We start from the raw sequence: 102,480 nt of genomic DNA on the forward strand, positions 1-102,480 counted from the left end.
ATAACTCTCTGTGGATTCAACTAAATGTCCTGAAGCAATTGCTACTAAGCCAACTAATGTTAATACAATGGTATATGGTAAAGCCATGATCATCATTCGTCCGTAAGATAAGCGTACAAGCGGTGCTATTGCAGAAGTTAATAAGAATAAAAATGCAGCTTGACCGTTTGGCGTAGCAACACTTGGTAAGTTAGTACCAGTATTGATTGCAACGGCTAGTAAATCAAATTGATCGCGTGTTATTTGTCCGGCAGCTAATGCATCTCCAACTTCAGAAATATAAACAGTACCGACAAAAACATTATCACTAACCATAGATAATAGGCCATTTGCTAAATAGAACATAACCAGTTGCATATTACCTTCATAGGTCAATACCCATGCTATTACCGGAGTAAATAATTCTTGATCAATAATAACGGCAACGACGGCAAAAAATACAGCAAGTAGCGAGGTGAAAGGTAGCGCTTCTTCAAAAGCGTGACCAATTTGATGCTCTTCAGTAACGCCAGTAAAAGTGGTCGCGAAAACAATAACGCTTAAACCGATTAAGCCAACAGGAGCAAGATGCAAAGCTAAGCCAACAATTAGCCATACTGCGATAACGCCTTGCATAATAAGTTTTACATTATCACGTTTACTACGGTTTCTGCTTTCTTCTTCATCATATTCACTAAGTACTTTAAGTACATTTTCAGGAAGTTTTACACCGTAACCAAACCATTTAAGTTTTTCTAATGATACACAGGTAATCATGCCTGCAAAAAATACTGGTATGGTTACTGGAGACATACGTATAGCGAATTCAATAAACTCCCAACCAGCTTGTTGACCAATGATCAAGTTTTGTGGTTCACCAACAATAGTACATACGCCACCAAGAGCGGTACCAACAGCTGCATGCATTAATAGGTTACGTAAATAGCCACGAAACTCTTCTAAATCATTACGATTATATTCAGGTAAGTCTTGGTCTTGGTTATGGTCATGTTCTTGCTGAGATTGTTTGCCAGATGCGACTTTGTGATAAACAGTATAGAAACCAACTGCGACACTGATAATAACGGCAATAACAGTTAGTGCATCTAGAAAGGCAGATAAAAAAGCACCTGAAAAACAAAATAACAAGGAAACTACAGTTTTTGAACGAACTTTAGTCACTATCTTGGTAAATAAAAATAATAGCAAACCCTTCATGAAGTAGATGCCAGCAACCATGAAAATAAGTAGTAGTATTACTTCAAAATTAACTACCATTTCATGCATGACCTGATTAGGTGAGGTCATGCCAATGAATACGGCTTCAATTGCTAACAAACCACCTGGTTGCAAAGGATAACATTTTAGTGCCATTGCTAGGGTGAAAATAAACTCAATAACTAATGCCCAACCTGCGGTGTAAGGGTCAACAAGAAAAAATAATATTGGGTTTATGATTAAGAAAGAAATAATTGCTAGTTTGTACCATTCAGGAGAGTTTCCTAAAAAGTTTTTATATAATGCACTCATAAATGACTGTTGCATAATTTGCCTTTTGGTAGGTAAACGATTAACTATATAGAGTTATTTATTATTGAATATAGTTAAACAGAAATATCAATAATTGCCAGTAGTTTAAGCACTATTTACAATATTGTAAATAACCATGTGCCACCATCTAAAAAGTTATTTGTAGGTAAATAACGTACATTTTAATAGATAGCATGAATAAAGAACCTATCAAAGAAAATCATAACTCTTCCGATATTGTTACTCGTTTTACTTTATTTTGTCGTTAATTTACGGGGATTACAGGTATTTTGTTCGTTAAGCAATGTAGGCAAAAAGTAAAAAATCTTTGATGAACTTAATCTGACCCTAATAAAAAAGATAAAACTAAAGATAGGTTATTATTGTAAATATTATTAACTTATTTGATAAACTCTTATTACGCTTGTACCTAGTCAATCTTCTGGTACAATCAGTTTTATTCATTTTGTTTTTAGGTATTTAAGCTCATATGGTTATTAAAGCGCAAAGCCCTGCCGGGTTCGCCGAGCAATATATTGTAGAATCTATCTGGAATGGTGGCTTCCCTCCGGGATCAATATTACCTGCAGAACGTGAGTTGTCAGAATTAATTGGTGTAACAAGAACGACTCTTAGAGAAGTATTACAACGCTTAGCTCGTGATGGTTGGCTGACGATAAAGCATGGTAAACCAACCAAAGTAAATAATTTTTGGGAAACTTCTAGCTTAAATATATTGGAAACTTTGGCTCAGCTTGATCAAGAAGGTATTCCTGATCTTGTTGATAATTTACTTTCTGCGCGTACCAATATTAGTGCTATCTATGTTCGTGGTGCAATTAAAAACAACCCAGAAAAAACTATTGAAGTGTTAAGTGCGTATCTCGATGTAGAAGATACCGGAGAAGCATTTGCTGAGTTCGACTATCGATTGAATAAAGAATTAGTCGTGGCATCAGGTAATTCCATTTACCTTCTGATATTAAACGGTTTTAGAGGTTTGTATTCTCGTATTGGTAGTTTATATTTTTCTCACCCTAAAGGGCGTGAAATATCAAGAGTTTACTATCAAAAACTGATTGACTTAGCTAAAGAAGGCCGCTTCGATGACTCTGTTTTTGCCGTGCGTAAATATGGTGTTGAATCAGGGAAGTTATGGGGCGATTTAAAAGATGACGTGTTAAAAGAGCTTTCAAACGACTAATAAGTCTAAAGATACTTTTATAGCGAAGAAAAGGCGACATTTAGTCGCCTTTTTTAGTCTTAACTTCAGGGCATTGAGCAATGATGGTATCTTTACCATCAGCTTTTTCTTGAACAATTTTTACATCAAATTGCCATAAATAATGTAAATGCTTTAATACCTCTGCTTTTGAATTACCTAATTCAATTTCATTGTGAGGAATATAACGTAAAGTCAGTGCTCTATCACCATTAATATTGGCATCAATGATTTGAATATTTACTTCCAAGTTACTTAAGTTATATTGATTGGCTAACTTTTGTCGTATTTTTTGATAGCCTTGTTCATTATGTATCGCTCCTATTTCGACAAAATTGTCTTTGGTATCATCATGAATATGAAATAATTTGAAATCTCGAATTAATTTTGGTGATAGATACTGACTAATAAAGCTTTCATCTTTAAAGTTCTCCATAGCAAAGTGCAGAGTGTCTAACCAGTTACTACCGGCAATCTCAGGAAAGTATTGTTTATCCTCTTCGGTTGGATGCTCACAGATACGCCTTATATCAATAAACATATTAAACCCAAGCGCATAAGGGTTGATTCCCGAATAATATTTGCTGTTATATTCTGGTTGGGCTACCACATTTGTGTGGCTATGAAGAAACTCCAGCATAAATTTATCTGTGACTAAGCCTTCATCGTATAAGTGGTTCAATATTGTATAGTGCCAAAAACAAGCCCAGCCTTCGTTCATCACCTGGGTCTGTTTTTGCGGGTAAAAATATTGAGATATTTTTCTAACAATACGCACAATTTCTCGTTGCCACGGTTTTAACAGTGGGGCATTTTTTTCTATGAAATATAGAATGTTTTCTTGTGGCTCAGAAGGGAACCGGTATTGCTCTGTACTTTCTTTTTTCTTTGTATCTGGGACAGTTCTCCATAACGCATTCACTTGAGATTGCAGATATTCCGCTCGCTCTTCCTGACGCTTTAATTCTTCATCCAATGATATTTTTTGTGGCCTCTTATACCGATCAACCCCGTGATTCATTAATGCATGGCATGCATCTAAAGTGGCTTCTACCTCATCTATGCCATATTTTTGCTCGCACTGAGCGATATAATTTTTTGAAAAAAGTAAGTAATCAATAATTGAACTAGCGTCAGTCCACGATTTAAATAGATAATTTCCCTTAAAAAAGGAGTTATGACCATAACAAGCATGAGCCATGACTAGTGCTTGCATAGGCATGGTGTTTTCTTCCATCAGGTAAGAAATACAGGGCTCAGAGTTAATGACTATTTCATATGCGAGTCCCATCTGACCACGTTTGTAGTTTTGCTCTGTTTGTATAAATTTTTTACCAAAGGTCCAATGGCTATAACCAATAGGCATACCAATGCTTGCATAAGCATCCATCATTTGTTCAGCTGTTATTACTTCTATTTGATTAGTGTAAGTATCCAAACGGTAATGTTTAGCCACTCTAGCTATTTCAGTTTGATATTTATCTAGCAGTTCAAACGTCCAGTCAGGACAATCATCTAAGGCTATCGTTTGTTTTGTTGATTTTGTAGCTTCCATAATTACCCCTATCTTCTATGCAGCATTTTCAGTGTTCTTTTTAAATAACTCTCGAAATACTGGATAAATATCAGCAACTTCTTTTATATGACGAATCGCAAAATTAGGATGAGACTTGGTTACTTGCTCGTAATGTTGCCAAAGTGTTTGATGAGCCCGTTGTGTTATTTCGATATAACTGAAGTAACGTGATTTAGGTAAAATTTTATTGACTAGCAATGACTTACAATGAGGAGAATCATCAGCCCAATTATCACCATCAGAAGCTTGAGCACCATAAATATTCCATTGATTATCGTTGTAGCGTTTATTGATTATTTCATCCATTAACTCTAAAGCACTTGAAGCTATGGTTCCGCCAGTTTCTTGAGAATAGAAAAACTCTTGTTCATCAACTTCTTTTGCTTGGGTGTGATGGCGAATATAGACCACATCAATATTTTTATAGGTTCTACTTAGGAATAAATAAAGCAAAATATAGAAACGCTTAGCCATTTCTTTTGTAGCTTGATCCATGGAGCCAGAAACATCCATTAAACAAAACATTACCGCTTTTGAAGTAGGTACTGCTTGCTTAGCATAATTTCGAAAACGTAAATCAAAAGTATCAATAAAAGGGACTTTGGCAATTTTATCTTTTAACGCTTGAATTTTTGTCAACAACTCTCGCTCTTCTTGTACATGGTCATGCTTATCTTGTTTCAGTTGCTCTAAGGATTGATGGTACTCCTTCAATTGTTTTCGTTTGGTTGATGTCATTGCTATCCGTCTAGCAATAGAGCCTTGTAGTGATTTAACAATATCAATATTAGCGGGCACACCTTCGGCGCAAAACCCTGAGCGCACCGTTTTGTATTCAATCAATTTATCAAGTTGATTCTTTTCTAAATTAGGCAGTTCAAGATCTTCAAATAATAGATTTAGATACTCCTCCTTTGAAATAGAGAAAGTGAACTCGTCTTCTCCTTCACCGCTATCACTTGCATCTCCTTGACCACTGGCTTGCCCTTGCTGTTTAGGTGGCTTGTTAATGCGGTCACCTGTGGTAAATTGATCATTTCCAGGGTGTATTTTATCTCTTACCCCACCTTCACCTTGATGAAAAATGGGCTCAGATAAGTCCTTTTTCGGGATGACGATATTTTCACCAGATTCTATGTCTGTGACTCCTCGCTGATTTATAGCATCAGAAACAGATTTTTTAATTTGATTCTTATAGCGTCTTAAAAAACGCTGTCGATTAACAGTACTTTTATTTTTACTGTTAAGTCGTCTATCAATAAAGTTAGCCATCATGAACTCCTTATCTCTTTATCACGCTTTCACTGGGTGAAACTTAAACCTAAGAGATACTACTTAAGAAGACTTTCTTACTCGCAAATACCATTCAGATAACAACCTGACTTGTTTCTTCGTATAACCTTTACTCATCATGCGCTCAACAAAATCATCATGTTTTTGTTGGTCGTCTTTTGACGTTTTTGAATTAAATGAAATAACAGGGAGCAAATCTTCGGTGTTAGAGAACATTTTTTTCTCAATAACCGTGCGTAGCTTCTCGTAACTTGTCCATAGTGGGTTCTTACCATTGTTATTTGCTTTCGCTCTAAGTACAAAGTTTACTATTTCATTTCGAAAATCTTTAGGGTTGCTTATACCTGCAGGCTTTTCTATTTTTTCCAGCTCTTCATTTAATGATTGTCTGTCAAATAGTTGCCCTGTTTCATTATCACGATACTCTTGATCTTGAATCCAAAAATCAGCATAAGTGACATAACGGTCAAATATATTTTGGCCATACTCAGAGTACGACTCAAGGTAAGCGGTTTGAATTTCTTTACCTATAAAATCAATATATTGTGGAGTTAAATACCCTTTGATGAATTCTAAATAGCGCTCGGTAGTTTCTTTAGGGAGCTGCTCACGTTCTACTTGCTGCTCTAAAACATAGAATAAGTGCACAGGGTTAGCTGCGACTTCTTGATGATCAAAATTAAATACCCGTGAAAGTATTTTAAAGGCAAAACGAGTAGATAAACCTGACATGCCTTCATCTATACCTGCATAATCTCGGTATTCTTGATAAGACTTAGCTTTTGGATCGGTATCTTTTAATGTTTCGCCATCATAGACGCGCATTTTTGAATAAATACTAGAGTTTTCTGGCTCTTTCAATCTTGAAAGAACAGAAAATTGCGCTAACGTTTTTAACGTATCAGGTGCACACTGGGCATTTTTTAATTCACTGTGCTCGAGTAGCTTTTTATAAATGTTTATTTCTTCAGAAACTCGCATGCAATAAGGTACTTTAACTATATATACACGGTCTAAAAATGCTTCATTGTTTTTATTGTTTCTAAAGGTCTGCCATTCAGACTCATTAGAATGTGCCAGTAAAATGCCATTAAAGGGTAATGCAGATAAGCCTTCTGTTGGATTATAATTACCTTCTTGAGTCGCGGTTAATAATGGGTGAAGAACCTTAATAGGCGCTTTGAACATCTCAACAAATTCCATTAACCCCTGATTAGCTCGACATAGCGCACCTGAGTAGCTATATGCATCGGCATCATTTTGAGCGAAATGCTCTAATTGCCTGATATCTACTTTACCTACTAGTGCTGAAATATCCTGATTATTATCATCACCGGGCTCTGTTTTAGCGATGGCAATTTGATCAAGAATTGACGGATATACTTTTACTACTTTAAATTGAGCAATATCACCTTTAAATTCATGTAGGCGTTTAGCTGCCCATGGTGAAATAATGCTATGTAAATAACGAGAAGGGATGTTGTACTCTTCTTGTAAAATTTTACCATCTGAATGTAAGTCGAATAAACAAAAAGGGTGATCATTAACAGGACTGCGCTCTCCATTAGCACTTAATACATAAATTGGCTCTTGTTGCATTAATGCTTTTAATTTTTCGGCTAAAGATGATTTACCGCCACCTACAGGTCCAAGTAAATAGAGGATTTGTTTTTGCTCTTCTAAACCTTGAGACGCATGCTTAAGGTAAGAAACTATTTGTTCTATTGCTTCTTCCATACCATAAAAATCAGCAAAAGCAGGATAACGTTTAATGACCCGATTAGAAAAAATCCGACTTAAACTTGGATCTGTTGCAGTATCTATTTCTTCAGGCTCGCCGATAGCACTTAGAAGTCTTTCAGAAGCCGAGACATATGCGAGTTTGTTTTCTTTACAAAGAGATAAAAACTCTTGCAAGCTAAACTCTTCCTGTTGAGCCTGTTCATAACGTGCTTGATAATGTTGAAAAATACTCATAACTACCTCCAAAAATAAATGCGCTAACCCTAGTTAATCAAATATATTTTCTTTCTTATTTTAAGCCTAGTTGCTTTGTGTAATTTTGCTAACAAAAATTGTAAATATGATTCAAATTATTAATTGAAAAAGATAATAAGAACAAATAATTATTAAAATAAATTTTTTGCTGTAAAAGTTGTTGATTTAAGAATCTTTGCCTAGACTTCGCATAAACAGAGTTATTTTTAATAGATATTTAGTTAATTAGAGGCGAGTTATGGATTTTTTCAAGACTTTATCTGTACGTTATAAAATACTTTTGATTCCACTCGTCGGGGCACTAGGATTTTGTATATATTTAGCAATTACCTTAATTGCGATGTCACATATAATCACTCAGTTAGACCAAGCATATCGTGTAGAATATCAACTTTTACAAACTTCAGAATATTCGTTAGTCCGCTTAGATAAATTAAAAGAAACTCTTGGTAATGCTGCAACAATGGGGGAAACAGATCTACTTGATACGGCTAATATTTATGCAGAAGAAACACGAGATAAGCTCAAGCAAAATATTCAAACAGATAAAGCCAATGCGAGTTTTTTAAGAACATTACTGAGTGATTTTGATCAGTATTACCAGTTAGCTTACGGTTTATCTAAAGAAATGGTAGACGGAACAGCAGATTTCGCAACCATAGGCCAACGTAGCCAAGATATGTCTAATCAATTAACAAATTTGCAAAATAAGCTTAATAAATTCCAAACAGAACGCTATCAATCTTTTACTCAAGCATTTGAATCAGTTAACGAAAAAGCCGAATCGACGTCTACTACGGGTATTGTGGTGGGCATTATAACATTAGTAGCACTATTCGTTGTTGCACTACCTATTGCAAAATCTATTAGTGCGAGCTTGACTGATATTATTGATTCAATGAAAGATATTGCTCAAGAAAATGGTGATTTAACGGTTAGGCTAAAAACTAATAACAAAGATGAAATGGGGGATTTGGTTTTTTGGTTTAATAGTTTTATAGAAAAGCTCCAAGGCGTCATCAAAAATGTTGTTGATACCGCTCTTCCTTTAGCAGACACCGCCAGTAGCATATCTTCTCTATCAAATAGCACAATTGACTCTTTTAAGCGTCAATCAGACAGCGTTACCCAATCAAGACAATCCGTTGAAGAAATGAGCCATAGTGTTGCTGAAATAACTACAAATGCAGCCGATGCAGCCGATGCCGCTAAAAATGCCAATAGTGAAGCTGAGAAAGGTCAGCAAGTGGTTGGACAAACCGTGACCGGTATTCGTGAATTAGCTGAAAATGTTACCAGAGCAGCGGAGTCTATTAATCAATTACAAGAAGATACCAATAGAGTCAATGTGGTTTTAGAAGTAATCAGAGGGATCGCCGAACAAACAAATTTACTTGCACTTAACGCTGCTATTGAAGCAGCAAGAGCAGGTGAGCAAGGACGAGGCTTTGCGGTTGTCGCCGATGAAGTAAGGAATTTAGCGTCACGCACTCAAGAGTCCACAGAAGAGATTAATCAAATGCTTGGTCAGCTTCAAAGTGCGGCTAAAAAAGCGGTTTCCATGATGGAAAGCTCACGAGCTAGTGTTGAAGAAAGTGTTAAAACAGCCAATGAGGCCGGCGATAGTTTAGTGGTGATTACTGACACCGTAAATACGATAGCGGATATGAATGGTGCAATAGCGGTCGCGACAGAAGAGCAACATCAAGTTTCGGGTTTAATGGTCGGGCATGTGGAAGATATACAAGCCTGCGCTGATGAAGCTTCTACTGCTTCACATGAAGTAGCCGGAGTAAGTGAGCAATTATTACGTTTGGCTTCCGAGCTAGAAGCCGTCGCAAGACAATTTAAAGTATAACTGTCGATGAGTAACTGAACTTATGACAATTAAAGGTGAAACAGAACAACTTTATAATTTTATTGACATGAAATTAAGGTGAAGAGTATGAAGAAAATATATAGAACGTTATTGCTGGCTAGCGTGTTATTAACAAACTATTCGCATGCAGAAGTCGCATTCAATGGTTTCGCATCAATTGTTGGGGGAGTCACTTCCAGTGATGAAACCTTATATGGTTTTGATGATAATATAGATTTTAGTCAAGGGTCTCTATTAGCATTACAGGCGTCTGCAGATCTTTCTGAAGGCTTAAGTGTTACAGCACAGATACTCGCTCGCGGTGAAGATGACTGGGATCCCGACTTTGAATGGGCTTATGTTGCTTATGATGCTACAGATAACTTACGCCTTTTAGCGGGAAGACAGCGAGTACCTTTTTACATGTATTCAGACTTTTTAGATGTGTCTTATGCTTACCCTTGGATAAGTCCTCCGTCTGGAGTTTATAGCCTTGCGTTTGATACCTTCGACGGCTTAGGTGCTATTTACTCTGGAAGTATGGGAAGTTTTGATACTAATCTTCATGTTATTTATGGAGGTAATAAATCAGAACTAACTCTTGAAGGTGAAAATATAAAACCTAATTTTAATGACTTAGTTGGCGTCGCTTTTACTGTCACAAGAGACTGGTTAACATTGCGTGCAGGCTATGTACAAGCAGAAATGAATATCGCTGTCGAAGCTTCAGCGCCATTAATTGCTGGTTGGCGCGCAGCAGGATTTAATGATGTTGCAGACGATATTGAAGTTTTAGAAGATACAGGCTCATTTGTGGAGTTAGGTTTTCAAATTGATTATAACAACCTGATTGTGGTGGGAGAATTTACTCAGTTAACTCTTGACGGAACAACTTTAGCTGATGAAGATTCTTATTATATTTTAGCAGGATACCGTTTTGACAACTTTCTGGCTCATGTTACCTATGGCGTAGATGACGATAGCAAAGACAGAATTACCGATGATGTTCCCGTTGTCGCACCTTTATTACCCTTGTTAATCCCTACCAATGGACTAACGGATAGCCAAGCAAATGAAGCAAGTTACATAACCTTGGGTTTACGTTGGGATTTTCATGATTCAGCAGCAATTAAATTTGAATACACAACATATAGCGATGATTTAGATAGTAATAATGATGCCGGCTTGTTTCAAACAGCAATCGTCACCGTATTTTAATGTTATTTGTCTATAATTATTGTAGGTAACAATAATTGCAAAGGAGTTTGATATGAAAACATTAAAACTAATAGGTTTTATGGCATTACTTCTAAACTTTACAGCAAATGCTGATGTTGCTGTTATTGTGAATATTGATAATAAAGCAACATTTTCTGATGGTGATATCTCTAGAATCTTTTTGGGAAAATTAAAGCAATTTTCCACAGGGGAGAAAGCAGTACCTGTAAACTTAAAGCTAGGCATCGACACTCGTAATGAGTTTGAACAAAAGGTATTAAATAAAAGCTCACGACAAATAAAAGCGTATTGGTCAAAGCTTGTATTTTCAGGTAAAGGAAAACCACCACCAGAATTAGTTTCCGATAAAGATGTAGTGGCTATGGTTGCTTCAGATACCAATATTATTGCATATGTCGATACGAGTAGTGTCGATGAAAGTGTCAAAGTAATTCAGGTATTTTAATTATTTTTTATTGATGTTGGTTTACGGCTTTACATGAAAATAGACAGCTAAATCTTGATATGAAACATTGGTAATAACAGCATTATAGGAGTTGAACACGATGAAGAAGGTAATGGAATTTAATATTAAATTATTAGCAGCTATATTTTTTCTATTAACTAGTACTATTGCTGTGGCTGAAGTTGCAGTGATTGTAAATACTAATAATAACGCCGCAGTAAATGAAAGTGATATCTCTCGTATTTTTCTAGGTAAAGTAAAGCAGTTTTCAAGTGGTGATAAAATAACTATTATCAATTTGAAATTTAAACAAGCCACAAGAAATGAATTTGAAGAAAAGGTGCTTAATAAAAGTGCTAGCCAAGTAAAGGCTTACTGGTCTAAGTTAATGTTTTCAGGCAAAGGAAAGCCACCTAAAGAGCTTGCTAGTGATAAAGACGTGATCGCATTTGTATCAGCTAACCCAGGTGCAATAGGATATATTTCTGCTGCAAATGCGGATAGTTCAGTGAAAGTCATTAAAACATTTTAGCTACAAGTTGAAATCATAAAAAAAAACGAGCATTTAGTGCTCGTTTTTTGCTTTTACTCTACTATTAATTAACTATTAACTGAAATTCGCCTCGGCAAAGTCCCAGTTTGCTAATGCCCAAAAGCCTTCCATGTATTTAGGACGAAGATTACGATAATCAATGTAATAAGCATGTTCCCATAAATCAACAGTGATTAATGGGGTAACACCTTCATCAGTTAAAGGTGTAGCAGCATTAGAAGTATTAACAATGGCTAAACTGCCATCGGCATTTTTTACTAACCAAGTCCAGCTTGAGCCAAAATTATTAATAGCGCTCTCTGTAAATTTAGCTTTAAACTCAGCAAAAGAGCCAAAGCTAGCATTGATTGCATCAGCTAAATCACCGGTAGGCTCACCGCCACCGTTTGGTGACAAGCTATTCCAATAGAAAGTATGATTCCAAATTTGAGCTGCGTTATTGAAAATACCGCCGGTTGAATTCTTAACAATTTCTTCTAACGATTTATTGGCTAACTCACCACCTTCAATTAATCCATTTAGTTTTACTACATATGTATTATGGTGCTTACCATAGTGAAAAGATAATGTTTCAGCAGAGATATGAGGTTCTAACGCGTTCTGTTCGTAAGGTAATGCAGGTAATTCTATAGCCATTTTGCTCTCCAGTTTTCTTTATAAAAAAGTTACAGTGTATTTGTGAATAAAGAGTGTATTTTCCTTTAAAACCTGAGTAAAATACTCAAGTATTAATTTATACTATATTGATAAATTACTGTATAGGGTTTATTCATTCATTTTTCAAGTTAACTAGGTGAAATTAACTGTTAACTTAAGTATTTATTATATTGTATTGAAAAGCTAAATTATGGCTCCATTATATTTGCAATCAGAGAATGAAGTTACAATTAACTTAGGTTAATTCAATATAATAAGTATTATTTATTAGAGGTTATTATGGATACTATTGAACGCATTAAAGAACAGATTAGCGAAAATACAATTTTGCTTTATATGAAGGGCTCACCTAAATTACCAAGTTGTGGTTTTTCTTCTCAAGCATCTCAAGCATTAATTTCTTGTGGTGAGCAATTTGCTTATGTTGATATTTTGCAAAATCCTGATATTCGCGCTGAACTGCCGAAATATGCTGATTGGCCAACCTTCCCACAACTTTGGGTTGAAGGTGAACTTGTAGGCGGCTGCGATATTATTATCGAAATGTTTCAACAAGGTGAATTACAAACATTAGTAAAAGAAGCTGCAGCTAAAAATACACCGGCAGAATAATTTTACTTAAAACTATAATTGGTATTGAATTTTCTTAATTAATCACAATAATGTATTGTGATTATTCATTTCTCAATATTATTTTTTATAATAAACAATGGAGCACAAAATGAGCGTATTAGTTGGTCGTCCAGCACCGGATTTTTCTGCAGCAGCAGTATTAGGTAGCGGTGAAATAGTAGATAGTTTTACATTAAGTGAAGCTATTAAAGGCAAAAAAGCGGTAGTTTTCTTCTATCCTTTAGATTTTACTTTTGTATGTCCTTCAGAGCTATTAGCTTTTGATCACCGTATGGAAGAATTCAAGAGCCGCGGTGTTGAAGTAATTGGTGTATCAATTGATTCACAATTTTCTCATAATGCGTGGAGAAATACTCCAGTAAACGAGGGTGGTATTGGTCCAGTTCAATACACTTTAGTTGCTGATGTTAAACATGAAATTTGTAAGGCTTATGATGTTGAGCATCCAGAAGCAGGTGTTGCATTTCGTGGTTCATTCTTAATTGATGAAGAAGGTAATGTTCGTCACCAAGTAGTGAATGACTTACCTTTAGGCCGTAACGTTGATGAAATGATACGTATGGTTGATGCATTACAATTCCACCAAGAGCACGGTGAAGTTTGTCCAGCAGGTTGGAATAAAGGTGATAAAGGTATGACTGCTTCACCAGATGGCGTTGCTTCTTACCTTACAGATAATGCTGATCAACTGTAAGTAATATTTCGGCTTTATCAAGTCGATTATATTGTCTTATTTATAGAATTAAAAAAACCGCTAACGCGGTTTTTTTGTCTCTAACTTTCAGCTGTATCTATAGGCCCAATAAGCGGCCATCCACCTAAGTCTTGCCATTTATTTACAATAAAACAGAACAGCTCAGCTGTTTTCTCAGTATCATAAAGTGCCGAATGTGCTTCGCTATTATTAAAGTCAATGTTGGCTGTTTCACACGCCTTTGCCAGTACGGTTTGTCCGAGTGCCAATCCAGCTAACGTGGTGGTGTCAAAACTAACAAAAGCATGAAAAGGACTGCGCTTTATATTACACCTTGCAGTAGCTGCATTTAAAAAACCTAAATCAAAGGCTGCATTATGGGCAACGATAATAGCCCGTTGACAACCTGCCAATTTCATTTTTTTTCTTACTAATTTAAATAGAGCTTTTAAAGCTACATCTTCTTCTACAGCGCCTCTAAGAGGGTTTGTGGGATCAATGCCTGTAAACTCAAGAGCTTTTGGCTCTAAATTAGCACCTTCAAAAGGCTCTACATTAAATTGGATCGTTTCATCGATTGATAACTTTCCTGATGATTCATCCAAAGTTAATACCGATGCGGCGATTTCCAACAACGCATCGGTTTGAGCATTAAATCCTGCCGTTTCTACGTCAATGACTACGGGAAAGTATCCTCTGAATCTCTGCGCTAAAAGTGGTTTGTTTTTTTCGGTATCGTCTTTTGTTTTTACAGTATCTGACATATTATTACTTGAATTAAAGATGAAAAGCTCTCAAATGAGCGATTTATTTAATTATCTCAGAAAAATGCAGTGAACACGATAGCGAGCTAACGTAAAATAGCCAACAAAGTGCTAAAGTTATTTCAGTTTGGGGCGATACAATTTGTGTCGCCAATTAATTATGTTGCAAACACTATGAAAATATATTCTCTAAATGCATATAAATTATTATTCACATCTTCATTTTTTGTGACCGTTTTTCTGACTCTGCTATTTAGTTTTATATCTACAAAGTCTCATGCTGGCATACGTCAATACAGTGCCAGTGTAAGTGACTCTCAATGGCAGTTAGCAAATGATTCGCGCTTACAATGTACATTGGCACATCAAATTCCTCACTATGGACAAGCACGTTTTTCCGCTAAAGCGAGCCGAAAGTTAAACATGGAGTTTGAGCTAGACATGTTACTACTACCTGATAACTACTCTTTAGCTCAAGTACGAAGTGAATCACCTAATTGGCGACCTGGTCATGGCGGACGAGTGTTAGCGGATATGAAACTTTATAAACAGTTTAATCCAAGTTTACCAAAGAAAGTTGCTTGGACAATGCTAAGTGAATTAGAGCAGGGTATGAGCCCAACTTTTTATTACAATGATTGGTATAGCGATCAAGATGAGATTTCTGTTGGTTTATCAACAGCAAGATTTAAAAGTGCTTACCGAAACTTTGTTGCCTGTGTTGGCAATTTACTTAATTACAGTTTTGATGACATTTCCTATACCATTTTAAATTATCAATCTAATAGTGATAAATTTACCAAAGCATCACAACGCCGTATTGATATGATCAGAGAATATTTAAGCTTAGATCCTAATCTTGAGCTTGTACTTGTCGATGCATATTCTGATAGTTATGGTGGCCGTTGGTCTAATTTAAAACTATCAGAGCAACGAGCAAATAAAGTTCGAGATTATTTTGTTAGTAATGGTATCGATGCCAGTCGTATAGAAGCAAAAGGTTATGGAGAAAAACGTCATATAGCTTCAAATGATACGCTATTAGGTAGAGGAAAAAACCGTCGAGTCGTCATTCAAATGCAAAAAATGTAGCTTAAGGGTTACACTATGTTGAAATAAGAAACAAAAAATCACTTAATGCAAGTGGATAAATTGTTGAATAGGCCTGTTGATTCGCTGTAATCTACAGGCTCTTTTTTATATAGCAAAGTAAACTGTTTTGGGAACCGTGCAATGAAAATTATTTTACGACTTATGCTGCTAGTGACTTTTTTTATGTCGCAATTAGTCTCAGCTTCAACAAAAAGTATCGTCTTAAATGATGCTTATACGTATGCTAACTATGATCAAGTTATCACCACACATTTATATTTAGATCTTGATGTCGATTTTGAACAGAAAGCTTTATCAGGCTTCGCAGAATTATCATTAAAGTGGTTAGTTAATGACACTAACGTTGTGATTTTAGATACACGTGATTTAGTTATTCACAGAGTCATGGCACAGAATAATCAAGGACAATGGCGCAAGGTTAATTATACGCTTGCACAACGTGATGATGTTTTAGGGGCTAAGCTTACAATAGATGCTAAGTTTCAAGCTCAAAAATTACGTGTTTACTATAACTCAACAGAAAAAGCTTCTGGCTTACAATGGTTATCACCCGAGCAAACAGCAGGCAAAGAAAAACCATTCTTGTTTAGTCAAAACCAAGCCATTCATGCTCGCTCTTGGATACCTATTCAAGATACGCCAAGTGTTCGTGTAACGTATAATGCGCGTATAACCACAGATAAAGATTTGTTAGCGGTAATGAGTGCTAATAATGAGCCTGATACAGCACGTGATGGTGATTATTCTTTCTCTATGCCTCAAGCTATACCTGCTTATTTAATTGCTATTGGTGTTGGCGACCTTCATTTTAAAGCGATGAGCCATCAAACAGGTATTTATGCAGAAACCAATATTTTAGATGCCGCTGTTGCTGAATTCGATGATACTCAAGCGATGATTGATAAAGCTGAAAAAATGTACGGTAAGTATCGCTGGGGACGTTATGATCTATTGATTTTACCTCCTAGCTTCCCTTTTGGTGGTATGGAAAATCCGCGTTTATCGTTTATTACTCCAACCGTAATCGCTGGCGATAAAAGCTTAGTGAATCTTATTGCCCATGAGTTAGCACATTCATGGTCTGGTAACCTTGTTACCAATGAAAGCTGGCGTGACCTCTGGTTGAATGAAGGTTTTACTAGTTATGTAGAAAATCGCATCATGGAAGCTGTGTTCGGTAAAGACAGAGCAATTATGGAGCAAGCACTTGATGCCCAAGGCTTAAATTATGAAATAGCTGAATTAGCTCCGGGTGACACACAATTATATATTGATTTGAAAGGACGCGATCCCGATGATGCCTTTTCAAGTGTTCCTTACACTAAAGGGCAATTATTTTTAATTTATCTAGAGAATAAATTTGGTCGTCAGCGCTTTGATGCGTTTGTTTTAGAGTATTTTGATAGCCATGCATTTCAAAGTTTAGGTACGACAAATTTTGTTAAATATTTAAAAGCCAATTTAACCCATAAGTACCCTAATATAGTTAGTGACGAAGAAGTTAATGAATGGATTTACGAGCAAGGTTTACCAAGCTATGTACCTAAGCCAACTTCATCTGCTTTTACTACTATAGATTCTGAAATATCAACCTGGTTAAGTAATGAAACAACTTTAGCGCAATTACCAACATCAAATTGGACTTTGCATGAATGGCTTCACTTTATTAATAATTTACCGCTTGATATACAAACTGAGCGCATGGCTGAGCTTGATAAAGAGTTTGATTTAACACACAGTAAAAATGCTGAAATAGCTCATGCATGGTATTTATTATCAGTTCGTGTTGGCTATGATGTAGTTTACCCTGCAATGTCAGATTACTTAATTGATATTGGTCGCCGTAAGTTGATCGTGCCTTTATACAAAGAATTGGCACAAACACCGGATAATAAAGCTTGGGCATTAAAAGTCTATAAACAAGCTCGTCCTGGTTATCATGGTTTAGCTCAAGGTACTATTGACGGTATTTTGAAAAAATCACCTTAACTAAACGCTAATTTTTACTAAAAAGGCTCGTTAGAGCCTTTTTTATTGATATAATGCTGTTAATTATATTATCTCACTTATTTCTTTTAGAGGCTCTGTAGATGTCGGAAGCTGAAAACCGCCCAACCAATTTTATTCGTCAAATTATTGATGCTGATCTCGATAGTGGTAAACATACAAGCATACAAACTCGTTTCCCGCCTGAGCCGAATGGTTTTCTGCACATAGGTCACGCGAAAGCAATCTGTTTAAATTTTGGTATTGCTCAAGATTATAATGGCTTATGTAATTTACGTTTTGATGATACTAATCCTGAAAAAGAAGATATCGATTACGTACGTGCTATTGAAAAAGATGTTAGTTGGCTAGGATTTGAGTGGGCAGGGGATGTGCATTACTCTTCAGATTATTTTGACCAACTACATGGTTTTGCACTTGAGCTGATTGAAAAAGGCTTAGCTTTTGTTTGTTTTCTTAATGGCGAGGAAATGCGTGAATATCGTGGCACATTAAATAAGCCCGGTAAAAACAGTCCTTATCGTGATACATCTGTTGAAGAAAACTTAGCGCTATTTGAAAAAATGCGTTTAGGAGAGTTTAAAGAAGGCGAATGTTCATTACGCGCTAAAATAGACATGACTTCTAGCTTTATGTGCATGCGTGACCCTATTATTTATCGCGTACGTTTTGCACATCATCACCAAACGGGAGACAAGTGGTGTATTTATCCAATGTACGACTTTACCCACTGTTTATCTGATGCCATTGAAGGAATTACTCATTCTATTTGTACGTTAGAATTTCAAGATAACCGTCGTTTGTATGACTGGGTAATTGAGCATGTTTCAGTTCCTGCAACACCGCATCAATATGAATTTTCACGCTTGAATCTTGAATATACTTTAATGAGTAAGCGTAAGCTAAATACCTTAGTTGAAGAAAAGTTAGTTGATGGTTGGGATGACCCTCGTATGCCAACAATTGCAGCATTTAGACGTCGTGGCTATACACCGGCATCAATGCGAGAGTTTGCTAAGCGTATCGGTGTTACTAAAATGGATAATACCGTTGAAATGGGCGTATTAGAAGCGTGTATTCGTGAAGATTTAAATGATAATGCTCCTCGTGCTATGGCTGTTCTTGATCCTATTAAACTAGTGATTGAAAACTACCCTGAAGATAAAACAGAAGAATTAATTGTTAAAAATCATCCTAGCGATGAAAGTCAGGGTACACGTATAGTTCCCTTTAGCCGTGAACTTTATATTGAAGCAGAAGACTTTAGAGAAGAAGCGAATAAAAAATATAAGCGCCTAGTCATAGACAAAGCGGTGCGCTTACGTGGTGCTTATGTGGTGACAGCAACACGATGTGACAAAGATGAACAAGGTAATGTCACAACGGTTTATTGTCAGTATCTGGAAGATACTTTAGGTAAAAACCCTAGTGATGGCACCAAACCTAAAGGTGTAATTCACTGGGTTGATGCCGAAAAGTCTCTAGATGCTACAGTACGTTTGTACGATAGATTATTTACTATTGCAAACCCTGCTTCTGCCGATGATTTTCAAAGTGTTATGAACCCAGAATCATTAGTAACTATTAACAGCGCCAAAGTTGAGCCATCATTGGCAGAAGCTAAACCTGAAAAGGCATTTCAGTTTGAACGCCAAGGTTACTTTTGTTTAGACAATCATGAACATGGTGATGCCTTAGTTTTCAATAGAACGGTTGGTTTGCGTGATACCTGGGCAAAAATTTCGAAATAAATACTTTTATTTCATAATAATTTTGCTGCAATTTTGTTTAAATACATCATTGCAGCAAAAAATACCTTCATAAATAAACCCATAAGTAATTTTTACTTTCCTTTCTTTAGAACCACACTATCTAGGTTATTACTTTACTAACTACCAAAATACATTCAATGGCTTAGCTATAACTAGACATTATTTTTGGTGATGTTAGTCTAGAGTAGAAATTATGTTAATTTCCTATTAATAAATGGATAAATAAGGATTGTTTTTATGACTAAGCTGTTTTCTCAACTTAGAAATGTATGTGTTTTACTCATCAGTATTGCCGCGTTAACGGTATCTAATACTTCATTAGCTGATCATGAGGTACTAGATAGAGTATTAAAGTCGGGTGTATTAAAGGTTGCTATGACAGGTGATCAACCTCCTTTTAATGTGGTAAGTAGAAATAAAGATCTTATTGGTTATGATGTTGATTTGGCTACCGCATTAGCCAATACCATGAAAGTTAAACTAGAAATCGTTCAAGTTCCTTTTGGGGAATTAATGTCTTCACTGAAAAATGGTGACGCTGATTTAGTGATTTCAGGTATGGCAATTACTGCCAAACGTACTCAAGATGCAGTATTTGTCGGACCTTACAATATTTCAGGAAAATCAATTCTTTCAACAAAAACCGTGATGGATAATGTTAAAGGGAAAGGGTTCAACCAAGATAGCATTAAATTATTAGCACTTAAAAACTCTACCAGCGCAGCTTTTGCGCAAAAAGGCATGCCTAATGCGCAGTTATCTATGATTAGTAACTACCAAGAAGGTATTGAATTGTTAAAAGCAGGCAAGGCTGATGCTTTAGTAGCAGATATGCCAATATGCAAATTAACCATTCTACGTAACCCTAATGCGGGTTTTGTTACTTCTAACAAGCCTTTGTCTATAGAGCCTGTTGGCATAGCAATAGCAGAAGGTGATGAGCAATTTGAAAATCTTGTTCGTAACTATTATTCAACGCTTGAAAAAGTAGGTATTACGGCTCGTTTGCAACAAAAGTGGTTTGAAAATTCAAACTGGATAGTTGCACTGCCATAAATTTTATTGAAAACCTAGACATTTTATAAGCCAATAACATACTCTTGTTATTGGCTTTTTAATAACTTAAATGTAATGAGAGAATTGATGAAATCACTATTTGGTATTATGTTAATTTTAATCACATTAAGTGTAGTTGCAGATGATAACGCCGTTTATCAAGCGGTAACTGCAAAGAATGTAAATGTGGATCTAGATGAGCTTGAATTCGCTTTAACGCCATTAACGAAAGATGAAGTAGAAGTAGAGTTGCAAGCTTGGCATAAGTTATTAAAAGCAAAAGCGACCATTGTAAGTGAAGCAGAAATACTGGTAAGCCAAAAACAAAAAAGTATTGAAACCGTTACTGAGATCGCCAGTGTCAGTGAAACAAGTGCGGAGTTACTTCAAAACGCTCATAAAGATAAAGCGGCGAAAGAAGAATTAGCAAAAGATTTGGCTGAGCTTAAGCAGTTAAGTAAAGAGCTTAATAATCCAAAAGCTAAACAAGCAGTGACTGAGTTAAGTGATTCAGCAGATAACCTAAATATACTCTCTGAAAAAGCAGGTGATTACACCGAGAAACTTAGAAAGCGAAGAGCACTATTAATCAAAAACCTTTCGACATTAAAAGAAGAAAAAGCGGCGGTACTTGATAGGTTCAAAGTCGCATTAACTAATTGGGAGACCAAAGGCGGCGATGCTAAAGAGTTTCGTTTATATGCAAATGCAATAGACAGTAGCTCGGTTGATTTGTCTGATACGAGCACGGCTTGGTTAACAATAAAAGAATGGCTTGGCTCCAAAGAAGGAGGTTTGTTATGGTTAGCGAATATCATTAAATTCTTAACTTCGCTTTTCATTGTGTATTTATTGTCTTTATTAGCCGGTAAAATAACGGATGCGATATTATCTCGCAGCAAAACGGCTTCCCAGCTATTAAAAACATTTATCCAAACATCCATTCGCCGTGTGATATTAGGTATCGGCTTTTTAGTCTCGTTAAGTTTGTTAGAAATTAATGTTGGACCTGTGTTGGCGCTTATTGGTGCGGCAGGTTTAGTAATAGGTTTAGCATTGCAAAGTACGTTAAGTAATTTCGCTAGCGGTATGTTGATACTTATTTATCGACCTTATGATATCGGTGATGTTATTGAAATTGATGGCGTTACAGGCTTTGTTCATTCAATGACACTACTCTCTACTGCAATTAAAACCTATGATAACCAGCATTTAATTGTTCCTAATAACAATGTTTGGGGCAATACCATAATCAATATCACAGGAAGTAAAACAAGGCGTGTTGATTTAGTTTTCGGTATTGGTTATGGCGATGACATGGCTAAAGCGCAAGCAATTATGGAACAAGTACTTAGCGAACATGAATTAGTGCTACCAAATCCTAAACCGCTTGTGAAAGTACATGAATTAGGTGATTCATCCGTTAATTTTGTTTGTCGCCCTTGGGTAAAGACTGAAGATTATTGGGATGTTTTTTGGGATATTACTCGTCAAGTGAAAGAGCAATTTGATTTACAAGGTATTACTATTCCTTTCCCTCAAAGAGATGTACATTTACATCAATTACCAACAGTTGATTAACTTAATGTTGAATATAATGCGCTTACTTTTTACCTTAGTACTTAGTTTGTGGGAAGTGAATTGTTTAGCGCAAGAAAATGATATTGAGCCAGTTCATTATGCTTATTCCAATTACTTGGGTAATGGTGTCTATCGTACTACGGGCCAAGATGTCACATTAATTAACCTGCCGTTTTCTTTTGAACTGTTTAACAATGAAAATACTACCTATTCCTTAAGAACTCCTGTTTCATTTGGTTTTTTTAACTTCGATTTAGATGATATTCCAGAGCTCGATTTCCCTGATGGTGTAGGTACCATGACCTTTACTCCTGGTATTCAGTTTGATTATCAGTATTCAGAGCAATTGGTGATAGAGAGTTATGTTGATTTAGGTTACGCAAGAAACTTTACGACAGACAGAGATGTACTAGTACATTCCATGGGAATATCTAGTTTATATTCTTTTACCCTAGGGGAGTATGACTCTATTTGGGCTTCTCGTGTTTATTATGCTGCTTATAATGGTCAAAGTTATGATGCAGAAGATGCGTATGCTGCGATACAAATAGGTATTGATACTGGCTTACCTGTTAAATATGAACTACTCGGTTATAAATTTCAGCCAAGGGTGTTTGCCGGCGCCTTTTGGTATTTTAGCGAGGTAGATTTTGACTTACCTTTTGTGACTACGGTAAAAAGTGAGGAAGAGAGCAAAGTTTCACTTTCCAATAGTTTTGAACTGGGGCTAACGTTGAAATTTGATAAAAAGATTGGTTACTCTTGGGCAGGAATTGAAACATTAGGCATTAGCTATCGTTTTAGTGAAAATATTAATGCCGTACGTTTTTTATTTAGTTTCCCAATTTAAACACTGTAAGTAGAGTTGTTAAGCACAGGGTGTTTAACACCCAAGCTACATTGAGTTATTAAAGCTTAGGGATACGTATTTTCTTTTCTTCACTCTGACGGTAAATGATCAGGGTTTTGCCAATCACTTGGATCTTAGTGGCATTAGTTTCACGACAAATTGCATCAACGATTAGCCCTTTGGTTTCTCTGTCATCAGTAGGGATTTTCACTTTGATCAGCTCGTGGTGATTAAGCGCGTAATCTATTTCAGCGACAACGGCTTCAGTTAAACCGTTACTGCCTAATAGCACAACAGGTTTAAGAGAGTGAGCAACACCTTTTAGGTGCTGAATTTGCTTTTTATTTAGATTCATTACAATTTTCGATAGTGGTTAACTTGAATTAACGCTATTTTACCCTTATCTATCAGTTAATATCCATTAATAGTCGAAAAAACTACTAAAACATGGCAAAGAAAAAACATACCGCCAGCTCTCAACGCTGGTTAGATGAACATTTTGAAGATGAGTACGTTAAAAAAGCTAAAAAGCTTGGCTTAAGATCTCGTGCTGTTTTTAAAATCGAAGAAATTAATAATAAAGATAAATTAATTAAACCAGGCATGAAGGTTGTTGATTTAGGCGCTGCTCCCGGTGGTTGGTCAGAGTATGCTGTTAAAGCGGTAGGAGATAATGGACAAGTTGTTGCTTGTGATATTTTACCTATGGACGCTATTGCTGGAGTTGACTTTTTAGAAGGTGATTTCAGAGAAGAAGCGGTACTGAATGCATTACTAACCCGTATTAATGGTAAAAATATTGATGTGGTGATGTCTGATATGGCGGCCAATATGACAGGCAACGAAAGTGCTGATTCTGCACGTAGTATGTATCTGGTTGAACTAGCATTAGACATGTGTCACCAAGTATTAAAGCCAAATGGCGCTTTTGTGGTAAAAGTTTTTCAAGGGGCAGGGTTTGAAGAATTTATGAAAGCGGTACGTGCAGTATTTAAAACAGTTAAAACTCGTAAACCCGAATCATCTCGAGCTCGCTCACGTGAGGTTTATTTGGTAGCTACAGGTTTTAAAGGATAGTAATGAGTAATAATTCAGCTTTTATTTTTTTAAGTTGTTACTAGTTGTAAACACCGACTAAAGTTAATTAGCGACTGGGCTTGAATTGTAGTAAATTAGGCACAATAACGTATAACAGTTTTGTTTTTATAAATTTATTAAACCCAAAGAGGTCATTAAGTTGAGCGATATGGCAAAAAATCTTATTTTATGGTTAGTAATAGCTGTTGTTTTAATGTCTGTTTTTCAGAGTTTTTCTCCTAATACAGCCAATGAACAACAAATGGACTATACACGTTTTATCACCGATGTTCGTCAAGGACAGATCCGTGATGCAAACGTTGACAGAAACGGAGTTATTACCGGTGAAAAGCGTAGTGGTGAAGCATACACTACGACGATTCCAGGCGGTTATGACCGTGATTTAATTAATGACTTGGTGAAACAAGGTGTTCGTGCACAAGGTAAATTACCTGAAGAAACGAGCTTCCTAACCACTATATTCGTTTCTTGGTTCCCAATGATTTTGTTAATTGGTGTTTGGATTTTCTTCATGCGCCAAATGCAAGGTGGTGGTGGAAAAGGCGCGATGTCTTTTGGTAAATCTAAAGCGCGCCAGTTAAGTGAAGATCAAATTAAAACAACGTTTGCAGATGTTGCAGGTTGTGATGAAGCAAAAGAAGAAGTTTCAGAGCTTGTTGATTACTTAAGAGAGCCGACTAAATTCCAAAAACTTGGTGGACGTATACCATCAGGTATATTACTTGTTGGTCAGCCGGGTACAGGTAAAACATTATTAGCTAAAGCTATTGCTGGTGAAGCTAAAGTGCCATTCTTCACAATTTCTGGTTCAGATTTTGTTGAAATGTTTGTTGGTGTTGGTGCATCACGAGTGCGCGATATGTTTGAGCAAGCTAAAAAGTCAGCGCCATGTATTATCTTTATCGATGAAATCGATGCCGTAGGTCGCCAACGTGGTGCTGGTATGGGTGGTGGTCATGATGAGCGTGAGCAAACATTGAACCAAATGCTAGTTGAGATGGATGGTTTTGAAGGTAATGAAGGCGTTATTGTTATTGCTGCAACTAACCGTCCTGACGTATTAGACCCTGCACTATTACGCCCGGGTCGATTTGACCGTCAAGTAACCGTTGGTTTACCTGATATTCGTGGTCGTGAGCAAATTTTAAAAGTTCATATGCGTAAAGTACCGCTAGGTGATGATGTTAAAGCCTCTGTTATTGCCCGTGGTACCCCTGGTTTCTCAGGTGCTGACTTAGCTAACCTAGTCAACGAAGCTGCTTTATTTGCGGCACGTACATCTCGCCGTACCGTAGGTATGAGTGAGTTTGATAAAGCTAAAGATAAGATTATGATGGGCTCAGAACGTAAGTCTATGGTAATGAATGAAGCCGAGAAAGAAATGACTGCATACCATGAAGCAGGTCATGCAATTGTTGGTCGTTTAGTACCAGATCATGATCCGGTTTATAAAGTTAGTATTATTCCTCGTGGTCGTGCTCTTGGTGTCACAATGTATTTGCCTGAGCAAGATAGATTTAGTCATTCAAAACAGCATTTAGAAAGTAATATTTCCTCTTTATATGGTGGTCGTATTGCCGAAGATGTCATTTACGGTAGTGATAAAGTCTCTACAGGCGCTTCTAATGATATTGAACGCGCTACTGATATTGCGCGTAAAATGGTAACTCAGTGGGGCTTATCAGATATGGGACCAATGCTTTTTGCTGAAGAAGAAGGCGAAGTGTTTTTAGGTCGCACCTCTGCTAAATCACTACATATGTCAGATGAAACGGCTAAATCTATTGATGAAGAAATTAAATCAGTTATCGACAGAAACTATCAACGTGCTGAAAAGCTAATCAAAGATAATATGGATGTTTTACATGCCATGAAAGATGCGTTGATGAAGTATGAAACTATTGATGCCTTACAAATTGATGACTTAATGGCAAGAGTTGAAGTAAGAAAACCTTCAGATTGGGATGATAGCGATTCAAGCTCAAATTCTGATTCTACTAAAGGTGGCGCAGCTAAGAAGTCTGCAGAAGCTGATGTAGCTCCTAACCCAGACTTAAGTGAGCCAAGTAGTGATACGCCAACTAAATAGTTAATTAATTAACAAATGATCAGCCTCGCGGTTTACTGGTAAATTGGTAAACCGCGAGGCTTTGTTTTATCTATAACATTATTACTATAAAAGCATGATAATCGAAAATTTTGATAAACATATAAAACAAGTAAAAGTTATGGGGATTTTAAATGCCACCCCTGATTCTTTTTCTGATGGCGGAAAATTCAACACTTTTGAAAATGCATTAAAACAAGTTGAGTTAATGATAGAAAACGGCGCAGATATCATTGATATTGGCGGTGAGTCAACTCGACCTGGAGCCGCTGAAGTTAGTGAAAAAGATGAAATAACCCGTGTCATCCCGCTGCTAAAAGCCATCAAATCTCGATTTAATGTAGAAGTTTCAATTGATACAAGTAAAGCGGGTGTAATGAGTGAGGCAATCGAGCATGGCGCAGATTTAATCAATGATGTTCGCGCATTACAAAACCAAGGCTGTTTGGATGTGATTGCGAAAAGTGATGTTCATGTATGCTTGATGCACATGCAAGGTATGCCTAGAACGATGCAAGAAAAGCCACACTATGACGATATTATTGATGATATACTTAACTTTTTTAAGCAGCGTCTCGAAAGCTGTGAAAATAAAGGGATTGATAGACAGCGTTTGATTTTAGACCCAGGATTTGGTTTTGGCAAAAATTTAGCACATAATTATGAGCTGCTTGCGAAACTTTCTCAATTTTCAATACTTAATTTACCGGTATTAGCTGGTATTTCTCGAAAATCAATGCTTGGTAACTTGCTAAATCGTGATGTTGAACACCGCCTGTCAGGAAGCATAACAACTGCCATTCTAGCGATACAGCAAGGAGCCAGTATAATACGTGTCCATGATGTACCTGAAACAGTAGATGCAATCAAAGTTTTAACAACCGTTGCTCAATATTAATTAATGTCAGCAATGAGTCGCTAGTGTTTTACTAGCAATATAACTATTTAAAAAATATAGATTTAAGGAAAAAGAATGTCTAATCGTAAATATTTTGGTACTGATGGTGTACGAGGCTTAGTGGGTAAAGCGCCTATTACACCTGAGTTTGTAATGAAGCTTGGTTATGCTGCAGGTAAAGTATTGGCGGCGCAAGGTACAAAAAAAGTACTGATTGGTAAAGACACACGTATTTCAGGCTATATGCTTGAATCAGCATTAGAAGCAGGTTTCTCTGCTGCAGGTATTGATATTGGTTTATTAGGACCTATGCCGACACCAGGGATTGCTTATTTAACGAAAACATTTCGCGCGGAAGCAGGCATAGTCATTAGTGCCTCTCATAATCCTTATTATGATAATGGCATTAAGTTTTTTTCCCAAGATGGACAAAAATTACCTGATGAGGTTGAGTTAGCGATAGAAGCAGAATTAGATAAGCCTATGGGTTGTGTTGATTCTTCGAAACTTGGTAAAGCAAGCCGAATACAAGATGCTGCAGGTCGATATATCGAGTTTTGTAAGAGTAACTTTCCAAGCCAATTATCGTTACAAGGTCTAACTTTAGTGGTTGATTGTGCACATGGGGCGACGTACCACATAGCACCAGATGTTTTTCGTGAGTTAGGTGCTACAGTGATTGAAGTTGGAACATCGCCAAATGGTTTGAACATTAATGACAACTGTGGCGCAACTTCAATGCAAACAGTAAAAGAAGCCGTTATTGAGCATCAAGCTGATTTAGGTATTGCCCTTGATGGTGATGGTGATCGCTTAATGATGGTTGATCATACTGGTTATGTTATCGATGGTGATGAAGCTGTTTATATTATTGCGTGTAATGATTTAAAAAGTGGCAACCTACACGGCGGCGTGGTTGGTACTTTAATGAGTAATATGGGATTAGAGTTAGCACTTGAAAAGCTAGATATCCCTTTTGCTCGTAGTAATGTGGGCGACAGATATGTAATGGAAATGCTAAGAGAAAAAGGTTGGCAGTTAGGCGCTGAAAACTCTGGTCATATCATTAACTTAAACCATACATCAACGGGCGACGGTATCATCGCTGCACTGAATATATTAACGGCTGTTTGCCAGCAAGAAAAGTCACTTTTAGCGTTGCGCCAAGGTATGACAATGCTACCGCAAATATTAGTTAATGTGCGCTTTGCCGGCGACTCAGACCCTATTAATGCTGCCAGTGTGCAAGCATCTGTAGACAAGGTGAATGGTCAATTAACCGGCCGAGGTAGAGTTTTATTAAGAAAGTCCGGAACTGAGCCATTAATCCGCGTTATGGTGGAAGGTCCAGACTTGGAAGAAGTTACTAGTCTAGCTAACGAAATAGCCGATGCTGTAAAATTAGCAAGCAACTAGAATATAATGATTAAATTAACAACAAGCAGTTGGTATATTTAACTCAAAAGCATGAGTTTTTAACTTATTACTTGTAAGTTATTCTCAGGTTAGTTAATATCTCGCGGCTTCATTTTGCAATGTGTTAAAAATGGATAGGGGAACAATAAATGGCTAGACGCGCAATCGTTGCTGCTAACTGGAAAATGAATGGTGATTTTGCGTTAGTGAACACCATGGTTACAGGTTTCTCAAGCCTGAATTTACAAGACAATGTTAACGTAGTTATTTGTCCAAGTTCTCCTTATTTATCTGTCTTTGCCAATGAGCTGAAAAGTAAAAAGCTCAGCCCTGCAATAAGTATTGGCGCACAAAATGTCAGTGAACATGAAAGTGGTGCATATACTGGTGAAATTTCAACACAAATGTTGCAGGAATTATCAGTAGAATTTGTTATCATAGGTCACTCTGAGCGAAGAAGTTACTATAAAGAAACATCTACGCAAGTTGCACATAAAGTGAAGGCCGCGCTTGAGTCTGGTTTAACACCCATACTATGTATCGGTGAGAGTGAGGCAGAGCGAGCGACAGAGCAAACAGAAACTGTACTTGCTTCGCAATTACAACCAGTAATTGATGAAATAGGTATTGAAAAATTTATTGATGTTGTTATTGCTTATGAGCCTGTATGGGCCATAGGAACAGGCAAAACAGCATCAAGTGAGATGGCACAAGAAACACATCAATTTATTCGCCAGTTTCTAGCGCAAGCTAATGAAAGTGTCGCGGGTAAAGTGCCTTTGTTATACGGTGGCAGCGTAAATGCGTCAAACTGTGATGAATTATTTGCACAAGCTGATATAGACGGTGGTCTTATTGGTGGTGCTAGTTTACAAGTTGAGCAATTTAAAGTTATTTGCTCAGCAGCGAAAGGAAAGTAAAAATGTTGTATCAAGTTTTAATTATAGCCTATGTTCTTATTGCTTTAGCACTTATCGGCTTAGTGTTAATTCAGCAAGGTAAGGGCGCAGACATGGGCGCATCTTTTGGTGCAGGTTCATCTGCCACAGTATTCGGCTCAGGTGGTTCAGGTAATTTCTTAACCAAAACGACCACATGGTTAGCAATTGCTTTTTTTGTGATCAGTCTAGTATTAGGAAATTTAACGGCTAACCGTACTAAAGCTGTTGATGAATGGAATGACTTAAGCACTCCAGTAAGTGAGCAATCTATTGCCACTGATGCTATTCCTGATGAAAGCGCTGAGCCAAAATCAATTACTAGTGAAAATAGTGACGTTCCTGCTGCTGATGCTCCTGCTGCAGAAGATGATAGCGACGTACCAAACTAATTAATTTAGCTTATTTACCTCAAAATAAGCACGAAAAGATAAATCATATAGTTTAGTATTGCGCGGTTGTGGCGGAATTGGTAGACGCGTTAGCTTGAGGGGCTAATGACTTAGGTCGTGGGGGTTCAAGTCCCCCCAACCGCACCACTAAATTATACAAAAAAATTTTAAAGGCTGATTCATCATGAATCAGCCTTTTTTCGTTTGGCTTCTAACGGGTTGCCAATATCTCCTGGTGTTTATATTCTGTTTGTATTGAATTTCGATAAATTTATATATTAAACCTGATATGCTAGTTAATCAGCTGTCTTTGAAATAATCATCAAACCATCAAATAAATGTAATTAAGCTAGCCGTTTTTAATATTCATGAAAGTATCAAATAATCGTCGCGTTAAAACATAAATGCAGTAGGTAAATACGCCGCTAATATTTGTGTTGATCAACAGGCTTTACGAGAGCTAACACTTAGCCTTACTAAGCCTTTTCATTTAATAGGTGGTGCTGATATTGCCAAAGAGCTTGATGCTAAAAGAGCAATAAAACAAGGGGGCATATTAGCTAGTCAGCTTTAGAGCTGAAGACTAATAAACTTCATTGCAGAAGGCACTATTAGCTCAGCTCTAAACACATACAACTTGCATCATTATTAAGCCTTTATGATTGGTTATCAGCAACCGTTAATCCGCTTTAGCTGATAACATACAAAGCTGATCACCATAATAATTATTGCTGTAGTTACAGCTTACAGCGCGTTTAGTTTCAGCTTCAATATGTAATAAGGCTTTAATGTTATTGATAATATTTTTCATTTTATTCTCCACTTGTTGTTTAAGTGTTTATATGATGCCAAAACACTATTGTTCAGTAAATTTAATAAAACAGATATCAATGTTCATTATAATTAAACTATACTTTTTGCTCGCTGCATTTCTTTTGTAACTGTACTGTGAAGATTTCTTTTAATGTTGTTACTTCATTTGTCCTTACATAGTTAGGTCTGATGATAAAAGATATGGTTCGATGTGGTCCTGGCTCGTTAAGGTGTACAGCACTTAATTCAGATTCATTATAAATTAACTGATCTAGGGACATATGCGGCACGATAGTCGTGCCTAATTTACCTGCCACCATTTGAATCAAGGTATGTAAACTGGCAGAATCAAAGTCAGAATCTTGCATTTTACCTTGTAACTTACATGCTGCTAATGCGTGCTCTTTTAGGCAGTGTCCATGCTTTAATAACATGAGTTTTTCAAGCTCCAATTCATCACTAGTAATGCCTTGAATTTTCTTAGGGCACTCATCTTTATGACAAACCCAGTAAAAATCTTCATGCCAAAAATCAAAACTCATTAAACCTTCAATAGGATAGGGTAAGGCGAGTATTGCTGCGTCTATATTGCCTGTTCTGACCATATCAACCAAAACATGCGACTGCTCTTCAATAATTTTCAATTTAAAATTGGGATATTGCTTTCTTACTTCAGGTAGCACTTTAGGTAAAAGGTAAGGACCAATAGTTGGAATAACCCCAATAGTCATTGGGCTTGAGAAAGAATGATGATTCGCAAGTGATATTTGAATAAGCTCATCTAATTCGAGTTTAACCCTTTTAGCTTTGTTCAGGATTAACTGACCTTGAGTTGTCACCAATACTTGCTTGTTATTCCGCTCAAAGATAGTGATGCCTAATTGTTTTTCAAGCTCATTAATGGCGGTGCTTAATGTCGATTGTGATACATTGCAAGCTTCAGAAGCCTTTTTAAAGTGCAGAGTTTTTTCTATTTCTAACGCATAGTGCAGTTGCTTTAATGAGATCATAATTTTTAACGATAGGATTTATTGAATATAGTTCACATATTAATAGACTTTTTAGAATATTACATGATGACAAGTTCACGTATGGCGATGAAAGACTGTTTATTAAATATTTTATATAAATTAAGTTGTTGTTATTTAAGTGTTTTGTTTGTGATTCTTTGGCTTTAATTCTGATGATTTAATTTATTGAACATTATCTTCAACGGAATCAATTATCTAAATGTATTTTTTATCTTTATCTTTACCTTTATAAAGAACTAAAACACTTGAGAGAGGAATCGATAATGTTAAAGAAAACACTTCCGATTGTTAGCGCAATTTCATTTGCTCTAACATCAGCGTTAGTATCAGCTTCTGCGTTTTCTGTAGAAGCGGCAAAAACCAATCAATTTTGGTGGCCTGAACAATTAAACCTTAGCCCATTACGTCAACATGGGGCAGAATCAAATCCTTACGGTAATGAATTTAATTATGCTAAAGCATTTGCAACAGTCGATTTAGCGGCACTTAAAAAAGACATTCAAACCACGCTGACTGACTCAAAAGCATGGTGGCCAGCAGATTGGGGACACTATGGTCCGTTAATGATCCGCATGGCGTGGCACAGTGCAGGTGTATACAGAGTGCATGATGGACGCGGTGGTGCATCAGGTGGCCAACAGCGTTTTGACCCACTTAATAGCTGGCCTGATAATGCCAACTTAGACAAAGCACGTCGCTTATTATGGCCAGTAAAGCAAAAGTATGGTCGTCAAATCTCTTGGGCAGATTTAATGGTGCTTGCTGGTAATGTTGCACTTGAATCCATGGGTTTTAAAACTTTCGGTTTTGCCGGTGGACGCAGTGATGATTGGGAGCCAGATCTTGTCTACTGGGGACCTGAAACTAATATGTTGTCTGACAAACGTCGTGACAAAAAAGGGAAATTAAAAGGGCCACTTGCAGCTGTTGAAATGGGCTTGATTTATGTCAATCCTGAAGGCCCTCATGGTAAGCCAGACCCTCTTTTAGCCGCTAAAGATATTAGAATGTCGTTTGGTCGTATGGCAATGAATGATGAAGAAATTGTTGCTTTAATTGCTGGCGGTCATACCTTAGGTAAAGCACATGGTGCTAAAAGCCCTAAAGATTGTGTTGGTGCAGAGCCAGCTGCTGAAAAAATTGAAGCACAAGGTTTAGGTTGGAAAAATACATGTGGTAGCGGTGTTGGTGCTAACACAATCACCAGTGGTTTAGAAGGCGCTTGGACAGTAACGCCAACGCAATGGTCATCTAACTATTTAGACAATCTTATGAACTTTAATTGGGTATTAACAAAAAGCCCAGCGGGTGCAAAGCAATGGGTTCCTGATAATAAGGCGGCAGCTAATTTAGTACCTGATGCTCATATTCCTAATAAACGCCATGCGCCAATTATGTTTACAACGGATATAGCATTAAAAGAAGATCCAAGCTTTAGAAAAGTTGTTGAACGCTTTAGAGCTGATCCAAAAGAGTTTGATAAAGCCTTTGGTAAAGCTTGGTTTAAGCTGACGCACCGTGACATGGGACCTCGTGCTCGTTATGTAGGCTCAGAAATACCAAGTGAAATTCTTTCATGGCAAGATCCTATTCCAGCTGTTAAGCATAAGTTAGTGACTAGTAAAGATATTGCTCAACTTAAAAAGCAAATTTTAAGCTCTGGTTTAACAACTTCTGAGTTAGTAAGAACAGCTTGGGCAGCAGGCTCTAGTCATCGTGTTACTGATATGCGCGGTGGTGCTAACGGTGCTCGACTTAATCTAGCGCCACAAAATAACTGGGCAGTAAATAACCCTAAAGAGTTAACTAAAGTATTAGCTAAACTTGAAGCCATTCAAACTAAATACAATAAAAAGTCATCTAAAAAGCAAGTTTCTTTAGCTGATGTGATTGTATTAGGTGGTGCTGCAGCGATTGAAAGTTCGGCGAAAAAAGCGGGTTATAAAGTTAGCGTACCTTTTGTAGCAGGCCGTGCGGATGCTACTCAAGCACAAACTGACGTGCAATCATTTAATTATTTAAAACCAAAAGCAGATGGTTTTAGAAATTTCTATAGTGAAAAAAGTTATATGTCACCAGCAGAAATGCTAGTCGATAAAGCCAATACTCTTGGTTTAAATGTACCTGAAATGACAGTGTTAGTGGGCGGTATGCGTGCCCTTGATGCCAACTTTGATGGTTCATCATATGGTGTATTCACTAGCCAGCCAGGTGTATTAACCAATGACTTCTTTGTAAACTTATTAGATATGTCTACGGTTTGGACGAAAGATGCTAACACAGCTGGTATTTATCAAGGCCATGATCGTGCTTCTGGTAAACTTAAGTGGCAAGCAACACCGGTTGATTTAATCTTTGGCTCTAGCTCTGAATTAAGAGCTATCGCAGAAGTTTACGCTTCAGATGATGCTAAAGATAAGTTTGTTAATGACTTTATTGCCGCATGGGTTAAAGTTATGCAGCTTGACCGTTTTGACTTAAAGTAAGCTGATTTATTATAATTTAGCGCATAATCAAAATTAAAAGGCTAATTTTGCACGGTACAAAATTAGCCTTTAAACCACATTTATAATGTGAGTGCTTTTTTAATCCCGGCACCATAGGCAGGGTCTGCAGCAGTACAATGTTTAATATGCCTTTGTTTTATTTCATCAGGCACACTCGCCATTGAACCAGCGGTGTTATCAAATAAGGCCTGTTGTTGCTCAGCTGTCATCAGTCTAAATAAGTCACCCGCTTGAGAGAAGTAATCATCGTCTTCTCGATGATCCCAATGATCGGCATAACCTTGTAAATCAAGTGGTGGCTCTGAAAAATCAGGTTGCTCAGCCCATTCTCCTTGGCTGTTTGGCTCATAACCTATGGTTGCCCCTTGATTACCGTCGATTCGCATTTGACCATCTCTATGATAACTATGCACAGGGCAACGAGGAGCATTAACAGGTATATGATTATGATTAACACCTAACCGATAACGCTGGGCATCACCGTATGAAAATAATCTACCCTGGAGCATTTTATCTGGTGAAAAGCTAATGCCAGGGACAACACTTGCCGGATTGAAAGCTGATTGCTCAACATCAGCAAAGAAGTTTTCCGGATTACGATTTAACTCCATCACACCAACATCAATTAATGGGTAATCAGCATGTGGCCATATTTTGGTTAAATCAAACGGGTTGTATGCAACTTTATTGGCATCAGCTTCAGGCATGATTTGTACTTTTAAATCCCATTTTGGAAAATCATTGTTTTCAATAGATTCAAATAAATCTTTTTGATGACTTTCTCTGTCTTTACCTACAACAGCTTCTGCCTCAGCATCTGTAAGGTTTTTAATACCCTGTTGTGATTTTAAATGGAATTTAACCCAAAAGCGTTCGTTATCGGCATTAATAAAGCTAAAAGTATGGCTACCAAAACCATGCATATGACGATAAGTGGCAGGAATACCCCTATCGCTCATTACAATCGTTATTTGGTGTAATGCCTCAGGTAAGGATGTCCAAAAATCCCAGTTATTAGTGGCACTACGCATATTGGTTTTAGGATCACGTTTTACCGCATGATTTAAGTCAGGAAACTTTAATGGATCACGCAAAAAGAAAACGGGTGTATTATTGCCAACTAAATCCCAATTACCTTCTTCGGTATAAAATTTAACAGCAAAGCCACGAATGTCACGTTCAGCATCAGCTGCGCCGCGTTCACCGGCAACTGTGGTAAAGCGAGTAAATAACTCTGTCTCTTTACCTATTTCGGAGAAAATTTTTGCACGAGTATATTTACTAATGTCATGGGTAACCGTAAATTTTCCAAAGGCACCTGAGCCTTTAGCGTGCATACGCCTTTCTGGTATTACCTCTCGGTCAAAGTGAGCAAGTTTTTCTAGAAACCAAACATCTTGTAATAATTGCGGTCCTCTTGCGCCAGCTGTCATAACATTTTGATTATCTGCTACGGGACAACCTGCGGCTGTGGTAAGTGCTTTCTTAGTCATGATATTACCTCAAGATTATTGAATAATTTAATGATAAATAAACCTCAACTAATTCTAGTTCATAATGACTAAACCCTCATTGATATCGCTCAAATTTTAACGTTAATAGTGAAATCAAAGTGATTTAGCAAAACACCATTTGGATTTGATTCAATTGAGTCGACATTGCCGATAACAGCAACAACATAGTACTTCAATAGTAGTTAGCCACCGAAAAGGTGAATATTTCCCCATATTAATACAACATATAGCGCTATAGCTGTATGGAGGAATGGTTATTTGTGAGTATTAGAGGAATTGTCTCGTTTAGGAAATGAAAGCGCATTAGGCTTCTATGTTAAAAGGCATTAGGGGGACACGGATATATTCCAGTATTGCACTACTTTATTTTTACTCAGTAAAATAGGAAGCTCAGTTGATTCAACTTGGTATTATTTTGAGAGTTCAGTAAAATAGTATGTCTTTAACAACTTTGTAAAGGTTAGTGATGAAACGCGTTGTATTATATATTTCAGATAAATGCCCCCATTGCCGTGAAGCTCAAAAATACTTGGATGATAATGGTATTAAATACAGGCTAACTAATGCAAAAATGCAGCGTGGTAGAAAAGAGCTTGATGCTATAGGAGCTCGTTCTGTACCAGCCCTGAAAATTGGCAATGAGATTATGATTGGTTGGAATCTAAAAACTTTTAAAAAGCTCTATGGTGCAGGATAAGAAGAAAGTTTACTTAATTAAAATTGTGACTAGTAAGTAGACACACACTTAGTGTATTGGTATTGGGCTTTTGATCTACTAGATTTTCCAAAATTTAAACTTACTCCAAACGTAAGAAGTTGATATTTATTCTTCCCTTGTAATCTAAATTTCAAATTGATAATGGGTTTAGGTGAATGATAAATTGATACTGAACGATCAGCGAAATATTCATCTAACATTTTTACTTTCTTTATTGAGAGCACAAAAATAGAGGCTATACTGAAGAAAAGTAATATCTTTATTGTTGGGATCTGTTCATGGAAGAAATGAGTAATAAATTTGTTGCCCGCCAAGCTATTTTTGACCATCAAAAGAACACCTATGCGTATGAACTTTTATTTCGCAATAATAGTGAAAATATAGATATTCAACCCAAACCAGAGCAAGCCACTTCACAAGTGATATTACAAAATCATATCTTTGGTGATTTAAACAATTTATGCTCACAAAAAAAAGCGTTTATCAATTTTGATGAGCAATCGTTATTAAAAGAAATCCCGTTAGTTTTAGACCGAAATACTGTTATTTTGGAGCTGTTGGAAACGATTAATGTTACCCCAGATGTTATTAAAGTTGTCTCGTCTTTATATCATAAAGGTTATACCTTAGCGCTTGATGACTATGATTTCTCTCCAAAGTGGGAGAAATTATTCCCCTACATCTCTATCATTAAGGTAGATAGAGAAGATATCAGTTTTGAGCAAATTGTCGCTTTAAAAAATAGTCAATTTGTTAGTGATAAAAACATTAAAATTGTTGTTGAACGTATTGAAACTCATGAGCAATTTAAGATGTTAATTCAAATTGGTATTGATTACTTTCAAGGTTACTTTTTTCACAAACCCGAGTTAAATGTCGGTCATTTTATCAAACCCATTAAGCTTAATTTACTGCAGTTATTCGCTGAAGTATTCAAGAGTGATTTAGACTTTAATAACTTATCCGAAATCATTTCTCAGGATGTAAGCTTGATGAGTGGTGTTCTCAAATTAGTTAATTTAGAAACAGAAAAGAATAGGGTAGAAATCAGCTCAATTAAACAAGCGGTTACCTATTTAGGCGCAGATAAGATAAAACAATTTATCGCTATCATCGCTATGTCTAATTTATCATCAGGTAGTAATAGTGAACTGTTAAGGGAGTCTTTAGTACGCGGTAAAATGATGGAGTACATCTCATTTTCTCCGGCCTTTTTAAACATAAGAGGACTCGCTTTTATTACCGGTGTTATGAGTCATATAGGAGCAATATTAAATTGCTCTACCGAGCAGATCATCATGGATTTACCATTAGCAGAGGAAATCAAAATAGCTTTGGTTGCTAAAAAAGGCATGCTTTATGATGCGCTTGAGATAGTAAAATATTATGAGTTCTCAGAAGATAAAAAAGAAAATTGCTCTATTATGGCCAAGTACGATATTTCTGAAGAGGCTTTACTGATGTTTTATCACGATGCACTGAAGTGGTGTTGCGCAACTTGTCCCTAAACTGTTGTGGCTCAATGTTGATTATACATTTTAAAATGACAGGGCATTACTAAACCTGATAGGCAGCAATAAGGTTATTACTGCCATTGGTATTTTACACCTTAATGCTGACTATACCACGTTGCGGACATTAGCTTTAACTTCTAACGGTGATTCGGATTAGAATTTGTATAGATAACTACCTCATAACCAAATTTGGCCGTATGGTTGATGTTTTTGTTAATATCATGTGTTATGCCATTAAAGTTATCACTTTAGTGGTTGAGACCACCCCCTGTTCCCCTGACAAAATATCTACTTTATTCGTAGAAAATACAGACATAAAAGTAATTGTCCCGTACGATAGTATTCTCTCATACTAGGGAAGTTAGATACAAAAATGAATAACATACAGCCTTTACCCAATAATTCCCAAAATAGTAATCAACAAGGAATTACTGAAATTCCGGTTAAAGCATCTGATAATAAAGAACTAGCTTTGAAGGGACGCTTTGTTGTTATTGTTTCATTTTTAACGGTCATACATACATTGGGGTATATCAAACTAGATAAACTTCCCTTTATTGGCGGAAGTGTAAATGGGAGTAATCCTAATAATGTAACAGTAATTTTATTAATAGTATTAGCTTATGCTATTTATAAATACTGGGTTTATAAAAGGGTTGCAGAACTAGATAGTTCGGCTGATGTTTTTAGCAAGGAAATAAGACATAAACTTATTCTTAATAAATATAAAAAGATTTACGATAGTGCCTATAAATACTTATTAGCAAACGGAAGTACTGATGGGTTTAAACCCAAATTAGTATCACCTGATAAAATATTTAATTCTGATGGTTATACCCGAGACTATGTTTCGCCTTATAGTATTAGTTATTGGTATGTAACAACTATAGAGATAGAAGAACCAGATAAAAAGTATCTGAGAGCATTAGAGAGTAGCGATAGAAAAATTAAAGTTAGAGTTCATTGCGCTACAGGTTTTAAACTAAAAGTTAAGGAAGGCACTAAATCAACACAAACCAGTTTACATACACCATTTAACTTATCAATCGAAGAGTATCTAAGTTTAAAACGTAAATCTGATTTACTGGCGTATATATTACTTCCCGACTTCTTAGAGAAAGTCGCCCCTTTTATAGCTGCTGCAGTAGCCTTCGCTATCGGTGGATATACAATAGTGTTCTAGCCTTAGTAGGGAACTAAAAATAAAAAATTATGTTTCCTATTAAGATCAAGCAACTGAAATATCTAATTGAAGTAGCTAACCAATTTTTGCAACGAATTTTTTTCATTATTTATTGAGGCGGGCTATTATTGCAAAATAAATGGCAAAACATTTAATAATGACTACTTTAGTGGTTTTTGAGACTTTAAAACTTGCTAAAACCAATTTACCAAATTGTATATTTATGTTTGAGCTACTAAGTCTAAAACTCAGTTATAATGAGTTAAAACCTGTCTATCGGTTAAATCGATACCAACTAACTTCAATTAACATTTAGTGTTTTATAAAATGAATTTAGTTTTCTTTTAGGAAGCTAAATTGACGAGGTATGCATCCCTTACACACGTGTGCCTCGTCATTCAATCCTTCTTTGTTTTTGATAGTTAAAACTAAAACTAAAACTAAAACTTAACTTATCACTTATAAACGCTCAAATAATGCTGCAATACCTTGTCCGCCGCCAATGCACATTGACACAACCGCATACCGACTGCCAGTTCTTTGTAGCTCATATAATGCTTTAACCGAAATCACCGAGCCTGTTGCGCCAATGGGGTGACCTAGTGATATCCCTGAGCCATTAGGATTTACCTTACTGGGGGCAATATTTAAATCCTTTACTACCGCCAATGCTTGTGCGGCAAAAGCTTCATTTATTTCCCAAACATCAATGTCTTCAACCGATAAGTTAGCTTTGTCTAATAAGGTTTTAATGGCAGGCACTGGGCCAATACCCATATATTTAGGCTCGACACCGGCAAAGGCATAATTAACGAGTTTAGCTATAGGTTTCAGGCCTTTAGCTTCTGCTACACTTTTTTCCATCATAATTAACGCGGCAGCGGCATCATTAATGCCTGAGGCATTTCCTGCGGTGACTGAGCCATCTTTTTTAAAAGCTGGACGTAATTTTGAAAAGTTTTCCGCTTTGGCGCCAAAGCGTACATGCTCATCTTGAGCAAAAATTGTTGTGCCTTTGCGAGTGGTTAACTCAACGGGTAATATTTGCTCGACAAAGCGCTTTTCATTAATGGCTATTTCAGCGCGCTTATGACTTTCAAGCGCTAGTGCATCTTGCTCTTCTCGAGATATTTGCCATTTTTCAGCAATATTTTCAGCGGTAATTCCCATATGAGTATCGTCAACAGGGCAGGTTAATGCACCTACCATAGGGTCAACCATATTGGTATCACCCATACGAATACCAAAACGTGCTTTAGGTACCCAATAGGGAGCTCGACTCATTGACTCAGCACCGCCAGCTACAGCTATGTCACAATCACCCAATAAAATGAGTTGTGCAGCAGAAACAATTGATTGTAAGCCTGAGCCACATAAACGATTGACAGTAACTGCAGGCGTTTCATTAGATAACCCGCCTTTTAATGCAGCTGAGCGACTCATGTACATATCTTTTCTATCGCTATGTGTAACACTGCCAATAACGCAATGTTGCACATCTTCACTATTAATATTTGCTCTTTGAACAGCTTCTTTAATTACTAAGCCAGCAAGATCTGTGGGGGCAATATCTTTTAAACTACCACCGTATTCACCAATGGCAGTACGTACAGCACTGACAACAACAACTTCTCTATTCGTCATGTTTATTCTCTTAAAATTTGAGTTTATTAAAATTGCATTTCTGGAACGTGATCAGGTACAACAAGTTCACCTGCAGTCAGTTTAATTATCTCTTCTACGCTAACGCCAGGAGCACGCTCTAATAAATGAAATTTCCCCGCTTTAATTTCCAGAAAAGCTAAATCGGTTAACACTTTTTTAATGCAGCCTTTGCCAGTAAGCGGTAGTGAGCAGTTAGTAAGTAACTTTGAGTCGCCATGTTTAGAGGCATGAGTCATGGTGACGATAATATTGTCAGCGCCAGCGACTAAATCCATCGCGCCACCCATGCCCTTAATTAGCTTACCGGGGATCATGTATGAGGCAATATTGCCATTTACATCTACTTCAAAAGCACCTAATACAGTTAAATCAACATGGCCACCGCGTATCATGGCGAATGATTCTGCTGAGTCAAAAACTGACGCGCCTGTAACCATAGTCACGGTTTGTTTACCGGCATTAATTAAGTCTGCGTCTATATCTTCTTCTGTTGGAAATTGTCCCATGCCAAGTAAACCATTTTCAGATTGCAACATCACTTCCATACCCGGTGGAACGAAGTTTGCCACTAACGTTGGGATACCTATGCCTAAGTTTACGTAATAACCATCTTTTAGTTCGCGGGCTACACGCTGTGCTATTTGATCTCTTGATAAAGCCATTGGTTAATCCTCCTGTTTAAGTGATGGACGAGTGGTACGTTGCTCGATACGTTTTTCAAACTGCCCTTGAATAAGGCGATTGACATAAATACCAGGGGTATGAATCTCATCTGGGTCTAATTCGCCCGGCTCAACAATTTCTTCCACTTCAACGACTGTGATTTTTCCAGCAGTAGCCGCCATAGGGTTAAAGTTTCTAGCGGTTTTTCTAAAGACTAAATTGCCATATTTATCCGCTTTCCATGCTTTGACTATGGCAAAGTCACTGGTTATTGCTTCTTCTAGAATGTAATCTCGACCGTTAAATTGTCGCTCGTCTTTTCCTTTAGCTACTAAGGTTCCGACCCCTGTGGCGGTATAAAAAGCTGGAATTCCTGCGCCACCAGCACGCATTTTTTCAGCCAAAGTTCCTTGTGGCGTTAATTCAACTTCTAACTCTCCAGACATCATTTGACGTTCAAATTCAGCATTCTCACCCACATAAGAGGCGATTATTTTTTTAATTTGACGATTAGGTAATAAAACCCCTAAACCAAAATCATCAACGCCACAGTTATTTGAAACTAGGGTCAGGCCTTTAGTTTCTTTACGTTTTATTTCGGCGATTAAATTTTCTGGTATTCCACATAAACCAAATCCACCTGAAATAATCGTCATGTTATCGGTCAAACCTGCCATTGCTTCTTCATAGCTTGACACTACTTTGTTAAATCCTGCCATTAGCATTCTTTTCACTATGCGTGAAAAGCCTCGTTGAAAAATGTAGGTTAAGCATTGACTAATTGATGTTATTTGTAAAATTGATTAATATTAATTATTGATAAATTTTTTAAATGAATTGATTGGTATGAATGTCACTATTAAACAAATACGAGCATTTTTAGCTGTAGTGGAAGTGAATAGTTTTGCCGAAGCTTGCGAGTTACTGCATATATCTCAACCTGCTTTGAGTATTTCTATCAAAAACCTTGAAGAAACTGTTGGTGGAAGCCTACTTACTCGCTCGACACGTAGTTTGTCTTTAACACCAGAAGGGGAGTTATTTGTTCCGGTTGCTAAACGTTTATTGAACGACTTTGACAATGCCTTTACTGATCTCAATGAGCTTTTTTCATTAAAGCGTGGCAGTTTAGCCTTAGCGGTGATGCCATCTTTTGCGAGTACTCATTTGCCTGAGCACTTACTTGCATTTACTGAGCAATACCCAGCGATTAAAGTGAAAGTTCATGATGTTATCGCAGAAAATGCTGTTGCTATGGTGCAAAGCGGTAAGGTTGAATTTGCTATTAGCTTTGACCCCGATGCCTCAAAAGATCTTAGTTTTGAGCCGTTGTTTTCAGATGAGTTTGTTTGTGCCTATCCTAAAACACATCCGCTAAATGAGATTACAGAGCTGACTTGGCAACATTTAATTCAATATCCTTATATTGCATTGCAACGCCCATCAAGTATGAGGAGCCTAATTGATGATAGCTTGGCGGAGCAGGGAATTTTTCTTAATGTCGATTTTGAAAGTAATCAGCTAGCGACAGTTGTTCAAATGATTAACACTGGCTTGGGGATCAGTGCAGTGCCATCTTTGTATAAGCAGCAATTAACTGCCTTAAACCTTGAATATAAAGCGCTATCTACTCCCAAAATACACAGGCATGTAGGTATTATTACTCGCAGGCGTTATCCTTTATCAACAACCGCGCAGGCATTTATTGAGATGATCAGAAAAGATTATCAAGTTATTGAGTCATAGGTTGTTATTTATAATCAATTGGTTATTTCATCGTTATTGGTTAGTGAAATTTTTGCCTGTGTTGATTGATGAATGATTACCGGTACAGATTTAGATGTCGCAGTAAATGATTGTTCGCCATAACTACCTAAAGGAACCAGTGGGTTTGTTTCGGGATAATAAGCAGCTAAGTTACCTTCTGGAATGTCGTAAATTACTATTTTAAAACCATCAACACTGCGGGTGATATTATCATGCCATATTGATTCTAACCGCACCCAGTCGCCATCATTTAATTTACGTCTTTTAGCGTCGTGTTTGTTAATAAATAACACTTTTCGCTCACCATAAACGCCACGATACCTATCATCCATTCCGTAAATAGTGGTATTAAATTGATCGTGAGATCGCAATGTTTGTAAGGTTAAAACACTTTGACGTTTTTCTTCAGCAATGGCCGACAGTGGCATTGCAAGAATATCATCAGGTAAATTAACACTGCTAAATTCAGCTTTACCTCGGCTATTTTTCCAAGTTAACTCTGCAGCGCTATTACCTAAGTAGAAACCACCTACTTGTTGAATTTTATTGTTAAAGTCGCTAAATCCTGGAATAGTTTTAGCGATTAATTGGCGAATTTTACTGTAATCTGCGGCTAAGGCTTGCCAGTTATAAGTGGTATTACCTAATGTTGCTTGAGCGATACCAGCAACAATAGCTACTTCAGATTTTATCGTATCTACTTTAGGACGGACTGTACCTTTTGAGGCATGTACCATACTAAAGGTGTCTTCAACAGTGATTACTTGCTCACCGCTAGTTTGGCGATCTATTTCTGTTCGGCCAAGACAAGGTAAAATTAATGCATCTTTGCCTATCATAAGATGGCTGCGGTTTAGCTTAGTACTGATTTGTACATTAAGGCTGGAATTTTTTAATGCTTTATATGTTTGCTCTGTATCAGGTGAGGCGGCTGCGATATTGCCCCCTAAACAAATAAGCGTTTTACTGCTGCCTTTAAGTAGGGCATTTATCGCATGGTAAACGTTGTGACCTGCTTTTTGTGGCATTGATTGTCCACTCAGCTCAGCTTGTTTATCTAAAAAGGCTTGATGGGGTTTCTCGTTGATGCCCATCGTTCGATTACCTTGAACGTTGCTATGGCCACGTACAGGACATAATCCCGCACCTAGTTTGCCGATATTGCCGGTCATTAATTGTAAATTGACTAGCTCTCTAATGGTTGCCACTGAATGTTTATGTTGGGTAATACCCATAGCCCAAGTGCAGATGACTTTGTCAGCGTTGATAAAGGTTTCTGCGGCTGCAGTAATTTCGGCTTGAGTTAACCCAGATTGCGCTTCGATGTGTTGCCAAGAGGTGTTTACTACTGCTTCTTTCGCTAATTCAAAATCAGCCGTATGTTGTTTAATAAAGCTAGTATCAAGGATACCCCTTTGAACATTAGCAATGGTTTCATCATTTTTAGCAATTAAGTGCTTGATCATACCTCTAATGGCGGCCATATCTCCTCCTAATTTAGGCGTGAAATATTGGTGACTAATGGTTGTCGCAGCAGGGGTTAATAACTCGATTGGGTCTTGTGGGCTAGCGAAGCGTTTTAACGCCACTTCTTTAAGGTTATTGAAGCTGACTACTTTGCAATGATTTTTCGCGGCTTTTCTTAAGGCGTTCATCATGCGAGGGTGATTTGAACCTGGGTTTTGACCAAACACAAAAATAGCATCAGCGTGATCAAAATCCTTTAAAGTCACGGTACCTTTACCTATTCCAATCGCTTGATTTAGGGCTATACCGCTTGCTTCATGACACATGTTTGAGCAATCAGGGAAATTATTAGTGCCATACAAACGGCCAAACAATTGATACAAGAATGATGATTCATTACTGGCGCGCCCTGAAGTATAAAATTCCGCTTGATCTGGGCTTGCTAAATTATTGAGTTTTTCAGCTATTAAATTAAACGCTTGCTGCCAGGCTATTGGCTGGTACTTATCAGAGGCAGAATGATATTTCATCGGCTGTGTCAGTCGGCCTTGGTACTCTAGCCAGTAATCACTTTGCTTATTGAGCTGGCTAACCGTATATTGGTTGAAGAATTCTTCATCAAGGGTTTTATTAGTAGATTCCCAAGCAATGGCTTTAGCCCCATTTTCACAAAATTGCAGTAGACCTTCTTTTTGATCTCCCCAAGCACAACCTGGGCAGTCAAACCCTTGATCTTGATTAGCACGCATTAAGTTTTTAATGTTGGTTTTAGCTTCTTGGCTTTTCCAAACATGTTTAATGGTGGACTTTAATGAGTCTAAGCCGCCACCTTTACTTGATGCTTTATTTTTCATAGTGTGAATAATCTACTTGGGGCGGTTCAAAAAATAGCGCGCCATCATGTTTAGTTAAATGGACTAGGTTAAGGTTTGCTTGATGAGCGACATGTAATGCTAAACGACTGGGTGAAGCTAAGCTGATTAAGTGATTAATGCCAATGTTAAGGGTTTTATGTACTAACTCTATGCTACATCGACTGGTCATTAATATGGCTTTATTCGCGGTATTAATCTTTTTCGAAACTAGGTAACCAATTAACTTATCTAAGGCGTTATGACGACCAATATCTTCTCGAGAGTGTAAAACATTCCCAAACTCATCAATTAGAAAGGCGGCATGTAAAGCCCCTGATTGTGTTGCTTTGGTTTGCCATTGTTGGCAGTCATTACGTAGTGCGCCTAGTGTACTAGGGTCTAAATTAGGTGTTTTAGTTAACGGTGAAACTTCTGGTAATGCCTGCTGCAGTGCTTCTACACCGCAAATACCACAGCCACTTTGACCAGCCAGTTGCCGTTTTTTATCTTTCACTAATTGTAAACACCGATTCGCAAGTGAGACATTAACTTGCACAGCAAAATCATTATGTTTTATGTCGATATCAATATCGTGAACTTCACTATTGGTGTTGATTACTCGCTCTGCAAATAAAAAACCAATAACGTAATCTTCTAAATCAAAAGGACTCACCATCATTACCGCATAATTAATATCGTTAATACAGATAGCAAGCGCATATTCTTCGACTAGCACAGTGGAGGTATTGGTTTTATGTGTAGGTGATTTATCAGGCATATATTCAAGGACAACGGTAACTATAGCTTAAGTGTAGTGACTTTTTATTTGTGACACAATTGAAAGTTATTCACTATATGATTCGACGGAAACTAACTCATTTTTTTGGGCAATATTTTGATATTTAATATTATGTAACGATAAAACTTAAATGGTTAACTATCACTGGTTGCTCTACAACAAATAATTATTAAAAGATGAGCAGAGCTTAGTGTTAAACATCGCTTAATATGGTATTAAGTAGCTTATAGAGTAACCCTTAAAGGTTAAGTATGGATAATATTTACGATCAACAGTTATTAAAAAATTCTTCTTACATAAATGGAATTTGGCATCGTAGTGATAACAATATCAAGGTTATTAATCCTGCCACAGAGCAACTTATTGCTAAAGTAGATAACGCTGGTGTGGATGAAGTAAAATTAGCTGTGGATTCGGCTAAATTAGCATTTAAATCTTGGTCTGCTAAATCATCTAATGAACGAGCAAGTATACTGCGTAAATGGTTTGATTTAATGATGACAAATCAGGATGACCTCGCGCGTATTTTAACCTTAGAGCAAGGTAAGCCCTTAGCTGAGGCTAAAGGTGAAGTGGCTTATGGCGCTGCTTTTATCGAATGGTTTAGTGAGGAAGGAAAGCGCGTTTATGGTGATACCATTCCAGCGCCTTCTGATGATAAAAGAATTGTGGTAATCAAGCAGCCAATTGGCGTTGTAGCAGCTATTACGCCATGGAACTTCCCAAATGCCATGATTGCCCGAAAAGCGGCTGCGGCCCTAGCTGCTGGTTGTACTTTTGTCGTGCGTCCTGCAACGCAAACGCCTTTATCAGCACTTGCTATGGCAGAGCTTGCTGAACGAGCTGGCATACCTGCTGGCGTTTTTAACGTGGTGGTTGGTGATGATTCTCGCGGCATGGGAAAAGTACTCACTGAACATGAAGATATTGCCAAATTCACTTTTACTGGCTCAACAGCCGTAGGTAAATCACTGATCAGCCAATGTGCTTCAACGGTAAAAAAAGTATCGATGGAATTAGGTGGTAATGCGCCTTTTATCGTTTTTGACGATGCTGATATTGATGCTGCTGTTGCAGGGGCACTCGTGTCTAAATATCGAAATGCTGGGCAAACTTGTGTTTGTACCAACCGTATTTTGGTGCACTCTAGCATTTTAACTGAATTTACCGAAAAATATGTAACTGCTGTGAAAGCTCTCTCAATGGGTAATGGCTTAGATGAAGGAGTGTCTATTGGCCCAATGATTTCTGCAAAAGCCGTTAGTGAAGTAAAACAATTAATTGATGACTCTGTTGCACAAGGAGCAAAACTTGCTTTAACTGAGCAGAATCATCAATTAGGCGACAGCTTCTTAGCGCCATGTATCTTAACCAATGTTACCAATGACATGCCTATTGCTCATAATGAAATATTTGGTCCGGTAAGCCCAATAATTAGCTTTGATGATGAAAGACAAGCGATTGAAATTGCAAACAGCACTGAATATGGCTTAGCTGCTTATTTTTATTCCCGTGATATAGGTCGTATCTGGCGAGTTGCTGAAGGGTTAGACTTTGGCATGGTAGGTATAAATGAAAGTATTATTTCTAATGCGGCAGCTCCATTTGGGGGCATGAAGCAGTCGGGTAATGGTCGCGAAGGCTCTAAATATGGGTTAGATGATTATTTAGAAATTAAGTATTTGTGTATGGGAGGATTAAACAGTTAATAGGATTATCAGCGCTTAAAATAACCAAACTTTTGTAAGAAAATGGTCAAAAGTAAAGGTATTAAAATAAGAAGTAAAAGAGTTAATCTTGGCCACTGGCTATAGGGCGTGTTACCTGAGACAAGCTTAACATCTGTTTTTAATACCGCTTGCTCAAATTGAGGAATGCGCTCGATATAATTACCTTGGTGATCAACCACAGCGGTTATACCGTTATTAGTCGCTCTTAAAAGAGGTCGCCCAAACTCAAGCGCACGCATACGAGCTATTTCCATATGTTGATGTGGGCCATGAGAATTACCAAACCAAGCATCATTACTTACGGTGAGTATTAAGTCAGTATCTTTTGTTAAGTTGGCCGCTAACTGGTGTGGAAAAGCAATTTCGAAACATAACAAGGGTAATAAGCTAACATCTTTCGCGACTAGATTATTTTGCTTGTAATTACCTCGGGTAAAGGATGACATGGGTAAGTTAAAAAAGGGTGCTAATGGTCTTAACCATTCCTGAAAAGGGACAAACTCACCAATAGGTAATAAATGATATTTAGAAAAGCGATTACTGTGATTGTAGTAATAGCCGTTTTCATCATCAAAATGTTTTTTACCGACCACAATTAAACTATTAAAATACTCTCTAGTTTCAAAGTTATAATTGATAATGCCAGTAATAACGGCATTGTCATTAGCTAAGGATGCTCTATTTAATGTAGATAAATAATCTTGAACGCTTGGCTCCATAGCAGGTATAGCAGACTCAGGCCAAACAATAATATCAGCATCATCATTTTCTAAGCTTTGTTCTAGATACATAAGCATAGTAGGCCATTCTTGCTCTGGTGCCCACTTTATTGCTTGTTCAATATTCCCTTGCACTAAGGCGACTTTAGTTGTTGTACCTGTGGATTGAGTCCAGTGAACAGTTGATAAAAGATAACTAGTAACAAAGACAAATACACTTAACATCATAGGTACAGCTAGAGCATTATGTTTGCGCTGTTTTAACGCCAAAAATAGCTTAACCCAACAGATATTTAGTAAGACAATTATCCCAGTGATCCCTACTTCACCAATAACTGGCGCAAAGCTGGCTAATGGGCTGTCAATTTGACTGTAGCCAAGTGATAGCCAAGGAAAGCCGGTTAATACTACTGAGCGTAAAAATTCACTAAATAACCAAAATGAAGGAAACAACCATAAATTTAGTGTTTTATTTTTTGAAAAGTAAGCTGTTAAGTAGGCAGCTAACGCTGGAAAAATAGCTAAGTAGAGGCATAGCATTAACATTAAACCGATAGATACCGCTAAAGGTAAGCCGCCAAATTGATCTATGCTAACGTGCACCCAGCTGATGCCACTGGCAAACCAGCCAAAAGCAAAAAAACCGATTAACTTAGCGGCGTTTTTTGGAGAGCTTTCACTGATTTGGTAAAAAACGATACTGGGAATGATTAAAGTTAAAGGCCAGTAAGAAAATGGTGCATAGGCGAATACTAAACTTAAACCAGCACAAAAACATAACCAATAATATGGGTTGGTTAAAATGTTCTTACATTGTTTGATAAAACGGAACAAGAGGTGTGGAGAACGTGCTTTAGTCACTCACTTTACCATTGATTTTATGTTTCTTATCGACAGTGACTTGTAACATTTGTAAGCGTCTATTATCAGCCGCTAATACTTTAAATTCAAAAAGGCCCATAGTCACTTCTTCACCTTTTTGAGGCATGTGATTTAATTGGTTAATAACAATTCCTGCAATAGTATCTGCTGATTTTTCATCAAATTCGCTGTTGAAGTACTCATTAAAATCTTCTAAGCCGGTTAATGCTCGAACTATGTATACATTTGAGGCTAGCAGTTTAATATCTTCTTCAATTTCATCATCGGTTTCATCTTCAATTTCACCAACAATTTGCTCAAGTATATCTTCTATGGTAATAACACCGGAAATACCGCCATATTCATCAGCAACGAGTGCCATATGGTACCTATTTGAACGAAACTCTTTTAATAGTGGTTCAACTTTTTTACTTTCAGGCACAATTATCGCTGGGCGAATATTATCTTTTAAACTAAATTCGCTGGCGTCACTATTAAAACCAAATGCGAGTAAGTCTTTCGCTAGAAGTATGCCATCAACATGGTCTATGTCTTCATTAACAACAGGAAAACGAGAGTGACCTGATTCGAGAATAATGGGCAAGATTTCATCTAGGTTTTGGTTACGATCAATAGTCACCATTTGCGAGCGAGGGATCATAATATCGCGAACTTTCATTTCTGATACTTCTAAAACCCCTTCAATCATTTGTTTGGTTTCAGGATTGATTAATTCTCGATCTTGGGCATCAGCTAATATATCAACTAGCTCATCTTTATTTTTCGGCTCAGGGCTAAACCATTGAATGATTTTTTTCAATATAGTTTTTTGCTTTGAGCCGTTTATCGGCTGGGGGTTATCATCGCTCATAGAGCTTATTACTTTCCTTAGAGGTAAATTTATTCGTTTGTGTGAAAATCAGCATTAATATGGGTTGCTAATAGCTAATTTAGCTAAAACTTTGATTTCTAATGCTTCCATTTCTTCGGCTTCACTATCGTTTATATGATCATATCCCAACAAATGCAAGCACCCATGTATCACCATATGAGCCCAATGATCAAATAAGGCTTTATTTTGCGCTTTTGCTTCTTGTTCAACAACATGGCTGCAGATCACTAAGTCACCTAATAAATTAAGCTCAACACCTTCAGGTACTTCAAATGGAAATGAGAGGACATTAGTTGGCTTATCTTTATGGCGATATTGGTGATTGAGTTGCTGGCTTTCTTCAACATTAACAAGACGTATGGTGAGTTCGAAAGTTTTATTTGTTACATTTTCTAGTGCGGAATCTACCCAAGTTTGAAATTGCTCTTCACTAGGGAGTGCTTGCTCATCACAAACGACTTGTAGATCAACCGTGTTTGCCATTAAATCGACTCATCTTTAGCTGTATTTTGTGACACTTTTTGTTGTTTTTGCCTATTGAGTTTCTGTTCATGAGACTCATATGCTTCAACAATACGGGCTACTACGGGGTGACGAACGACGTCTTTAGCTTGGAAGAAGTTGAAGCTAATACCATGGATATTTTGTAAAACTTCAATTGCGTGACGTAAACCTGAACTTTGATGTTTAGGTAAGTCAACTTGGGTAATATCACCGGTAATAACAGCGCGAGAATTAAAGCCAATGCGGGTTAAAAACATTTTCATTTGTTCAACCGTAGTATTTTGACTTTCATCTAAAATGACAAACGCATCGTTTAATGTTCTACCACGCATGTAGGCAAGAGGCGCAATTTCTATGACATTACGTTCAATAAGCTTTTCAACACGTTCAAAACCTAACATTTCAAAAAGTGCATCATAGAGCGGACGTAAATAGGGGTCTATTTTCTGAGTTAAATCACCAGGTAAAAAACCAAGTTTTTCTCCTGCTTCTACAGCAGGGCGAGTAAGTAAAATTCTACGAACCTCTTGTCGTTCAAGAGCATCAACTGCACAGGCAACGGCAAGGTAGGTTTTACCTGTTCCAGCTACACCAACACCAAAACTGATATCATTAGTTAAAATGCTTTGAACGTAATCTTGTTGGTTACTATTACGAGGCTTAACCATGCCACGTTTGGTTTTAATGGTAACCATTTTTTCAAAATTGGCACCAAGATCTTCTGCTTCTTTACTGGTGGGAGTATCTTGTTCGAGTACATTAGCTTCAAGAATGGCAAGATGCACCATTTCAGCAGTCAGTGGTGAGTATTTTCCCTTAATCAGAGCCGTTTCGACATATAAACGTTTTAATAATTCAATTACTGCTTGGCAATTTAGCTCATTGCCAAGTATTTTAAATTCATTTCCACGATAACTTATTTCAACACCTAAGCGGCGTTCAATGGATTTTAGATTGTCATCCATTGGGCCACAAAGGTTCGCTTGGCGTTCATTATCAACGGGAGAAAGCGTTAATTGATGATTCTGTTGTTTTACTGTTTGCTGCTTGGTTGTTGTACTCAAAGTGTATTCCAAAAAGTTTAACAAAGTTAAGGGGTAAAAGTCCCAACACCTAATTCATCAAGATTATTGATGATTGCTTTAGATGACTTGTGATGATTGTTAGCTAAAATGTCAGCAGGAGAGTGAGCAATACGAAGGCCCATATCACTTTCTTGACGAACCAACTCACCACGTAAAGAGTTAGCATAAACGTCGGTGATTTTCACATCGACAAACTGGCCAATAACTGAGTGTGGCGCAACAAAATTAACTGTTCTGTTATTTTCTGTTTTACCGCGTAATTCCATAGGGTTCTTTTTTGAAGGACCCTCAACAAGTATACGTTGCTCAGTGTTTAACATTTGTCTGGCGATACGTAATGCTTGATGAGTTATTTTATCTTGTAATAATTGTAAACGTTGTTTCTTTGTTTCATCGCTGATGTCATCAGGTAAATCAGCAGCGGGTGTGCCAGGTCGTGCGCTATAGATAAAACTAAAACTTAAATCAAAGTTGATGGCTTCAATTAATTTCATTGTGTCCATAAAGTCATCATCGCTTTCACCAGGGAAACCTATAATAAAATCAGAAGACATGCATAGTTCAGGGCGAACCTTTTTCAGCTTACGGATTTGTGACTTATATTCTATTGCTGTATGACCGCGTTTCATTTGCGTTAATATACGATCGCAACCACTTTGTACTGGAAGGTGTAAATGGTTTACTAATTCAGGTACATCTGCGTAAGCTTCAATAATATCATCAGTGAATTCAACTGGATGCGAAGTCGTATAACGGATTCTGTCAATACCATCAATCGTTGCTACCAAGCGAACTAGCTCTGCAAAACGGCAAATACTCCCATCGTGCATTTCACCGCGATAAGCATTTACATTTTGACCAAGTAAATTAACTTCTCGCACACCTTGCTCTGCAAGTTGAGCAATTTCATAAAGTACGTCATCAAGTGGGCGACTAACTTCTTCACCACGAGTGTAAGGAACTACGCAAAAAGTACAATATTTGCTACAGCCTTCCATAATGGAAACAAAAGCACTTGGTCCTTCTGCTGTTGGCTCTGGTAAACGGTCAAATTTTTCGATTTCAGGAAAGCTAATATCAACAATAGGATTACTACTACGATATAGTTGATTTAACATTTCTGGTAAGCGATGTAAGGTTTGTGGCCCGAAAACCATATCAACAAACGGTGCACGTTGACGAATAGCATCACCTTCTTGTGAGGCAACACAACCACCAACACCAATTAGTAAATCAGGCTTTTTATCTTTTAACGTTTTCCAGCGACCAAGTTGGTGGAATACTTTTTCTTGCGCTTTTTCACGAATAGAGCAGGTGTTAAGTAAAATAACATCAGCATTTTCTGCTTCTTCAGACAGCTCAAAACCGTGGGTTGAGTCTAATAATTCAGCCATTTTCTGCGAGTCATACTCGTTCATTTGACAGCCCCAGGTTTTAATGTATAACTTTTTACTCATTTACTTCACTCTATTACGCGTTTTATTGACCAGCAAAATCACTTATCAATGACAACATCAGTTATTGCTTTGATAAAAGGAGGCGTATTTTATATTACTTTGAAGTGTTTTTCGAGAGCATTAGCCATGCTTATTGAAAATGCGTGTAGATCCTTCTCAGCACAAGTCCAATAGCTTAGGGTAATGGTAGGCTTAATACTAACTGACTACCATCACTTTGATCATTAAAAGCGTTGATGGAGCCTTTATGTTTATTGGCTATTTGACGAATATAATACATAGAAATATCAAAATTTATTTTACTATCGAAGTTAGCAAAACCTTGTTCATCGTCATATAGGTTCAACCATATTTTATTTTTAAATATTTGTAAGTTAACTTTAAAGTTTCTACCACTACCTTTTAAGACTACGTAGGTTATTGCTTCAAAAATGACGCGGTATATATCTGCTTGTAGTTCATAACTTAGCGTTTCATCATTGATATTAAGCTGCGCGGTAAGGTTGACTTGGTACTTGTGCTGCAAATAATTGGCGAAAAATGGTATCGCAACTGACAGTGTTTGACCATCAAGGGTGTTGGGCTCAGTTGATGCGTGTTGATTACTTAACTCAGTAATACATTGTGTTAGCAATGTTTTACTTTGACTTATATCTCCTTGAGTTAATAAATCATTAGCTAATGTTAAATTTCTATTCAACTGCGAATTTATCTTTCCTTGATTATTCAGATCATTTTTCAAAGTGTTATGAATATGAGCTATCGATTTACTGCGTAAATAGAGTAACCATGCTATGAGTGAAGTAAGACTAATGAGAAATACGCTATAAAGTAAACGAATTTGAGGTGACCAATACCAAGGGTAGGCGACTTTAATATTGGTGAATGCTTTAAAATCACTCCACTGGCCTAAACTATTGGTAGCCATAATTTCTATGTTGTATTCACCCGATGCCAAACCTGTTAGCGTTAATTGGTTGCCACTTATTTGATGCCATTCATTACCGTCGAAGGTGTAAGCATAATTTTTTTTAATACCCGGTCGGTAATCCAAACTAGCTAGATCTAAAGTAATAACATCATTACCACTATCAACTTCGATTAATTTATTTAATAAATATGATTTACCTGAAACGGTGGTTTTACTGATGTATATTTTGGGGTGAAAAACTTTCTTATGATTTCTAGGTAATTGTAATATGCCAGTGCTATTAGGAATGTATAAGGACTTTTTGAAAGTAAAAGCGTTGTCTGTAAAGGTATATTTTCCAGTGTTTGTAACCATTGAATATTGATAATTATCAGGAGATATTATGTATAGTCCAGGCTTTGCAGAAGCAATGATCTTATCATCACTATATACCATTTGACTGAAATTAACGCCTTTAGCTAATTGAGCTAATAATTCACCTTGTCTATTATAGACTTGTATTCCCTTACCTTTAGTCGAAGAGAAGATTTTATTATCTACTTTCAAAAGAGAAATAAATTTTGTGCTTGATTGCTTAGTGATATTTTTTACTTGTTTTGTTTGTCTATTAACTTCATCAATCCCTGTTGCTGTTGCTATCCAAATCTTATATTCAGTTAATGGAAGAATATCAATCACTTCACCTGAGCTGAGTCCTATGCTTTTGTTAAGGTGTTCAACGATGATTTGCTTATTTAAATCATAAATAATTAAACCACTGCCATCAGTTGCTATATATAAAAGATTTTTACTTTTACGTAACTTGAGTAAAACTAAATTACTTAAATTCTGTTCATTGTAAGTTAAATTTAGTTTAGTTACTTGCTCTGTGTTTTTATTGTAAACCCATAAACCATCGAAAGTAGCAATAAATAACTCTTCGCCAATAGTTAATAAATCACCGGTTATCATAGCCCTGTTAGATAATGCTCGATTGATAGTTTCAACAGGGGATAATTCATTTTGATCTGATAATAAAAAAGTGTGGACCCCTTTTCCTGAAGTACCTATATATATTTCCTCTTGGTAAACTTCGGCTTCCATATAGTTAAATCTTGTTTTAAAAGATACCGAATGATTTTTAATTCTTGCTTCCGTTAATTGTTGGATCCCTATATTGTCCCCTAACCATAAAACACCTGAGTTATCATGTAGTAATGTCTGGTACCTTGCTTTTTGAACTGTCGGGAAATTACTTTTTATAATGTTTAATGTTTTGGTTTCTCGTTTGGATATTTTACCTGTTACATCGACAGAATAGAAAAAGTGTTGATTATCGTGTGGGGTAATTAAATTAACAGGCTGTTCAATTTTTTTCTTAATGAGCTTACCGTTGTCTTTCAGTAAATACATGTGTGAGTCGTCTGTTACCAGTAACATATTATTAATACTGTTTGCTGTTTTTATCTCGGTATTAATAGACTCTATTGAGTTGATTTTATAGTTATTGGTTCTGGTATCTAAATACTGTAACTTCTTTTTATCGTCAAAATAGATTCTATCTTCACTGCTAAATAAGTGGTAATTATCAATGTCTTCTGCAATTAAGGTGGTCGATTTTGTTTTTATATCGTAACGGTATAAGTTCTGAGGAGACATGCTGATAGCATAATAGCTACCTTTATGATGAAGGGAGCGATAAAAGGTATTAATTTCTGCTGGCAGCTCTATTCGTTGATTTGTTGCTGTTTCAGTATTAAATTTCCAAAGCCCATCGGTTTCTGTAGATAAAAGTAAGTGTTCTTCATGAACCGATATATCATTAATCCAATTAAATGGTATAGACCAGCCGTTATCTTTATTCGAAAAGTTAATGGCTTGCTCACCATCATAACGAAAAAGACCATTTTGTCCTGCAAGCCAAATAAAGCCTTTTTGGTCTTGAACAATAGAATATATATTGCCGGTATTTTTAAAGGTAGATTGCTGAAAAGCATATGAAAGAGAAGGTAGGGCCGTGGTTGAAAAAACGAACAAAAAAAGCAACATGTTCAGTTGCTTTAATATATTATTTGACATTTGTAGTTGTCTTATCGGGCTATACAACACTCTCTGGAGCAATGTTGTTATCATGCCTTTTGCCGCCACAAACAGCAAACACTTGTGGTGTCTCATCGATAGACGTTGGTTTTTGAACCAGTAAATAAGTCGGCTTGCGTGGATCATCTTGTTGTTGTTTTTCTGCCCATGCTTTACGCACATTATCAGCAGCTTCCTTAGAGTATTTAGATTCAAATGCTGTTGCAACCATTTCGACCCCAAAATCGTCCATTACCATGATTGCGTTGTTATGGTAGCCACTTGTGGTATCAAAATCTATATCTACAGTAAGAATATTGTTCTCAGGTAGAACTAAATCTGCACGTATGTTGGCAATTACTGCTCTGTCGGTATGTGCTTTTAAGTTGGTTCTATTTGGCTTTTCAGTCATGTCATAAACTATCTTTATGTCATCATGAACTACTAACTCTTCTTTTTTTGCTATAGTCATCATCTTTCCTTAATTTTTTAAATATAGTGCTTTGAAGTAAAGCATATCCAATATAGCTAATTATTGTTCGAAAGCAAACTTGTAAAATTAATAGGCTATTTAAGCACTATTGGGTAGAATGCCGAAATAGACAAGTCTCTTAATTTACATAAATAGTATAGCAAAAGCGTATGACAGATTTTGATTGTGTGGTTATTGGTGGTGGCATGGTTGGTGCATCGAGTGCTTTAGCTTTGGCTGAGCAAGGCCTTAACGTTGCTGTAGTAGAAAAATATCAACCTGGCAGCTTTTCCAGTGAACAAGCATTAGATTTAAGAGTGTCGGCTATCTCACTTGCCTCTCAATATTTACTTGAGCAGCTAGGGGCTTGGCAACATATAAAGCAGTGGCGAGCATGTCCGTATAAACGATTAGGTGTCTGGGAGCAGGAATATGCTTATACCGAATTCGATGCGCTAGATATCGAACAAGACCATTTAGGTCATATTGTTGAAAATCGACTAATACAGTTGGCGTTATGGCAACAGATAAATAGCCACGATAAAGTCAAATTATTTTGCCCTGAGTCTTTAGTTGAGTTATCACAAGATGAGGACAAAGTGACTTTGTTGCTTTGTGATAAAACCATCACAGCAAAGTTAGTTGTTGGTGCAGACGGTGCAAATTCTCATGTACGTAAGCTCATGAATATAGGTGTAACGTCATGGGATTATCAACAATCGGCTATATTGATTAATGTTGAAACGAAAGAGCCGCAACAAGATATCACTTGGCAACAGTTTTTCCCTACGGGTCCGGTAGCGTTTTTACCACTATCAAAGAAGCAATTGAAACCTTCACATGAATTAACTTCGCCAGTAGTGAATGAGCAAAACGATAGCGGATATGCTTCTTTAGTTTGGTATCACCAGCGTGATGAAATAAAGCGCTTAATGACTTTATCAAATGAACAGCTGCAAAAAGAAATTTTAACGACTTTTCCTAAACGGTTAGGCAATATTAATGTTATCGATAAAGGCTCGTTTGAGCTAACTCGTCGTCATGCTAATAGTTATCAGAATAAGCGTGTGTTAATTATAGGGGATGCGGCACATACAATTAATCCTATGGCAGGACAAGGTGTTAACCTAGGTTTTAAAGATGTGAAAGCGTTGCAGACTGTAATTGCAACGGCCATTGGCGACGGCAAATGCTGGCATGGCGTGAAAGTTTTGGCTCAATATGAGCAAAGTAGGCGTAAAGATAATTTGTTAATGCAAACGGCGATGGATGCATTATATTTAAGTTTTAGTCACCCATCTCCATTAATAAAGTCATTGCGAAATATCAGTTTATTTGCAGTGAATAAAGTACCTGTGGTGAACAGTGTCATTAAAAATAAAGCATTAGCTTATGCCTGTGGTGTTTAGTTAGTAAATAAGAAAACTAATGGTTTAAATAATACTTTGCTTGGCTAGCATCTTCTCTGGCAGCATTAATTGCACATGCCATACGTTGTTTGGGCATTCCGGCTTCCATAAATACAGAGCCGACAGGGTAAAAATAGTGCTCTCGAAAGTAAGTTACTTGCTCTAAAGGGCTATAGATAAAAACTTCATCTAATGCTAATTCTCCAGCAATACGAAACAAGCCTTGCAGTACGACTTTATCAATTGATGCCTGTCGATATTCCATAACTACAGCGATACGACTTATTTGGCCCGTAGATGAAATGCGTCCTGTTGCTATGGGCTCTTGTGATACATCATCACAAACTAGCATATGAAAAGCTGAATGATCATTAACATCAAATTCTATTTTTTTAGGAATGCGTCTCTCACACACAAATACTTTTTCACGAACATCTTTTAATAGCGGGGCGGCTTGTTGCCATTGCACCCTAGATACACTGTATGACATATTCAATAACCATTCTTTTTATGATTTAGGTTAAGGGTTTTAATAGATGCCCTTAACAGACAAAATTATTGGGTAAAACGATAGTCTGAATAGTTATTGTTGTTGCTTTTAATTGTGAAGATCGTACACCTGCTTTCAGCATAGTTAACAGTTGGCTATATATCAACCAAATAGGAAGGTATAAAGGAATAAAAGTGAAGAAAATAAAAAAGAAGGCCTAAGCCTTCTTTTTATGGTCAGTTAATTGTAACTTGAGCTTAATCTAATTCATCAATAAATGAGACAGCACGGCCAATATAGCTAGCTGGAGTTAATAAACATAACTCAGCTTTGATCGCATCTGATAATTCTAAGTTATTGATAAACTCACGCATTGAATCACCATCAACACGTTTGCCACGAGTCAACTCTTTAAGTTTTTCATAAGGTTTTTCAATACCATATCGACGCATTACTGTTTGTACAGGCTCTGCAAGTACTTCCCAGTTACTGTCTAGTTCTTTAGCTAAATTGGCTTCGTTAACTTCAAGTTTGCTAATGCCTTTTAAAGTAGCTTGGTAAGCAATTAGTGCATGACCAAAACCAACACCTAAATTACGTAATACGGTTGAGTCAGTTAAATCACGTTGCCATCTAGAAATAGGCAACTTTTGTGCTAAATGACTAAATAAGGCATTGGCAATACCTAAGTTACCTTCTGAATTTTCAAAATCAATCGGATTAACTTTATGAGGCATAGTTGATGAGCCAATTTCACCAGCAATAGTTTTTTGCTTGAAGTGACCTAAAGCTATGTAACCCCAGATATCACGGTCAAAATCAATTAAGATAGTATTGAAACGTGCAATAGCATCAAATAATTCAGCAATATAATCATGCGGTTCAATTTGTGTAGTAAAAGCGTTCCAGGTAAGGCCTAAAGAGCTGACAAATTCATCAGCGAATTGATGCCAGTTAACTTCAGGGTACGCACTTAAGTGTGCATTGTAATTACCAACAGCGCCATTAATTTTACCAAGTAACTCAATTTGAGCAATTTGTTCACGTTGGCGCTTTAAGCGAACATATACGTTCGCCATTTCTTTACCTAGTGTACTTGGAGATGCAGGTTGACCATGAGTACGACACATCATTGGTATCGTTTTATATTCAACAGCTAGCGCTTTTATTTGCGCTAAAATCTCGTCCATTACTGGTAAAAGAACGTCTTCACGAGATTCTTTTAACATTAAGCCATGAGACAAGTTGTTGATGTCTTCTGAAGTACAAGCAAAATGAATAAATTCAGTAACTGCATGTAGCTCTGCATTATCAGCAATTTTTTCTTTTAAAAAGTATTCAACCGCTTTTACATCATGATTTGTGGTTGCTTCAATTTTTTTAATTCGTAGGGCATCTTGCTCGCTAAAATTGCTGACAATATTATCTAATACTTGATTTGCAGCATCGCTAAAAGCAGGAACTTCTGCAATTTGCGGCGTAGTACTTAATTTTTGTAACCAACGTACTTCGACAGTGACACGATATTTGGTTAAACCAAATTCACTAAAAATAGGGCGTAAATCACTGGTTTTACTACCGTATCTACCGTCTACTGGAGATATGGCTGTTAACGCTGAAAGTTCCATAGTTAATTCCTAGGTTGAGTATTTTTTAAAAATTTACTTTTGTTGAATAAGTTACTTACATTGTGCTTAATAGTTGTTTTGCGGTATTGACTAGCTTGGATCTAGCAAATAAAACTGATCGACGTTTTCCGCCCACTTGGCGCCATAACACTGCTGATCTAATCCCTGCTAATAATAGAGCTCTTATTTTATGTTGGTTCGCCGGCTGCTTCAATATACTTGGCTCACCGGTTACCTGAATGCGCGCACCTAAAGGGCTAATAATATCACTATAGATACTGGCAAAACTTGAGATGAGTGTATCGCTAGTGATTTCGTAATGTTCAAGTTGTCGTTTGCTTGCTTCAATACGTTCACCTAGTAGAGATAATTGTTTAGGTTGTTTAACTAAACGACGCTCTAGATTTATCAAACTGATTATATAGCGAGTTAGTTCAGGGTCTTTGGCTTTCTCTTTATTTGATGAGCTGTCGCCTAAGTGACTAACTAGTAACTCAAGCCCTTGCTTTATATTGCTAATATCACCCCCGTAAACGGCTAAGGTATTTTCTGGAGACGTTTGGGTGATACTTGTTAATAAAGTGGCTAAACTATCATTTTCTTGTTCATGTGCCGTGTTCCCATGACGAGAAACTTGTTGAACAAGGTGTGCCACTTGGCAAATAGCGGCAAAAGTTATTGTTTGATCTTTCATTCTTACTCTAAAGTGCTTGGTGACAATATTCATTTATCGTCATATGGTAATGAGAAATGCTATCAATGCATTAACGAATCAGGCTATTTATTATGCCGCCGCCTAGGCAGATATCATTTTGATAAAAAACTACCGATTGACCTGGAGTTACAGAGCTTTGTGGCTCTTCAAATGATATTTGATATTCTGGAGTTTCTGAATCACTATTAAGACGCGTAACAATACAAGCAACATCTTCTTGGCGATAGCGAGTTTTTACTGTGCAGCTTAACGGCTCAGATAACTCTTGTCGGTTAACCCAATGTAATTGATTAGCAATTAACCCTTTTGAAAATAGGCGAGGGTGGTTATGACCTTGACCTACTATCAGTACATTACGTAATAAATCTTTTTCTACCACGTACCAAGGCTCTTCACCTGCATTGGCTAAACCACCAATTCGTAAACCTTTACGTTGCCCTAATGTGTGGTACATTAAGCCATCATGATGGCCCACTGCTTCTCCTTCAGCAGATTCAATAATACCGGGTTGTGCTGGTAAATATTGTCCTAAGAAGTCTTTAAACTTACGTTCACCGATAAAGCAAATACCAGTACTGTCTTTTTTATTATGGGTAATAAGGTCTGCCTGCTCTGCAATAGCACGTACTTCAGGCTTTTCAATATGACCAACAGGGAATAGGGTTTGACCTAACTGCTTTTCATCTAATGTATAAAGAAAGTAGCTTTGGTCTTTGTTACTATCTAGACCACGGATCATTTTCCATTGACCATCTCGGTATTCTCTTTGTACATAATGCCCTGTGGCAATGTAATCAGCACCAAGATCTTCACAAGCAAACTCTAAAAAGGCCTTAAATTTAATTTCTTTATTGCACATGATATCAGGGTTAGGTGTTCTACCTGCTTTGTATTCAGCTAAAAAATACTTGAAAACATTATCCCAATATTCAGTAGCAAAGTTTATTGTGTGTAATTTTATATTTAATTTGTCACAAATAGCTTGAGCATCTTCTAAATCAGTAGCGGCGGCACAATATTCATCTGTATCATCTTCTTCCCAGTTTTTCATGAACAAACCTTCTACTTGATAACCTTGTTCTTTTAGTAAAAAAGCAGAAACAGAAGAATCGACACCACCTGACATACCAACAATGACTTTTGTGTCTTGTGGTAAAGCATGCTCTGTGGTTTTTGATGAATTTGTTGAGTTAGACATTGAAATAATTGTGCTAATTAAAAAGGCGCAAAATTATAGCATGTCTATAATCTCGGTTAAATACCTAGTAATTATTTACTCAATATTTACGTTATAACATATAGATTATGCCAAAGTGCTTTCTTCATACGAGGATAGGAAAAAACCTTAATCTGTTCCTATACTAAAAGTGTCGTTGAAGTATTCAACATTGTAAAACTTTAAATAGTGGGTAGGTAAGTGAGGGATCAAGTTGTACCCAAATTTAGGATGTTTCATTCAAATTTAGCATTGTTATCATAGTTTCGCAGTCTGTAGTTTTAACAATAGGCTTCAATTCCACTACATGTGTATTACATAACATGTGGGATAAGGTATGGTTAGCAAGGATGCATTTAGAAAAAATATTTTCAAATATCAGGTTTATGTCACTCTATGTGGTTTCGCAAGTGTAGGGCCATTATGTAACCTGTTTTACCTTTCCGCTGACATTACCTTTCGTCAATTAAGCTTAATTGAAGTCGCAAGTCTTATAGTGATACTACTATTTGAAGTCCCATCTGGTGCGCTAGCAGATATGATAGGTCGTAAAAAAAGTATTGTTATAGGTTGTGTTCTTATGGGCGTAGAGCTCATTTTAATTGCTGCTGGCTTTAATTATCAAATATTTATACTAGCAGCTTTTATAGGTGGTATAGGAATTTGCTTAGAGTCGGGAGCAGATGACGCATTACTTTATGATTCCCTTAAGAAGCTAAATCGTGAAGATGAATTTGAGAAATACCTTGGTCAAAGTAATGCGTTATTTAAAGTCAGTGCTAGTGTCGCCGGTGTTTTATATAGCTACTGCTATAGTATCGATCCAAGTATCATCTTCTACCTTTCGGGCGGTATCTTTTTATTTCTCTCTGGTTATATATTAACAGCGCAAGAAACATTAGATGCAAACCCTAAAGAACAACTCAATGTTAATTACTTAACTCAATTTCACTCATTAATACAAAGAAGCTTTCAGCAAATTGCTAATAATAAAATGCTACTTTGGATGCTACTTTTTACTGGTATTCTAGCTGGTGCAATTAGAGCACACACCGCGATAATTCGACCTGCATTTTTGGAAAATATTCTGCCAGACATCTCATACTTGGGCGCTGTTATGGCTGCTGGGATGATAATCAGTAGCTTTATCAGTTGGAATGCAGATAAATTAAGTCGATTTTGGTCTGATAATACTGTGCTAATGGCCTTTATAGGTATTGCCAGTATCGCCTTTATTGGAATAGGGTTTGCTGAAGGTCTCACAAGCATCTGCTTTATTTTTATTTTGGTAATGTTAAATGCTTATAAAGCTATTTACTTAAGCCGTTTTTGGCATAGTCATTTCACTGATAGAGAGCGTGTGACTTTATCATCGATACAACAAGCCTTTCATTCATTGTTAGGGATGTTTATTTTGGTGGGTTTAGGAGATGTGACAGATAAGATAGGTATGCAGGAATCGTCGTTGATATTAGGCTTTTTTATTCTCTTATTTGCTTTTATATTGTTTGTTGTAAAGCCTGAGCAACCAATAGCAGCTAGAAATATTCCTAGCCAGCTCAATTAGTATTGTTAAATATATTAAGGCTAGCTATTTTTATTCTCATCTGATTTTATTAGTTTATACGAGCCATTATCAATATCATTGATTGTCCATTGGCCAATTGCATAGCGTATCAACCGAAGAGTAGGGAAGCCGATATTGGCAGTCATCCTACGAACTTGTCTGTTTCTACCTTCAGTTATTTTTATTTCAAGCCATGTAGTAGGAATATTAGCGCGCTCTCTAATGGGAGGGACACGTGGCCAGACTGATGGGTTTGGTAACAGTTTAACTTTTGCCGGTAAAGTCATACCATCTTTAAGCATGACACCGCGCCGTAATTTATCTAAATCATTATCAATTGGCTCACCTTCAACTTGAACCCAGTAAGTTTTAGTGGTTTTCTTTTTGGGATGAGCAATTTTGTGTTGTAGTTGCCCATCATTAGTTAATAACAATAATCCTTCACTATCTCTATCTAATCGACCAGCAGCGTAAACATCCTTTATTGGTATATAATCTTTCAAGGTTTTTCGGTTTTCTTGATCTGTAAATTGGCACAGAACATCGAAAGGTTTATTAAAAAGTAATATTTTTTGAATATTTATTACTGGTCGTACCTTTGGGTTGGGTTTTGCTCTATGTCTTATACTGCCTTTGCTGTGCTTCATTACTGCCTTAGTTTATATACTATATGCCGAATTGTGCTTATGTTCTGCTATTTAAATAAGCATGGAATTCCTATATTATATCGCGCGAAAAATGAATGTTAAATAACGAATGTTAAATAACCATAGATTAAGTGGCTAGTTTACTTAATCTGTTATAGCGAGTTAAATTCAGCGTAAATATGTACGCTAATCAAATATCAATTAAAGTAGGACGCTCATGAGCACAGACACCTCTAAAATAATTTATACCATTACCGATGAAGCCCCAGCGCTAGCAACTTATTCTTTATTACCTATTATCCAAGCTTATACTGCATCTTCTGGTATTAATGTTGAAACCCGCGATATTTCATTAGCAGGTCGTATATTAGCTAATTTCCCTAAATATTTAACCAAAGAACAACGCATTGATGATGCATTAGCAGAGCTAGGTGACATGGTTACTAGCCCTGATGCTAACATTATTAAGTTACCTAATATTAGTGCTTCTGTACCTCAGTTACAGGCCGTAATTAAAGAATTACAAGGTAAAGGGTATGATTTACCTAACTACCCTGAAGAGCCTCAAAATGAAGCTGAAAAATCGATTAAATATACTTACGATAAAATTAAAGGTAGTGCGGTAAACCCTGTTTTACGTGAAGGTAACTCTGATCGACGTGCTCCTGCTTCTGTTAAACAGTATGCTCGCAAAAACCCTCACTCTATGGGGAAATGGTCTAGTGGTTCAAAATCTCATATCGCTAGTATGTCTGGTGATGACTTTTATCAGTCTGAACAGTCTACAACGGTTAATTATGCGACCAATGCGAAAATTGAATTTGTCTCACAAGATGGCAATGTAAAAGTATTAAAAGAAAACTTAGCGTTATTAACAGGTGAAATAATTGACTCGTCTGTATTACGTAAAGCGGCATTAGTTGATTTTTATAAGCAATCAATTGAAGACGCGAAAAAAGAAGACGTTTTATTATCGCTTCATTTAAAAGCAACTATGATGAAGGTATCTGATCCTGTGATCTTTGGTTGTGCTGTTGAAGTATTTTATGCAGACGTATTCGAAAAGCACAGTGAAATTTTTGAACAGCTTGGCGTAGATGCTAACAATGGTATTGGTGATGTTTATAGTAAAATCTCTCGTTTACCAAGTGATAAGAAAGCTGAAATTGAAGCCGACTTAGCTGAAGTTTTTGCAAATCGTCCTGAGCTTGCCATGGTTGATTCTGATAAAGGTATCACCAACCTTCACGTACCTAGTGATGTTATCGTTGATGCTTCAATGCCAGCAATGCTTCGCTCTTCAGGTCAAATGTGGGGACCAGATGGGCAATTAAAAGATACTAAAGCAATGATTCCAGATCGTTGTTATGCAGGTATCTACCAAGCCGTTATCGATTTCTGTAAAGAGCATGGAGCTTTTGATCCGACTACAATGGGTACAGTTCCTAACGTTGGTTTAATGGCACAAAAAGCCGAAGAGTATGGTTCTCATGACAAAACATTTGTGATGGATACTGCCGGAACTGTTCGTGTTGTTGATGCACTTGGTACAACGTTACTTGAGCACAATGTCGAAGTGGGTGATTTATGGCGTATGTGTCAAGCAAAAGACTTACCAATTCAAGATTGGGTGAAGCTAGCTGTTACACGTGCTCGTGCTTCTGGTATGCCAGCAGTATTTTGGTTAGATGAAAACCGTGCTCACGATAGCCAAATTATCAAGAAAGTTAATGCTTATTTAGCTATTCATGATACTGAAGGTTTAGATATTCAAATTTTAGCGCCAGTTGAAGCGTGTAAATTTTCATTAGCAAGAATTGCGAAAGGTGAAGATACAATTTCAGTAACCGGTAATGTATTACGTGATTACTTAACTGATTTATTCCCAATTTTAGAATTAGGTACTAGTGCTAAAATGCTATCAATTGTGCCATTAATGAATGGCGGTGGCTTATTTGAAACTGGTGCCGGTGGTTCAGCACCTAAGCACGTTCAGCAGTTTGAAAAAGAAAACCACTTACGTTGGGATTCATTAGGTGAATTTTTAGCACTTGCCGCTTCTTTAGAACATTTAAGTGTGACAACAGGCAATGCTAAAGCTCAAGTATTAGCTGATACTTTAGATCAAGCTACAGGTGAGTTTTTAGATAGCAACAAATCACCATCACGTAAAGTGGGTGAGCTAGATAACCGTGGTAGCCATTTCTACTTGGCCATGTATTGGGCTAAAGCGCTAGCAGAGCAATCAGTTGATAGCGAGCTTAAAACTACTTTTACTGGTGTAGCTCAAGCATTCACTAAACAAGAATCAAAAATTGTTAATGAATTAAATGATGCACAAGGTGTAGCCATGGATATTGATGGTTATTACTTTGCTGATACCGCTAAAGCGGAAAAAGGCATGCGTCCAAGCGAAACATTAAACACTATTTTATCTGCTTTACTATAGTATTTAACGTATTGATTGCAGAGAGCTAAACTGAAAAGTTTAGCTCTTTTTTTTTGGAATTTTTTTATCATTCAGATATTTTATGTTCAATATCACAAATAAGTGATTAGTGTAATTGCTCTTTTTCATCTACTTTAGTTAAAAAGCAGCTACACTTTATATAGCTATATTTTAGAATAACAATATTAATATATAATATTGATTGATTTATCGTGTTGTTTCTTTTATAAATTTCATAAGCATTGCTCGATGCTTATTCTTCCAATTAGGAGTGTACTTTATGACAAGTAAAATCTCGATCCCCAGCTCAGGTGGAAAAATCACCGTTTCCAATGGAAAATTATTAGTACCCAATAACCCGATCATTCCCTTTATTGAAGGTGATGGTATTGGTATTGATGTAACACCACCTATGATCAAAGTAGTTAATGCTGCTGTTGAAAAAGCTTATCAAGGCGACAAAGAGATTGTCTGGATGGAAGTGTATGCTGGAGAGAAAGCGACACAAGTGTATGATTCAGAAACCTGGCTTCCTGATGAAACACTAGAAATGTTTAAAGAATATAAAGTAGGTATCAAAGGACCTTTAACGACCCCTGTTGGTGGTGGTATGCGCTCTTTAAATGTTGCTTTAAGACAAATACTTGATTTGTATGTTTGTCAACGCCCTGTGCAATGGTTTACTGGAGTTCCAAGTCCAGTTAAAAAACCATGCGAAGTAGATATGGTTATCTTTCGTGAAAATACCGAAGATATTTATGCCGGTATTGAATATCAAGCAGGCAGCGATGATGCTGAGAAATTAATATCATTTCTATCGCAGGAAATGGGGGTGACTAAAATACGTTTTACCGAAGATTGTGGTATAGGTATTAAACCGGTATCCAAAGAGGGAACACAACGTTTAGTTCGTCAAGCTATTCAATATGCCATTGACAATAATAGAGACTCAGTGACGCTTGTTCATAAAGGCAATATTATGAAATTCACTGAAGGTGCTTTTAAAGATTGGGGTTACGAATTAGCTTGTGAAGAATTTGGAGCACAATTACTTGATGGCGGCCCTTGGTGTAGCTTGAAAAACCCAAATACAGGTAAAGAAATCATTATTAAGGATGTTATTGCTGATGCAATGCTGCAGCAGGTTCTATTACGCCCAGCAGAGTATAGCGTTATTGCAACCTTAAATTTAAATGGTGATTATTTATCTGATGCGTTAGCTGCTCAAGTAGGTGGTATTGGTATTGCTCCTGGAGCAAACCTAAGTGATGAAGTTGCTATTTTTGAAGCCACTCATGGAACTGCACCTAAATATGCGGGTAAAAATAAAGTTAACCCAGGATCAGTTATTTTATCTGCTGAAATGATGCTAAGACATATGGGCTGGACAGAAGCTGCCGACTTGTTATTAAAAGGAATGTCGGGTGCGATTGGAGCTAAAACAGTTACTTATGACTTTGAGCGCTTAATGGATGATGCGACATTAGTAACTTGTTCACAGTTTGGTGATTGTATTATCGAGCATATGTAGTAACACTAAAAGCTATATTATTGACACAAAAAACACAGCATATGCTGTGTTTTTTATTTATTGTCTTGTTTTAGTTATGCAAAGTTATTTAAAAATATAAAATTTACTCAACACATGAGTGATTAAATGTTTTAGCGATAACTATTTATAAAGACTAATCTATTTCAGAATCTGATGGTTTTATACTTGCCGCATGATGTCCTTTAGGTCCTTCATTTAACTCATAATTTACATCTTGTCCGGCTTTTAATGTTCTATAACCATCCATCTCAATTGTTGAGTAATGAGCAAATATATCTTCACCACCACTATCAGGACGAATAAAACCAAAACCCTTTGCATTATTAAACCATTTAACTGTACCGTGAGCCATACTTCTACTTCCTTCTATATCCTTCAGTATTTTTGCTGTGATTAGCCTATTTCTTTTGTTATTTTAGTATCAGTCAAAATAAATATATAATTAGGCATTCACAATCAATCATGCGGCTAAAAAATAGCCACTTATTGAATCGTAGATAAAATAATAAATTAGTCAAGTGAAATTAGATAAAAATTATCACTTTTTTAAGATTTATTGAGAAAAAAGTTACAGCAAAAGTTAGCCGTAGAGACTAAGATAAATATATGAGTAATTGGAAAGAGTTATTTGACAGCCAAGAGCTTGTCGAAGAAGATGTTAAAGAAAAAGTAGAAAAACCACCGAAATATCATGTTTTTTTACTGAATGATGATTATACACCGATGGATTTTGTTGTTGAGGTATTGTGTCGATTTTTTAATAAAAGTTCTGAGCAAGCTACCGACATAATGTTAACAATACATTATAAAGGTAAAGCACTTTGTGGCACATTTACTGCAGATATTGCAGAAACAAAAGTTGATCATGTTCTTCGCTTTGCGTTAGAAAACGAGCATCCTTTAAAATGTGTATTAGAAAAAGCGTAAATGATTTTATCACTAGAAATAAAGAAAAGTTCGCAAGGATTTGATTTGGAGTACCTATGCTTAATAAAGACTTAGAAATTTCACTAAACTTAGCTTTTCGTCAAGCCAAAGAATCCCGTCATGAATTTATGACTGTTGAGCACCTATTATTAGCGCTTTTAGATAACCCTTCTGCTGTAGAAGCTCTAGGAGCGTGTGGTGCTGATTTAGTTAAGCTTAAAAAGAGCTTACTAGACTTCATTCAAGAAACTACGCCGGTGATCCCCGCTGATGAAGATGAACGAGAAACACAACCCACGTTAGGGTTTCAACGTGTATTACAGCGAGCAGTCTTTCACGTACAGTCTTCAGGAAAAAGTGAAGTTAATGGCTCTAATGTCTTGGTTGCTATTTATAGTGAACAAGAATCACAAGCGGCATATATTCTAAAAAAATCTGATATTAGTCGCCTTGATATTGTTAACTTTATTTCTCATGGCATCGCTAAAATTGATTCACCAAATAGTGATTCAGCTATTGAAGAAGGTGAGCGAGTTACTGAAGAAGAGCCGCGCACGATAGAAAACTTTTCGGTTAACCTTAATGAAGAAGCGGCTAAAGGGAATATTGATCCCCTTATTGGCAGAGATACCGAATTAGAAAGAACGTTACAAGTGCTTAGTCGCCGCCGTAAAAATAACCCTCTTTTCGTCGGCGAAGCCGGCGTGGGTAAAACTGCTATTGCTGAAGGTTTAGCAAACCTAATTGTTAATGATGATGTCCCCGAGTTCTTAAAGGATACAACAATTTATGCATTAGATATGGGAGCATTGTTAGCCGGTACAAAATATAGAGGTGACTTTGAAAAACGCTTCAAAGGTTTGTTAAAAGAGCTTGAAGCTGATGCTAACGCAATACTATTTATCGATGAAATTCATACTATTATTGGTGCAGGGGCTGCATCGGGTGGTATGTTAGATGCTTCAAATCTAATTAAGCCATTGTTGTCAGCAGGTAAATTGCGTTGTCTTGGCTCTACAACTTATCAGGAATATCAAAGTATTTTTGAAAAAGATCGAGCATTAGCGAGACGTTTTCAAAAGATAGATATCGTTGAGCCAAGCGTAGAAGATACGACAAAAATTTTACAAGGCTTAAAAGAAAAGTACGAATCACATCATGGTATTAGATACACTAATGCCGCATTGCGTGCTGCCGCTCAACTATCAGCTAAATATATTAATGAACGTTTCTTACCCGATAAAGCGATTGACGTTATTGATGAAGCAGGTGCAAAGCAACAATTAATCGTTGCATCTAAACGCAAAAAAACGATAAGTAATACCGATATTGAGTCGATAGTGGCAAAAATGGCTCGTATACCGGAAAAATCAGTATCCTTAACGGAAAAAGATAGCCTGAAAAACCTTGACCGTAACTTAAAGCTTGTTGTGTTTGGTCAAGATAATGCTATCGAAAAGTTAACATCGGTAATTCGATTATCTCGTGCAGGTTTGGGCAGTGAAGAGAAACCTGTCGGTTCATTCTTATTTGCCGGTCCTACAGGGGTTGGTAAAACAGAAATAACGCAACAGCTATCTAAAATTTTAGGTGTAGAATTACTGCGTTACGATATGTCTGAATACATGGAAAAACATGCTGTAAGTCGATTGATTGGCGCTCCTCCAGGTTATGTTGGTTATGAACAAGGTGGACTACTAACAGATGCTGTATTAAAGCATCCACATGCTGTTGTACTACTTGATGAAATCGAAAAGGCACATGAAGATGTTTATAACATACTTCTACAAGTTATGGATCACGGTACATTAACGGATAATAACGGCCGTAAAGCTGATTTTAGGAATATTATTTTAGTCTTAACCACTAATGCTGGCGTACAGGAAACTGTGCGAAAGTCTATTGGCTTTAAACAGCAAGATCACAGTTTAGATGCGATGACTGAAATCAATAAAGTATTTTCACCTGAGTTTCGAAACCGTCTAGATAATATCGTGTGGTTTAATCACCTTGATAATGATGTTATTCAGCAAGTTGTTGATAAGTTTATTGTTGAATTACAAGCCCAACTTGATGAAAAAGGTGTTTCATTAGAGCTAACACGCGATGCTAAGAAATGGCTTGCAGAGCATGGCTATGATAAAGCGATGGGAGCACGCCCAATGTCTCGATTAATTCAAGAGAAGTTGAAGAAAGAGCTAGCTAATTCGTTATTATTTGGTGAGTTAGTTAATGGTGGTGTTGCTAAAGTGGGTGTTAAGAAAGATCAGTTAGTGATCAGTTATGAAAATAAGAAAGAGTTAATGACTGAAAAGTAGCTGCTATTATTAATTAAATGATAAAGCCTTATTCTTTGATAAGAATAAGGCTTTTTTGTGCCTTATCTAATTGAAAATATAATTAAGAAGAATTAACGATGAAGTTAAATGTACATTTTATAAATGCTTTTACTGATGTCATTTTTAAAGGTAATTCTGCAGCAGTAATTATTATTGATGATTGGTTAAATGATAGTGTTATGCAATCAATTGCCACAGAAAACAACTTATCTGAAACGGCTTTTGTAAAGCAAATTGGAAAAGGAAAATATGCAATACGATGGTTTTCGCCAATAACCGAAATTGATTTTTGCGGACATGCTACCTTAGCCGCATCATATGTCATATTTAATAATATACATACATGTGGAACAATTACATTTTTAGCTGATGCGGTAGGTGAGTTAATCATTACCAAGGAATATGATGGCTACATTAAAATGGATTTCCCAATAGTAAAAGCTGTTGAGATAACTGATTTTCCCGAGCAAATTTTAACTGGTTTATCCTTACCGCCACAAAACGTCTTATTAAGTGAGCAGGCCTATTTTGTTGTTTATAGCTCTGAAGATGATGTTATAAATGTTAAACCAAATAATGAGTTATTAAAACAGTTGGCTCCTTATGATGTGGTTGTTACTGCAATTTCAGAGCAATATGATTTTATTTCACGATACTTTTGGCCGGCAAATGGAGGAGATGAAGATCCTGTAACCGGTTCAATACATGCCGGCTTAGCTCCATATTGGGCTGAGAAACTAAATAAATTAAAACTTACAGCTTTTCAAGCTTCTAAAAGAGGAGGGCAGTTAAGTTGTGAGGTTAAAAATAATAGAGTTTTCATTTCAGGTAAGGCGATACAATATTTAAAGGGAGTGATCACAATATAAGTATGGCTCTATGCTGTAAATTTAAGGCAATAAAAAAGGCTAAGATTTCTCGTAGCCTTTTGTACTTACCTAAGTAATGTGGCTTCTAGCTCTTAATGGAAGGGGGCTTGGAAAACCAATCAGCGACACATGCTTATATTAGAGAGTACAGTCCATCGCTCTTTATAAAGGAAAAGCGTGAATTTAAGGCAATAAAAAAGGCTACGATTTCTCGTAGCCTTTCGTACTTACCTAGGTAATGTGGCTCCCCAAACTGGGCTTGAACCAGTGACACATGGATTAACAGTCCATCGCTCTACCAACTGAGCTATTGGGGAATAAACTTTTTATACTTCAGTTTATTAGTGAAGTTTAATGTGGCTCCCCAAACTGGGCTTGAACCAGTGACACATGGATTAACAGTCCATCGCTCTACCAACTGAGCTATTGGGGAATTGCTTTTCTTTCGATTAGCGTGTTAACCAACTTGGCTAACGGGGCGGAATATTAAAGACCTGTTGTCAAAGTGTCAACACAAAAATTAAGAAAAAATCATTTATTCGTTCGTTTGCTTAAATTGCGTTCACTAATGTCAGTTTATCGTCGTTTGTTGATAGTTTTCTAAACACTGTTTATCTATGCGTAATAAAAGAGATTATTATTTTAGTTATCCACTAAAGTTGTGGATAACTATGTTAGTTAATTTGTAAGAACACGTTACATAATTGGTTTATATAGCCTGCAAGCAAGTCAATAGATAAAACAATAAATATTATAAGTTAATATAATCAATTACTTACAGTTGTCTTGGTGTTTTTTTAATACTTTAGTTTGATTTTTAACCATAAGGATATTTACAGCCATTTACTGTGCATTTCTTTTAGTTTTGATTACAATGTATACCTCTAGCAATTAAGCTAATTGACAATAAGCCTTAAACAAACTTTAATGACGTCTAACAATATAACAAACAATAAGAATCAGCCGGTTAATTTACTAAAAGATCCTGTTGCACCAACACTTAAGCGAATGACCATTCCGATGATATACGGCATGATCTTATTAATGACGTTCAACTTAATTGATACATTTTTTGTTAGTATGTTGGGAACTCAACCTTTAGCGGCGATAAGTTTTACTTTTCCTGTCACTTTTACTGTTATTAGTTTAATGATTGGTTTAGGTATAGGCACATCTGCTGTGATAGCTAAATATCTAGGCCATGACGACCATGATTCAGCTAAGGACTCCGCAACCACGGCTTTATATTTATCTGCTATTGTCGTTGTTACCATCTCTTTTATAGGTTACTTGTTCACCGATCAGCTATTTACATTACTTGGTGCACAAGCCTCGTTGTTGCCTTTAATTCATCAATACATGGATATTTGGTACTTAGGTAGTGTATGCCTTATAGGACCTATGATAGGTAATGCTATTTTACGGGCTTCTGGAGATACGAAAACACCCAGTATCATTATGGGAAGTGCTGGACTTATTAATGCGGTACTTGATCCTATTTTTATATTTGGCTTTGGCCCCATCCCTGAAATGGGTTTAAAAGGCGCTGCCATTGCTACGTTGATATCATGGTTATTTGGTTTTGGCTTAGTGCTGATAATATTGACTAAGCAAAAAAATCTAATCCATACGACATTATTACCGTTAAAAACCATTATCTTATCCTGCAGAAGTATTTTAAAAATAGGCTTACCTGCCGCAGGTGCTAATATGTTAACGCCTATTGCTGCGGCGATTATGACCGCAATAGTGGCAAGGTATGGCGAACATGCCGTTGCAGGCTTTGGGGTTGGTTCAAGAATAGAATCTATTGCTTCATTAGTTGTGCTAGCTTTGTCAATGACACTGCCGCCTTTTATTAGTCAAAATTTTGGTGCTGGCAATATGAAAAGGGTAGAAGATGCCTTTAAAACGTCGGTGAAATTTGTTTTATTTTGGCAAGTTTTAATCTACGGGGTTTTAATCATTGCGGCTCCTTGGATCTCTTTAGCTTTCGCAAAAGAACAAGCAGTAGCTGAAATTATCACCTTATTTATTTGGATATTACCTTTAGGTTATGGCTTTCAGGGGATTGTAATATTAACCAACTCTTCATTTAATGCCTTGCATAAGCCGATGGTTGCTTTAATGCTAAGCATTATTCGACTTTTCGTCTGCTATGTTCCTCTCTCATATATTGGAAGTTACTTCTGGGGTTTACATGGATTTTTTGTAGGTGCTTTACTAGGAAATGTGTTGATGGCAGCAATTTCTTATCGTTTGTTTAGTAAGCAGTTTACTCATGGTGAGTTCAAGATACAGGAGCAAATCTCTTGAAAGCATTAACACTTGAATCAAACTATACACCTAGTGGTGATCAGCCCACGGCTATTGCACAGTTACTAGATGGCATAGACTCCGGGTTGGCGCATCAAACATTATTAGGGGTTACAGGATCAGGTAAAACTTTTACTGTCGCGAATGTTATTGAAAAATTAAATCGTCCCACCATGATGTTAGCGCCCAATAAAACATTGGCCGCACAACTTTACGGTGAAATGAAAGAATTCTTCCCAAATAATGCCGTTGAATATTTTGTTTCTTATTATGACTACTATCAACCTGAAGCCTACGTACCGACAACGGATACATTTATTGAAAAAGATGCTTCAGTTAATGAACACATAGAGCAAATGCGACTGTCTGCCACTAAAGCACTGCTTGAGCGTCGTGATGTCATTATTATCGCTTCAGTTTCCGCAATATATGGTTTAGGAGATCCAGATTCGTATTTGAAAATGATGTTACACATTAGTGTTGGCGATATTATAAATCAACGTGATATTTTACGCCGTTTAGCTGAATTGCAATACACTCGTAATGATGTGGCATTTTCTCGTGCCACCTATAGGGTTAGAGGGGATGTCATCGATATTTTCCCTGCTGAGTCGGATCGTTTAGCACTACGCGTTGAATTATTTGATGAAGAAATTGAAAGAATTAGTCAGTTTGACCCATTAACAGGGCAAGTTGAGCGAACATTAGCCCGAGTAACTGTTTACCCAAAAACACATTATGCGACTCCAAGAGAGAAAATTCTAGCGGCAGTAGAAAATATAAAAATAGAATTAAAAGATCGTTCAGCCTTTCTAAAAGAAAATAACCGCCTAGTAGAAGAGCAAAGAATATCTCAGCGAACACAGTTTGATATTGAAATGATGACAGAGCTGGGTTATTGCTCAGGTATCGAAAATTACTCTCGCTATTTATCAGGACGTGAACAAGGTGAAGCGCCACCAACGTTATTTGATTACCTACCAGATGATGGTTTATTAATTATCGATGAATCACACGTTACTGTGCCACAAATAGGCGCTATGTATAAAGGTGACAGATCACGTAAAGAAAATCTCGTACAGTATGGATTTCGTCTACCATCAGCACTCGATAACAGACCAATGAAGTTTGATGAATTTGAAGCGTTGTCACCACAAACTATCTATGTTTCTGCCACGCCTAGTAATTACGAAATTGAAAAATCGGCAGGAGATATAGCTGAACAAGTTGTGAGACCCACAGGCTTATTGGATCCTGAAATTGAAGTGCGCGGCGTAGAAACACAAGTTGATGATTTATTATCGGAAATAAATAAGCGTCTACCATTGAATGAGCGAGTACTGGCGACTACGTTAACTAAACGCATGGCAGAAGATTTAACTGATTATTTAGATGAACATGGTATTAAAACACGCTATTTACACTCTGATGTTGATACCGTTGAACGTATGGAAATCATTCGTGATTTTCGTTTAGGTAAATTTGATGTATTAATCGGCATTAACCTATTGCGTGAAGGTTTAGATATGCCGGAAGTTTCTCTGGTTGCAATACTCGATGCTGACAAAGAGGGCTTTTTACGCTCTGAGCGCTCTTTAATACAAACAATTGGTCGTGCGGCACGTAATATAAATGGTCGAGCAATCTTATATGCCGATAAAGTGACTAAATCAATGCGCAAAGCGATTGATGAAACTCAGCGTCGCCGAGCTAAGCAGCACCAATATAATATCGATAATGGCATCACACCAAAAGGGGTTATTCGAAAAATAACCGACGTAATGGATACTGGTGGCTTCAGTAAAGGAAAAGAATTAAACAAGGTTGCAGAGCAACAAGCGGGCTACAAAGTGGATGCGCAAGGCGAACTCCACATGATGACCACGAAAGAAATTGATAATGAAATAGAGCGACTAGAAAAAACAATGTATTTGCACGCGCAAAACTTAGAGTTTGAGCAAGCAGCTTCAGTTCGTGATGATATTGCTAAGTTAAGAACTCAGCAATTATCAAGTTAATGTAAATTTATTTAAGCTCTAAAATAGAATAATGACCAAGTATGGTAGCAATTGAGTCACTATTGCAATTACTTAGATGGCTTATATCTTCAATAATTTTATCTTGAATATCTACTGGAAATAATAATAATTGCTCCAAATACAAGTGAGCCTGAGTGTCATTATTCGCGTCTATTAGTTGATTTAAATGCCGAGCATGATGTTTGTACGTTGCACACATAAAAACTATCCTCAAAATTAGTGGATACTTCTTAAGTTTAGTCGAGCCTAGCTTAAAGGTTATATAGTTTTAATCTTAAAAAAATAATCAAAGGAAGATAATATTCTATAGCACTGAAAGTTATTAAAATTCAGTATATTATTCTTCAGGAGAAAAGATAAGATTATTGAAGACTAGATTATTTTCCACAATGAGGACATTTTTGCCCATGATGACCTTGTTTTAATAAGGTGATACTACGTTGTAGATCTTTTGGCTCTATCTCAAGCTTATCCGCTAACTCTTCTAAAGCTTGATATTGTTCTTTATCAATATACCCCGAGGATAATGCATCTTTGATATGAGCATTCAAATTTTTACGACGCTCTCTTAACTCCTCACCAAAACGAGCGGCTAGCATTCCTGCTGGTAATGCCACCAAGCCCACACCAATTAGCATGATAAACGTTGAAATGATTTTTCCAATGGCAGTAACAGGTACTACATCACCATAGCCAACTGTTGTCATGGTCACTACAGCCCACCAGAAAGACTGAATAATACTACCGAAAGCATGTGGTTGAATTTCACCTTCGACTGAGTGCATTAAACTTGCGGCGATAATGATTAAAAACATCATAACCATCATTGCGGCAGTGATGCTTTTTAATTCTTTATTAATAACACTAATAAAGATATTAAAGCCTTTAAAATAGTGGGTTAATTTTAAGAGCCTTAACACTCTTAGTAATCTTAAGGCTCTAAGATCAACAGATAAGAACATTGCGATTATAAAAGGTAATATGGCAATTAAATCAATTAATGCCATAGGTGTCATCATATAGTTTATTCTGGCTTTGCCACTAGATAGGTGTAAATATTTTTCACTTTCTACACAACACCATACGCGTAACAAATATTCAATACAAAATACTGAAAGGGAAATGAGTTCAAATAAAGCAAACTGTTGATGATACAACTGATGATATTCAGCCTCGGATTCGAAAACGGCGGCAATCACATTGGTAATAATTAAAACAATGAGTAAAGTATTAATTAATCTAGCACTTAAGCTTCTTTTGGTTTCGCTTTCTAGCAGTTGATAAGTTTTTGTTCTTAAACTAGTAGAAGTTACTGTATTCTCTAATAAAGGCTCTGACATGATTTCACTGTTTTTAGTTAACGTAAAACTAAGATTATTGTGTATGCGTAAATGCTTAAACTCGCCACTTATTATTCATAAGCAATTGGGTCAGTAACATTATTATCACGAAAAGCCTCTAAACGCTCTTGGCACGCACCACATTTCCCGCAAGCTTTTTCTCGACCATTATAGCAGGTCCAAGTATTACTATAATTTAAACCCATATTAATACCATCAGTTAATATAGCTGTTTTGTTTACATTTAGATAAGGGCTAAAAATCTCAACGCTTTCATAATTGGCGATTTGACAAACATCATTCATTTTTTCTACAAACTCAGGGCGACAATCTGGGTATATCGCATGATCGCCTGAATGAGCACCATAATAAACTTGTGCAGCTTCAACAGAAACGGCATAACCAACAGCTAAAGATATTAAGATCATATTACGGTTAGGCACTATGGTTGATTTCATATTTTCAGCTTCATAATGTCCCTCAGGGATCTCTATATCATCGGTAAGAGAAGAGCCAGCTAACAGCTGGTTTATTGCTGATATATCGATAACTTTATGAGGAATATTTAATGAATTACAAACACTGCTCGCACATTCCAACTCTTTTACATGTCGTTGTCCATAATCAAAAGATAATGCATAGACTTGTTTACCATCTTTTAACGCACGATTAAGTACAGTAAATGAATCCATGCCACCAGAATATATAACAACCACTTTACCTGAAGATTTGTCATTAGCGGATAGTTTTTCTGTCATTATTGAGTCTCTTTAAAAATAATAATACCAATTCGTATAAGAAAATGATCGGTATAAGGTATAATCGATAAACTATATTTTACTCGATTAAACTAACAGGCAAAAGTATAAAGTGAAAACTTGCTCAGATATTAACACCAGATATAAAATCAATGAACTCTTTGAAACTATACAAGGTGAAGGCTCATTTACAGGGCAACCATCAATATTTATTCGCTTACAAGGCTGTCCTGTAGCATGTTCATGGTGTGACACCAAACATACTTGGGATGTATCTCTTGATGATGAAGTCAATCAAGATGTTATGTTTTCAAAAACAGAAGAAACCTCTCAATGGGCTAACATGAGTGTTTCACAGATCTTAAACCTAGTTTCAGCTAAAGGTTTTAAAGCAAAACATATTGTTATCACTGGAGGCGAGCCTTGCATGGTTGATTTAACACCACTTTGCAACGCATTTGAAGAGCAAAATTACAGTACGCAGGTTGAAACTTCGGGTACCTTTGAGATTAATGTCTCAGATAAGTGTTGGGTAACAGTATCCCCCAAAATTAATATGCGCGGTGGCTACGCTATTTTATCCAGTGCTATGAATCGTGCGAATGAAATCAAACATCCTATTGCTACCGAGCAACATGTAGATGATCTAAAATCACTGTTAAAAACCCATAATGTATGTGACACCCCTATCTATTTGCAACCTATTAGTCAAAAAACTCGTGCCACAGAATTAGCAATTCAAACGTGTATTGCAAATAACTGGAGACTATCAGTTCAGGTACATAAATACTTAGGTATTGAGTAATACTATTACAAATTAACTATTTACATTGAAATAAAGATCTAGTTACACTAGTTTGGTTTACGTTATATTAACATTATGTTTTTTTCATTCACGAGATAAGGATAAATGATGATGAGCAAGACTTTTAAAATGGGATTGGTAGCAGCTATGGTAACTCTTGCCGTTGGCTGTCAATCAACAAATGCACCTCAAGTATCTGAAGACGGGATGCAATTAAAGGTAAACAAGCGCTCGACACTTGCGTATAAAAAAGAAGGTGCGAACTTTGCTGAGTACTCTCAGGTAAAGATATTACCTAGCCAAGTTGCTTTTAAGAAAAACTGGCAACGAAACTATAATCGTAATACTGCAAACCTATCAACGAGAATAAAAGACGAAGATGTATTACGCATTAAAGCAGGGGTCGCAGAACTGTTTGATGAAGTATTTAAAGAAGAGTTTGGTAACCATGGTGAAGTGAAGATAGTCGATGAAATCAGTTCAGGGACTCTTATTATGAGACCAGCTATTATCAATTTAGACATCAATGCGCCTGATACTAAACCTGCTGCTAATGTTAAAACTTATGTTCAAGAAACAGGAGAGGCAACATTATTCTTAGAATTATATGATGGAGTTAGTGGTGAAATACTCGCGAGAATCATTGACTCAGAAGTTGTTGGTGATAGAGGGTATACTCAGTGGGCAAATCGCGTCACTAACACTGCGGATGCTAAAAGAACTATACGTAAGTGGGCTAAAAACTTGAGAGAAAGTTATGAGCAAGCTCATAGTAAGCCAGTAAAATAACTTGTATTGAAATTTAGCTTCTTCTAAGCCTTGTCAGTTACTGACAAGGCTTTTTTATTTATAAATATATTTTTTAGGGACTCTATGAGAAATTCGAGTGAGTAATTCATAGTTGATAGTATCCATAAATTCAGCAACTTTTTCTACCGCGAGGTTTTCTCCCCAAAGCTCGACACTATCGCCTACGTTTACTGATTTGAGATTGGTCACATCTACAGTGATCATGTCCATAGAAACACGACCTACTATTGGCGCTAGTTCACCGTTAATCCATACGGGAGTACCGGTTTTAGCATTTCTAGGATACCCGTCCGCATAGCCTATAGCTATAGTCGCTATTTGTGATGGACGTTGTGCTTGCCATGTTTCACCATAGCCAACGTGATCACCTACTTGTAGCTTTCTTATTGCAATAATGCATGATTGTAATGTCATTGCTGGAATTAAAGTCACAGGCAAATTGCCGTTAGCAGTAGGAGTCGCACCATAAAGCGCGATACCTAAACGGTTATAATCGCCAAAGCTTTCTTGCCAGTTAATTATTCCGGCTGAATTTGCCAAGCTTAATTGGCATTGGTAGGATTTTGCTAATGATCTTAAAGCTGATATTTGCGTTAACGTTTTAGCATTGTTCTTTTCGTCTGCGTTGGAAAAATGAGTACATAACACAATACCTTGTTGTTGTGACTCGCTTAACTTATCCATTACTTTAGCAACTTGTTCGGGCATAAAGCCAAGACGATTCATACCAGTATCAACTTTTAACCACAGTTTTCCTTGATGAGCTGGAGAGCATTGTATTAGCCAATCAATTTGTTCGTTGTTGTGTAACATTAACCAAAAGTTATGGTTTTGGGCAACGACAAAATCTTGTGGCGCAAAGGGGCCTTCTAAGATTAATATTGGCGAAGTAATACCCGATTCTCGCAAAGACAATGCCTCATCAATAAATGCGACAGCAAATGCAGGAGCGTTATTATCTAATTGTTTTGCAACCAACGTGGCGCCATGGCCATAGGCATTGGCTTTAATTACCGCAATAGTTTCACTTTCGGGAGCTAGTGAATCCATTTCTCGGTAGTTATGCTCAATGGCTGTTAAATTAACAATGGCTTGGGTTTGTCTAGACTGATAACTCATATTGATTTTATTAACGATATTCAGCGCGTTACCTTTAAATTTATTAGAGTATATCACGCTTGTTTTATTAAAAGGTGAGGATATATTCTTTGTAAAGATATTTTACCTTTATATCAAAAAGAGAAATGAATACCATATTATAAATTGTTACTAGATATAAATTATTCTGCTATTTGTTGTCGTTTGAATATTTTATTTGTAGCTAGGACTGAGTAAAAATGCGACTTTTATCATTTTAAACTGACGATTATTTGTTGAGAAAATTATTTTAAATAACTATAAAGTGTATCGATATCAATGCTGCTCAGCATTCACTCTATAGGTGCATTAAGGTATAATCAGTGAAAGTAATTTCAAGTAACTGCATAAGCAAAATTTAATTGAGAATCTAAATGACAGGCAATTCAGAACAACTTTCTTTAATTCAAGAGTTAAAATCAGTCGTTGGTGCTAATTTCACACTGACAGAAAATTCAAAAAAACAAGCATACACCAAAGGCTTTAGATTTGGATCTGGTGACGCTATTGCCGTTGTTAGACCTGCAACCTTGGTAGAAATCTGGCAAGTCCTTAAAGCATGTGTGGCTGCAGATGTTGCCGTTATTATGCAAGCAGCTAATACGGGATTAACCGGAGGTTCAACACCTAACGGTAAAGATTATGATCGCTCAATTGTCATTATTAGTACTATGCGTATTGATAGTATTCATCTCATTGATGATGCCAAGCAAATCATTGGATTAGCAGGCAGTACCTTATTTGGTTTAGAAGACGTACTAAAACCCTACGGCCGAGAACCACATTCAGTCATTGGCTCGTCTTGTATTGGCGCCTCTATCGTCGGTGGTATTTGTAATAACTCTGGCGGCGCATTAGTCCAACGTGGACCTGCCTACACTGAGCTTTCAATTTATGCGCAAATTGACAGTGAAGGTAATTTATCGCTCGTTAATAATTTAGGTATTGATTTAGGCGATAGCCCTGAAGAAATCTTAACTAATTTACAACAGAAAAACTTTTCAGATAAAGATGTTGGTTTCCCTTCAAAGCGAGCTTCAGATAACGAGTATCATGAACGCGTTAGAGAAATAGATGAAGATACGCCATCGCGTTACAACAATGATGGTCGTCGTTTATATGAATCTTCAGGCTGTGCAGGTAAATTAGCCGTATTTGCAGTACGGATGGATACATTTGCAATCCCTGAGAAACAACAAGTATTTTATGTCGGTACTAATGATCCTGCTGTCCTTGCTCAAATTCGCCGTGATATATTGTCTAAATTTAAATCGTTGCCGGTATCTGGTGAGTATTTACATAGAGATTGTTACGATGCATCAAAGAAATTCGGTAAAGATTCATTTTTAGTAATTGATAAGTTGGGCTCTAAATATATGCCTAAAATGTTTTCAATTAAACGTACAGTGGATCGTATTGCTGATAATTTAAAATTCTTGCCCAATAAATTTTCAGACCGCATGATGCAATATATGAGCTATTTATGGCCGAATCACTTACCCAAACGCATGGAAGAATATCGAGATAAATATGAACATCATTGGATCATTGAAATGAGCAATGAAGGTGTGGATGAAGCCAAAAGCTATTTTGATGAATTTTTCGCTTCAAATGAAGGAAATTATTTTGAGTGTACCGAAGAGGAAGGTAAAAAAGCCATTTTACATCGCTTTGTAGCAGGTGGTGCTATTGGCCGTCAACAATTGATGAATAGTAAAGAGCTTGGCGCTATCATGACTATCGATGTCGCCTTTCCTCGTAATGAAAAAGATTGGTTTGAAACATTACCTGCAGAGTTAGATGATTTGATTGAAGTTAAGCTTTATTATGGTCACTTATTCTGTCATGTTATGCACCAGAACTATATTTTGAAAAAGGGTGTTAGTGCTAAAGAAGTGAAAGATCAAATCTTAGCAACATTCGATGCCAGAGGGGCAGAATACCCTGCTGAGCACAACGTTGGTCATGAGTACTTTGCAAAAGACGACTTAAAAGCCTTTTATAAAGAGCTAGATCCAACTAACAGTTTTAACCCAGGTATAGGTAAAACTTCTAAATGTAAACACTGGCATTAAAAAATAATAAGGGACTTTATGAGATTATATCCATTTACATTCACCGCTCTTGCAGCATTAAGCACATTTGCGCCAATAGCAAATAGTGCTGAGTTGTTTAAAAATGAAAAAACATCGATAAGCTTAAACGGTAATTTATCGATTTATTATTTAAATAATGGTGAAGTAGAAGAAATTAGCGATGGCTTTTCCCGTTATATGTTTGATATGTCTCATAACCTTAAAAATGACTGGCAGGCGTTAGCTAAATTAGAGTGGGGCGTTCAAGTCTCCAACACGGATGATAAGATTATAGTTAACCATAATGGTTTAACGAGCACAGGCCCCACGTCTGACACTACTTGGTTAAGGCAAGGTTATGTCGGTGTATCTCATAATGAGTATGGTAGCTTCACACTGGGTAAACAGTGGGGCACCTCTTATGATTTAGCTGGCTTAACTGATATTTTTGAAATATTTGGTGCAGAAGCCTCTGGCACTTATAACTTTGGTACTGATGGCGGTTTTTCTGGCTCAGGTAGGGCAGAGCAAGCGATGCAATACCGAATCAAGTATCAAAATGTAAGTTTTGCATTGCAATATTTAGCGTCTGAGGATGAGTTATATACAAGCGGTGAAAATGGTGAAGATTTTTCCGCCATACTAAACTTTAATAATGCTTATGGTATGTCGATAATGTACCAAACACCTTATGATATAGGGCTCGGTCTAGCCTATAACAAAGCGAAATTAAGTTTGGGAGCTAACGGTGAGACATCACGTAGTTTTGACGATGAGTTGATTACAGCATCAATAACATATCGCTCTCACAATGATCTCGGTTTACATGTAGCTGTGGTTTATTCAGACATGACTAATCATGATATCAATGATGTTGGTCAACTCATGAATAAAGCGAAAGGAATAGAAGTTTTTTCAGCCTATCGCTTTGACAATGATATTTCGTTGATTTTAGGGTACAACTCATTAGAAGATCGTTCTTCAATTAACATCGGCTCAGATGGCTCTTTCCATAAAGAATATTTTATATTAAGTGCTAAATATCATTGGGATGACGATTTTTACTTGTACATTGAAAGTAAAGTTGATGACTCTACTTTAGCAGAAACAACCACCAGTCTTGCTGAGGATGCCACAGGTATTGGCATGATGTTTACTTTCTAAGAGCGTGAGCCATGGCTGATGATAAATTAATCACCTTGTTAAAAATATCCATTGGCCTTGGTTTGTGCTTACTCGGTTTAGGCATTTATTTTCATAACTTTAGTGATTATATCGAATCTTTAGGCGTTACAGGTATTATTATCAGTGCAGCATGCATTGCTTTAGGCTTAGTTTTCTCTTTACCAACCAAAATGTATTTAACCTTTCTTTTGGTTAAACGAGAAGCAGAACAAGCCTCTCTTTCTCATAAAGCAACAACTCACTCAGATAAAAAGTAAAAAATCCCCTTAAAAGCATTATTTACCCTACATAATCATTGATTTTCGTGTAAAATCATCAGCATTTTTTAAGTCTATTTACTAAACGTATATTTGTATGACTACAAAGTGCGTTTTTAGTCCCGTTTTAGAGGAAATCATGAGTTTAGACACTACCACAATAGATGGCATAGTTGCGCAAGCTGAAACAGCTATCAGTGAAGCCAGCGATCCTAATGCGTTAGATCAAGTACGCGTAAATTTTTTAGGTAAAAAAGGTTTATTTACAGAGCAAATGAAAGGCTTAAGTAAATTACCCAAAGAAGAAAAACCTAAAATGGGACAAATCATTAATATTGCTAAGCAAAAAGTCCAAAAGTTACTTACTGAACGTGGTGAAGTACTTCGTGCTGCTGAAATTGCTGAAAAACTGGCTGCAGAGTCTATTGATGTAACGCTTGCTGGTCGCGGTACTGAAGTTGGTGGTTTACATCCTGTTTCTCGTACCATTGCTCGTATCGAAAGTTTCTTTGGTGACTTAGGCTTTGAAGTAAAAGCAGGCCCTGAAGTTGAAGATGATTATCATAACTTCGATGCTTTGAATATCCCTGAGCATCATCCTGCACGCCAAGATCATGATACGTTTTATTTTAATCCTAAATTAGTCTTACGTACTCAAACCTCAGGTGTACAAATTCGAACCATGGAAGTTGAAAAACCACCACTTCGAATTATCTCTCCGGGCAAAGTGTACCGTAATGATTATGACCAAACTCATACACCTATGTTCCATCAGGTTGAAGGTTTAATGGTTGATAAAGACGTCAGCTTTACTCACCTTAAAGGTATTTTACATGACTTCTTACATCACTTTTTTGAAGAAGAAGTAGAAATTCGTTTCCGCCCTTCATATTTCCCATTCACTGAGCCTTCAGCTGAAGTAGATATCATGGGTAAAAATGGTAAATGGTTAGAGGTATTAGGTTGTGGCATGGTGCACCCTAATGTGCTTAAAAGTGTCGGTATTGACCCTGAAGTCTATACTGGTTTTGCTTTCGGTATGGGAGTTGAACGCTTAACTATGTTGCGTTATGGCGTCAACGATTTACGTGCATTCTTTGAAAACGATCTTCGTTTCTTAAAACAGTTTAAGTAGGAAATACTCATAATGAAATTTAGTGAATCTTGGTTACGTGAGTGGGTAAATCCTGCACTTTCTTCTGATGACTTAGCGCATCAAATTACTATGGCTGGATTAGAAGTAGACGGCGTAGACCCTGTTGCTGGTGAGTTTACTGGCGTTATTATTGGCGAAGTGGTTGAATGTGGACCACATCCCGATGCAGATAAATTACAAGTGACTAAAATCAACCTAGGTGATTTTGGTGTTGGTGAAGGGCGTGAAGAAGGTGAATTAGTTGACATCGTATGTGGTGCTAAAAATTGCCGCAAAGGTTTAAAAGTTGCGGTAGCAACAGTCGGCGCTGTATTGCCAGGTAATTTTAAAATTAAAAAAGCCAAGCTTCGTGGCGTGCCATCATTCGGCATGCTTTGTAGTGAGTCTGAAATTGGCTTAAGTGATAGCTCTGATGGCATCATGGAATTAGCATCGGATGCACCTGTTGGTACTTGTGTACGTGAGTATTTAGATTTAAATGACGTAACAATTGACGTTGATTTAACGGCAAACCGTGGCGATTGTTTAGGCATTAAAGGCCTAGCGCGCGAAGTGGGTGTGCTTAACTCTCAATCAGTAACCGAAGTTGAAATAGCTGCCGTTACTCCCAGCATTGATGATGTACGTGAAATTAATATTGAAGCAGGTGAAGCCTGTCCTCGTTATTTAGGACGTGTTATTAAAAACATCAACCCAAATGCGCAAACACCATTATGGATGGTTGAAAAGCTACGTCGTTGTGGCACACGTGCAATTGACCCTGTGGTTGATGTAACTAACTACGTATTACTTGAGCTTGGTCACCCAATGCATGCCTTTGATTTAGCCAAAATAGACGGCAAGGTTAATGTTCGTTTTGCTAACAAAGATGAAAAGTTAACTTTACTTGATGAAAATGAAGTCACCCTTAAAGATAAAACCTTGGTTATCGCTGATGATAGTAAAGCTTTAGCGATTGCCGGTATTTTTGGTGGTCTAGATTCAGGCGTTACCAGTGCATCAACTGATATCTTCTTAGAGAGTGCTTTCTTTGCACCATTAGCGATTTTAGGTAAAGCGCGTCAGTACGGCCTACATACCGATGCATCACATCGTTATGAGCGTGGTATTGATCCAACGTTACAACATGATGCAATGGAACGTGCAACACAATTATTGTTAGACATAGTTGGCGGTCAAGCGGGTCCAATTGTGGAAGCTAAATCAGAGGAAAATATTCCTCAAACTAAGTCGGTGAGTTTACGTCGTGAAAAATTAGACTCTCGTATTGGCCATGTTATTGAAGATGCTCAAGTATCAGAAATATTAACTCGCCTTGGTTTTGACGTGTCAGACACGGGGACTGATCAAGATAAAGTTTGGCAGGTTGTTGTTCCTGCTTACCGTTTTGATATTAAAATCGAAGTGGATTTAATCGAAGAAGTAGCACGTATTTTTGGTTATAACAATATTCCTAATATTTCGCCAAAAGCGACGTTGAAAATGGTTGAGCAAAAAGAAGCTAACCTTTCTTTGGCTAAGTTAAAACAAACCTTAGTGAATCGTGATTATCAAGAAGCGATCACTTACAGCTTTGTTGACCCGAAAGTGCAATCAATAATCCATCCTGAACAAGCTGTGATGACATTACCTCATCCAATTTCTTCTGAAATGTCTGAAATGCGTTTAAGTTTATGGACCGGCTTATTGCAATCGGTTGTGTATAATCAAAATCGTCAACAAAGTCGAATCCGTTTATTTGAAACTGGTTTACGTTTTGTACCTGAAGAATCAGCTGAAAACGGTGTTCGCCAACAAAATATGATAGCCGGTGTTATTTGTGGTAATCGAGTTGATGAGCATTGGGGAATGGATAAAGCAGCCACTGATTTCTATGATATGAAAGGTGATGTTGAAGCACTATTATCGCTAACGGCTAATAGTGATGAATATGACTTTTCTAAAGCAGAGGTTGCAGCGCTTCATCCAGGACAAACAGCTCAAATTACTAAAAATGGTAATTTAGTTGGCTATGTTGGAGCCTTACATCCTGAATTAACTAGAAAATTAGGTTTAAATGGTCAAACTTTTGTTTTTGAACTTTTATTGTCAGAAGTATTAGTACAAAAATTACCCGAAGCCAGTGCTGTATCTCGCTTTCCTGCTAACCGTCGTGACTTGGCGGTAGTAGTAAAGGAAGAAGTTGATGCAAAAAAAGTGTTACAACTTATTGAAAAGGTTGGCGGAAATTATTTAATTGATCTAAACTTGTTTGATGTATACCAAGGTCAAGGCATCAAAGACGGCTATAAGAGTCTTGCTATTGCCCTAGTATTACAAGATATTGAGAAAACGCTTGAAGAAAAAGACATCACAGATGTTATTGATCGAGTCGTTGAATCCTTAAAAACAGAGTTGAATGCATCACTGAGGGACTAAGCAATGGCGCTTACCAAAGCAGAAGTAGCAGAACATTTATTTGAAAAAGTTGGGCTGAGCAAGCGCGACGCAAAAGATATGGTTGAAATCTTTTTTGAAGAAATACGTGAAACCTTAGAAAGTGGTGAGCAAGTTAAGCTTTCAGGTTTTGGTAACTTCGACCTGCGTCAAAAGAGCGAACGTCCTGGTCGTAATCCTAAAACTGGTGAAGATATTCCAATTTCTGCCCGTAAGGTTGTAACCTTTAGACCCGGTCAAAAATTGAAAAGCCGTGTTGAAGATGGTAATAACGACTAGAAAAATAGCTTAATTAGTTACTAATTTTGTTATTTAAATAAACCACATTAATCCAGTGTTAATGTGGTTTTTTATTGCAGAAAATTCACAAGGTCAATTACACTTCATTATTTATCTTAATTGTATTGTTAAAATCGAGTGTATTCTTAACTTTAGCTTTTACAGGCTTAAGTGTCGCTAATAGCTCCTTTGCATCAGCTTTACTTAATGGGGATACTTGGCAATTATGTTCGAAAGCAAGCTTTCTTAACTTGATTGCCAGTGGCGATTGTAATTGTTCAGGTTTGGCATCAACAATTAAAGCGTATTTATGTAAATGATTAACTGCAGTAATATATTGCTCAGCAGAGATAGCCTTTATAAATGCACTCTTTTCTTTTCGGCGCTCTAAATGTGTGATATTAGCGTAAAACGCTATTAAGTGATTTCTATATCGGTATAAAAGACTTATAAAGCCTAATGATATTATGATGGCTAACGCATATTTTAGCGTGTTAATACTTAACGAAAAACCGGTTTGACTCGTGTTATTTATAGCTGGAGAATTTGTTCCTGCCGTTAATGTCAGCTGGTTTATTACCAATGTTTCTAATTCATTTGTTTGAGTATTCCACCAGTAAATGGATTGTTCAGGAATTTGATATTCACCACTGTGTTCAAATATATAGGTAAATGACTCAATTCGTGTGCCAATTAATTCACCTCTGTTTGATTTATCAAAAACTTGCGGCGTTTTTTGGTAAATACTCAAACCTTTGATGTCGGGGTGAGTCAGTGGCGGGATCATCATTGCGGGTGAGTTTTGAGAGCTTATCACTACTTCAACACTAAGAGCATCACCCAGAGCATAGTTTTGCTTGTCATTAAAATCTGATGTTACCTTCAACTCGACTTTTGGTGAAACGATGAAGTTATCTATCCCTACTAATTCCTCTGGTAGCGAAACTACAAAATCTTGTTGTTTGGTATTAATTATTCCTTCTACTATGCCATTGTGCTCAGTATTTACAGAGATACCTACTTCAATTTCAGGTAAAACAAAGTGTCCCGCTCGTCTAGGGTAGATAGTTATTTCTCTGGTTTGTGTCGACCAAGTTTCACCTGACACTCGTTTAGTACCGTTAATGCTAATTTCACTGTTTGCTAAAATTATAGTGTCTGTTAACTCAAAAGCTTTAACTTTAGTGCCTTTGGAAAACCAACGTTGACTGGCTATTTCAATAGTGATGATTAATGGTTGCCCGACAATTTGTTGTTCATTTTGTTTAATTGAAGTTTCAATGGTGAGCTGATTATTTGCTATTAAATCTTCTAATGTTAACGCATAACTTTTCAAGCTTAAGGTCGTTAACGTTAAAGTAACTAAAGCATAGATAACTAAAGTCTTAGCATAATAACTCGAGACTAAATTACTCATGGTTAGGTTATTGTGCATCGGCGCTACCTTTATGTTTTTTCTTTGCTTGCTGTTGAAAATAAAACTTTTGCGACAAGAAGTTTGCAGGATCTTTTTGTACTTGCCTTAGCCACATGTCATTAAGATTGTCATCAAGTAATAATTGCTCTGAGCTTAGTTGCTCTCTTTTTTGTGTTCGTGCTTCTTGTTTTTCAGCGCCATCACCAGTTTGCGGTTCATCACCTAGCTCTTTTATTGACTCGCCTGGCTCAGGTGCCTGGGCTTCAGACATACGGTTTACTTCATCAATAATGGCTTGTACTAGATCGAGATTCGTTTGGGCTGCTTTATAATCAGGATGCTTATCTAGAATACTTTGATATAAATCTCTGGCTTTAAGGTAGTTACGCCCATGCGCTAAGGCATTAGCTTGTGCTAACAGGTTTTCTCTATCGTTAAATTGGCTATAAAGTATAGCTGCGGTATCGTAATCTTCATTGCCATAGGCGCTAAAAGCTTGCCAGTGTATATTAGTAAAGGTTTTACTGGCCTGTTCATATTTCCCGTAATTAAAGAGTATTTGCCCTTGCTGATCTTTAGTGAGCCACAAGTCAATAAACTGATGAGGTTTTATGGCGGTATAGCTAATCAAGCTAATGAGTAATAAGCTTGATAGCAATACTTTATATTTTGTTTTAGCGATTATTACCATTGCAATGTCCAGCCTCTTCTAAACCAAAATAGAAAAATAAAACCAATAACAAAGGTTAGTGGGTAGCCAGAATCAAGCCAAGGCCGGCTTTTATCATCTACTATGACTAAGTTGTGCTCAATATAGCGATTAATTTCTATAACATCACTTTCCTCTATCGTCATGTTGACCAAACGGCCATGACCACTATTAGCAAGTGCAACTAGTTGAGATTGTTGCATGGGAATAATATTGCTTTCGCTATCTAACTCTTCTGGGGGCTTGCCAATCGTCCATACGATTAATTGGTTCCCTTGAAGCTTTTCTTCACTATTAAAATACTGGCTAAATTGTTCACTACTTTGTTGACTTGCACCATCGCCAATCACTAACAATGTACCGGGTACATTAGACGTAGATAATAATGATTGTGTTAGCGGTAAAACACTTTCAACCAGTTTACCTTGTACAGGCATTAATTCACTCGATAGGCTATCAAGAAAGTGTTGAATCATCTTCTGATCATTGGTTATTGGCATTACTACATGAGCTGAGCCAGCATAGGCAATTAATGCGGTTTTTGTGTCGCCCCTAAGCTGAAGTAACTGTAATATTTTTTGTTTCGCCCTGAGTAATCGACTTGGTTGAATATCACTTTGCTCCATGGTGGTGGAAACATCTAACGCGATAACTAACGCAGAATTATTTTCACTAAAAGGGGAGGGTTGTTGCTGCCAAGTAGGCCCCATCAAAACAAGGCATACAGGAAATGAAATGATCAAAGATAATTTCTGTGGTGACAACCAATGATTAGTATTTCCCTTTACTGTCAAGGTATTAAGAATCTTTGGTGACATGACTTTTCGCCACATAGACAAAGTATCATCTCTATTGCCAAAGAAATGTAAAATCAAAAACATAATAATAAAAGTGATGAACCAATATGGTCTCATGAAATGAAAATGCTGCCACTGGCTAAAGTGTAATAATTGTTCTAATTCATTCATTGCCAGCCTCCAACGTATTTAATCTGCTTTTGATGGTTTTACGCTGGATATATCCTCGGTAGTAAAAACGCAAGTTAACTAACGACAAAGAGATAATATAAATCAATACGATGAGCATGATCGGGTAGTGGTGTATGCTGGTTCTGGGTCTAAATGATACTGAATCAAATAACTCAGGCTCCATGACGTTTATCTTGCTGTAAACCTGCTTTAATTCATCACTATCTAGCGCTTGAAAGCTTGCCCCTTTAGTTAGCTCACTCATTTTTTCTAATACGGCTAAATCTACCTTTTCCTCACCAACAGCCGTTGGGTCGCCAATAGCAATAGAGTAAATTTTAATATCATAAGCCGCAGCGACTTTTGCAGCGTCTACAGGCGGTACTTTAGAGGCAGTATCATTACCATCTGTTAATACAATTAAGACTCTGTTTTTAGTTTGTGATTGTTCAAATACGCTAATCGCTAGGCCAATGGCATCACCAAACGCAGTACTTGGCCCTGCCATGCCTATTTCACTTTCCTCAAGTAACGCCAACCAAGTGGTAATATCACTGGTAAATGGAGCCTGCAAATATGGGGCATCACCGAATAAGATTAAGCCCAGCCTGTCATGCTCCCTTCCTTTTGCAAAATTTGCTAACACTTGCTTAACGGCGCTTAATCTATCTACCTTGAACCCATTTTGTAAGGTAAAGTCCTCAACAGCCATAGAGCCTGATAAATCGACGGCTATCATTAAATCTCTGGCAGACTTACTTTGAGTGATGGGTGCGCCTATATGCTCTGGTTTTGCCATTGCGGTGACGATACATAGCCATGTGATTAAAGTAATTAAACGTTGGAGGTTGTTTCTATTTAGCAGTACAGCACCACTTTGCGGCTTTTCACCGGTAACATCCACTAAACGGGCAAAATAAGGCACCTTCACCGAAGATTTCTTTTGTTTATAAACAGGCACCAACCATATAACAAGCAATGGTAAAGGTAGTAAAAAGAAATATAGCGGGTAAGCAAACTCTATGGTGCTAAAGTCAAAGTGTAAGAAATTAAAGCTCATCATATTGACTCCTATGATGATTAATCCACAAGGTCATTTGTGTTATTAATACTTGGTAGTGCTCGGCTTTAAAAGATAAGGAGTCTATAGGCATATACGCGAGTTGATGTAAAAGCTTAGGGCACGAAGTGGTAAAATTACTTTGCTGGCATTGCTGATCAAGCCAGTGCTCCCATTCATCACCACTTAGCTGACTTATGTCGGTACGGCTAAAAGCACAAAGCGCTGTTTTTCTTAATAAGGCGGGTAATTGCTGATAGGCTTTTACATCATTACTTTGCTGACATTGATTTAACCATGCAAGCGCTTCACGTCGATAAGCATTTTGCTGGTAATGTTTATAAGCACGATAGCCTTTTCGTATTGCCAAAATTAATAAGGCAATAGCTAATAATTTCCAGCCTAACGTTTGTGGTAACCAACTAATAGTTTCTGGAGCTTGATTCTCGACTATTTTTTCTAAAAGGTAATTTCCCCATGGCTTTTCAAAAGGGGGAGTTATCGGTGAAGTCTGCATAGAAAATATCATGTCAACGAGCTCCAAAGGCTTTTCTTACTTGACTATCAACAGGTCGCAATGTGTCAATGGATAATAAAGGAATGCGATATTTTTTCGCCATGTCATCATACGCTTTTAGCTGGCGAGCGATTTCTGCCTGATATTTTTTTTGCATGTTTTGATCTGTCGATGAGAATTGAATTTGTTTATCACCATCACTGACAACCATCTGTGGCATTTTGGGTAAATCTAACTCGAGGGGATCGAACACGTGACAGGCAATGACTTCACTATGTTGACGTATTTGTTTTATATGATCTGTACTTTGCTCATTCCAATTGTGTCCATCGCCGATAAGGATGACTAAGGCATTATGACCCACCACCATACGCAATTTATCGAGCATATTATTAAAGGATTCGCTGTCATTGTGCTCAACCTTATTCGATAAATTCAATTGATGATTCTTTTTAACCACCTCAGTTAAGACATTAATAACATGACCACGTCCGCGTTTAGCTGGTACAACTTTTACTTCATGATCATTGTATATAACCGCACCAACGCGATCGCCTGTTTCCACCACCCTCCAAGCCATCAGAGCAGCAAGTTCGGCCGCAATTACTGATTTCATTTTATGACTACTGCCAAAAAACATCGTCATACGTTGATCTATAGCAAGATAAACATTACGCTCTTTTTCTTCGGTATATACCTTGATATGTGGCTTGCCAGTACGCTGAGTAACTTTCCAGTCCATAGAGCGAATATCATCACCAGGGCGGTAATGGCGTAGCTCTTCAAAATTTAAGCCACGACCACGTAATTTAGAAACATGTTTACCGGAAAGTAAACTGTTTGCAGGCTGATTTGGCATAAATGAAAAGCCACGCGTTTTAAATTGTAAACGTCTAAGCTCATTTATATCAGCATAAATTAAGTGTTCATCTTGTTGTTTAGTCATGTGCTTAATCCCTAAGCAATTGATACCTGTCGTAATATTTCATCGATAACATTATCGGCAGTAATCCCATCAGCCATAGCATCGTAACTTAATACTAAGCGGTGGCGTAAGACACTATGAACAATAGCGTTGACGTCTTCAGGATCACAAAAATCTTTACCATTTAACCAAGCTTGTGCTCGCGCGCATTTATCAAGGGAAATGCTAGCACGTGGACTAGAGCCAACTGAAAGCCATTGTTTTAAAGGTGAATCAGCGTAACGCTCTGGCTTTCTTGTTGCCATAACAATGGCGACAATGTAATTAACCATGGCATCGCTCATGTGAATATTGTGAATTTCATCACGAGCGGTGAAGATATGCTCAGGATCGATTTGCTCAAAACTCAACTGACTTTTTTCTTCACTACGAACTAAATTTATAATTTTTGCTTCAGCTTCATCATCAGGATAATCAACGGTGATTTTCATAATGAACCTATCCATTTGTGCTTCTGGTAAAGGATAAGTCCCTTCTTGCTCAATGGGGTTTTGAGTAGCTAGCACCATAAATAATTTGGGAAGTTTATAGGTTTTACCTGCGACAGTAATTTGTCGCTCTTCCATTGCTTCTAATAAAGCAGCTTGAACTTTAGCAGGTGAACGGTTAATTTCATCGGCTAATAATATGTTATTAAACACTGGGCCTTGTTGGAAGGTGAGGGTAGGTTTACCGTTAACCTCCTGATAAACCTCAGTGCCGGTAACATCAGATGGCAATAAGTCAGGGGTAAATTGCACACGACCTAAATCAACACTGAGAGACTTCGCTAAACTTTTTACCGAGCGTGTTTTAGCTGTGCCGGGTAAACCTTCTAGCAGCACGTTACCATTAGTTAGTAGTGAAATAAGCAGTGCATCTACGACATGTTCCTGTCCAATTACAGACTGCTGTATTTGGCTCTTTAATAATTGCAGTGCGGATAAACTTTGGCTCATAGTACTTTCCTTTGATTTATTTGCTTAGTTTTTAAGTTGTGCTCTTAATTGTTCAATAACATTATTCGGAGCTACTTGCGCTAATTTTGTTAAACATTGTTTGGCCTGAAAGGCTTGATGTCGTACTTGCATTTCACATAAAGCGTATAAATGCTGTGGGTTATTACTCAGCGTAAATGCTTGAGATAAAGCTTTATACGCTTTAGTTTTGTTTTGCTGCTCTAAACTCAAACCTAGCACATAAAAATAATGACTATTTTGAGGGGCTAGCTCAGTGGCTAGTGACAAATATGTTGCAGCGGCACCTTTATCTTTTGCTCTTATATAGGCCATAGCTAGTTCAAAAGGGATTTGTGCGTAATCAGGACTGGCCTTAAGGCCTTGTAATAATACCGAGATACTTTCTTGGCTTTGTCCTAATTGGCGATATACTTGGCTTAAATTAATGTAAGCCTGTGCAAAGTTCGCTTCTATTTTCATCCCTTGTTTAAATTCTTTTATCGCCTGTTCAAAATTTCCTTGATAGCTATACACTATACCTTTATTTGAATAAGAAAAACCACGATCATTATTGTATTCTTGACTTGCAAGGTACTCATTTAAAGCAGGCGTTAACTGACCTTGTTGCTCAGGGGTTAACTGTTGCCATAAGCTTGCTAACGTAAACGCCGCAGAAATTCTTATCCCAAGTACATCATCGGTTAGTAGTGGTGATAACAAACGCCACTTTTCACTTTGTAAATTTTGCGCACCGCGGCCTTGAAGTGCAAGTACAGCGCCTAAGCGAATATATTCATTCTCGTTTTTTAACGCTCTGGCAATAGCTATGATGGTATTTGTGTTGGATGTTTCCGCCATTTTAGTTAACGCTGAGGCGCGAATTATTGGAGCATAACTAATGGTTTGTGCTATGCGTGAAAGCTCAGAGGCAACACTTTGCCATTGCTGATTAGATAGTGATAAGTTTGTTGCTGAAAAAACGTTGGCAAAATCTTTCTCTTGCTTGTGAGCGACTCTTTTTTCGGTATCAGGAAACCAGCTGCTTAATTTAGCTAGGCTCCATTGACTATTTTTATCTTCATGGCAACTTAGACAAGTATCTGGAGTGCCTATTTGTAATGCTAAATCTGGACGAGGGATGTGAAAGCCATGGTCTCGGCGTGCATCAATTTCCATATAAGTGGTTTGCGGCATATGACAATTGACGCATTGAGCTCCAGTAGAGTTATTTTCGTGTTGGTGATGTGACTTTTTAGCATAAGTATCTGCTTGGTGGCACTGTAAGCAAAGTGTTTCCACTGGCATCTTCAACTCTACTGAGTGAGGGTCATGGCAATTACTACACACGACACCGTTTTGATACATTTTAGACTGTAAAAATGAGCCATAAACAAAGTCTTCATTGTACACTTGCCCGTCAGCATGATAATTCTCATTGGTTATTAAATCGAGTAAGTATCGCTCTCCAAACGCATTGCCTTCTACATGATTGTTTTTGCTAATTTGTGAGCGGCGGCTGTGGCATTGAGCACAGGTGAGCACCTGTTGGCTGTGGTTGATTTTATTAGCCGTTAACGTGGTACTGCCTTGTTTTGGCTGCCAATGGTTTACTGAAGTGGTTAAGTCTCGATTAAAGCCATAATTTGCTATCGATTTATCTTTTGTCCATTTTATATGCTCGCTTGCAGCGCCATGACAGCTTTCACATGCGACATTTATTTCACTAAAACTGGTGCTATAGCGGTTGTTATCGCTATCGAAATTTTTGCTGACATTCGTTGAGTGGCAATCTGCGCACATGTAATTCCAATTTTGCCCGGTGTTTGTCCAGAAAAACTCCTGATGTTCCTCTGTCATATCAGGATAGAGGTTAAACCAATGTTGCCCACCTTCTTGCTTGGTACGAGAATCCCAAGCGAAGGGGATGAGTTGAACGCGACCATCTTCAAATTCAACCATGTATTGCTGAAGTGGTGTGACACCGAAAGTATATTTTATTTGATAATCGTGAAACTTTCCGTCAGGCCCCTTAATATTGACCCAAAACTCGGTATCCGAGCCATGTTCTTTTTTATAGAAACGATTCTTATCGTTATTTGATATTAGAGTAATATCATTAAAATCACCTAGCATAGTACTATTGGTTGCATGTTGCATTGATTGCTCATGGTGTGAGCCTTGCCATGCTTTATATTCTTGCTGGTGACAAGACTGACACTCTTTGGCGCCAACATAATTTGCCGTGTAAGCGACAACTACTTTCACAAAAAAAATATTAAAAAATAACAATGTGAACAACAATTTTAACTTAACAGCCATTTAACTTTTACTCATTACTAATCTAAAGCCAATATCTGCCATGCGAACATTATTGGTTGCACCATCACGGATGAACACTAAAGATTCATCTGCAGAAAATTCATAACCGCTGCCACGAAGAACCTGCATCGCTTTTTTCTTATCTTTTACTTCAAAACTGCCAACCAAAGGGTTATGAGTGTTTTTTCGCTGATAAGCCGAACGGCTCATGGTATCTTGGCAGAACTCCCAAAGGTTTCCTGTCATATCATAAAGACCTAATTCATTGGGGTGTTTTAGCCCTACAGGGTGACTTTTCTGAACTGAGTTACTGGCATACCATGCAACATCAGCTATATTATTTGAGCCACTAAACTGATAGTTTTTTGATTGATTACCACCTTTAGCTGCATATTCCCATTCAGCCTCTGTCGGTAAGCGAAAATCTTTTCCTGTTGCTTTATTGAGGCGTTCAATAAAAAGTTGGATATTAAGCCAGCTAATATTATTTACCGGGCATCTTAGGCAAGGGAAGTAGCTATAATTCCAGCCCATTACTTGCTCGAATATATCTTGAGTGAGTTCATATTTACTGATGTAAAAACCATCAAGCGTGACTTGATGAGCAGGGCGCTCTCTTTTTCTACTTTTTGGAGAATTAGAGCCCATAGTAAAGCTACCCGCTTCAACCCAAACCATGTCATTTAATAGTTGTGTCAACATATCCTTTGATAACGAGGGTACTGCTTTTTTAAGCGGTTTCTGTGACGCGAAGGCTTTTGAAGCAATTAGGGAAGTGCACAGCAATAAAATACTAATTAATAAATAAAGTCGATTAGTATTTAGTAGAGAGGTTAATGACATTGCAATTAATGATTCTTTTAAAGTTTAGAAGGGAGATAAATAAGGAGTAAAAAGCCATCAAATATTTTGATGGCTTTATAGGCGATTACGCTGTTTTATGGCACAAAGCTTCCTGGTTTTTGACGTTGAGGAAATTCTTTAAAAGTAGCTTTAAATTCTCCAACTTTCATCATCGCAGGGGCCATTAAGAACATATGCTCTGCCCACCATTGTCCGTAACCCTCAGACTCATGGTCCATTCTCTCATAAGGGTCCATTCTTAAATTAAATATTTTAGGAGCGCGTAAAGTAGTCCATGGATTTTGCCAAACTTCTAAGCCATGAGCGCGTTGCTCTTTAAAAACAAATTTATACTGATTAAAGCGCAAACCTACGACATCGCCTGTATCAGAAGAATAAATAAACTCTTCACGAGGACCTTTTTTAGAGGTATCTAAAAAGTGTGGTAAAAAGTTATAGCCATCTAAGTGTACTTTATATTTATTACCACCAACACTGGTACCTTTTTTCAGCTTATTTTTGATTGTTGTATCACCTGCAACAGCTAAAAGTGTAGGCATCCAATCCATCATGGCAATCATTTCATTCGAGACTTGGTTAGGCTTTATTTTTCCTGGCCATTTAACCATCATAGGAACACGATATCCGCCTTCCCAGTTGGTGTTCTTCTCACCTCTAAATGGTGTATAGCCACCGTCTGGCCATAACGCTAGTTCTGCTCCATTATCAGTGGTATACATGACTATGGTATTTTCAGCGATACCTAATTTATCAATTTTATCTAGTAACTGGCCAACATGACCATCATGTTCTGCCATACCATCTGCATATAGACCTTGACCAGTAACGCCATCAGCTTCTGGCTTTAAACGAGTCCAAACGTGCATACGGGTTGAGTTAAACCAAACAAAGAAAGGCTTTTTAGCCGCATGCGCTTTATCAATGAATTTCAAAGCAGCACCTAAAAACTCTTCATCAATAGTTTCCATACGCTTTTTAGTGACGGGCCCTGTATCGGTAATTTTTCCGTCAGCGAATGAATGAATAGCGCCACGAGGTCCAAAACGTTTTTTAAATGCTGGATCCTTTGGGTAATTAGGGTGCTCAGGTTCATCTTCAGCATTTAGGTGGTATAAATTGCCGAAAAATTCGTCAAAGCCATGATTAGTTGGTAAATGCTCATCTTGGTCACCTAAGTGGTTTTTACCAAACTGTCCTGTCATATAGCCATGGGGCTTTAATAACGTGGCGATAGAAGGATCTTTGGTACTAATTCCCTCTTTAGCGCCGGGTAAGCCGACTTTAGTTAGTCCGGTACGCATTGGATGTTGACCAGTAATAAATCCTGCACGGCCAGCGGTACAACTTTGATCGCCATATGAATCTGTAAATAAAATACCTTCGTTAGCGATACGATCTATATTAGGGGTTTTATAACCCATGATGCCACGGTTATAGGCGCTGATGTTAAATGGTCCAATATCATCCCCCCATATTGCGAGAATGTTCGGCTTTGATGTATCGGTTGTTGCTAGCACTGAGCTAGAGGCAGCAATTAAGCTTATTCCTAGTAGCGCTTTAAACTTATTTTTCATTAACATGCTTGAATCCCTTTGTTTTTATACCAAAAATCGATGTAAATAAAACTTTTTAATCTTAAGTTAGTTGTATGTAAATGCAAGTGTTTTATTGCTTTGTTTACCAGAAAAGATACCATGTAGCGGTGTGGAAATGATTGTTTAAAAATGAAAAAGCCTAAACTAAAATAGTTTAGGCTTTACTATGTAAAGTATCTTTTGATTAATTATTTAGGGAGTTTTTCCATTAATTGATCATAAGCACCCACGATGGACCAAGTGCCAGCTCTTTGACTAGGAGGGTATTCAGAAAAAGTTTGTAAGAATTGCCCTGTTTCGTCTAAACCGCGATAAACGTGAGGTACTTTATCCAAATACCAATCCCAATAGGTATTAGAATTTAATTCAGCGCGGCCCCATGGGTCGCGACGTAAATGAAATAACTTAGGTAAACGTAACCAACGCATTGGCTCGCCCCATAACTTCATGGTTTTAGCGGTATTTTCAGCATACATAGTCTTCCAGTCACCGATCCGAATAGCAACAGGTTGGCCTTCATCACTTAAATAGTGAAATATTTGGCGAGGGCTTTCTTTTGTTTTACCTGTTAAATAAGGCAACATGTTATAACCATCTAAATGTATTTTAGGCTGCTTTTTACCAAAGCGACGTTTGCCATTTAGCATATCATTCTTAAGCTTTGTATCTCCTGTGGCAGCAGCTAAAGTCGGCATCCAATCAAGATGAGCCATCATCTCATTAGAAACTGTACCTGCTTTAATCTTACCTGGCCAGCGTACTAGGGCAGGAACTCGATAGGCACCTTCATAAGTAGTGTTTTTTTCACTTCTAAATGGCGTTATACCTGCATCAGGCCAAGAGTTAAAATGTACGCCATTATCGGTAGAGTAGAAAACAATAGTATTATCGGCAATTTTTAAGTCATCAAGCTGATCTAGCATTTTACCGAATAACTCATCGTGGGCAACCATGACATCGTTATAGACACCTTGACCTGATTTACCAACATTTTCTGGGCTAATATGCGTTCTAAAGTGCATGCCTGTAGTATTCATCCACACGAAAAAAGGTTGTTTCTTTTGAACCGCTTTATCCACAAACTTCATCGCCGCAGCAACAAACTCTTTATCTGTGGTTTCCATACGTTTACGTGTTAGTGGGCCGGTGTCTTTAATTTTTCCATCAGCAAAGGAGTGTAATACACCTCGAGGGCCAAATTTTTTCTTAAACTCCGGATCTTTAGGGTAATCGGGATCTTCAGGCTCTTCTTCGGCATTTAAATGGTAAAGGTTTCCAAAAAATTCATCAAAACCATGATTGGTAGGTAAATGTTCATCGCGATCACCTAGATGATTTTTACCAAATTGTCCGGTGGCATAGCCTTTGGTTTTCAACATTTCAGCGATGGTGATATCTCTGTCTTGTAAACCTTCCTTAGCGCCAGGTAAACCTACTTTTGTCATACCGGTTCTTAAGCCTGATTGACCTGTGATAAAAGTCGAGCGGCCAGCAGTACAGCTTTGATCGGCATAATAATCGGTAAACAACATGCCTTCTTTAGCAATTCGGTCAATATTAGGGGTTTGATAACCCATAATGCCATGACTATAAGCACTGATATTTGTACGGCCAATATCATCGCCCCAAAATATTAAGATATTGGGTTTTTCTGCGGCACTAACAGTTGCAGAAGCAATAATGCTTACGCCAGCGAGTAACATTTTAATCTTGTTTTTCATTTCCATGGTTTACTCCTTTTTTACCTGAAGTTAATCTAACAACCTGTCAATTCTATTGACTTCATTTGATTTTTCAACATAAATGTAAATAAGTTGTATGGCTAATGTTATAA

At 37.1% G+C, this 102,480-nt stretch carries 85 protein-coding genes and 3 tRNA genes; 43 read left to right on the forward strand and 45 right to left on the reverse strand.

Annotated features, from left to right (window positions below):
• Positions 1-1,524 (reverse strand): sodium/proton antiporter NhaB (gene nhaB / locus AC27IF_RS14145; RefSeq protein WP_487054988.1); only part of this gene is annotated, 1,524 nt, incomplete at its 3' end.
• A gap of 475 nt (positions 1,525-1,999) precedes the next feature.
• On the opposite strand from nhaB, the gene fadR reads away from it, so the two are divergent.
• Positions 2,000-2,713: a fatty acid metabolism transcriptional regulator FadR gene (fadR, locus tag AC27IF_RS14150; RefSeq protein ID WP_487054989.1), complete on the forward strand. Its 714-nt coding sequence runs from the start codon at positions 2,000-2,002 to the stop codon at positions 2,711-2,713.
• Positions 2,714-2,753: 40 nt separating this feature from the next.
• On the opposite strand, the gene AC27IF_RS14155 is transcribed toward fadR, so the two are convergent.
• From AC27IF_RS14155 to AC27IF_RS14165, 3 genes are all read right to left on the reverse strand, one after another.
• Positions 2,754-4,286 (reverse strand): SpoVR family protein, encoded by a 1,533-nt coding sequence (locus tag AC27IF_RS14155; RefSeq protein ID WP_487054990.1) that lies wholly within the window; start codon positions 4,284-4,286, stop codon positions 2,754-2,756.
• A gap of 15 nt (positions 4,287-4,301) precedes the next feature.
• On the reverse strand, positions 4,302-5,579 hold the full coding sequence (locus AC27IF_RS14160) for a YeaH/YhbH family protein (RefSeq protein WP_487055070.1): 1,278 nt from the start codon (positions 5,577-5,579) through the stop codon (positions 4,302-4,304).
• A gap of 63 nt (positions 5,580-5,642) precedes the next feature.
• The gene (locus tag AC27IF_RS14165) at positions 5,643-7,577 is read right to left on the reverse strand and encodes a PrkA family serine protein kinase (RefSeq protein WP_487054991.1); all 1,935 of its coding nucleotides are present in this window, start codon (positions 7,575-7,577) and stop codon (positions 5,643-5,645) included.
• Between the two features lie 259 nt (positions 7,578-7,836).
• Between AC27IF_RS14165 and AC27IF_RS14170 the strand changes: the two genes are divergently transcribed.
• The 4 genes from AC27IF_RS14170 to AC27IF_RS14185 all read left to right on the forward strand — a co-directional run bounded on the left by AC27IF_RS14170 (position 7,837) and on the right by AC27IF_RS14185 (position 11,672).
• The gene (locus tag AC27IF_RS14170) at positions 7,837-9,456 is read left to right on the forward strand and encodes a methyl-accepting chemotaxis protein (RefSeq protein WP_487054992.1); all 1,620 of its coding nucleotides are present in this window, start codon (positions 7,837-7,839) and stop codon (positions 9,454-9,456) included.
• 87 nt (positions 9,457-9,543) lie between these two features.
• Entirely contained in the window at positions 9,544-10,674 is a 1,131-nt protein-coding gene (locus AC27IF_RS14175; RefSeq protein WP_487054993.1) for a porin, read from the forward strand.
• A gap of 52 nt (positions 10,675-10,726) precedes the next feature.
• A complete protein-coding gene (locus tag AC27IF_RS14180) occupies positions 10,727-11,140 on the forward strand; it encodes a type 2 periplasmic-binding domain-containing protein (RefSeq protein WP_487054994.1) in 414 nt (137 codons plus the stop codon).
• Between the two features lie 100 nt (positions 11,141-11,240).
• The gene (locus tag AC27IF_RS14185; RefSeq protein WP_487054995.1) at positions 11,241-11,672 is read left to right on the forward strand and encodes a substrate-binding domain-containing protein; all 432 of its coding nucleotides are present in this window, start codon (positions 11,241-11,243) and stop codon (positions 11,670-11,672) included.
• Positions 11,673-11,747: 75 nt separating this feature from the next.
• Here the strand turns inward: AC27IF_RS14185 and sodB are convergent, their stop codons facing one another.
• The gene (gene sodB, locus AC27IF_RS14190; protein ID WP_487054996.1) at positions 11,748-12,329 is read right to left on the reverse strand and encodes a superoxide dismutase [Fe]; all 582 of its coding nucleotides are present in this window, start codon (positions 12,327-12,329) and stop codon (positions 11,748-11,750) included.
• A 300-nt stretch (positions 12,330-12,629) separates the two neighbouring features.
• On the opposite strand from sodB, the gene AC27IF_RS14195 reads away from it, so the two are divergent.
• Positions 12,630-12,962, forward strand: a complete 333-nt coding sequence (locus tag AC27IF_RS14195) for a Grx4 family monothiol glutaredoxin (RefSeq protein ID WP_487054997.1) — start codon at positions 12,630-12,632, stop codon at positions 12,960-12,962.
• Between the two features lie 109 nt (positions 12,963-13,071).
• Complete coding sequence (locus tag AC27IF_RS14200; RefSeq protein WP_487054998.1) at positions 13,072-13,677, forward strand: peroxiredoxin; 606 nt, start codon at positions 13,072-13,074, stop codon at positions 13,675-13,677.
• Between the two features lie 80 nt (positions 13,678-13,757).
• Here the strand turns inward: AC27IF_RS14200 and rnt are convergent, their stop codons facing one another.
• A complete protein-coding gene (gene rnt / locus AC27IF_RS14205; protein ID WP_487054999.1) occupies positions 13,758-14,441 on the reverse strand; it encodes a ribonuclease T in 684 nt (227 codons plus the stop codon).
• A 174-nt stretch (positions 14,442-14,615) separates the two neighbouring features.
• Between rnt and AC27IF_RS14210 the strand changes: the two genes are divergently transcribed.
• From AC27IF_RS14210 to AC27IF_RS14235, 6 genes are all read left to right on the forward strand, one after another.
• On the forward strand, positions 14,616-15,533 hold the full coding sequence (locus AC27IF_RS14210) for a flagellar protein MotY (protein ID WP_487055000.1): 918 nt from the start codon (positions 14,616-14,618) through the stop codon (positions 15,531-15,533).
• A gap of 162 nt (positions 15,534-15,695) precedes the next feature.
• Positions 15,696-17,543 (forward strand): M1 family metallopeptidase, encoded by a 1,848-nt coding sequence (locus tag AC27IF_RS14215; RefSeq protein WP_487055071.1) that lies wholly within the window; start codon positions 15,696-15,698, stop codon positions 17,541-17,543.
• A gap of 101 nt (positions 17,544-17,644) precedes the next feature.
• On the forward strand, positions 17,645-19,312 hold the full coding sequence (glnS, locus tag AC27IF_RS14220; protein ID WP_487055001.1) for a glutamine--tRNA ligase: 1,668 nt from the start codon (positions 17,645-17,647) through the stop codon (positions 19,310-19,312).
• A 258-nt stretch (positions 19,313-19,570) separates the two neighbouring features.
• The gene (locus tag AC27IF_RS14225) at positions 19,571-20,389 is read left to right on the forward strand and encodes a transporter substrate-binding domain-containing protein (RefSeq protein WP_487055002.1); all 819 of its coding nucleotides are present in this window, start codon (positions 19,571-19,573) and stop codon (positions 20,387-20,389) included.
• Between the two features lie 87 nt (positions 20,390-20,476).
• Entirely contained in the window at positions 20,477-21,970 is a 1,494-nt protein-coding gene (locus tag AC27IF_RS14230; RefSeq protein ID WP_487055003.1) for a mechanosensitive ion channel family protein, read from the forward strand.
• Positions 21,971-21,986: 16 nt separating this feature from the next.
• On the forward strand, positions 21,987-22,820 hold the full coding sequence (locus tag AC27IF_RS14235; protein ID WP_487055004.1) for a hypothetical protein: 834 nt from the start codon (positions 21,987-21,989) through the stop codon (positions 22,818-22,820).
• A gap of 58 nt (positions 22,821-22,878) precedes the next feature.
• On the opposite strand, the gene yhbY is transcribed toward AC27IF_RS14235, so the two are convergent.
• On the reverse strand, positions 22,879-23,175 hold the full coding sequence (gene yhbY / locus AC27IF_RS14240; RefSeq protein ID WP_487055005.1) for a ribosome assembly RNA-binding protein YhbY: 297 nt from the start codon (positions 23,173-23,175) through the stop codon (positions 22,879-22,881).
• A 92-nt stretch (positions 23,176-23,267) separates the two neighbouring features.
• Between yhbY and rlmE the strand changes: the two genes are divergently transcribed.
• From rlmE to AC27IF_RS14275, 7 genes are all read left to right on the forward strand, one after another.
• Complete coding sequence (rlmE, locus tag AC27IF_RS14245) at positions 23,268-23,897, forward strand: 23S rRNA (uridine(2552)-2'-O)-methyltransferase RlmE (protein ID WP_487055006.1); 630 nt, start codon at positions 23,268-23,270, stop codon at positions 23,895-23,897.
• Between the two features lie 160 nt (positions 23,898-24,057).
• Complete coding sequence (gene ftsH / locus AC27IF_RS14250) at positions 24,058-26,007, forward strand: ATP-dependent zinc metalloprotease FtsH (protein WP_487055007.1); 1,950 nt, start codon at positions 24,058-24,060, stop codon at positions 26,005-26,007.
• 94 nt (positions 26,008-26,101) lie between these two features.
• Complete coding sequence (gene folP, locus AC27IF_RS14255; protein WP_487055008.1) at positions 26,102-26,923, forward strand: dihydropteroate synthase; 822 nt, start codon at positions 26,102-26,104, stop codon at positions 26,921-26,923.
• 75 nt (positions 26,924-26,998) lie between these two features.
• The gene (gene glmM / locus AC27IF_RS14260; protein ID WP_487055009.1) at positions 26,999-28,339 is read left to right on the forward strand and encodes a phosphoglucosamine mutase; all 1,341 of its coding nucleotides are present in this window, start codon (positions 26,999-27,001) and stop codon (positions 28,337-28,339) included.
• Positions 28,340-28,488: 149 nt separating this feature from the next.
• Complete coding sequence (gene tpiA, locus AC27IF_RS14265; protein ID WP_487055010.1) at positions 28,489-29,259, forward strand: triose-phosphate isomerase; 771 nt, start codon at positions 28,489-28,491, stop codon at positions 29,257-29,259.
• A 2-nt stretch (positions 29,260-29,261) separates the two neighbouring features.
• Positions 29,262-29,669: a preprotein translocase subunit SecG gene (gene secG, locus AC27IF_RS14270; protein WP_487055011.1), complete on the forward strand. Its 408-nt coding sequence runs from the start codon at positions 29,262-29,264 to the stop codon at positions 29,667-29,669.
• Between the two features lie 62 nt (positions 29,670-29,731).
• Positions 29,732-29,816, forward strand: a tRNA-Leu gene (locus AC27IF_RS14275).
• A gap of 532 nt (positions 29,817-30,348) precedes the next feature.
• On the opposite strand, the gene AC27IF_RS14280 is transcribed toward AC27IF_RS14275, so the two are convergent.
• Both AC27IF_RS14280 and AC27IF_RS14285 read right to left on the reverse strand, forming a co-directional pair.
• The gene (locus AC27IF_RS14280) at positions 30,349-30,480 is read right to left on the reverse strand and encodes a hypothetical protein (protein ID WP_487055012.1); all 132 of its coding nucleotides are present in this window, start codon (positions 30,478-30,480) and stop codon (positions 30,349-30,351) included.
• A gap of 97 nt (positions 30,481-30,577) precedes the next feature.
• A complete protein-coding gene (locus AC27IF_RS14285; RefSeq protein ID WP_487055013.1) occupies positions 30,578-31,492 on the reverse strand; it encodes a hydrogen peroxide-inducible genes activator in 915 nt (304 codons plus the stop codon).
• A 284-nt stretch (positions 31,493-31,776) separates the two neighbouring features.
• Here AC27IF_RS14285 and katG point away from each other — a divergent pair, with 284 nt between their 5' ends.
• Positions 31,777-33,999, forward strand: a complete 2,223-nt coding sequence (gene katG, locus AC27IF_RS14290; RefSeq protein ID WP_487055014.1) for a catalase/peroxidase HPI — start codon at positions 31,777-31,779, stop codon at positions 33,997-33,999.
• 80 nt (positions 34,000-34,079) lie between these two features.
• Here the strand turns inward: katG and katE2 are convergent, their stop codons facing one another.
• A complete protein-coding gene (gene katE2 / locus AC27IF_RS14295; RefSeq protein WP_487055015.1) occupies positions 34,080-35,513 on the reverse strand; it encodes a catalase KatE2 in 1,434 nt (477 codons plus the stop codon).
• A 487-nt stretch (positions 35,514-36,000) separates the two neighbouring features.
• Here katE2 and AC27IF_RS14300 point away from each other — a divergent pair, with 487 nt between their 5' ends.
• The 3 genes from AC27IF_RS14300 to AC27IF_RS14310 all read left to right on the forward strand — a co-directional run bounded on the left by AC27IF_RS14300 (position 36,001) and on the right by AC27IF_RS14310 (position 38,949).
• Positions 36,001-36,231, forward strand: a complete 231-nt coding sequence (locus tag AC27IF_RS14300) for a glutaredoxin family protein (RefSeq protein ID WP_487055016.1) — start codon at positions 36,001-36,003, stop codon at positions 36,229-36,231.
• Positions 36,232-36,530: 299 nt separating this feature from the next.
• Complete coding sequence (locus tag AC27IF_RS14305) at positions 36,531-37,760, forward strand: EAL and HDOD domain-containing protein (RefSeq protein ID WP_487055017.1); 1,230 nt, start codon at positions 36,531-36,533, stop codon at positions 37,758-37,760.
• Between the two features lie 379 nt (positions 37,761-38,139).
• Complete coding sequence (locus tag AC27IF_RS14310) at positions 38,140-38,949, forward strand: hypothetical protein (RefSeq protein ID WP_487055018.1); 810 nt, start codon at positions 38,140-38,142, stop codon at positions 38,947-38,949.
• A gap of 459 nt (positions 38,950-39,408) precedes the next feature.
• Here the strand turns inward: AC27IF_RS14310 and AC27IF_RS14315 are convergent, their stop codons facing one another.
• From AC27IF_RS14315 to AC27IF_RS14325, 3 genes are read right to left on the reverse strand one after another with little or no spacing between them, the layout of a single operon-like run.
• Positions 39,409-40,593, reverse strand: coding sequence for an acetyl-CoA C-acyltransferase family protein (locus AC27IF_RS14315; protein ID WP_487055019.1), 1,185 nt, complete (start codon positions 40,591-40,593; stop codon positions 39,409-39,411).
• Positions 40,594-40,619: 26 nt separating this feature from the next.
• Positions 40,620-41,276: a 3-oxoacid CoA-transferase subunit B gene (locus AC27IF_RS14320; protein ID WP_487055020.1), complete on the reverse strand. Its 657-nt coding sequence runs from the start codon at positions 41,274-41,276 to the stop codon at positions 40,620-40,622.
• Positions 41,277-41,279: 3 nt separating this feature from the next.
• Positions 41,280-41,996, reverse strand: coding sequence for a CoA transferase subunit A (locus AC27IF_RS14325; RefSeq protein ID WP_487055021.1), 717 nt, complete (start codon positions 41,994-41,996; stop codon positions 41,280-41,282).
• A gap of 127 nt (positions 41,997-42,123) precedes the next feature.
• Between AC27IF_RS14325 and AC27IF_RS14330 the strand changes: the two genes are divergently transcribed.
• A complete protein-coding gene (locus AC27IF_RS14330) occupies positions 42,124-43,023 on the forward strand; it encodes a LysR family transcriptional regulator (protein ID WP_487055022.1) in 900 nt (299 codons plus the stop codon).
• 14 nt (positions 43,024-43,037) lie between these two features.
• Here AC27IF_RS14330 and AC27IF_RS14335 read toward each other — a convergent pair whose 3' ends face one another.
• Both AC27IF_RS14335 and fdhD read right to left on the reverse strand, forming a co-directional pair.
• Positions 43,038-45,365, reverse strand: coding sequence for an FdhF/YdeP family oxidoreductase (locus AC27IF_RS14335; protein WP_487055023.1), 2,328 nt, complete (start codon positions 45,363-45,365; stop codon positions 43,038-43,040).
• Complete coding sequence (gene fdhD / locus AC27IF_RS14340; RefSeq protein ID WP_487055024.1) at positions 45,355-46,143, reverse strand: formate dehydrogenase accessory sulfurtransferase FdhD; 789 nt, start codon at positions 46,141-46,143, stop codon at positions 45,355-45,357. The genes AC27IF_RS14335 and fdhD overlap by 11 nt, the downstream gene beginning before the upstream one ends.
• 272 nt (positions 46,144-46,415) lie before the next feature.
• On the opposite strand from fdhD, the gene AC27IF_RS14345 reads away from it, so the two are divergent.
• Positions 46,416-47,873: an NAD-dependent succinate-semialdehyde dehydrogenase gene (locus AC27IF_RS14345; RefSeq protein WP_487055025.1), complete on the forward strand. Its 1,458-nt coding sequence runs from the start codon at positions 46,416-46,418 to the stop codon at positions 47,871-47,873.
• An 8-nt stretch (positions 47,874-47,881) separates the two neighbouring features.
• On the opposite strand, the gene lnt is transcribed toward AC27IF_RS14345, so the two are convergent.
• The 7 genes from lnt to AC27IF_RS14380 form a co-directional block, all read right to left on the reverse strand.
• Positions 47,882-49,474, reverse strand: coding sequence for an apolipoprotein N-acyltransferase (gene lnt, locus AC27IF_RS14350; protein ID WP_487055026.1), 1,593 nt, complete (start codon positions 49,472-49,474; stop codon positions 47,882-47,884).
• The gene (locus AC27IF_RS14355) at positions 49,467-50,345 is read right to left on the reverse strand and encodes a CorC family transporter (protein WP_487055027.1); all 879 of its coding nucleotides are present in this window, start codon (positions 50,343-50,345) and stop codon (positions 49,467-49,469) included. Before AC27IF_RS14355 ends, lnt begins: the two co-directional genes overlap by 8 nt.
• Before the next feature lie 54 nt (positions 50,346-50,399).
• On the reverse strand, positions 50,400-50,849 hold the full coding sequence (ybeY, locus tag AC27IF_RS14360; protein WP_487055028.1) for an rRNA maturation RNase YbeY: 450 nt from the start codon (positions 50,847-50,849) through the stop codon (positions 50,400-50,402).
• Entirely contained in the window at positions 50,849-51,835 is a 987-nt protein-coding gene (locus AC27IF_RS14365) for a PhoH family protein (protein ID WP_487055072.1), read from the reverse strand. The genes ybeY and AC27IF_RS14365 overlap by 1 nt, the downstream gene beginning before the upstream one ends.
• A gap of 125 nt (positions 51,836-51,960) precedes the next feature.
• Positions 51,961-53,412 (reverse strand): tRNA (N6-isopentenyl adenosine(37)-C2)-methylthiotransferase MiaB, encoded by a 1,452-nt coding sequence (gene miaB, locus AC27IF_RS14370; RefSeq protein WP_487055029.1) that lies wholly within the window; start codon positions 53,410-53,412, stop codon positions 51,961-51,963.
• Between the two features lie 175 nt (positions 53,413-53,587).
• Entirely contained in the window at positions 53,588-56,371 is a 2,784-nt protein-coding gene (locus AC27IF_RS14375) for a ligand-binding sensor domain-containing protein (protein ID WP_487055030.1), read from the reverse strand.
• 49 nt (positions 56,372-56,420) lie between these two features.
• Entirely contained in the window at positions 56,421-56,873 is a 453-nt protein-coding gene (locus tag AC27IF_RS14380) for a hypothetical protein (protein ID WP_487055031.1), read from the reverse strand.
• A gap of 170 nt (positions 56,874-57,043) precedes the next feature.
• Between AC27IF_RS14380 and AC27IF_RS14385 the strand changes: the two genes are divergently transcribed.
• A complete protein-coding gene (locus tag AC27IF_RS14385; RefSeq protein ID WP_487055032.1) occupies positions 57,044-58,282 on the forward strand; it encodes an FAD-dependent oxidoreductase in 1,239 nt (412 codons plus the stop codon).
• A gap of 16 nt (positions 58,283-58,298) precedes the next feature.
• On the opposite strand, the gene AC27IF_RS14390 is transcribed toward AC27IF_RS14385, so the two are convergent.
• The 4 genes from AC27IF_RS14390 to mnmA all read right to left on the reverse strand — a co-directional run bounded on the left by AC27IF_RS14390 (position 58,299) and on the right by mnmA (position 62,313).
• Positions 58,299-58,772, reverse strand: coding sequence for a GNAT family N-acetyltransferase (locus AC27IF_RS14390; protein WP_487055033.1), 474 nt, complete (start codon positions 58,770-58,772; stop codon positions 58,299-58,301).
• 257 nt (positions 58,773-59,029) lie between these two features.
• Complete coding sequence (gene purB / locus AC27IF_RS14395) at positions 59,030-60,400, reverse strand: adenylosuccinate lyase (RefSeq protein WP_487055034.1); 1,371 nt, start codon at positions 60,398-60,400, stop codon at positions 59,030-59,032.
• Between the two features lie 55 nt (positions 60,401-60,455).
• Positions 60,456-61,094 carry a high frequency lysogenization protein HflD gene (hflD, locus tag AC27IF_RS14400; protein ID WP_487055035.1) on the reverse strand — a complete coding sequence of 213 codons (639 nt, stop codon included), beginning with the start codon at positions 61,092-61,094 and terminating at the stop codon, positions 60,456-60,458.
• Between the two features lie 70 nt (positions 61,095-61,164).
• The gene (gene mnmA / locus AC27IF_RS14405) at positions 61,165-62,313 is read right to left on the reverse strand and encodes a tRNA 2-thiouridine(34) synthase MnmA (RefSeq protein WP_487055036.1); all 1,149 of its coding nucleotides are present in this window, start codon (positions 62,311-62,313) and stop codon (positions 61,165-61,167) included.
• A gap of 355 nt (positions 62,314-62,668) precedes the next feature.
• On the opposite strand from mnmA, the gene AC27IF_RS14410 reads away from it, so the two are divergent.
• Positions 62,669-63,898 carry an MFS transporter gene (locus AC27IF_RS14410; RefSeq protein WP_487055037.1) on the forward strand — a complete coding sequence of 410 codons (1,230 nt, stop codon included), beginning with the start codon at positions 62,669-62,671 and terminating at the stop codon, positions 63,896-63,898.
• 20 nt (positions 63,899-63,918) lie between these two features.
• Here the strand turns inward: AC27IF_RS14410 and AC27IF_RS14415 are convergent, their stop codons facing one another.
• The gene (locus AC27IF_RS14415; protein ID WP_487055038.1) at positions 63,919-64,545 is read right to left on the reverse strand and encodes a pseudouridine synthase; all 627 of its coding nucleotides are present in this window, start codon (positions 64,543-64,545) and stop codon (positions 63,919-63,921) included.
• Between the two features lie 217 nt (positions 64,546-64,762).
• Here AC27IF_RS14415 and AC27IF_RS14420 point away from each other — a divergent pair, with 217 nt between their 5' ends.
• Both AC27IF_RS14420 and icd read left to right on the forward strand, forming a co-directional pair.
• Positions 64,763-66,994, forward strand: coding sequence for an NADP-dependent isocitrate dehydrogenase (locus AC27IF_RS14420; RefSeq protein ID WP_487055039.1), 2,232 nt, complete (start codon positions 64,763-64,765; stop codon positions 66,992-66,994).
• Positions 66,995-67,274: 280 nt separating this feature from the next.
• Positions 67,275-68,525: an NADP-dependent isocitrate dehydrogenase gene (icd, locus tag AC27IF_RS14425; RefSeq protein WP_487055040.1), complete on the forward strand. Its 1,251-nt coding sequence runs from the start codon at positions 67,275-67,277 to the stop codon at positions 68,523-68,525.
• 154 nt (positions 68,526-68,679) lie between these two features.
• On the opposite strand, the gene cspD is transcribed toward icd, so the two are convergent.
• Positions 68,680-68,898 (reverse strand): cold shock domain-containing protein CspD, encoded by a 219-nt coding sequence (gene cspD, locus AC27IF_RS14430; protein WP_487055041.1) that lies wholly within the window; start codon positions 68,896-68,898, stop codon positions 68,680-68,682.
• 254 nt (positions 68,899-69,152) lie between these two features.
• On the opposite strand from cspD, the gene clpS reads away from it, so the two are divergent.
• From clpS to AC27IF_RS14445, 3 genes are all read left to right on the forward strand, one after another.
• Positions 69,153-69,473: an ATP-dependent Clp protease adapter ClpS gene (gene clpS, locus AC27IF_RS14435; protein WP_487055042.1), complete on the forward strand. Its 321-nt coding sequence runs from the start codon at positions 69,153-69,155 to the stop codon at positions 69,471-69,473.
• 56 nt (positions 69,474-69,529) lie between these two features.
• Entirely contained in the window at positions 69,530-71,791 is a 2,262-nt protein-coding gene (gene clpA / locus AC27IF_RS14440; RefSeq protein ID WP_487055043.1) for an ATP-dependent Clp protease ATP-binding subunit ClpA, read from the forward strand.
• 98 nt (positions 71,792-71,889) lie between these two features.
• Positions 71,890-72,681 (forward strand): PhzF family phenazine biosynthesis protein, encoded by a 792-nt coding sequence (locus AC27IF_RS14445; RefSeq protein WP_487055044.1) that lies wholly within the window; start codon positions 71,890-71,892, stop codon positions 72,679-72,681.
• A gap of 241 nt (positions 72,682-72,922) precedes the next feature.
• On the opposite strand, the gene AC27IF_RS14450 is transcribed toward AC27IF_RS14445, so the two are convergent.
• Both AC27IF_RS14450 and AC27IF_RS14455 read right to left on the reverse strand, forming a co-directional pair.
• Positions 72,923-72,998, reverse strand: a tRNA-Asn gene (locus tag AC27IF_RS14450).
• Positions 72,999-73,038: 40 nt separating this feature from the next.
• A tRNA-Asn gene (locus tag AC27IF_RS14455) sits at positions 73,039-73,114 on the reverse strand.
• A gap of 494 nt (positions 73,115-73,608) precedes the next feature.
• On the opposite strand from AC27IF_RS14455, the gene AC27IF_RS14460 reads away from it, so the two are divergent.
• Both AC27IF_RS14460 and uvrB read left to right on the forward strand, forming a co-directional pair.
• Positions 73,609-74,997: an MATE family efflux transporter gene (locus AC27IF_RS14460; protein WP_487055045.1), complete on the forward strand. Its 1,389-nt coding sequence runs from the start codon at positions 73,609-73,611 to the stop codon at positions 74,995-74,997.
• The gene (gene uvrB / locus AC27IF_RS14465) at positions 74,994-77,015 is read left to right on the forward strand and encodes an excinuclease ABC subunit UvrB (RefSeq protein ID WP_487055046.1); all 2,022 of its coding nucleotides are present in this window, start codon (positions 74,994-74,996) and stop codon (positions 77,013-77,015) included. The genes AC27IF_RS14460 and uvrB overlap by 4 nt, the downstream gene beginning before the upstream one ends.
• Before the next feature lie 7 nt (positions 77,016-77,022).
• On the opposite strand, the gene AC27IF_RS14470 is transcribed toward uvrB, so the two are convergent.
• The 3 genes from AC27IF_RS14470 to queC all read right to left on the reverse strand — a co-directional run bounded on the left by AC27IF_RS14470 (position 77,023) and on the right by queC (position 79,134).
• Positions 77,023-77,235 carry a hypothetical protein gene (locus tag AC27IF_RS14470; RefSeq protein ID WP_487055047.1) on the reverse strand — a complete coding sequence of 71 codons (213 nt, stop codon included), beginning with the start codon at positions 77,233-77,235 and terminating at the stop codon, positions 77,023-77,025.
• Between the two features lie 178 nt (positions 77,236-77,413).
• Positions 77,414-78,376 carry an ion transporter gene (locus tag AC27IF_RS14475; protein WP_487055048.1) on the reverse strand — a complete coding sequence of 321 codons (963 nt, stop codon included), beginning with the start codon at positions 78,374-78,376 and terminating at the stop codon, positions 77,414-77,416.
• 71 nt (positions 78,377-78,447) lie between these two features.
• Positions 78,448-79,134, reverse strand: coding sequence for a 7-cyano-7-deazaguanine synthase QueC (gene queC / locus AC27IF_RS14480; RefSeq protein ID WP_487055049.1), 687 nt, complete (start codon positions 79,132-79,134; stop codon positions 78,448-78,450).
• Positions 79,135-79,246: 112 nt separating this feature from the next.
• On the opposite strand from queC, the gene queE reads away from it, so the two are divergent.
• Together queE and AC27IF_RS14490 are read left to right on the forward strand one after the other, a co-directional pair.
• Positions 79,247-79,939, forward strand: coding sequence for a 7-carboxy-7-deazaguanine synthase QueE (queE, locus tag AC27IF_RS14485; protein WP_487055050.1), 693 nt, complete (start codon positions 79,247-79,249; stop codon positions 79,937-79,939).
• Positions 79,940-80,047: 108 nt separating this feature from the next.
• Complete coding sequence (locus AC27IF_RS14490; protein WP_487055051.1) at positions 80,048-80,728, forward strand: DUF3313 family protein; 681 nt, start codon at positions 80,048-80,050, stop codon at positions 80,726-80,728.
• A gap of 54 nt (positions 80,729-80,782) precedes the next feature.
• Here the strand turns inward: AC27IF_RS14490 and alr are convergent, their stop codons facing one another.
• Positions 80,783-81,868 carry an alanine racemase gene (gene alr, locus AC27IF_RS14495; RefSeq protein WP_487055052.1) on the reverse strand — a complete coding sequence of 362 codons (1,086 nt, stop codon included), beginning with the start codon at positions 81,866-81,868 and terminating at the stop codon, positions 80,783-80,785.
• A 392-nt stretch (positions 81,869-82,260) separates the two neighbouring features.
• On the opposite strand from alr, the gene dld reads away from it, so the two are divergent.
• From dld to AC27IF_RS14525, 6 genes are all read left to right on the forward strand, one after another.
• Positions 82,261-83,961 (forward strand): D-lactate dehydrogenase, encoded by a 1,701-nt coding sequence (dld, locus tag AC27IF_RS14500; protein WP_487055053.1) that lies wholly within the window; start codon positions 82,261-82,263, stop codon positions 83,959-83,961.
• A gap of 18 nt (positions 83,962-83,979) precedes the next feature.
• A complete protein-coding gene (locus AC27IF_RS14505) occupies positions 83,980-85,125 on the forward strand; it encodes a porin (protein ID WP_487055054.1) in 1,146 nt (381 codons plus the stop codon).
• A gap of 11 nt (positions 85,126-85,136) precedes the next feature.
• A complete protein-coding gene (locus AC27IF_RS14510; RefSeq protein ID WP_487055055.1) occupies positions 85,137-85,403 on the forward strand; it encodes a hypothetical protein in 267 nt (88 codons plus the stop codon).
• Positions 85,404-85,542: 139 nt separating this feature from the next.
• Positions 85,543-86,538, forward strand: coding sequence for a phenylalanine--tRNA ligase subunit alpha (pheS, locus tag AC27IF_RS14515; RefSeq protein ID WP_487055056.1), 996 nt, complete (start codon positions 85,543-85,545; stop codon positions 86,536-86,538).
• Between the two features lie 12 nt (positions 86,539-86,550).
• Positions 86,551-88,977, forward strand: coding sequence for a phenylalanine--tRNA ligase subunit beta (pheT, locus tag AC27IF_RS14520; RefSeq protein WP_487055057.1), 2,427 nt, complete (start codon positions 86,551-86,553; stop codon positions 88,975-88,977).
• Between the two features lie 3 nt (positions 88,978-88,980).
• Complete coding sequence (locus AC27IF_RS14525) at positions 88,981-89,274, forward strand: integration host factor subunit alpha (RefSeq protein ID WP_487055058.1); 294 nt, start codon at positions 88,981-88,983, stop codon at positions 89,272-89,274.
• Between the two features lie 97 nt (positions 89,275-89,371).
• On the opposite strand, the gene AC27IF_RS14530 is transcribed toward AC27IF_RS14525, so the two are convergent.
• The 11 genes from AC27IF_RS14530 to AC27IF_RS14580 all read right to left on the reverse strand — a co-directional run bounded on the left by AC27IF_RS14530 (position 89,372) and on the right by AC27IF_RS14580 (position 102,373).
• Entirely contained in the window at positions 89,372-90,709 is a 1,338-nt protein-coding gene (locus AC27IF_RS14530) for a hypothetical protein (protein ID WP_487055059.1), read from the reverse strand.
• A complete protein-coding gene (locus tag AC27IF_RS14535) occupies positions 90,699-91,382 on the reverse strand; it encodes a tetratricopeptide repeat protein (protein WP_487055060.1) in 684 nt (227 codons plus the stop codon). The genes AC27IF_RS14530 and AC27IF_RS14535 overlap by 11 nt, the downstream gene beginning before the upstream one ends.
• On the reverse strand, positions 91,376-92,368 hold the full coding sequence (locus tag AC27IF_RS14540; RefSeq protein WP_487055061.1) for a VWA domain-containing protein: 993 nt from the start codon (positions 92,366-92,368) through the stop codon (positions 91,376-91,378). The genes AC27IF_RS14535 and AC27IF_RS14540 overlap by 7 nt, the downstream gene beginning before the upstream one ends.
• Positions 92,361-93,431, reverse strand: coding sequence for a vWA domain-containing protein (locus AC27IF_RS14545; protein WP_487055062.1), 1,071 nt, complete (start codon positions 93,429-93,431; stop codon positions 92,361-92,363). Before AC27IF_RS14545 ends, AC27IF_RS14540 begins: the two co-directional genes overlap by 8 nt.
• Positions 93,418-93,957, reverse strand: coding sequence for a DUF4381 domain-containing protein (locus AC27IF_RS14550; protein ID WP_487055063.1), 540 nt, complete (start codon positions 93,955-93,957; stop codon positions 93,418-93,420). The genes AC27IF_RS14545 and AC27IF_RS14550 overlap by 14 nt, the downstream gene beginning before the upstream one ends.
• A 1-nt stretch (position 93,958) precedes the next feature.
• Positions 93,959-94,891: a DUF58 domain-containing protein gene (locus tag AC27IF_RS14555; RefSeq protein WP_487055064.1), complete on the reverse strand. Its 933-nt coding sequence runs from the start codon at positions 94,889-94,891 to the stop codon at positions 93,959-93,961.
• Positions 94,892-94,902: 11 nt separating this feature from the next.
• Positions 94,903-95,868, reverse strand: coding sequence for an AAA family ATPase (locus AC27IF_RS14560; protein ID WP_487055065.1), 966 nt, complete (start codon positions 95,866-95,868; stop codon positions 94,903-94,905).
• 24 nt (positions 95,869-95,892) lie between these two features.
• Positions 95,893-98,133 (reverse strand): multiheme c-type cytochrome, encoded by a 2,241-nt coding sequence (locus AC27IF_RS14565; RefSeq protein ID WP_487055066.1) that lies wholly within the window; start codon positions 98,131-98,133, stop codon positions 95,893-95,895.
• 54 nt (positions 98,134-98,187) lie between these two features.
• Positions 98,188-98,889 (reverse strand): formylglycine-generating enzyme family protein, encoded by a 702-nt coding sequence (locus tag AC27IF_RS14570; protein WP_487055067.1) that lies wholly within the window; start codon positions 98,887-98,889, stop codon positions 98,188-98,190.
• Positions 98,890-99,125: 236 nt separating this feature from the next.
• Positions 99,126-100,631, reverse strand: a complete 1,506-nt coding sequence (locus AC27IF_RS14575) for an arylsulfatase (protein ID WP_487055068.1) — start codon at positions 100,629-100,631, stop codon at positions 99,126-99,128.
• Positions 100,632-100,834: 203 nt separating this feature from the next.
• Entirely contained in the window at positions 100,835-102,373 is a 1,539-nt protein-coding gene (locus AC27IF_RS14580) for an arylsulfatase (RefSeq protein WP_487055069.1), read from the reverse strand.
• Between the last annotated feature and the right edge of the window lie 107 nt (positions 102,374-102,480).

Source organism: Colwellia sp. KS18-150 (assembly GCF_057551365.1).

Bases quoted from the DNA above. Each gene is read 5' to 3' on its own strand.
- fadR (WP_487054989.1), top strand. From the start codon at position 2,000: ATGGTTATTAAAGCGCAAAGCCCTGCCGGGTTCGCCGAGCAATATATT.
- AC27IF_RS14155 (WP_487054990.1), bottom strand. From the start codon at position 4,286: ATGGAAGCTACAAAATCAACAAAACAAACGATAGCCTTAGATGATTGT.
- AC27IF_RS14160 (WP_487055070.1), bottom strand. From the start codon at position 5,579: ATGGCTAACTTTATTGATAGACGACTTAACAGTAAAAATAAAAGTACT.
- AC27IF_RS14165 (WP_487054991.1), bottom strand. From the start codon at position 7,577: ATGAGTATTTTTCAACATTATCAAGCACGTTATGAACAGGCTCAACAG.
- AC27IF_RS14170 (WP_487054992.1), top strand. From the start codon at position 7,837: ATGGATTTTTTCAAGACTTTATCTGTACGTTATAAAATACTTTTGATT.
- AC27IF_RS14175 (WP_487054993.1), top strand. From the start codon at position 9,544: ATGAAGAAAATATATAGAACGTTATTGCTGGCTAGCGTGTTATTAACA.
- AC27IF_RS14180 (WP_487054994.1), top strand. From the start codon at position 10,727: ATGAAAACATTAAAACTAATAGGTTTTATGGCATTACTTCTAAACTTT.
- AC27IF_RS14185 (WP_487054995.1), top strand. From the start codon at position 11,241: ATGAAGAAGGTAATGGAATTTAATATTAAATTATTAGCAGCTATATTT.
- sodB (WP_487054996.1), bottom strand. From the start codon at position 12,329: ATGGCTATAGAATTACCTGCATTACCTTACGAACAGAACGCGTTAGAA.
- AC27IF_RS14195 (WP_487054997.1), top strand. From the start codon at position 12,630: ATGGATACTATTGAACGCATTAAAGAACAGATTAGCGAAAATACAATT.
- AC27IF_RS14200 (WP_487054998.1), top strand. From the start codon at position 13,072: ATGAGCGTATTAGTTGGTCGTCCAGCACCGGATTTTTCTGCAGCAGCA.
- rnt (WP_487054999.1), bottom strand. From the start codon at position 14,441: ATGTCAGATACTGTAAAAACAAAAGACGATACCGAAAAAAACAAACCA.
- AC27IF_RS14210 (WP_487055000.1), top strand. From the start codon at position 14,616: ATGAAAATATATTCTCTAAATGCATATAAATTATTATTCACATCTTCA.
- AC27IF_RS14215 (WP_487055071.1), top strand. From the start codon at position 15,696: ATGCTGCTAGTGACTTTTTTTATGTCGCAATTAGTCTCAGCTTCAACA.
- glnS (WP_487055001.1), top strand. From the start codon at position 17,645: ATGTCGGAAGCTGAAAACCGCCCAACCAATTTTATTCGTCAAATTATT.
- AC27IF_RS14225 (WP_487055002.1), top strand. From the start codon at position 19,571: ATGACTAAGCTGTTTTCTCAACTTAGAAATGTATGTGTTTTACTCATC.
- AC27IF_RS14230 (WP_487055003.1), top strand. From the start codon at position 20,477: ATGAAATCACTATTTGGTATTATGTTAATTTTAATCACATTAAGTGTA.
- AC27IF_RS14235 (WP_487055004.1), top strand. From the start codon at position 21,987: ATGCGCTTACTTTTTACCTTAGTACTTAGTTTGTGGGAAGTGAATTGT.
- yhbY (WP_487055005.1), bottom strand. From the start codon at position 23,175: ATGAATCTAAATAAAAAGCAAATTCAGCACCTAAAAGGTGTTGCTCAC.
- rlmE (WP_487055006.1), top strand. From the start codon at position 23,268: ATGGCAAAGAAAAAACATACCGCCAGCTCTCAACGCTGGTTAGATGAA.
- folP (WP_487055008.1), top strand. From the start codon at position 26,102: ATGATAATCGAAAATTTTGATAAACATATAAAACAAGTAAAAGTTATG.
- glmM (WP_487055009.1), top strand. From the start codon at position 26,999: ATGTCTAATCGTAAATATTTTGGTACTGATGGTGTACGAGGCTTAGTG.
- tpiA (WP_487055010.1), top strand. From the start codon at position 28,489: ATGGCTAGACGCGCAATCGTTGCTGCTAACTGGAAAATGAATGGTGAT.
- secG (WP_487055011.1), top strand. From the start codon at position 29,262: ATGTTGTATCAAGTTTTAATTATAGCCTATGTTCTTATTGCTTTAGCA.
- AC27IF_RS14280 (WP_487055012.1), bottom strand. From the start codon at position 30,480: ATGAAAAATATTATCAATAACATTAAAGCCTTATTACATATTGAAGCT.
- AC27IF_RS14285 (WP_487055013.1), bottom strand. From the start codon at position 31,492: ATGATCTCATTAAAGCAACTGCACTATGCGTTAGAAATAGAAAAAACT.
- katG (WP_487055014.1), top strand. From the start codon at position 31,777: ATGTTAAAGAAAACACTTCCGATTGTTAGCGCAATTTCATTTGCTCTA.
- katE2 (WP_487055015.1), bottom strand. From the start codon at position 35,513: ATGACTAAGAAAGCACTTACCACAGCCGCAGGTTGTCCCGTAGCAGAT.
- AC27IF_RS14300 (WP_487055016.1), top strand. From the start codon at position 36,001: ATGAAACGCGTTGTATTATATATTTCAGATAAATGCCCCCATTGCCGT.
- AC27IF_RS14305 (WP_487055017.1), top strand. From the start codon at position 36,531: ATGGAAGAAATGAGTAATAAATTTGTTGCCCGCCAAGCTATTTTTGAC.
- AC27IF_RS14310 (WP_487055018.1), top strand. From the start codon at position 38,140: ATGAATAACATACAGCCTTTACCCAATAATTCCCAAAATAGTAATCAA.
- AC27IF_RS14315 (WP_487055019.1), bottom strand. From the start codon at position 40,593: ATGACGAATAGAGAAGTTGTTGTTGTCAGTGCTGTACGTACTGCCATT.
- AC27IF_RS14320 (WP_487055020.1), bottom strand. From the start codon at position 41,276: ATGGCTTTATCAAGAGATCAAATAGCACAGCGTGTAGCCCGCGAACTA.
- AC27IF_RS14325 (WP_487055021.1), bottom strand. From the start codon at position 41,996: ATGGCAGGATTTAACAAAGTAGTGTCAAGCTATGAAGAAGCAATGGCA.
- AC27IF_RS14330 (WP_487055022.1), top strand. From the start codon at position 42,124: ATGAATGTCACTATTAAACAAATACGAGCATTTTTAGCTGTAGTGGAA.
- AC27IF_RS14335 (WP_487055023.1), bottom strand. From the start codon at position 45,365: ATGAAAAATAAAGCATCAAGTAAAGGTGGCGGCTTAGACTCATTAAAG.
- fdhD (WP_487055024.1), bottom strand. From the start codon at position 46,143: ATGCCTGATAAATCACCTACACATAAAACCAATACCTCCACTGTGCTA.
- AC27IF_RS14345 (WP_487055025.1), top strand. From the start codon at position 46,416: ATGGATAATATTTACGATCAACAGTTATTAAAAAATTCTTCTTACATA.
- AC27IF_RS14355 (WP_487055027.1), bottom strand. From the start codon at position 50,345: ATGAGCGATGATAACCCCCAGCCGATAAACGGCTCAAAGCAAAAAACT.
- ybeY (WP_487055028.1), bottom strand. From the start codon at position 50,849: ATGGCAAACACGGTTGATCTACAAGTCGTTTGTGATGAGCAAGCACTC.
- AC27IF_RS14365 (WP_487055072.1), bottom strand. From the start codon at position 51,835: ATGGATGACAATCTAAAATCCATTGAACGCCGCTTAGGTGTTGAAATA.
- miaB (WP_487055029.1), bottom strand. From the start codon at position 53,412: ATGAGTAAAAAGTTATACATTAAAACCTGGGGCTGTCAAATGAACGAG.
- AC27IF_RS14375 (WP_487055030.1), bottom strand. From the start codon at position 56,371: ATGTTGCTTTTTTTGTTCGTTTTTTCAACCACGGCCCTACCTTCTCTT.
- AC27IF_RS14380 (WP_487055031.1), bottom strand. From the start codon at position 56,873: ATGACTATAGCAAAAAAAGAAGAGTTAGTAGTTCATGATGACATAAAG.
- AC27IF_RS14385 (WP_487055032.1), top strand. From the start codon at position 57,044: ATGACAGATTTTGATTGTGTGGTTATTGGTGGTGGCATGGTTGGTGCA.
- AC27IF_RS14390 (WP_487055033.1), bottom strand. From the start codon at position 58,772: ATGTCATACAGTGTATCTAGGGTGCAATGGCAACAAGCCGCCCCGCTA.
- purB (WP_487055034.1), bottom strand. From the start codon at position 60,400: ATGGAACTTTCAGCGTTAACAGCCATATCTCCAGTAGACGGTAGATAC.
- hflD (WP_487055035.1), bottom strand. From the start codon at position 61,094: ATGAAAGATCAAACAATAACTTTTGCCGCTATTTGCCAAGTGGCACAC.
- mnmA (WP_487055036.1), bottom strand. From the start codon at position 62,313: ATGTCTAACTCAACAAATTCATCAAAAACCACAGAGCATGCTTTACCA.
- AC27IF_RS14410 (WP_487055037.1), top strand. From the start codon at position 62,669: ATGGTTAGCAAGGATGCATTTAGAAAAAATATTTTCAAATATCAGGTT.
- AC27IF_RS14415 (WP_487055038.1), bottom strand. From the start codon at position 64,545: ATGAAGCACAGCAAAGGCAGTATAAGACATAGAGCAAAACCCAACCCA.
- AC27IF_RS14420 (WP_487055039.1), top strand. From the start codon at position 64,763: ATGAGCACAGACACCTCTAAAATAATTTATACCATTACCGATGAAGCC.
- icd (WP_487055040.1), top strand. From the start codon at position 67,275: ATGACAAGTAAAATCTCGATCCCCAGCTCAGGTGGAAAAATCACCGTT.
- cspD (WP_487055041.1), bottom strand. From the start codon at position 68,898: ATGGCTCACGGTACAGTTAAATGGTTTAATAATGCAAAGGGTTTTGGT.
- clpS (WP_487055042.1), top strand. From the start codon at position 69,153: ATGAGTAATTGGAAAGAGTTATTTGACAGCCAAGAGCTTGTCGAAGAA.
- clpA (WP_487055043.1), top strand. From the start codon at position 69,530: ATGCTTAATAAAGACTTAGAAATTTCACTAAACTTAGCTTTTCGTCAA.
- AC27IF_RS14445 (WP_487055044.1), top strand. From the start codon at position 71,890: ATGAAGTTAAATGTACATTTTATAAATGCTTTTACTGATGTCATTTTT.
- AC27IF_RS14460 (WP_487055045.1), top strand. From the start codon at position 73,609: ATGACGTCTAACAATATAACAAACAATAAGAATCAGCCGGTTAATTTA.
- AC27IF_RS14470 (WP_487055047.1), bottom strand. From the start codon at position 77,235: ATGTGTGCAACGTACAAACATCATGCTCGGCATTTAAATCAACTAATA.
- AC27IF_RS14475 (WP_487055048.1), bottom strand. From the start codon at position 78,376: ATGTCAGAGCCTTTATTAGAGAATACAGTAACTTCTACTAGTTTAAGA.
- queC (WP_487055049.1), bottom strand. From the start codon at position 79,134: ATGACAGAAAAACTATCCGCTAATGACAAATCTTCAGGTAAAGTGGTT.
- AC27IF_RS14490 (WP_487055051.1), top strand. From the start codon at position 80,048: ATGATGAGCAAGACTTTTAAAATGGGATTGGTAGCAGCTATGGTAACT.
- alr (WP_487055052.1), bottom strand. From the start codon at position 81,868: ATGAGTTATCAGTCTAGACAAACCCAAGCCATTGTTAATTTAACAGCC.
- dld (WP_487055053.1), top strand. From the start codon at position 82,261: ATGACAGGCAATTCAGAACAACTTTCTTTAATTCAAGAGTTAAAATCA.
- AC27IF_RS14505 (WP_487055054.1), top strand. From the start codon at position 83,980: ATGAGATTATATCCATTTACATTCACCGCTCTTGCAGCATTAAGCACA.
- AC27IF_RS14510 (WP_487055055.1), top strand. From the start codon at position 85,137: ATGGCTGATGATAAATTAATCACCTTGTTAAAAATATCCATTGGCCTT.
- pheS (WP_487055056.1), top strand. From the start codon at position 85,543: ATGAGTTTAGACACTACCACAATAGATGGCATAGTTGCGCAAGCTGAA.
- pheT (WP_487055057.1), top strand. From the start codon at position 86,551: ATGAAATTTAGTGAATCTTGGTTACGTGAGTGGGTAAATCCTGCACTT.
- AC27IF_RS14525 (WP_487055058.1), top strand. From the start codon at position 88,981: ATGGCGCTTACCAAAGCAGAAGTAGCAGAACATTTATTTGAAAAAGTT.
- AC27IF_RS14530 (WP_487055059.1), bottom strand. From the start codon at position 90,709: ATGCACAATAACCTAACCATGAGTAATTTAGTCTCGAGTTATTATGCT.
- AC27IF_RS14535 (WP_487055060.1), bottom strand. From the start codon at position 91,382: ATGGTAATAATCGCTAAAACAAAATATAAAGTATTGCTATCAAGCTTA.
- AC27IF_RS14540 (WP_487055061.1), bottom strand. From the start codon at position 92,368: ATGAATGAATTAGAACAATTATTACACTTTAGCCAGTGGCAGCATTTT.
- AC27IF_RS14545 (WP_487055062.1), bottom strand. From the start codon at position 93,431: ATGATGAGCTTTAATTTCTTACACTTTGACTTTAGCACCATAGAGTTT.
- AC27IF_RS14550 (WP_487055063.1), bottom strand. From the start codon at position 93,957: ATGATATTTTCTATGCAGACTTCACCGATAACTCCCCCTTTTGAAAAG.
- AC27IF_RS14555 (WP_487055064.1), bottom strand. From the start codon at position 94,891: ATGACTAAACAACAAGATGAACACTTAATTTATGCTGATATAAATGAG.
- AC27IF_RS14560 (WP_487055065.1), bottom strand. From the start codon at position 95,868: ATGAGCCAAAGTTTATCCGCACTGCAATTATTAAAGAGCCAAATACAG.
- AC27IF_RS14570 (WP_487055067.1), bottom strand. From the start codon at position 98,889: ATGTTGACACAACTATTAAATGACATGGTTTGGGTTGAAGCGGGTAGC.
- AC27IF_RS14575 (WP_487055068.1), bottom strand. From the start codon at position 100,631: ATGTTAATGAAAAATAAGTTTAAAGCGCTACTAGGAATAAGCTTAATT.
- AC27IF_RS14580 (WP_487055069.1), bottom strand. From the start codon at position 102,373: ATGGAAATGAAAAACAAGATTAAAATGTTACTCGCTGGCGTAAGCATT.